The organism is Arthrobacter sp. UYEF36 (assembly GCF_040547025.1).
In the GTDB taxonomy this organism is placed as follows: Bacteria; Actinomycetota; Actinomycetes; order Actinomycetales; family Micrococcaceae; genus Arthrobacter.
This window is the reverse complement of the sequence record NZ_JBEPOX010000003.1, coordinates 111001-225256: the sequence shown is the minus strand read 5'-3', so window position 1 is coordinate 225256 and position 114256 is coordinate 111001. Positions and strand designations below refer to the sequence as shown.

Genomic DNA, 114256 nt, shown 5'->3' with positions numbered 1-114256 from the left:
GATGAGATCGTCCTCGATCTCCATCCGCACGCCGGTGAGGATGGGGAGGGTATCGTCCTTGCTCGCCGCGATGATCACCTGGGAGACAGCCTGGGCGAACGAGTCGCCCGGGACGGTGCCGCTGATCGGGGGCAGGGCGGGCAGGGGCGGGTATTCGGCTTCCGGCATGGTGGCCAGGTGGAAGCTGCTTCGACGGCAGCTGAGGGTGACTTTGTTTCCGTCGGTCTGAATCTCGACCGGTGCTGAGGGCAGGCTGCGGCAGATGTCGGCAAGCAGGCGTCCGGAGACGAGGATCGTGCCTTCGGTGGTGATGTCAGCGGCGATTTCGAGCCTGGCGGAAGTCTCGTAATCGAAGCTCGAAAGGCTGACGGTACCGGCTTCAGCCTTGAGGAGCAGGCCGGAAAGTACGGGTACTGGCGGCCGCGGAGACAACGACCGGGCGGCCCAGGTCACGGCTTCTGCCAGGACGTCCCGCTCGACTCTGAACTTCACGGAAGGGTGCCGCCTTTCATTGCTGCTGTCATCGCTGGTGGCCGGGCCATGGGCCCGGCAAGGAATCACAAAAGATGTCCACGACGGACACACTGCAGACAGCTTAGCCGCAAGAAGTGTGATTCTCCCATCCCCGGGTTACATCCGTGTGGTTCGGCCGGCCCGGCCCGGTGCCGGTTTCCGGACCGGGTCCGGGACGGGCCTGGGCTGTGTGCGGGGTGCGGACGGAAGTTGTTATTTGAGGGAATTTCATTTTCTAGGGATTAGTAGTGTTAATAACTGCTGTGGATACTGTGGATAACCCTGTTTGGCGGCGCGATTCCGCGGTTAAGCCCTGTTCATGGACTGTGGGCGGAGCAGGTTTTAAACAGGGTGTGGATGGGGATAACATTTTTACTCGTTCCGCTGATCCACAGGCGCCTTAAGGGTTTTAAGCCCATTAACCGCAGTTGTCCCCTTAACTATCCACAGGCTTGTCCACAGGCACCTGTTAATAAGGTAAGAGTGCGCGTCTGGTCAGGTCGGGAATCAGTTCAGGAATTGCGCTGCTGCTGCTTGATCCGGTTGGTCAGCTCGGTCACCTGGTTGTAGATCACTCGGCGCTCGGCCATCAGCTCACGGATCTTGCGGTCCGCGTGGATGACCGTGGTGTGGTCGCGGCCGCCGAGCTCCTGCCCGATCTTGGGGAGGGACATGTCCGTGAGCTCCCGGCACAGGTACATCGCGATCTGCCGGGCGGTCACCAGAGTCCTGGTCCGGGACTTGCTGCAGAGTTCTTCCATGCTGAGCTTGAAGTAGTCCGCGGTCTGCGTGAGGATCTGCGCGGAGGTGATCTCCTGGGCCCCGTCATCGGTGATGAGGTCCTTGAGGACCATCTCGGCCAGGGCCACGTCGACCGGCTGGCGGTTGAGGCTGGCGAAGGCCGTGACGCGGATCAGTGCGCCCTCAAGTTCGCGGATGTTGCTGGAGATCTTCGAAGCGATGTACTCCAGGGCATCGTCCGGGGCGGACAGGCCCTCGCTCAGGGCCTTCTTCCGGAGGATCGCGATCCGGGTCTCGAGTTCCGGCGGCTGGATGTCAGTCAGCAGGCCCCACTCGAACCGCGACTTCATCCGGTCCTCGAAGCCGGCGAGCAGCTTGGGTGGCTGGTCGGAGGTGATGACCACCTGCTTGTTGTTGTTGTGCAGCGCGTTGAAGGTGTGGAAGAACTCCTCCAGGGTCCGGTCCTTGCCGGCGAGGAACTGGATGTCATCGATCAGCAGGACGTCCACGTTGCGGTACGTGGTCTTGAAGCTGGTGCCTTCATCGTCACGGATGGAGTTGATGAAGTCATTAGTGAATTCTTCGGAGTTCACGTACCGGACCCGGATCCCGCTGTAGAGCCGGCGGGCATAGTGGCCGATCGCATGGAGCAGGTGGGTCTTGCCGAGTCCGGAGTCACCGTAGATGAACAGCGGGTTGTAGGCCTTGGCCGGTGCTTCGGCCACGGCGACAGCCGCGGCGTGGGCGAAGCGGTTGGAGGAACCGATGACGAAGGTGTCGAAGACATACTTCGGATTCAGCCGGCCAAATTCGTGGGAGGTGCTTGGCAGCATCGGCTGCGGCTTCAGTTCCACTGACGGATCGGCCGCCAGGGACAGCTCGACGGCGGGTTCCGGTTCCGTGTGGAGCGGCACCAGATCGGTGTCGACGTCGATCGCGCAACGGATTTCGTCGGAGAACACGCTCCGGAGGGCGTCGTCGAGGGCTTCCTTCACCTGCGTCTGGAGAACCTCGCGGGTGAGCTCATTCGGTACGGCCACCAGCAGGGTGGACCCGATCAGACCTTGGGCCTGGGCGAGGATGACGAAGCCACGCTGCCGGGGTGAAACACGGTGATCGTTCTCCAGCAGGCTTACGACCCGGCGCCAGGAACTTCCGACAGTGTTGGCTTGGTTGGCTTCGTCTACTGTCATCAATCAGTTCCTCAAACTTGCTTGCCTGCATTACCTGCAGCCACAAGTCCCGAACCAGTGCGCTGGCTCCGGCTTAATCCACAGGGTTATGCACAGCCCGTGGATAATCGGCTACTGAGACACTCTAGGGGATGAAAACGCCAGAAGATAGCTGGGTTGTGTCCTGTGGATAATCACACCGTTGTAGTTCGAAATCGGGGCGCGTGACCCACTTCATCCACAGGCTGGAACGGGAGTTAGCCACAACTGTGGAAAGCCCGCGGCGCGACCCCCGGTTTGACTCGGGAGGGCGGCAAGCCCTAACGTTGTGAAGTCCCATGTGTACGCTTTTCGCCTCTTTTGTTTCTCTCCCGACGCCCAGCGTCTTGCGAGTCGAGGGAAGCTGCACATACAAAACTTAGCGTCGACCAGTTCTTCCCCTTGATCGGGTGGGCGCACCTTTGATCCCACTGGAGTAACTAACGTGAGCAAGCGGACTTTTCAGCCGAATAACCGCCGTCGAGCCAAGAAGCACGGCTTCCGCCTTCGTATGCGTACCCGTGCCGGCCGTGCCATCCTGGCAGCCCGTCGTGGCAAGGGTCGCACCGAGCTGTCGGCCTAAATAACTGACTCGTCGGTCCACATCCCTGTGCGAGTTTAAAGGTGCTGGCCACCCGCAACCGTCTGAGGACATCAACCGATTTTTCTACAACTGTACGTTCCGGTGTCCGCAATGGACGCCGGAACGTAGTGTTATATACGGCAGCCCTCGCTGCCGATGAACCAAGCCGGATCGGATTCATTGTTTCCAAGAGTGTTGGGAACGCTGTTGTCAGGAATCTCGTTAAGAGGAGACTGAGAGAAGTCGGTGCCTTGTCGTTGCAGCAGTACGGCAGCGGGTTCGCGATCGTGGTCCGGGCCCTGCCCGCCGCGGCGGGTGCCAGCTTCGGCCAGTTGCGATCAGACTATGACGCCGCTTTGGAAAGCAACATGAAACGGCTGGGCAGCCGCCTTCCGAAGGCTGCTTCTTCAGTTTCTAACGAGACAACACAGGAAGGGACCCCGCGTGCGTAACTTAACTGCCGCCGTCGTCCCTCCTGCAAAATCCCCAGCAGTATGGTTGGGCCGGGCAGTCTGGAACTTGCCCCGCAATATCCTCATCCTGTTACTCCTGGCGTACCGCAAGGTGATCTCACCGCTGTACGGCCAGGTTTGCCGCTTTTTCCCCAGCTGCTCGGCCTATGCCCTTGAGGCGATCACGGTCCATGGCGCCGTGAAGGGAAGCTGGCTGGCGGCCAAGCGTCTGGTGCGCTGTCATCCCTGGAATGCCGGCGGTGTGGACCATGTCCCCGCCGGTAAATGCGAGTGGCCCGCAGACCGAACCCCCACAATTGTTGTGCTGAACAATCCGGACAAGTACCTGGCTGATCAGACTGATGGAGAAGGCCGCTCTGCGGCCTAACGAATAGGGATATCGTATGGATTTCTTTGAAACAATCATGTTTCCGTTCAAGTGGCTTGTGTCCGCCATCATGGTGGTCTTCCACGATGGCCTGAGCGCCATCGGCATGCCCGCCGCCAACGGCTGGACGTGGACGCTGTCCATCATCGGGCTGGTGCTGGTGATCCGCGCCGCCCTGATTCCCGTATTCGTCAAGCAGATCAAAGCCCAGCGCGGCATGCAGCTGCTGCAGCCGGACCTGAAGAAGCTGCAGGACAAGTACAAGGGAAAGACCGACCAGCTGTCCCGCCAGGCCATGGCCCAGGAACAGATGGCCATGTACAAGAAGCACGGCACCAACCCGTTCTCGGCCTGCCTGCCCATGCTGATTCAGATGCCGTTCTTCTTTGCCCTCTTCACCGTGCTGTCCGGCATTACGACGGCGGCGAACAGCGGTAAGGGCATCGGTGCGATGAGCCACGAGCAAGTGGTGCAGTTCGACGAGTCGAGTATCTTCGGTGCCCCGCTTTCTGCCACCCTGCTTCATGGCACGCCCGAGGGCGGCAACGTGGTCGCGGTGTGGATCCTCTCGATCGTGATGATCCTGGCCATGACGGCCTCGCAGTTCATTACGCAGAAGCAGATCATGGCCAAGAACATGTCCGAAGAGGCCATGGCCAGCCCGTTCATGAAGCAGCAGAAGATGATGCTCTACGTCCTGCCGATCGTCTTCGGCGTGGGTGGTATCAACTTCCCCATCGGTGTCCTGATCTACTGGACCACCACCAACCTCTGGACCATGGCGCAGCAGTTCTTCGTGATCCGCCGCATGCCGACGCCGGGTTCCCCCGCGGCCAAGGCCCTTGCGGAGCGACGGGCTGCCAAGGGCCTGCCGGCCCTGCCCCTGACGGGCGCCAAGAAAGCCGAAGCCGAGGCCGCTGAAGCTGCGGCCGCTGCGGCCCTGGTGGCCAAGAGCCAGCGTGTCCAGCCACAACGTAAGAACAGGAAGAGGAAGTAATGTCTGCCGAGAGCACCGAACACGCTATTTCCGCTGAAGCGATTGACGAGCAGGACAAGGCCTTGAGCGCAGTTCAGGATGCCGAACAGGACGTTGACTCAGGCGCAGGCGCCGAAGATACCGAGGGCTCCGAGGACAAGGGCACCTCCGCCAGCCGTCTGGAAGAGGAAGGCGACGTCGCAGCGGACTACCTCGAGGAACTGCTGGACATCGCTGACATCGACGGCGACATCGACATTGAAGTACGCAATGGCCGCACCTACATTTCGATCGTCGCTGAGGAAGAAGCAGCCGGCCTGGAGAGCCTCGTAGGCAAGGACGGCGAAGTCCTCGAAGCCCTGCAGGAACTGACCCGGCTTGCGGTGCTGTCCTCGACGGAAAACCGTTCCCGGCTGGTGCTGGACATCAATGGCTACCGCTCCGAGCGTGCCGGGGATCTGCAGAAGATCGCGGAAGACGCCGTCGCGTCCGTCAAGGAGGCCGGCGAGAGCGTGGCTCTGGCGCCGATGAGCGCCTACGAGCGGAAAATCGTGCACGACGCCGTTGCTGACCTGGGGCTCATCAGCGAGTCCGAGGGCGAAGGCGCTGACCGCCACATCGTCGTCTCCGCAGACTGAAGCCGCCGGATAGCTTGATGGTTGAAATTACCGCGGCCGAACTGCAGGCAGCCGAGAAGATCTTTGGGGACCGGCTGGACCTGGCCAAGCGCTATGTGGAGCACCTGGCCACGTCCGGGACGGAGCGGGGTCTGATCGGTCCCCGAGAGGTGCCCAGGCTGTGGAGCCGGCACGTCCTGAACTGTGCTGTGATCGAGAGCCAGATTGCCGAAGGAAGCCACGTGGCCGACGTCGGGAGCGGTGCCGGCCTGCCCGGCCTGTGCCTGGCCATCGCCCGGCCGGATCTGGAACTGACCCTGATCGAACCCCTTGAACGCCGTGTTATCTGGCTGCAGGAAGTCGTGGATGACCTCGGTCTCGACAACGTCACGATCATGCGCACCCGGGCGGAGCTTGCCGTGGGCATGGTGAAAGCCGACGTCGTCACGGCGCGCGCCGTGTCTGCACTCTCCAACCTCGCCGGTCTGACCATCCCGCTGCTGGCGGGCAAGGGTGAAGTCGTGGCGATCAAGGGACGCAGCGCCGGCGAGGAAATCGAAAAAGCCGCCAAGGTGATCCGGAAGCTTGGCGGTACCCAAACCTCCGTTGTCCTGGTGGGCGAGGACCTCCTCGAAGAACCCACGACCGTTGTCCGAATCGTTGTGAATAAGCCTCAAAAGATTGCCTAGCATCAGCCCGGTGCCCTCGGACTCCGCGGGTAAGAGGTTAGGCTAGTAACCGGCAGAAAAAGCCGAATGAGAGTGAGTGTGTCACAGTGACCAGTAGCGAAGCCTCCACACAACGGATCCCCCCGTTTGTGTCCCTGGGGTCCGCACGGGCCTTCAGTGCGCCTGCAGTCGCTCATGATTACTCCGTAAAGCGCACTGCATCGGTTGCGAAGACCACCGGGAAGCCGCGCGTTTCACGTGAAACATCGGTTGCCGCCACCGGGAACGTGCTGGACTCCATCGATGACTCCAGCCCCATCGCCCGTGAGCTCGCCCATGAGAACAAACGCCGGGAACGTCTCCTGGGCCGCGAACTTCCGAAGCCGGAGAAGACCCGTATCTTCACCGTTTCCAACCAGAAGGGCGGAGTTGGCAAAACGACCACCACGGTCAACATCGCCGCCGCCCTGGCTGCTGCAGGCCTGAACGTACTCGTCATAGATATTGACCCGCAGGGCAACGCGTCGACTGCCCTCGGAATTGAACACCACGCCGACGTTGACAGCATTTATGACGTCCTCATCAACGACATCCCGTTGCAGGACGTGGTGGCGCCCTGCCCGGATATTGCCAAGCTGATCTGCGCCCCTGCCACCATCCACCTCGCCGGCGCCGAGATCGAACTGGTCAGCCTCGTTGCCCGTGAGCAGCGCCTCCGGCGTGCCATTGACGTGTACGCCAGGGAACGCGCGAAGAACGGTGAGGAGCGGCTCGACTACATCTTCATTGACTGCCCGCCGAGCCTGGGGCTCCTGACGGTCAACGCGTTCTGTGCAGCCAGTGAAGTTCTCATTCCGATCCAGTGTGAGTACTACGCGCTGGAGGGATTGAGCCAGCTGCTGAAGAACATCGAGATGATCCAGAAGCACCTGAATGCCGATCTGGTTGTCTCCACCATCCTCCTGACCATGTACGACGGCCGAACGAACCTCGCTGCCCAGGTGGCAGCCGAGGTACGCGAACACTTCCCAGAGCAGGTGCTCGGCGCCGTGGTCCCCCGCTCGGTACGCATTTCTGAAGCACCCAGCTACCAGCAAACCGTGATGACTTACGATCCCTCATCCAGCGGTGCCCTGTCCTATCTGGAAGCCGCAGCCGAAATCGCGGAACGTTAGAATCTTTTCAAGAATTGCACTAGCTAGAGCCCGGTGATGCCCGGCTCTTCCAATGGAGGGATTTATCCATGAGCGATAAGCGACGCGGCCTCGGCCGTGGACTTGGGGCACTCATTCCAAGTTCCGCTGCGGCTGCCGGCAACGGTTCAGCCCCCTCCCGTCCCGTGGATCTGTTCTTTCCTGAGGCGCGCAAGCGGACACCCGAGGTCGAGGCACCGACTACGGAGGAGAAATCCGTAGCTCCCGCCAAGGAATCCGCTGCCAAGCCGCAGGTGCTCACCCCGGAGCCAGCTGCTGCTGGCCCCTCGGACGCGGCGGATGCGCGGACGGCCCCCGAGGCCAAGAAGGCTCCGGTGCGGAAGACACCTGCCGCCACGGGTGAGGTACCGGCCGCAGCAGCTGCGCCTGCCGCCGAGAAGTCGACCCTCGAAACTTCACTTCCGTCGGCGGAGGATCAGGGTGTGGAACTCGTCGAGGTACCCGGTGTCCGTTTCGCGGAAATCCTTGTTACTGACATTCACCCCAACCGCAAGCAGCCGCGCTCTGTCTTCGATGAGGACGACATGGCGGAGCTGGTTCACTCGGTTCGTGAGATCGGTGTCCTCCAGCCAATTGTTGTCCGCACTTCAACTGAAGAAGGTGGAGAACCCTACGAGCTCGTCATGGGTGAACGTCGCTGGCGGGCAGTACAGGCCGCGGGCCTTGAAACCATCCCCGCCATTGTCCGAGATACGACGGATGACGACCTGCTCCGCGACGCCCTCCTGGAGAACCTGCACCGGAGCCAGCTGAACCCCCTCGAGGAGGCCGCCGCCTACCAGCAGCTGCTGGAGGACTTCGGCACCACCCATGAACAACTCGCCGACCGTATCGGACGTTCGCGCCCCCAGGTATCGAATACACTCCGGCTGCTGAAGCTTCCGCCGCTGGTTCAGCGCCGCGTCGCGGCCAGCGTCATCTCGGCCGGACACGCCCGCGCACTCCTGGCTCTTCCGGACGCCGCCGCGATGGAACGCCTGGCCCAGAAGATCGTCGCTGAGGGAATGTCCGTCCGCGCGACCGAAGAGGCCGTCACGCTCTACCAGAATCCGTCGGCGGCACCGAAAAACAACATTCCGCGTCCGGGTGCGAGGCACGAACGCCTGGACTACCTGGCTTCTTCGCTCTCGGACCGGCTTGATACGAACGTCAAGATATCCCTTGGTGCACGCAAGGGACGTGTCAGTATCGAGTTCGCAAGCGTGGAGGACCTCAACCGAATCATGGATGTGTTGTCACCCGGAGCTTCCGCGTAGCTTAGTCAACCTCCTCAAAGGGACCTGTTTCACGTGAAACAGGTCCCTTTGTTGTTGGCGCTCTTTCATTGTCGTTCGCGCTGTGAAGCTGGTGTGTCCCCTCAAGGGGCCGGCTTTAGCCGCTGAGGGAACCCCTGAAGAGATCTCAGGGCGTCCGGCACAAAGCCGATCCTGCAGTCACCCCAAGAATTGCGCGCTCGGAGGCCCCCGGTAGAACTGTGTGGGCGCACTCCAGAACAGTGGGCCTGGAATCCAATGGAAGGTCCGTCTAACCATCGCCGTGCCGCCACGGGATGCGGATAGAACCACTCCGAGATGACGGCGGAGCGCCATCTGCGTGCTTCGCGGCTGGCCAGAGTTCCGCCATGCAGCTCTTACCGGCACCTGACATGGGCCGTGAGGGATCAAATCAGGGCACCAAAGTTTCACGTGAAACATCGAGGGCCCGGGCAAGATGCGTCCACACGTCAGGCACCGCGGTCCCCCGCGCCGCGTTCATAGCGACGGACAACCGAGGGCGGCAGTTGTTCCCCCTGATGGGATGGGAACACCGGACGATCCGTGGCGCTGCGCTTGCACTCCGCACACAGGCAGTCGCTGGTGCGGGCGGGTGAGACACGTTGATGGTTTGGATCATCTTTTAAGTAGGCCTGGGCGTGCTTTGGGAGTTTCACGTGAAACATCCCAAGGATGGGTACGGTGATTTCGGTGAGTATCGGACGCGCGGGCGGACGCTGCCCGGCGGACCGGACGGCCCGGGGGTTTCCACGCCCTGCGTTGGGCCCAGGTCGCGCAGCAGCCGCTGACGGCGCACTATTTGCCGTCGGCACCGATGTGGCCGCGCAAATGAGCCTTCGGACGGCACGAGGGGGACGAGACTCCCCCATGGCTGCCCAGCACCGCTGTGGGACGTTTTCAGGCCTCCTGCCGGCACGAGAGGGCTAAGACTCACCCAAGGCGGGACAGGGACGCTGGCGGCTCTGCTGGGACTCTCTGCGGACCAGGTGGATCCCTGCGAACTGGTATTAGTCTCGCGGGATCGGGCGTGCGAAAGCCGCCATTGTTCCTCAGGGGCGGGACCGGCCGGCTTGGCAGCACCATAGTCCTTCGCTACGGACCAGTACCGCTTCCGGCGGATAATGCCACAGACAAGAACAGCGGGCTTGTAGATGTTGCGCCCGACCGTGGCACGCCCAGCCGGTGACGGCATGCTATGGGGGGCATCGTTGGGCTCGTGGGCGGCCCCTGCGCCCGTCGAGATGTGGTGTGGTCGAGAGGTGGTGCCAGGGCCGGCCTAATTCAGGGCGATGCCAGGGCCTCGGACGCTCGGTCGGTGAATCGTGAGGGGTCACCGGTGTCCGTGTGTGTTTGAAGAGACTTTCCTGTCCCCCTCCAGCTTCATGGTTCAAAGCAGTACCGAAGTCACCGTCCCGATAACGGATGTCGCTCTGCGACGGACAGAGCGGGGCGGGGTTACCGGAGATGTGAGGTGATAACGGGGAGGGCCGCTCTCGACCAGAGCCAATCTAGGGCCATGCACTGGGCGGCTGGGCCGTCCACTCGTCTCGCGGAGAATATTCCGAACCGCCTGGTCGATTTCGCCGCCAGACGTGATCGGCTCCCATTGGGCTACCGGTCACTTCCTCGGACGTGATGACCTGCGGGGGGTGGTAGAAGAAGTGGCCGGACTCGTTCGTGCCGGGAAGGCCGAGGATGCGGTGTGGTTCTGCGGTTCGGTTACTCAGATGCTTTCCTCGGGCTGAGGAGATGATCGCAGGGATGGCGACCCGGGGTGACCCTCATGGTGTGGAAGTGGCGGTTTGAACGTATGTGGGCAGTAGTGGACAGTGCGGTGGATATTGCTGTGGATAACTTTGTGGATTACTGGAACCTGCAAGTCACAGTTCGCTGAACGTAACCGGGGTCGGGACAGCCGCGTGGACGAGCAGTCGGCTGGTTCGGGAACCGGGGACTGCCCCGTTTCACGTGAAACAATTGCACCGACGGAACCGTGATCTGATTCACGCCTGACTGTGCTTCCTAAATCCCCCGTCGTTGGTTAATTTTTCACGGTTTTGTGCGGCATTTGCCGGACTGCTTAGTGGCAGATCAATGATGCAGGGGACGCGTTGCCCGCTTCCCGGTTCGTATCGGAACGTGCATCTGGAAGGGGAGCCGCCCAGCTTCGCCCACCGTCTCGGAGCGCCGCCGTAAAACCCTGTGACAAAAAGCCCGGTGGGCTGTGGATAACTATGTGTATAACATCTGTGGAGAAACCTGTGGGTATGCGTTCCAATGACCTGAGGACGCGGTGACGGCGAACACCAGGCGCCCCATCTCCAAGGTGACGCCGGGGGCCAGTGGTCGACTTCACACAACTGATCCGGGCCATGGGAGGGAACTGTCGTCGATCCGTCTCTTGCCTGGCTTGCCGATACCTATCAATTTCCCCAACGCGGCGCGAAGCCTGGTTGCTGGGATACGCCTTCGCGGACGGACATATGGCTGTGCCAGGCCGGACAGGGCGCCTGTCCAATTCGTGCATATGCAAGCACCGAGTTCCGCTGACGGAATCATGGGCGTCTCGGGGAGCGCAGATGCGACCGCTCAGAGCCCCCGACGGGAATACACACCACGCGTTTCCCACTGATGGAGGGAAGAGGGCTGCAGCTGTCGCGGGCACACCCCTGTGGGTAGGGCGCTGGATTCCGGCTTGGCACCCTCACGGGCTTGCCGCGTTGACCATCGATGGAAGGTTTGGAAGTACGTTTGTCTCTGCCGCGTTGCATCTCAATAGGATCGCGAGGTTAGCCGTCGCCCTGGGTAGGCATGTTTCGTGCCCGTCCCGAGGAAAATGACTCAGCTGAGTGCGTCGGACTCTCCCATGTTGAGCTGCTCGCCCTGCCCCTGCACGATGTTCGCGGTTTCGGGAGACAGCTTGCTGGCAAGGTGTAGTTGAATCGTGGGCAATTGGCTCCGGTGGCTGCGGCTCCGGTGTCACCAGAGCGTCATCCGGCGCTGAGCGAAACCAGGCCAACGTTGCCCAGGGTTCACGCCGCCGCAGCCCCATTGCCGAACCGTTGCGATCCGGTGGCGGTGTGGTGGCCGTGGATGCCACCCCACGCCGGTCTCCGGGTGCGTGGTTACCTAGGATCCGGTGGGACGCCATGAATTCCTGATCCCCCGTTTGGAGCCACCTACGCGCACGGACGGTGCGCCTAGCCGAAGAACACAGCATGTTTCACGTGAAACACGTGCGGGTGTGCAATCCCTGAACCGTGTTCCAGGTGAAACACCCCTGGGGATGGGCGATCGTATTGCTGCTGCGGCCCGGAAGGACGTCCAGCGCGCAGTGCACAGGATGTAGCCGCAGTCCCGTCCCCTGCAGCCGGCGACTCGGATTGAGCGTTTGTTCGAACCAATCGTCGAACGTGAAACAAAAGCCGCCCTTCCTGTAAGCCTCCGCTATTTCCTGCAGCTCAGGCTCAGCGCATCTTAGGTGAGAGTGGAATATCAAATCTGCGTGTCCCCCTCACTCACTAGTCTGCACGTCCGCACTCACACCCACCGTGCCGGACGGGCGAAGCGTCCACGATGACGATGTGCGGCGTTGGTGGGCTCGGCTATGTTTCACGTGAAACAAGACCGCTGGGACGTTCCTGCCAGTCGGTTGTCGGAGCTGATCGCGGGATATGGGTGTATGGGCGAGAGTCTGCCGCGGGAATAATGTTTCACGTGAAACAGGATTGTGTAAGTCACCGGTGCCGATTTTCGGGCCGAGAGGGGGCATTGCGTGGTTTCCGGTCTCTAAGTCACGGCATTTCCACAGGTGGGGTGGTGATTGTTTCACGTGAAACATAACCGCCGGCTGCAAACCCACTGCTCTGCTGTGTATCCTTTGTTCGAACACCGCGCGTTCTGCAGTGCGACAGTGATCCGCGGCGGGAAGAATCCCGGGCAGGCCATTAGTCGCGGAGCAGCGCCGGCAGGTGCTCAGACGGACACCGCCTCCGTTTCGCCGAAGCTGCCTGTCCGACGTCGCGAGCGGCTCCCGGAATCGAAAACCGGCCGTACCTGCGGCGGAAGTGGCGGTTACTGCCTTTCCTACCCGGGCATGTCCCCGGCGGCCACGTAACATGGTGAGACCCGCCCAGGCCCGGTCCTCTGGTGGATTGACCCGGCTTGTGGATTGAACATGCCGATGATGAATATTGCGGTGTAATTCCATTTGACTTGCCGGAGCCAGTCCCCTTTTGCCGAAGAAGCTTCCCGTGGTCCCAGGTGGTAAATGCACGGTCCAAGCCTGTTCCACCGATTCGGGCAGACAGGGCTTGCAGTCTTATCGACTATGCGGCACCGCACCTGTTTCACGTGAAACCTGGCCTGTTGGTCGGTGCATGGCGGCCGATGGGTATCTTGCCGCAGGAATCTCCTACCGCGGAGGTCCCTGCACCGTACGATACGAATACACCCGAACTGTAAAATCAGGGGGCTTTATTCAACTTATTTTAATTGCTTGATTGCCAACCCGGCGCTTCGCCTTGGGACCATCGCCTTGAGATTGGTGTGCGGCACGGCCAGCCAGGCTCCGCTGTACACAAAAGTAGCCCCACTTCCGGGAACGGAAGCGGGGCCACTCGGACGTGTGGTCTGCGCGGAGCGCGGACTACGCCGGAACTAGGACAGAACGTCCGCGAATTCCTTCTCGAAGAACTGCTTGGGGCGGGCGCCGATGACGGTACCCTTCACTTCCCCGTCCTGGAACAGATAGACGGCGGGAATGGACGTGATGCCGTACTGCGCTGCGATCGCCGGGTTGTCGTCTACGTTTACCTTGACGACGTCAACCTTTTCGCTGTACTCCACGGAGATCTCGTCGAGGATGGGCCCGAGCTTGCGGCACGGCCCGCACCACTCGGCCCAGAAGTCCACGATGACCGGCTTGGAAGAAGCCAGTACATCGGTGCTGAAACTAGCGTCCGTTACGTCTTTTGCGTTGCTCATATCCCTGTCTCTCTTCGGTTGGTTGGTGCGTGCCGATTAGGCGTGGAAGTCGGCGAGGTAATGCTCGACGTCGAGAGCGGCTACGCAGCCGGATCCCGAGGCCGTGATGGCCTGGCGGTAGGTCGGGTCGATGACGTCTCCGGCGGCAAAGACGCCCTTGATGCTGGTCTTCGACGTGCGGCCTTCGACGGCGATGGTGCCCTCAGCGGTCAGGTCCAGCTTCCCCTTGACGAGGTCGGTGCGGGGATCATTGCCAATTGCCACAAAAACGCCTGTAACGGCGAGCTCTGTCTCGGTGCCGTCCACGAGGTTCTTCAATCGAAGCCCGGTGACCTTGTCCTGGCCGAGAACATCCTCGACGCCGGTGTTCCAGACAAAGTTGATTTTCTCGTGGGCCAGAGCACGGTCGGCCATGATTTTGGAGGCTCGCAGGGTGTCGCGGCGGTGGACCACGGTGACTGACTTCGCGAACTTGGTGAGGAACAGCGCCTCTTCCATGGCGGAGTCACCACCGCCAATCACTGCAATGTCCTGGTTCTTGAAGAAGAAACCATCGCAGGTTGCGCACCAGCTGACACCGTGACCGGAGAGTCGCTTTTCGTTCGGCAGGCCGAGCTCACGGTAGGCCGAACCAGTTGACAGAATGATGGAGCGGGCCCGGAAAGTCTCCCCGGATCCGATGGTCACGGTCTTGATGTCGCCGTCGAGATCCAGGTCGGTGACGTCCTCAAACTGGATTTCAGTGCCGAATCGGGCAGCCTGCTTCTCGAAGTTTTCCATCAGGTCCGGACCCATGATGCCATCCGGGAAACCCGGGTAGTTCTCGACGTCCGTCGTGTTCATCAGCTCGCCGCCGGCGGTGACTGATCCGGCCAGGAGCAGCGGCTTCAGGTTGGCGCGCGCCGTGTACACCGCGGCGGTGTAGCCCGCGGGGCCGGAGCCTACGATGATGACATCACGTACGTCGGACGCGGTGTTTTCTGCGTTGCTCACTGAACGGTGAACCTCTTCCTTTGTCGATGCGCCCGCCTGGATGGCCGGCCACATGGCACAACTGCCACTTGGTGCTGAATATTCCGGCGGGACTGGGCATCACGGGAGGACACCAAGCCTCGGGGTACCGTCTGGGCACCGAGGTCCGCCCGCTCCTGCCTTGGTTACGGACCGCTACTGGACCTTGATCTCGGCCAGGCGAAGGCCAAACCCGTAGCGGGTCTTCGGTGCGGCCAACTTGGGCAGGTTCTTGATGGAGACGATGACATAATGCGCGGTGGTGGGCTCCTGCAGGGGCATCGTCAGATCCGGGGAAGTGAAGCTGTTGCTGCCAACCTGTTTGGCACCCTCGAGGGACGGACGGCCGTTGGTGTACACGCTGATGCTGCCGCCGGAGGCCCCCAACTGGCTCAGCGTCACCGAGGAGACCTTAGCAGGGCTCTCAAGCTTGACGACGAGCGGAACCTCGGCGGCCAGGCCACCCCAGTTGTCCGTGGCGAATTCCATGTCCGACCAGTAGCTGGCGGCATTGCCGTCGAAGGTCTTGACCAGGTCACCGTCATAGGTACCGGCAAAATCGAAGTTGCCCAGCCGCGTGACGTCCTCAATGACGGGCGGACCGGCGGCCGGCGCGGGGCTGGCAGTGCCGGAGGGCGCGGCCGACGCGGTCGTACCGGGCGCACTGGTGGACGTCGGTTCCCCTGCGACGGTCTCCGGAGTGGACTTGAAGAGACTGCCAAGATTGGTGACCGCAAGAACCAAACCGACTACGAGAACCGCGGCCAGCAGTCCGCCAACCAGCCACCGCATGGAGCGTGGCTCGCGCTGAGGTTCTTCGTCCGTGCCGTGGTACTCGTCGTCTCCCGCGGAGTCGCTGTTCCGGGCGGAGCCCGGGAAGAACCCGGGGGCGCGATCGGCGGAGGCACCTCCGGCCGCGGCGGCCAACGCCGGTGCCTTATCCTGCTGGGAAGTACGCCCGCTGTCGGGGGCGGGGCGGTCGTAGTCGTCGTCTGACCACAGCGAAACTTTGGGTGTTTCGGCAGGAGCCGGCGGCGTGGAGTCACGTGCACTGGATGCCGGGGAGCTACCCTGAACCGGCTGGGGTGCCGTTACGTGAGGCGCGGCCTCCTGGGGGGCGGTTTCGGGGGACTTCTCCTTGGCAGATGCCGCCGCGGCGCCTGCGGCAAGCCCCGCGGCGCCGGCTGCGCCAGCAGCAGCCCCAGCGCCGGCTGCGGGCGAGGTGGCCGGACGCAAAGGCGGGCGGGCGGGGGAAACCGGCGGCACCACCGGCTTGGCCTTTTGTGCCGGAGCGGCTGGCTGCTGCTTCTGCCCGTAGTTGATGTACCCCGCGTCGACTTCTTCTTCGTCGTAGAGGCCGTCATAGGTTTCGGGCTCGTGGGAGCGAGGCTGACCGAAGATTTCGCTGCCCAGCGTGTCCGTGAAGAACGGCTCGATGTAGGGCGGGTTGGACGAGACCACCAGGTCCAGCAGGTCGGCGGCCGAGGTGTGGTTGGTGATGAGGTAGGTCGTGTCGTCGCTGACACCCAGATCGAGGATCTGCACGGTGCCGGGGCGCTCCCCCGTGGCGACTTCCCGGGCACTCTGTGCCACCTGCTCGGCATTGCCGGGGCCGGCCACCAGGATGCTCACGGCACGGTTGAGTACCTGGTCCACGCCGTCCAGCACCAGATCCTGGTCATGTGAGGTCAGTACAGTGGCAGTGACCTTGTAACGGCCACCTAGTACTGATCCGACATCGATCGGGTGGGACACGGGCTCCTCCTAGGCTGTCCGGGTGCTGCCGAGCTGATCACTTCATCAGTGACCGCAGGCCGTCCGGTAAAGCCGGTGGACCCCTGGTCTGCAACTCCCCTTGTTAGTCTTCGATCCTAGCCGATGTACGGTCCCGGCCACGGAAGCACGGCCCCGCGAACCCGGCCCGTTTACTATTTTTTCTTCTTGCCGCCGAACGGGAAATAGGGGTTTCGCCCAGCGGGGCCCTGGTAGGTCCTGCGCCCGGGCAGTGGCACATCGCCGTCCAGGCCGCCTTCCGCGGTGCTGGGCAGGTCCTCGGCGGGCAGGTAGCCGCCTTCCGGCCCGGCGCGTCCGGCCCGTTCATCCTGTTCGTCCAGGTCAGGACCCGCGCGGAAGGACGCGGCATCGAATTCCCCGGAGATCCTTGGAATGAGCCCGGTATCCACCGAGACAGTGGCACGTTCCGGCCTCGTCCGCCCTGCCGCGTCGCCGTCCGGCAGGTCTGCGCTGGGCTCCGCAGCCGACCGGCGGCGCAGGCGCCCCAGCAGCGGCTGCAGCAGGTCGTTCAGTTCGGTCACCCGGAAGAGCTTCAGCAGCAGCAGGTAGGCCGCCAGCATAACGGGCCCGACGACGACGATCGTCACCAGCGCCGCGGCAGGGGTGCTCCAGGCGAAGCCATCCCGGTTGTAGCTGCCCAGCAGCCACAGAGCCACGGCGCCGGCCAGGGCGGAACCCAGGGCGGCATACCCCATCCGGATATAGGCGTTGGCGATCCGCGGGCCGTCCAAATGTCCCAGCAGCCGGCGCAGGAAAATCGCGCTGACGAGCACGGACAGGATATTGCCGCCGGTGTAGAGGACGGCGATGGCGAAGATGATCTGATCGAACGGCAGGAACTGGATCGAGAAGGCGGCAACCACGTTCACGAGGGCCAGCACCAGCTGGATGAAGAACGGCGTCCGGGCGTCCTCATTGGCGTAGAACACACGGGACATCATGAAGTTGGCGCTCATAAACGGTGTGCTGAGAGCCAGGATGGTCAGCGTCTGAGCGAGCATAACGCCGTCCTGGGGCACCCCGCCGGAGAAGAACATGCCCAGCGGTCCGGCCAGCGCGAACAGGGCCAAGGCACCGAACACCGTGGCCACGGCCATGGTCCGGAGCCCGTGGGAAAGCGCGTTGCGCAGCGCGGCGTGGTCCCCATCCTGCGAGGCCCGGGTCATCCGGTTGAACAGCACGGTGGCCAGCGACAGCGCAATGATCGAGTGCGGGAGCAGGTACAGCTGGCTCGCCACTTCCAGCACGGCGTTGCCCGGCAGCGTGTCGGCGGCCGGGTCCCCCGCCTGCTCCAGCCGCAGCCGTTCCGCGCCCGGGATCGTGGCGATGCGCATGACATAGAGGAACGCCAACTGGCCGACGGCGGCCGTCGCCAGGGTCCAGACGCTCAGCCTGGCGGCCTGGCCCAGTCCGACCCCGCGCCAGCCGAAACGCGGCCGCAGCCCGAGCCGGAGCCGGAACACCGGGACCAGCAGGATGGCGGTCTGGGCGATCACGCCGATGGTGGAGAAACCGGCGACCAGGAACGTCTGGGTGGAGTCCCAGGTGTCCAGGGTGTGGGGGTTGGCCACATTGGCGCCGAAGGTCCAGATGAACATGCCGAGGCCCGCGATCGCGACAATATTGTTCAGGATCGGCGCCCACATCGCGGGCCCGAACGCGCCGTGGGCGTTGAGCACCTGGGTCAGCAGGGCGTACAGACCGTAGAAGAAGATCTGGGGAAGGCACCAGAACGCGAAGGACACCGCGAGGGCCTTCTGCCCCGGCGAGTAGCCCTGCGTTGTCAGTTGGATGACCCACGGTGCCAGCAGCGTCACTGCCAGCGTGAGTGCCAGCAGCACCAGCACAGCCAGCGTCAGCAGCCGGCTGATGTAGTCCGCACCCTTGTCCGGAGCCTTGCTGGCCTTGATGATCTGCGGCACCAGCACGGCATTGAAGACGCCGCCCGCCACCAGCAGGAAGATCAGGTTCGGCAGGTTGTTCGCATTGATGAACGTGTCGTTGACCGTGGAGCCCAGACCGAGGGCGGCCGCCAGCATCCAGGTCTTGGCGAAGCCCAGGAAACGCGAGACCAGCGTTCCGGCGGCCATGATGGCGCTGGAACGGACTTCTCCGGACTGGACGGCTGCGGAATCGGCGGGGCCGGAGTGCGCGGGGGTGGGTTTGGCTGATGACATCGTCTTCATCGTCTCACCCGGGCACGGCTTTAGGCGCTATCCGCGACCTATAAAGGGGATTCTGTGGCCCTAGCGGTGTTCCGGCAGAACTTCCTTGGCGAGGTCGGCGATGCGGCGCTCATTCGGGAAGGAGAGCTTCCGGGCCAGCTCATGGATGGGAACCCAGGCGACGTCCACGGCCTCCTTGTCCGGATCATTCTCGATCGTCAGTTCCCCGCCCGTGGCCTGCAGCAGGTAGTGGTGGACGGTCTTGTGGACGCGGTGCCCGCTGACCGTGAACCAGTAGTCGATGCTCCCCAGCGGAGCGAGGATCTTGCCCTCGATGCCGGTTTCCTCCGCGATCTCACGCACGGCGGCTTCCTCGTTGCTTTCCTTGCCTTCCGGATGGCCCTTGGGCAGGCACCATTCCAGCCGCCCGCCGCGATTAAGGCGGGCAATAATCGCAACCCGGAGTTCGGCGTCGGAAGTATCCACCACAACGCCGCCGGCGGAGATTTCCTCCACGGTGGGGAGGGAAGCCTGTCCGGAATGCTGCACCGGCGCGACATTGGCACCGATTGCCGACGGCAACGGTGCGTTTGTCCTCCTGCCGGGAGCGCTCGGTACGGGATGGGCCATGAAGTCCACTCTAACGACTCTTGTCCGCACTTGATGACCTAAACATGGCAGGAAAGTGGACGGCCGGGAAAGTGGATCGCCCGTTCCCTCCCCGGTTTCGGTGCCAGCGGCCGGACTTGGGGAGCATTCAGTGTGGTGCTGGCCGGGATTTCTGACAAGCTTAAGAAACTATGGCGCACGCACATCACAAGACTGACTCGCACACCGTTGATTTCCAGGTAGACCCTGTCGTTCTGGAGCTCGGGCAGCGGTTTGTCGACGCCGGCCACGAACTCTCCCTGGTGGGCGGACCCGTACGCGACCTGTTCCTGGGCCGGGTGTCCCCCGACCTGGACTTCACCACCGACGCCACACCGGACCAGACGGTCGCCCTGATCCGGAGGTGGGCTGACAACTACTGGGAAATCGGGCGCGCCTTTGGCACCATCGGGATGCGCAAGGCCGGCTTCCAGATCGAAATCACCACCTACCGCGCCGAGGCGTACGATCCCGACTCCCGTAAACCCGTGGTCGCGTTCGGAAAGTCGCTGACGGATGACCTGCTGCGCCGGGACTTCACGATCAACGCCATGGCGCTGCGCCTGCCCGCGCTGGACCTCGTGGATCCTTTCGGCGGAGTCCGCGACCTCCACGCTTCCATCCTTGCCACTCCGGGCGCCCCGGAATCCTCCTTCTCCGACGACCCGCTGCGCATGATGCGCGCCGCCCGCTTCGCCGCCCAGCTGGGGATCACGGTGCACGAGGACGTCCGCGCCGCGATGTCCCGGATGGCGGAACGGATCACCATGATCTCCGCGGAACGTGTCCGCGAGGAGCTGGTCAAGCTCATCTGCGCGGCACACCCCCGGGCCGGGGTGGACCTGCTCGTGGACACGGGACTCGCTGACTTCGTGCTGCCCGAGGTTTCCGCCCTGCGGCTGGAGTCCGATGAGCACCACCGGCACAAGGACGTGTACCAGCACTCGCTCCAGGTCCTGGAGCAGGCCGCCGCGCTCGAAACGGATGCGGACGGCGCCGTGCCCGGTCCGGACTTTGTGCTCCGGTTCGCAGCCTTGATGCACGACGTCGGGAAGCCGGCCACGCGCCGTTTCGAGCCGGGCGGCGCGGTGAGCTTCCGGCACCACGACATGGTCGGGTCGAAACTGACCTCAAAGCGGATGAAGGCGCTGCGCTTCGACAACGACACGATCAAGGCCGTGGCGAAGCTGGTGGAGCTGCACATGCGCTTCTACGGCTACGGCGATGCCGGCTGGAGCGATTCGGCTGTCCGCCGCTATGTCACCGACGCGGGTCCGCTGCTGGAGCGGCTGCACCGGCTGACCCGCTCTGACGTGACCACCCGCAACCAGCGCAAGGCCGAGCGGCTGGCCTTCGCCTACGACGATCTCGAGGCCCGGATCGCGGCCCTGCGGGAACAGGAATCGCTGGAGGCCGTCCGCCCAGACCTCGACGGTGGTCGGATCATGGAACTCCTGGGACTCAAGCCCGGCCCGGTCGTCGGGCGAGCCTACAAATTCCTGCTGGAGGAACGGATGGAGCACGGCCCGCTGGATCCCGCCGTCGCCGAGGCCAAACTGCACGAATGGTGGGCTGCCCAGCCCGAGTCCGCCGTCTCACTCTCAACCGAGGAGTCCTAAGTGATTGCACCTTCCAACGGCCCCCGCCCGCAGCTGTGGATCCTGCGGCACGGCGAAACGGAGTGGTCCAAGAGCGGCCAGTACACCGGGCTTACCGACCTCCCGCTCACCGTGGAGGGTGAGCAGCAGTCCGTGGAGGCACGCAAGGTGCTCGACACCGTCGACTTTGACCTGGTGCTGACGTCCCCGCTGCGGCGGGCCCGCCGCACCGCGGAACTCGCCGGCTTCCCCGACGCCCAGCTGGAGCCGCTCGCGGTCGAGTGGGACTACGGCGACTACGAGGGCATCAGCTCAGACCTCATCCGCAAGGACAACCCGGAATACCTGATCTGGACCCACGGCGTGCCGAACGGCGAAGCCCTCGATGACGTCGCCGCGCGGGCGGACAAGATCGTGGCGCGGGTGCTGGAATCCGGCCTGGACAACGTGCTGATCGTGGCCCATGGACACTTCTCCCGGATCCTCACCGCCCGGTGGCTGGGACTCGATCCCCATGAGGGCCGGCACTTCATCCTGGGAACCGCGAAAGTCTGCACGCTCGGCTGGGACAAGAAGACCCCGGCAGTGGTCCGCTGGGGCCTGTAAATACGGTTTATCAAATAACTTCAAGGAAGTTTATGAATGCGGTATTCAAGTTCTGCATTCATGGTGTATTTTTATTTCTGACCCCAGAGCGTCCTGCCGGGGTCGAGGCGCGCGTCGCCCGGCCAGTCAGCCGGAGCCACGGCATAACGGAAAAGGAGGTTGGGAGAAATGATTACTTTGACTAGCGGATGGATGTACTCCATCACCGCCACCCCGGCCTCTGACGCTGAACCGCGCCCAAATTTCGGCCCGACTGCCTCCTGACCCTTCCGCCCGCGGACAGTTTTCTGACCTAGGACCCGGAGCCTGGGCAATACCGGCGCTCCCCTTCCCGGGTGCACCGTGACAGCGGACTGACCCAGGCGGACCCGCGCGGTTACGCAGCATCCCCAAAGTTCGGAACCCAGCTTCCTGTTGGGGTTGCAGCATTCCGCGTGCAGGGGCCTCCAGTCGCTTTTGCGAAACCGCTGCATTAATGCTTGTTATTCGTATGCCCAAATTCGGCTTTTTCTTCCTCAATTCACAGAGGCCCTAATTGGCATGCCCAATTACCTCCCATTTCCAGCTGTACCAATGAAAGGTCCATCGTGACAATTGCCAGCACAGCAACCACAGCCCGACCACGCAGCACGAGCCGGCGGCGGGAGGTGATCACCATGAAGCAGAAACTCCAGAGAATCCTGCGCCGGGCCCTCAAACCCGCCCCAAGGCACACGACGCTGTTCAACGGACAACTCCTCGACCAGAAGCGTGAAGACGTCTACGTTGTTATGCACCAGATGGGCCTCATCCGCTGAGGCAGGGCCAGGCCATCGAAGGAGGAACTGATGACTGACCTCGGAACTGATCCGCAGGGAGCCCACGCGGCGACGCGTGGGCTCTTCCTTTTAAGCTCCCGTTTTCAGCACCCTCTAACCACCCGCCCGGCGCAGCACGGGCACCTGCAGCCGCCCCGGTAAGCTCGGGGACATGCAGGAGACAAAGCCGCCGGAACACCGCAGACGTGTCCGACTGGTCATCCCGAGCCGCAGCGACCCCCTGCTGAGGAATTTCACGGAACTGGTCGGTGGACCCATGGGCCGCCGCTCTGCCCCCGGCATTGTCTCCCCCGGATTTTTCACCGTGGAACGCGTCCTGATCCTGCTCACCGTGCTGGCGGCCGTGACCGGCATCCTGCTCAAGTCTTACTGCCGCAACAACGGTTGGGAAACCCCGGGGCAGTTCTATGCGACCTGCTATTCGGACTTTCCGGAACTGTTCAAGAACCGCGGCCTCGGAGACGGCGCCTTCCCCTTCATCACGCAGGGGACGTTCTTCGAATACCCCGTGCTTATGGGCTTCATCGCCGGCGCCACGGCCCTGCTGGTCCCCGGCGAGGGCGTCTCGGCCGGCCGCATCCTGGCGTACTTCGACATCAATGCCGCCCTGATCCTGGCCGTCTGGATCGTCACGGTGCTCGCCACGGCACGGATGGCCCGACGTCGGCCGTGGGACGCGGCCATGGTGGCGGTGGCCCCCGGCATCATCCTGGCCGGCACCATCAACTGGGACATGTGGGCGGTTGGGCTGCTGGCCCTCGGCATGTACTGCTTCTCCCGGAACAAACTCGTGCTCGCCGGGATCTTCATCGGGCTGGGTACCGCAACCAAGCTCTACCCGGTACTGATCCTTGGTGCGGTCCTGCTCCTGGCCCTGCGCACCGGGAGGATCCGGGCGATCCTGGTGACCGCCGGCGCCGCCGCCGCCGCGTGGCTGGCCGTCAACGTCCCGGTCGCAGCCGTCAACCCCGAAGGCTGGAAATACTTCTACCAGTTCACCGAGGACCGGCCTGCCGGTTACAGCTCGCCCTGGTTTGCGTACAACCTCGTGGCCGGCCGGCTGGGCTGGCTCCCCCTGCAGCCCGAGTCAATCAACACCCTCGCCTTGAACCTCTTTGTGCTCGCCTGTGTGCTGATCGGGGTGCTGGCACTGGCCGCGCCCCGGAGGCCCCGGCTCGCTCAGCTCGTGTTCCTGATCGTTGCCGCGTTCATCCTGACCAACAAGGTCTACTCCCCCCAGTTCGTCATCTGGCTTATCCCGCTGCTTGCCCTGGCCCGGCCGCGGTGGCGCGACTTCCTGATCTGGCAGACCTTCGAGGTTCTGCATTGGGCGGCCGTCTGGATGTACCTGGGGCAGGTGACGAGCGGCGGCGTTTCCCAGCACAATATTGATATGCCCTACTATGTCCTCGCCGTGGTCTTCCACATGATCGCCACCGGCTACCTGATGATGCGGGTGGCCTGGGAAATTTGGGATCCCAGGCATGATGTGATCCGCCGGAACGGGACGGATGATCCGCAAGGCGGGCCGTTCGAAGGCGTCCCGGACCGGCTGCGGGTGGACCTGTTGCGCCCCGCGGCGTCCGTGCTGCCCTGGCGGAAGGAGCCCGCAAATGCCTGATGTCGCCGTCGTCGGATCAGGACCGAACGGGCTCGCCGCGGCGGTGACTCTCGCCCGCGCCGGGCTGAAGGTGCACGTCTACGAGGCTGCGCCCACCCCGGGCGGCGGGCTGCGCACTGCGGAACTCATGGAACCCGGCCACTTTCATGATGTCTGCTCGGCGGTGCACCCGATGGCCCTCGCCTCGCCATTTTTCCGGCAATTCGAGCTGTCCCGGCGGATCCGGCTCGAGGTTCCCGAAGTCTCCTACGGCACACCGCTCGACGGCGGCCGGGCGGCGCTGGCGTACCGCTCACTCGAGCGCACGATTGCCGGCCTGGGGCGCGATGGCGCCGCCTTTGGAAGACTGATGGCCCCGCTCGTGGAGCGCGCCGACGGCATCACCGACCTGACGCTGAACCAGCTCCTGCGGATCCCACGCGACCCGGTGGCGGCTGCCCTCTTCGGTGCAAGGGTCCTGGAGCAGGGCTCGCCGCTGTGGGGGCTGAGGTTCCGGGAGGAGCTGGCGCCGGCGCTGCTGACCGGGGTCGCCGCGCACGCGGTGGGGCAACTCCCTTCGCCCGCTCCGGCCGGGGCGGGCCTCATGCTGGGGACCCTGGCGCACACGGTCGGCTGGCCGGTCCCGGTGGGCGGTTCCGCGGCAATCGCGCAGGCCATGGTGGCAGACATTGAAGCGCACGGCGGGGCGGTGGAAACCGGGGCACGGATCGGATCCCTGGCGGAGCTCCCCCCGGTCCGCGCCACACTACTGGACGTGGCGCCGCCCGGATTGCTGCGACTGGCGGAAGGCAGGCTCCCGGGTCGGTACCGCCGCGCCCTGGAGGCGTACCGGTTCGGAAACGCGGCCTGCAAGGTGGATTTCATCCTTTCCGGGCCGGTCCCGTGGGCGGCGCCCGGACTGGCCGACGCCGGAACGGTCCACGTGGGTGGCACCCGAGCGGAGATGGCCGAGGCGGAAAACCTCGTCGCGGCGGGGCGGCATCCGGAACGGCCCTATGTCCTGGTCTCCCAGCCTTCGGGCTTCGACGCCGGACGAGCACCCGAGGGCCGGCATATCCTGTGGAGCTACTGCCACGTGCCGGCCGGTTCCACCGTGGACATGGCGGAGGCCGTGACGGCACAGCTGGAGCGCTTCGCGCCCGGATTCCGCGACCTTGTCCTCGGCCATCACGTTACGACGGCGGCCGAACTGGGCGTGTACAACGAGAACTACGTCGGCGGGGACTTCAGCGCGGGTCTGATGGACCTCCGTGGGCTCATCCGGCGGCCCGTCCTGGGCCCGGTCCCCTGGCGCACCCCGCTGCGCGGCGTGTACCTCTGTTCCTCCTCCACGCCGCCGGGGCCGGGCGTCACCGGAATGCCGGGATTCCACGCCGCCAAATATGCCCTGAAGGACATATTCGGCCTTGCGGTGCCGTCCCTCCGGCTTTAGGGCGTCCACCGTGCCCGGGGCCCGGGCCTCAGGCCAGGGCACGACTGACCGGCTGCAGGGCGGAGAGCGAGCCGTCGCGCATGCTCGCGACCGTGTCCGTCAGCGGGACGAAACCGGTGTCGTGGGTGACCATCACCGTCGCCACCCCGAACTCGTCCGTGACCCGGCGCAGCAGCCGTACGATCGCCTCGCTGCGGTCATGGTCCAGGGCGGCTGTAGGTTCATCCACCAGCAGCACGGCGGGGTCCCCCATCAGGGCACGGGCAATGTTGACCCGCTGCCGCTGGCCTCCGGAGAGCTGGTGGGGCCACTTCCTGGCTGCCGGGCCCAGGCCAACAAGGTCCAGGAGTGCGGCGGCGCGGTGCGTGGCCTCCCTGGCCGGCTTGCCACGCAGGTGATCCCTGATCACCAACTGCTCCAGAGCGGTCAGGGACGGCAGCAGGTTCGGCTGCTGGAAGATGATGCCGATCCGGTCCCGGCGCAGCGATGTGCGCCCCGCCTCGGACAGTCCACCGACGTCGATTCCGCCGATCACGACGAGACCTGCGGTGGGCCTCACCAGGGTGGCGGCGACGGCCAGCAGGGACGATTTGCCCGACCCGGAGGGTCCCACAAGGGACAGGAATTCCCCCGCGGCGAGCTTGAGGTTGACGTTGTCGAGCGCTTTGAGGGTGCCGTCGCCGTCGGGGTATTCCAGGGTGAGGTTGACGAGGTTCAGGGCGGTGTTCACGGTGTATGCCTTTCAGTGAATGTTCCAGGTCCGGGTGCAGTACGGGGCTAGTTGCCGCCGAGGGCCAGGAGCGGATCCACCCGGGTGATGCTGCGGACCGCCAGGGCTGCGCCGGCCAGTCCGAGCACCACGATGCCCGCTACCGGCAGCAGGATGGTCTGCGGGGTCAGCAGGAACGGGGCAGCCCCGGCGGCAAGGACTCCGCCGGCCAAACCGGCAGCACCCCCGGTCGCGGCCCCGGCGAGGAGCACGATCGCCGCCTGGACCATGGCGTCCTTGAGGACGTAGCCGGAGGATCCGCCGAGGGCCTTGAGGACCGCGATATCCCGGGTGCGCTGCACCGTCCACACCGTCAGGAATGCCACGATGACCAGGGCCGAGATTCCGTACAGGAAGGCCTGCATTAGCAGCAGGGAGCCATTTTCGCTTTTGTAGGATCCCAGGGCCTGGAACGATCCGTCCCGGGTGGTGCTGACGGTCCCGGCTGCCGCGTTGGCGGCATCGGCGTCGAGCGTCTGCCCGTCCTCGGAGGTGACGGCGATGACGGTCGCGGCGGCTCCAGTGCCGGTGATGTGGGCCAGCGTTCGCCAGTCGGCGAGGGTGGTCCAGACAACGCCCGTATGTGAGTACCACTGGTCGGGGACGACGGCGGAGACGGTCAGTTCGGTTCCGCCCACGGTGGCGAGGCTGCCGGCCCGCAGTTCGAGTTCCTCGGCGAGGCTGCTGCCGACCACAACCGTTCCCTCGGCCAAAGGGGCTGGAGCCAGGCCGGTGCCGTCCGTCCCGAACACTGCCACGCTGGCCGTCCCGGACGGGGTGCCAGCGGGGCCAACCGCCTGGAACCGGCTCTGGCTGATGCCCAGCAGTTCGGCCTGCGCCACGCCCTCCCGGGCAGCCCACTCCGACCATTGCCCGCGGGTGACTTCGGACTCGGTGAACGACGCTTTGGCACTGTCCCCGGCGGGAGCCCCGAAGACAATCTGGTCCGCGGGCAGTGCGGCGAGGGCCGACGTCGACTGGTTGCCCAGCCCGGCGGTAAGTCCGGAAAGCAGCACGAGCAGCAGGGTGATGAGCGCGACGACTCCGCCCATCAGAACGAAGCGGCCTTTGGCGAAGCGGAGGTCGCGGAGAGCGAGAAACATGGGAGTCCTTTTCGAGGGGTTGTGGCCTGTTCCAAGCCTTCCGTTGCGCCGCGTCGCCGGCATCGCCTGCATGGTTGAGGCTGCGGGCCGGAGTGGTTGACCCGCCGGTCAACCAAAAGGTTGATAGTGGCCCGGCGGCGGCCATTTCGACCGGAACCGGCCCGGCACGGCACTACGCTGAAGTCATGGATGACAAGGCCCGCAGCGGCCCGGCAGGGACCGCCACAGCCGGCACGCCGGATGCCGCAGTGATCCTGCGTGTCCTGCGGGTGTGCCTGCATACCGGCTTCGCCGTCCTGCTGCTCGTCGCCCTGGTTCGGCTGCTCGGCACGGGGCTGCAGGGCACTGACTGGCTCATCCTGGGCCTCGCGCTGGTTCTCGCCGCCGTCTACGTGCTGGGCACCGTCCTGGAGAAGCGCCACGCCACGGATCCGTCCCGGTTCGATCCCCGGCCGTATTCGCAGCTGTGGCTGGGGACTGTCTGCCTGCTCTGGCTGCTGTTGATCTGGGCCAGCGCCGACTTCGTGTGGCTGGCGTTCCCGCTCTTCTTCCTGCAGTTGCACGTGTTGCCGCTGCGGCTGGCGCTGCCGGCGATCGCGCTGAGCACCGTGCTGGTCATCGTGGCGCTCTGGTTCCACAACACCGGCGCGGACGGCGGCGCCCTGCAGCTGCCGATGGTGCTGGGACCGGCGTTCGGGGCTGCCTTTGCCGTGGTCACCGGGCTGGCGTACCGGGCGCTGTATCTGGAGGCAGAAAAACAGCGTCTCGCCGCCGAGGAGCTGCGCCGCACACGCGCCGAACTTGCCCGCAGCCAGCACGACGCCGGCACGCTGGCCGAACGGGCACGGCTGGCCCGCGAAATCCACGACACCCTGGCCCAGGGCTTCTCGAGCATCGTGCTGATGGGCCGTTCGGCGGAAAAGTCCCTCGATGACGGGGACACCGCCACGGCCCGCGACCGGCTCCGGACGGTCCAGGAGACTGCCTCGGCCAATCTTGCCGAGGCCCGCAACTTCGTCCGCGGCCTGCAGCCTCCCGTCCTGGCGGAGAGCCCGGCGGAGAGCCCAAGTGAGAGTCCGACGGGAAATTCACCGGAGGATCCGCTGGTGAACAGCCTGCGCAGGCTCTGCGAAAAGACGGAAACCGAGGCAGCCGCCCGCGGCGCCAAGCTGCGCTGCCGCTTCGACCTTGAGGGAACCCCGGTGGACCTGCCCAACCCGTACCGCACCACTCTGCTGCGGGCCGCGCAGGCAAGCCTCGCGAACGTGTGGGTGCACGCCAGGGCGGACACCGCCGTCGTGACCCTGTCCTTCCTGGGCAGCGAAGTGGCGATGGATATCTATGACGATGGCGCGGGCTTCGAACCCTCGGCGGTCACGGACCCCGCCGGTCGCCCCGACGGCTCAGGCTACGGGCTGAAATCGCTCCAGGAACGGGTCTCGGCGCTGGCCGGCAGCCTGGACATCGAGTCCGCCCCCGGCGAAGGCACGGTGGTGGCCATCCGGCTCCCGCTCGGGGACTCCCCGGCAGGGAGAGAATCGTGAAGGATATCCGCGTACTGCTGGTCGACGACCACCCGGTGGTCCGGGCCGGACTCAGGGCCATGCTCAGCGATTTCGAGGGCATCACCGTCGCCGCGGAGGCGGCCGACGGCGGCGCGGCCCTCGCCGAGCTCTCCCGGCTCCATGCCCTCGGTGAGCCAGCCGACGTCGTCCTGATGGATCTGCAGATGGGGACCGGCATGGACGGCGTCACGGCGACCGGCAGGATCAAGGCAGGCGGGGCCGGCGAGCCCGCCCCGCCCGTGCTGATCCTCACCACCTTCGACTCCGACGCCGATATCCTCGCCGCGGTGGAAGCCGGAGCGAGCGGCTACATGCTCAAGGACGCGCCGCCGGAACAGATCCGCCAGGCGGTGCTCTCCGCCGCGGCCGGCCAGACAGCGCTGGCCCCTGAGGTGGCCGCCCGGCTGATGGGGCGGATCCGTAACCCCGAACCCGTCCTGTCCACACGCGAAATCCAGCTGCTGGAGCTGCTCGCCACCGGCCTGGGCAACCGGGCCATCGCCAAGCAGCTGTTCATCTCCGAGGCAACGGTCAAGACCCACCTTGTGCACATCTACGGCAAGCTCGGGGTGGACAACCGCACGGCCGCGATTTCCGTGGCCGCGCAGCGCAGGATCATCCGGCGCTTCTGAACCCGGACGGTGCTGCTGCGCTGCTTCCCAGTCGCGCTCCCTTCCGTGACAGGGAACTTGTCTGCGGCACGGGGCATAATGGCGCGGTGGGGAAAATATCAAAACTTTCAGCTGTCCTTGTTGGTCTCATTCTCGGCGCCTCGCTGGTGTCCTGCGACGACGGCAGAGCTGGCGCGCAGGACGCGGCGAAGCAGCTTGCCTCCGCTGTCGCGGCGCTCGACGTCGGCTCCGTCGCCTTTGAGGGCAAGGACTCCGGCGAGGCCAATGAGCAGCTCCACGAGGTGTTCCAGGCACTGGACCCGGTCAAGCCGGTGGTGGAAAGCGGCGAGCTGACGCTCGACAAGGACACCGCCGCGGTCCCGCTGAGTTATAGCTGGAAGATCGGCTCCGGTGAGTGGAAGTACACCACCTCGGCCGAGCTGAAGAAGTCCGGCGACAAATGGCTGGCCGCCTGGAACCCCGCCACCCTGGTCCCCGGGCTGGCCGAGGGTGAGATTCTCGGCACCTCCTCCGATTCCCCGCCGCGGGCCGACATCCTGGGCGCCGGTGACGCCCAGCTGGTCACCTACCGGCCGGTCGTGAACGTCGGCATCGACAAACCCCTGCTGGCCTCCGCCGATCCGGCGGCGTCAGCCACCCAACTCGCCGAGCTGGTGGGTGTGGACCCCGAGGCCTACACCCAAGAGGTCCAGGCAGCCGGTCCCGAGGCCTTCGTCACCGCCATTACCCTGCGCGAGGACGGCCGGACCATCACCGACGGTCAGATTGCCGCGATTCCAGGGGCCCGGGCCATCGCGGACTCCGTTCCGCTCGCTCCCACCCGCGGTTTTGCCCGCGCCGTGCTGGGCACCGTAGGCGAGGCCAGCGCAGAGCAGATCGAAAAGTCGGACGGATCCCTCCAGTCCGGGGACACCACGGGCACCGGCGGGCTGCAACAGCAGTACGATGCCCAGCTGCGCGGCACCAGCGGCACCCAGGTCTTCGCCCAGACGGCAGGCCTCACCGCGGAACAACGGCAGGGCCTGCCCAACGGCGGCCGGCGCGTCCTGTTCACCGTGCCACTGGAGGCCGGGACCCCGCTGAAAACAACCCTGGATCCCAACCTCCAGCAGTTGGCCGAGGACATCCTCGGGAAGGTGGGCCCGGCGTCGGCCATCGTGGCGCTCCGGCCCTCCAGCGGTGCCGTCCTGGCCGCCGCCTCCGGCCCGGGCAGCAACGGCTACGACACCGCGCTGCTGGGCCAGTACGCCCCCGGTTCCATCTTCAAGATCGTGGACGCCCTGGCCATGATCCGCAACGGCATGACCCCGGAGTCCACGGTGGAGTGCCCCGCCACCCTGACCGTCGACGGCCGGACCTTCAAGAACGCCGAGGGCTACCCGGCCTCCTCGCTGGGATCCGTGACCCTGCGCGACGCCTTCGCGCACTCGTGCAACACCGCGTTCATCAACGCCCGCGACACCGTCAGCCAGTCCCAGCTGGAAGCCGCCGCCACATCGCTCGGCGTCGCCGTGGAAGCGCCGGCACTCGGGGCCGGCGCGTTCCTGGGCTCGGTTCCGGGCGAGGCCACGGGTACCGAACACGCCGCCTCAATGATCGGCCAGGGCAAAGTGCTCGTATCCCCGCTGGCCGCGGCCATCATGGCGGGCTCGGTCGCCAAGGGTGCGCCCGTGTCGCCGCAGCTCGTGCTGAACCCCGGAGCAGACGAGGCGGCAGCCACTGCCGTCCCCGAATCCGGCGCCACGGCGTCAGCTTCCGCACCGGCGTCGTCCGCCCCGGCCCCGGTAAAGACCCCTGGCACCCCGGTCACCGCAGCAGAGGCCGCCGCCCTGGCGGACATGATGCGTGCCGTGGTCACCTCCGGGCACACCGGCTTCCTCGCCTCCGTCCCGGGTGCCCCGGTGGCGGCGAAGACCGGAACCGCAGAGTTCGGCAGCGATAACCCGCCCAAGACCCACGCCTGGATCGTGGCCGTGCACGGGGACCTCGCGGTGGCCGTGTTCGTTGAGGAAGGCGGCCTCGGCGCCACCGTCTCGGGTCCGCTGCTGAAGGAGTTCCTCACCGCGGCGGGCTGACAGCTGCCGCCGGCGGGCGGCAACCGCGGCCGTGGGAGGATGGAAGGGTGGCTCATATTGACGTTTCCAATATCGATTACTTCCTCTCCGACGGCACGCAACTGCTCAACGGCGTGACCTTTAAGGTCCCGGACGGGAGCAAAACGGCGCTGATCGGACCCAACGGAACCGGCAAGACGACGCTGTTCCGGATCATCTCCGGCGACCTCATCGCCGACGAAGGCGTGATCGGGCGGTCCGGCAACATGGGCATCATGCGCCAGTTTGTCGGCCAGGTCCGGGACGAATCCACCGTCCGGGACCTCCTCGTCTCCGCCGCGCCGCCGGCCCTCGCCACCGCCGCCCGTGCCGTGGACGAGTCGGAACTGGCCATGGTGGAGCACGACGACGAGCCCACCCAGATGGCCTACGCCCAGGCCATCGTGGACTGGGGCGACGCCGGCGGGTACGACGTCGAGACCGTCTGGGACGAAGTCTGCATGGCCGCGCTCGGCCTGCCTTTTGACCGCGCGCAGCACCGTCCGGCGTCGAGCCTCTCCGGCGGGGAACAGAAGCGGCTGGTGCTCGAGGCGCTCTTCGCCGGCCCCGATGAGCTGCTGCTTCTGGACGAGCCGGACAACTACCTCGACGTCCCGGGCAAACGCTGGCTTGAGGCCAAACTCAACGAGTCGAAGAAGACCGTGTTCTTCATCAGCCACGACCGCGAACTGCTGAACAATGCCGCGGGCCGCATCGTGACCCTCGAACCGGGCATCAACGGCGCCGGCGCCTGGATCCACGGCGGCGGCTTCGGCTCCTACGTGGACGCCCGCGCGGACCGGAACGCCCGCTTCGAGGAGCTCCGGAAGCGCTGGGACGAGGAGCACGTGAAGCTCAAGGAACTCGTCAACATGTACAAGAACAAGGCCGCGTTCCGCTCCGACATGGCCAACCGGTATCACGCCGCGCAGACCCGCCTGGCGAAGTTCCTCGAAGCCGGCCCGCCCGAGGCGCTGCCGATCGAGCAGAACGTGCAGATGCGGCTCAAGGGCGGCCGCACCGCCAAGCGCGCCATCGTGGCCGAAAAACTGGAACTCACCGGACTGATGAAGCCCTTCTCCGCCGAGGTCTGGTTCGGCGACCGCGTCGGCGTGCTCGGCTCCAACGGCTCCGGCAAAAGCCACTTCCTGCGCTTGCTGGCCACGGGGGGCACCGACCCGGAACGGGAGCACCTTCCGGTGTCCGACGTCGACATCGCCGAAGTCCCGCACGACGGCACCGTGAAACTCGGTGCCCGCATCCGGCCCGGTTTCTTTGCCCAGACCCATGTCCGGCCCGATCTGCTGGGCAAGACGCTGCTGGAAATCCTGCACCGCGGCGACGAACACCGCTCGGGGCTGGGCCGTGAGGCCGCCGCCGGCGCGCTCGATGGGTACGGCCTGGCGTCGCAGTCGGAGCAGAAGTACGAATCGCTCTCCGGCGGGCAGCAGGCCCGGTTCCAGATCCTGCTGCTGCAGCTCTCCGGCGCCACCCTGCTGCTGCTCGACGAGCCCACGGACAACCTGGACCTGCACTCGGCCGAGGCGCTGGAACGGGCCATTGACCACTTCGAGGGAACGGTCCTGGCCGTCACACACGACCGCTGGTTCGCCCGGACTTTCGACCGCTTCCTGATTTTCGGCTCCGACGGCAAGGTCTACGAATCGGCCGAGCCCGTCTGGGACGAAAAGCGCGTCGAGCGCGCCCGCTGACCAACACCGCCAGCCAACAACAACGCGGGGTCACCTCGCGCCCATTCCCGAGGGGTTTATGGGCGCGAAGTGACCCCGCGTTGCTGTGCGCGGGTGCCGGTTACTCCGGCAGCAGCCCGGAGGGCTGCTCGGCCTCCGGGCCGGGGGTTCCTCCCATGGCGGCGACCAGCCGTTCCCGGGCACGCCCCAGGTGTTGGTCGAGGACTTCGGCTGCTGCCTCGCCCCGGCCGGCCTCGATCAGTTCGAGAATTTTCTGGTGTTCGGCCTGGATCAGCGCGGTGTCCAGCAGATGCAGGGACTGGATCCGGACCATGCAGAGGCGTACCTCGCCCACGAGCGAGCGGTACATCCTGCTGATGCGTTCATTGCCCACGGCATCGATCAGGCTGGTGTGGAACCGCATGTCGGGTTCGACGACGTCGAGCGGAGCGCCGGTCTGCACCGCCGCGATGTCGCGGTTGGCCTGCACCGCTGCTGCCGGCACGTCCCTGGTGCGGGCGAGCCGGCGGAGCACTTCGCTTTCCAGGTACGCGCGGGCCAGGTAAATGTCCCGCACCGAGTCAGGCCCGAGTTCGACCACCCGGGCGGTTTTGTGGGTACCCCGGTCCAGCAGCCCCTCGGCCACGAGCTTCTCGATCGCGGCTTTCGCCGTGGGCCGCGCCACGTCGTAGGAGGACGCCACCTCTGACTCCGTCAGGGCATCCCCGGATCCAAGTTCACCGGCGAAGATCCGGCTCCGCAGGTCCGAGGCGACCGCGTCCACGATCGAGACTGCTGCAATTCGCCCGGCCACCGGAGCTCCCATCCTGCCAAGAATTTCTTGATCCACTCCCAATCTTGCCAGACAAGACAACAAGCCTATCTTGACGATCATGTGTACTTGTAAGACAATCGGAGGGCGCCACGGTGTTGTGACGCCTAACACAATCTGGAGACACATGTTTCAGCAGATCCTCGACCCCATCGCCGGGTCCCTAGTCATTTCCGCCCTTTGCGCGGCGCTGCCCCTCGTCCTGCTCTTCGTCCTGCTGGGCGTCTTCAAGGTCAAGGCCCCCGTGGCTGCCCTGGCCGGGCTGGCCCTGTCGCTCGTGCTGGCCATCCTCGGCTGGCAGATGCCGGTAAACCAGGCCCTGAGCGCCACGGCGGCCGGTATGTTCTACGGCCTGTTCCCGATTCTGTGGATTCTGGTCAACGCGCTGTGGATCTACCGGCTCACCGTGGCCACCCCGTGGTTCGAAGTGCTGGGGCGCACCATCCGTTCCATCTCGAACGACCTGAGAGTCCTGTCCATCCTGATCGCCTTCTGTTTCGGTGCCCTGCTCGAGTCGCTGGCCGGATTCGGTGCCCCGGTGGCTATTTCCGCCGCCATGCTGATGGCTGCCGGCATGAAACCGCTGAAATCTGCTGTGGTCTCGTTGCTGGCCAATACCGCTCCCGTGGCTTTCGGCGCGATGGCCGCACCCATCATCGCCCTGAACGGTGTCACGGGCCTGCCGCTGCAGGATCTGTCCTCCATGGCCGGACGCCAGACTCCGTTCATCGCCCTGATCGTTCCGCTGCTGCTGGTGTTCATCGTCGACGGCCGGCGCGGCGTGAAGCAGACCTGGCCGGTGGCCCTGGTGGCCGGCGTCGCCTTCGCAGTGGCCCAGTTTGTCACCTCCAACTACTTCGCCGTTGAACTCACCGATGTTGTCGCCGCCGTCGTGACAGTGGCCGCCGTGCTGCTGATGCTGAAGGTCTGGCAGCCGAAGGAAATCGTAGGGGTCGAAGGTGCCGTCGAGGGCGCCCCGGTGGCTGCCCACGCCACCGTCGCCGTGGCGACCGGCCTCCGTGCTGGCGGATCCGCCGCCGCTGCGACCGGCACCGGATCCGCCGCAGCCGTGCCCGGCACGGGAACCACGGTGCCCACTGACAACTCCCGGCCCGAACCCCGGCAGATCTGGATGGCGATCGCTCCCTACCTGATCATCATCGCGGTGTTCTCGGTGGCACAGCTCCCGTTCGTCAAGACCTGGCTGAGCCAGGTCGGCAGCGTAACGTTCGCCTGGCCCGGCCTGGACATCACCGATTCGGCCGGTAAACCGGTCGCGGCCACCAAGTTCAAACTCGACCACCTCAAGGCGACCGGCACCCTGCTGCTGCTCTCCGGGCTGCTCACCATGGTGCTGTACAAGGTCACCGGTTCGCAGGGCCTGCGCATCTACCGGGACACCCTGGTCCAGCTGCGCTGGACGATCGTCACCGTCACCGCCGTCCTGGGCCTGTCGTTCGTGATGAACCTCTCCGGCCAGACGACCACGCTTGGCTTCGCGATGGCCTCCGTGGGCGGCTTCTTCGCGATCCTCTCGCCGCTGATCGGATGGATCGGCGTCGCCCTTACCGGCTCCGACACGTCCTCCAACTCCCTGTTCGGCCAGATGCAGGCCACCGCGGCGGAGCAGACCGGTCTGTCGCCTGTGCTCATGGCCGCCTCCAACTCCTCCGCCGGTGTGATGGGCAAGATGCTGTCCCTGCAGAACCTGGCTGTCGCCGCCGCTGCCGTGGGCCTTGACGGCGCGGAGGGGACCCTGTTCCGCAAGCTGATCGGCTGGAGCCTGGGCCTGCTGGCGCTCATCACCGTGCTGATCTTCCTGCAGTCCACCCCGGTACTGGGCTGGATGGTCCCCTGATGGCTCCCCTGGACCTGGCAGCCCTCCGCTCGGCGGTGCACGACCCCGCCCAGGTGAAGACCCGGGCCATCGACCTGCACGCAAACGCCCATGATGCCTCGCATTTCCTGCTGATCCCGCAGGCGGTTGTCACGGCCGGGAGCGCTGCCGAGGTCGGCGGGCTGCTGCGCGCCAGCGCCGCCCAGGGCGTCCCGCTGACCTTCCGTTCCGGCGGGACCAGCCTGAGCGGCCAGGCGGTCACCGACGGTGTGCTCGTGGACGTCCGCCGCAACTTCAGGGACATCGAAGTACTCGACGACGGCGCGCGGGTCCGCGTCCAGCCCGGCGTCACCGTTCGGGCACTCAACGCGAGACTTGCCCGCTACGGCCGGAAATTCGGCCCCGATCCGGCGAGTGAGGCGGCGTGCACGATCGGCGGCGTCGTTGCCAACAACTCCTCCGGCATGAACTGCGGCACCGTGGACAACACCTACCGCACCCTGGAGTCGCTGACCGTGGTGCTGCCCTCCGGCACAGTCATCGACACCGGGGCGCCGGACGCCGACCAGAAACTCCGGGCCCTCGAGCCGGAACTCTACGAAGGACTGGCCCGGCTGGCCGATCGGGTACGGAACAACGCGGACTCCGTGCACAGGATCCGGCAGCAGTTTGCGATGAAAAACACCATGGGCTACGGACTGAACTCCCTGTTGGATTTCCAGAGCCCGGTGGACATCATGACCCACCTGATCGTCGGCAGCGAAGGCACCCTGGGTTTCGTGGCCGAGGCGGTTTTCCGCACCATCCCGCGGCTTCAGCACGCGGCCGCGGGCCTGCTGGTGTTCCCGGACCTTGAGGCCGCGAACGCGGCCCTGCCCGCCCTCGTCGAAACAGGAGCCGCCACTGTTGAGCTGATGGATGCCTTGTCGCTCAAGGTGGGCCAGGCACTCAAGGGAACACCCGCCGTCGTGCAGGACCTGATGGTCCGGGACCATGCGGCCCTGCTTGTGGAGTACTCCGCCGGCAGTTCCGGGCAACTGGCGGAACTCCAGGCCCACGGGGAGGGCATCCTCCCGGGCCTCGGGCTGGCCGCCCCCGCCCGGTTCACCGGCGACGCCCGGGAGCGCGGGCAGCTCTGGCAGTTGCGCAAGGGCCTCTACGCCTCCGTGGCCGGGGCGCGTCCCCAGGGCACCACCGCGCTGCTGGAAGACATTGTGGTGCCGGTGCCGGTGCTGGGCCGCACCTGCCGGGAACTGATCCGGCTCTTCGACAAATACAGCTATAGCAGCAGCGTGATCTTCGGCCATGCGAAGGACGGCAACGTCCACTTCATGCTCACGGACGGCTTCGCCACCGCGGCCGAACTGGACCGCTACAGCGCCTTCACCGAAGACATGGTGGACCTGGTCCTGGCCGAGGGCGGATCCCTGAAGGCCGAGCACGGGACCGGGCGCGTTATGGCCCCGTACGTCCGCCGGCAATACGGCGATGAGCTCTACGACGTCATGCGCAGCATCAAACGGCTCTTCGACCCGGCCGCGATGCTCAACCCGGGCGTCCTGATGGACGAGGATCCGCTGGCGCATCTGCGGCACATCAAGACGGTGCCGCCCGTCGCCGAGGAAGTGGACCGCTGCGTGTCCTGCGGCTACTGCGAGCCGGTATGCCCCAGCAAGGACATCACGCTCACTCCGCGGCAGCGGATCGTCACGCTGCGCGCCATCGAATCGGCCCGGCTGGCCGGGGACGCGGCGCTGGTCAAGGAACTGGAAAAGGACTACGAGTACGAGTCCGTGGACACCTGCGCCGTGGACGGGATGTGCCAGACCGCCTGTCCGGTGGACATCAACACCGGGTCGCTCGTGAAACGCCTGCGGAAGGCCGACGCCGGTCCGCTCGCCAACGGTGCATGGAACGCCGCCGCCAAGCACTGGGAAGGCGTCACCCGTGGGGCTTCGCTGGCACTGACGGTCGTCGACAAGCTCCCGGCCGCCGCCATCGCCCCGCCCAACAAGGCCGCGCGGGCGGTGCTCGGCACAGACACCGTGCCGCTGTATTCCGCCGAACTGCCGGGCGGCGGTCCCGTGCGGAAGCGTCCGACGCCGGCGGGCGAGGTCGACGCTGTCTACTTCCCGGCCTGCGTCGGAACCATGTTCGGACCCGCCGACGCAGGCCAGGGCGCCGAGGGACACGGCGTGCAGTACAGCTTCGAACAGCTCTGTGCCAGGGCCGGGCTCACCCTCCTCGTTCCGGACGGCATCGACGGCCTGTGCTGCGGCACCCCCTGGTCCTCCAAGGGCATGGCCGCCGGCCAGGACACGATGCGGACGAAGACCCTGGCCGCCCTCCGGGAGGCAACCCGGGACGGCGAGCTTCCCATCATCTGCGACGCCTCCTCCTGCACCGAGGGCCTGCGCCAGGCCGTGGAGTCGGAGGTACCCGCGGCCGGGCAGCGTGCTTTGCGCATGGTGGACGCCGTGGACTTCGCCGCGGAGCGGATCCTGCCCCGGCTTCCCGACCACGGGAAGCTGGAGTCACTGGCCCTCCACCCCACCTGCTCCTCCACCCGGATGGGCCTCAACGATGCCCTCGGTGCGGTCGCCGGGGCCGTGGCCGAGCGGGTCGAGGTTCCGGAAAACTGGGGCTGCTGCGCGTTCGCCGGCGACCGGGGCATGCTGCACCCCGAACTGACGGCGTCGGCAACGGCGAAACAGGCCGCCGAGGTGGCCGACATGGGCGCTGCCGCGCACGCCTCGTGCAACCGGACGTGCGAACTGGGAATGACCCGGGCCACGGGCGCCCAGTACCGCCATGTGCTGGAGCTGCTGGAGGAAGTCACCCGCTAGCCACACCAACGCGGGGTCACTTCGCGCCCATACCCGAAGGATTTATGGGCGCGAAGTGACCCCGCGTTGCTGTTTGAAGGTCCATCAGCTCGCCGGTGATTACATTTACGCAAGAAATGATTAGATGATCACGATCCGTTAGCATTTGTTCATGATCACTGAGGAGCGCCACCGCCGCATCGGGGAACTCCTGCGCCACCGGGAGCATGTGTCGGTCGATGAGCTCATGGCCGAATGTGGCGCCTCGGGCGCGACGATCCGGCGTGACCTGGATGTCCTGGCCCTCCACGGGGTTCTCCGCCGGGTCCACGGCGGGGCCCGGAGCCTGGTCCTCGGCGGCGAGAACCCCGAATACGGGCAACGCCAAATCGAGGACCACGCCGCCAAGATCCGGATCGCGGCCGGCGTCGCCGCCCTGCTCCAGGACCGCCGGCACGTCTGGCTGGACAGCGGGACCACGGCCACAGAGGTGGCCCGGCAGTTGCGGCACCGGGACATGACCCTGATGCCGATGTCGTTGCGGGCGGTCAATGCGCTGACCGACGGCGGCCCGGCTGCGGGCCGGCATCCGGAACTGCTGCTGCCCGGCGGGAGCCTGATCGCCGGGGAACTGTCCTTCCGCGGACCCATGACGGAATCCAACATCCGTTCGCTGCGCTTTGACACGGCCGTGCTCACGCCCTGCGCGCTGAGCCTCGGGGACGGGCTCCTGGCCCATGACCTGGACGACGCGGCGGTGAAACGCGCCGGGCTGGAATCCGCGGGCAGGGTGATCGTCGCCTGCTCCGGCAGCAAATGGAACGCCAGCGCGGTTGCTCTCGTCGCGCCCCTGGATGCCGTGGATGTCCTGGTCACGGACAAACAGCTCAGTACCGAAGAACTTGCCCGGCTCACCCAACACTCGGTGGAAGTAGTGATCGTATGACCAAAACGGCAACCCGCCCACAGCTCAACGCCGCAGCCGCGGCGACCTTCCTGATTTTCGGCATCAACGGGCTCGTGTTCGCCAGCTGGGCCGCCCGCATCCCCGCGGTGACGGACATCCTGGACATCTCCTCGGGACAGATGGGAACCCTGCTGTTGTGCGTGGCGGCGGGCTCCCTGATCGCGTTGCCCACGGCCGGCCACGTCGTGGGACGGATCGGGACGGCCAATGCGGTGCGGGCCGCCGGGCTTGTCGCTGCCGTGGCCGGGGTCGGTGTGGCCCTGGCATTGCTGGCCGAGTCCATCCCCGGGACCGCCGTAGCGCTGTTCTTCTTCGGCATGGGCATCGGCCTCTGGGACGTGTCGCAGAACATCGAGGGCGCCGACGTCGAACACCAGCTCGGGCGCACCATCATGCCGCAGTTCCACGCCGCCTTCAGCGGGGGTGCGTTCCTGGGCGCGCTGATCGGCGCCGGCCTGGCGGGCCTCGGCGTCGGACTCCCGGCGCACCTGCTGGTGATCGCCGCCATTGTGGCCGTCGTGACCCTGGCCGCGCCGCGCTACTTCCTGCCGCATATTCCGGCTCCTGTGCCGGAGGCGGGGGACACCAGGGAACCCAAGGGCGCCTCGGCCTGGCGGGACGGACGGACGCTGCTGATCGGCGTCGTGGTGCTGGGCGCGACGCTCACCGAAGGCGCCGGCAACGACTGGATCGCAAAAGCCGCCGTGGACGGCCTGGACGCCACGGAATCGACCGGGGCGCTGCTGTTCGCGGCTTTTGTCCTGGCCATGACCGCGGTGCGCTTCTTCGGCGGCCGGGCGATCGACGCCTACGGCCGGGTGCCGGTGCTCCGTGCCAGCATGGCTGCTGCCGCCGCAGGGCTCGGGCTCTTTGTCCTGGCCGGTGACATCTGGATGGCCACAGCCGGCGCGGTGCTTTGGGGGGCGGGGGCTGCCCTCGCGTTCCCGATGGGGATGTCGGCAGCGGCCGACGATCCGAAACACGCGGCCGCCCGCGTGTCAGTGGTCTCCACGATCGGGTACGTCGCGTTCCTTGCCGGCCCGCCGCTGCTGGGCTACCTCGGTGACCTGATCGGAATCCGGCTGGCCCTGCTGGCCATCATGATCCCGATCCTGGGTGCGCTTCTGCTTGCCGGCGCCGCGAAGCCCTTGCGCGCCAGCTGAGCAGGCGGCGGGCGTCTCCATTCTCCTGAATGCATATGTTCTGGAAGAACAACCAGAGCAGGAGCACCACCGGCACGGTCAAACACACGCTGCCTACGGTGTCGACGAGCCAGTGGGCGGATTGATACGTGCGGCTGACCATCATTGCCAGCACCCCGAACCCCGCGAGCACCCCCGCCCAGGCGCGGCCCACCAGCAGGGCCAGCACCACCAGGAACGCCGCAGTGCTCGCCACGTGACCCGACGGGAAGGAGCCCGTGTCGGTCAGGACGACGGTGTTCTCCGGCCGGTCACGGAAAATCCCCGCCTTGAGGATCTGCGTGAAGATCAGGACGGCGATGCCGGCCGCAGCGGCGAAGAGGGCCGCCTGCGGGCGCCTCCTCAGCACCAGGGCCGCGACGAGCAGCCCGTGGAGCACCAGGACGCCCCGGTAGCCGGCCAGGTTCAGGAAGACATTAAGGCCGTCCCAGAACGGACTGCGCAGCGACGTGATCCAGCCGGCCCAGCTTTCGTCCAGACCCTGGAACGGGGGTAGCCTCACGTCCGCCAGCAGGAGCCCAGCAAGGACCGCGCCCAGTGTGAGCAAGGCGGTACTCGCGGCCAGCGCGGGGCCAGGGGGCAGTCGCTGAGGGTCCAGCACTCGGATCATCGCCTCATCCTAGCCAACCGACCGCCCGGGCGGGCTGGCCCTGCTGCCGCCGGACATTCGGCCGTCCCCTTCCTGTGTGACGGCGTACCGCCCCTCACCGGCAGTATGGTGGTCGGATGCGCAGCATGCTGAGGAGAGCGCCGAGCCGGCTGGGGAAACTCGATCGAAAGCTCGTACGCGCCGTGTCCGGCCTCCCCGGGGGCAATCATGACGACTTCTTCCGGCGGCTGTCCGCCGCGGCGAACAAAGGCAAGCTCTGGTTCGGCATCGCCGCCGTGATGGCACTCTTCCCAGGCAGGACGCGGCGGGCCGCGCTCCACGGCGTGCTGGCTCAGGCCGTCGCTTCCGCGGTCACAAATCTCGGGTTCAAGACCTTGCTGCCGCGGGCCCGCCCGCTGCCGGAGCACCTTCCGGCCTTCAGGTTTGTCCATCCCCAACCCACAAGTTCTTCCATGCCCTCGGGCCACTCCGCCTCGGCCGTGGCGTTTGCCCTCGGCGCCAGTCTCGTGCGGCCGGTACTCGGCGCCGCACTGGCCCCCCTCGCGGCGGGCGTCGCTTACTCCCGGGTACACACCGGAGCCCACTGGCCCTCGGATGTGTTCTTCGGATCGGCGATCGGTGCGGGGGCCGCCCTGGTCACGCGGAAATGGTGGCCCGTTCGGCCGCCCATCCCCGAGCTCCGGCGGACTGCCGTGAAAGCCGCGGAACTTCCGGAGGGAGAGGGTCTCGGCATCGCGGTGAATACGCTGGGCGGCTCGTACGCGGAGGAAACCGTTGCGGCGCTGAAAAAGGTATTCCCCAAAGCGTATATAAAGGAGGTTGCCCAGGACGAGGACCTTGCGTCGGAGATCGCCCGGGTGGCCAGCCGGCCCGGGGTGGTGGCCCTGGGCGTCTGGGGCGGTGACGGAACGGTCGGCACTGCGGCCGCGACCGCCGTCGAGCATTCCCTCCCGCTCCTGGTCCTGCCGGGCGGAACCCTCAACCACTTTGCCCGGGACGCCGGGACCCCCAACCTCACGGCCGCCGTCGAGGCCGCGTCCCGCGGTGAAGCGGCACGGGCGGACGTGGGCCTGGTGTCCGTGGAGCGCGGACTTCCCGCCGGCTCGGAACTGCACCACCTGACGATGCTTAACACCGCGAGCATCGGCCTCTACCCGAACCTGGTCCGCCGGCGCGAACTGCTCCAGCCGGCCCTGGGGAAACCCCTGGCCGGCGTCGTCGCGATGCTGCGGACGTTCGCCGCCGGGTCGCCCACCACGCTGATCGTCGACGGGGCGCGGCACAGACTGTGGATCCTTTACATCGGGCGCGGACGCTACTACCCGCGCGACCACGCCCCGCTGGTCCGCCCGGTCCTCGACGACGGTGTGTTCGACCTCAGGATGATCACCGCAGACGAATCCTTTGCCCGGCTCCGGCTGCTGTGGTCCGTGCTGACCGGAACCGTCGCCACCTCCCGGATCACCCACCTCAGCGAATCCAGCAGGATCCGGGTGGAACCCGGGGACACCACCATGGTCCTGGCGGTCGACGGGGAGGTCATGCCCGGGGTGCGCGGGGTCGAATTCTCGGTGACGCCCGGCGCCCTGACGTACTACTCGCCGGCATCCTGACAGCCGCACTGTCATCCTCCCGGACTACCCTGATTCGACCCTGAATCATCCCTGAGACCGGCGAAACCGGCCCTCCGTCTCGGTAGCGTGGTGTGTACACCAATCCCCACTGCTAGGTAAAGGAACGCTTCCATGATCGAAGCACGAGGCCTGACCAAGGTTTACGGCGATAAAACCGCCGTCGCCGGGGTCAACTTCACCGTCGAGGCCGGCCGGGTCACCGGCTTCCTCGGCCCGAACGGTGCCGGCAAATCCACGACCATGCGCATGATCATGGGGCTGGACCGGCCGACGTCGGGCACCGTCACTGTCAACGGCACGCCGTTCGCCCGGCACGCAGCGCCGCTGCGCGACGTCGGAGCGCTGCTCGACGCGAAGGCCGTCCACACCAGCCGCTCCGCCTACAACCACCTGCTTGCAATGGCCGCCACGCACAGCATCCCCAAAAGACGCGTGCACGACGTTATCGAGATGACGGGACTGGCCGATGTGGCCAAGAAAAAGGTCGGCGGATTCTCGCTCGGCATGGGACAGCGGCTCGGGATCGCCGCGGCATTGCTCGGCGACCCGCAGACCGTCATCCTGGATGAGCCGGTCAACGGACTGGACCCGGAGGGTGTCATCTGGGTCCGCAATCTGGTCAAATACCTCGCCTCCGAGGGACGCACAGTCTTCCTCTCCAGCCACCTCATGAGCGAGATGGCCGTCACCGCCGACCATCTGATCGTGATCGGCCGCGGCCGGATCATCGCCGATGCGCCGATCCAGGACATCATCACCGGGAAGGGGCAGATCCGCACCCGCGTCCGCACCGACCAGCCGGACCAGCTGATGCACCTGCTCGCCGGCGACGGAGTTTCTGTGGAACTGCAGGAGAAGGAACTGCTTGAAGTCACAGGCCTGGACCCGCGCCAGATCGCCCGCGCGGCCCTCGACAGCCGCGTCATGATCTACGAACTCACTCCGCTGCAGGCCAGCCTCGAGGAGGCCTACATGGAACTGACCAAGGATGAGGTCGAATACCACTCACTGATCACCACGGGCGCTGCCGCCCCCGTCCCGTCCGGAGGCAACTAAGCCATGAGCTCAACCACCCTCGACCCTTCCCGCAGCGGCGCGCACGCCGGCGACGCCCCGGCCGGCGGGATCTCCGGCACCAGCACCGGCCCGGGCCCCAGCTTCTTCCGGGTGCTGAACTCCGAATTCATCAAGTTCCGTACGCTCCTGTCCACCCTGATCCTGCTGGGCTGCACCGTTCTGGTCATGGTGGGCTTCGGTGCCCTCTCCGCCTGGGGCACGGGGCAGTTCGCCGAGGCCGCAGCCACGGACCCGGAAGCCGCCGCGGCCTTTGCCTCCCAGGGCGGGGACCTCGCCGTCGGCGTCCCCACGTCCGGCATCGCGTTCGCCCAGTTGATCCTGGGCTCACTCGGGGTGCTGCTGATGAGTTCCGAGTTCACCACGGGCATGGCCCGCTCCACCTTCGCGGCCGTCCCGAAACGAATCCCGGCGTACGCCGCCAAGCTCCTCGTGGTCATGGTGACGGCGTTCGTCCTCACCGCGGCCTCCGTGTACCTGGCCGGCCTGGTGTCGCTGCCGATTCTGGAGAACTACAACCTCAAACTGGACCTCACCAGCTCGCAGTCGGTGAAGCTGTTGCTCGTCAACAGCCTCTACGTCGCCGCCGTCGCCGCCATCGGCATGGCCCTGGGTTCGCTGATCCGTAATTCCGCCGGCGGCATCATGAGCCTGGTCGGATTGTTCTTCGTGGCACCGATCGCCTTCCAGCTGATCCCGGGCGACTTCTTCGTCGAGGCCCGCAAGTACCTGCCCGGCAACACGGTCGAACCCATGACAGCCGTGCAGCATGTCCCGGACACGCTGGAGGCCTGGCAGGCCGCGCTGGTGCTGGGTGCCTGGGTTGTCATCCCGGTGGTCCTGGCCGCGGTGTTGCTGAAAAAGCGGGACGTCTAGGCCCCGGACTCACCGTCTAGGCTCAGAGCATGATCGATGCAGTTCCCGTGAAGGACGCGCCAGCCGGCCAGGCTGACGCGTCCTTCGCTGAAATCACCGCCCGGCGCCGGGGGCGCATCCGGCGCTACCTGTTCCAGCATCCGCGGGCGATGGATGCCGTGGTCGTGGCCTGCTACCTGCTGCTGGTGACCCCCGCCGCGGCGGAAGCGGTGCGCGACGGCGTCTGGCCGGTCGCCGCGCTGCTCGTAGCGACCGCGGCGGCGCTGTGGTTCCGGCGGAGCCATCCGGTACGGGTGGTGGCCGTCGTGGCGCTGCTGGAATTGGGCGTGACCCTGCTCCACCCGTGGGGTTCCAACGTCTCCGCCGGGCTGTGGTTTGCGCTCTACTCCGTCGCGTCGGCGCGCAGCCGCCGGTTCGCCCTCGTGTGCCTGGCGGCGGCCACTGTGCCGCTGGTGTTTGTCTACTTCCTGCTGGCAGGTGGTCCGCTGGATGGCCGTCTGCCGGACATGGGAGTGAACACGCCGGAAAACTTCCAGCTCATCACCAGCATCGCCTCCGCCATCAGCATCACCCTCTCCAACGTCATTGCCGCCGGGCTCGGCGTCTCGGTCCGGCAGCGGCGCGAGCACGAGAACGAGATTGCGGCCTGGGCCGCAAGGGCCGCGCAACTCGGGTCGGTCACCGAACGCAACCGCATCGCCCGCGAAATGCACGACGTCGTGGCCCACTCGCTCACGGTGATGATCAGCCTGGCGGACGGGGCCGCCGTCGTGGTCAAAAAGGACCCGGTCAGGGCAGCGGAGGTCCTCGGGGAACTCTCCCGCACCGGCCGCACCGCACTGGCGGACATGCGGCGCGTCCTCGGCGTGCTGCGCGACGACTCGGCCCCCGGGGAGGCTCCCCGCGAACCGCTCGTGGCCGGGGACAATCTGCGCAAACTCCTCGAGGGTTTCCGCACCGCGGGGCTCCCGCTGCACTACACGCACACCGGACCCTCGCTGCCGGACGACGCCGCGTTCCAGCTGACGGTCTACCGGATCGTGCAGGAGTCGCTCACGAACGTGCTGCGCTACGGCCGCTCGCTGGGCCGGGTGGACGTGGCCATTGCCCGGAACGGCCCCACGGTCACCCTCGACGTCGTCGATGACGGCAAGGGCACCCTCGATGCCGGTGGCCTGGTTGTTGCGGCGGCGGCGCGGAAATCCCCCGCATCCGTGGGGACGGGGCGGGGGCTGGCCGGAATGGGGGAACGGGCACGGATCTACGCGGGGACCGTGGAGGCGGGCCCGGGCCCTGATCACGGTTGGCGAGTGCACGCCGTCCTGCACTGGAACGGCGACAACGGAAGCAAGGGCACATGAGTCAAGGGGAACCGATGAACGAAACCGGACCGATCCGCATTCTGCTGGTGGATGACCAGCCGCTCCTGAGGATGGGCTTCCGCCTGATCCTGGAGGGTGAGGATGATCTGGCGATTGTGGGCGAGGCCTCCGACGGCGCCGACGCGATCCGCCTGGTCCGCGAGCTCGCGCCCGACGTTGTGCTGATGGACGTGCGGATGCCGGTGCTGGACGGGATCGGGGCCACTCGGGCCATCACCGCCTCCGGGGCCCACGCGAAGATCATCATCCTCACCACCTTCGACCTCGACGAATACGCGTTCGCCGGGCTCCAGGCCGGGGCCTCGGCCTTCCTGCTCAAGGACGTGGCGCCCGCCGAACTGGTCAGTGCCGTCCGGGTGGTGGCGAGCGGTGACGCGGTCGTCGCCCCGCGCATTACCCGGCGGCTGCTGGAGACGTACGTCCGGGGCAACGGGGCCGATCCGGCCTCCGGCGGAGCCCCTGCCGGGTCCTCGTCCGGCAGAGTCCCCATCGGGGTCAGCCCGGCCAGGGATCCGCTGCTGGAGGACCTCACCCCGCGCGAAACCGAGATGCTCGGGGCCATGGCCGAGGGGCTCTCCAATGCCGAGATTGCGCACCAATACTTCCTCTCCGAAGCCACGGTCAAGACACACGTGCGCCGGATCCTCAACAAGCTCCATCTGCGCGACCGCGTGCAGGCCGTGGTGTATGCCTACGAGACCGGCCTGGTGGTGCCCAGCAACCCGGACTACTAAGCACGGGTGAGGGCTGCGCGGCACAGGGAGTCCGAAGCAGTGGTTTCAGGCACATTTCTAATTTGCCTGTGAGGCAACTTCCTTTGCTTCATGGGCCTCATTGCTGGAGTTGTGCCCGGCTCAGCCCTCCGTCATTTGTGGGATCGCACAGACCGGGCGCTTCCGTGCCCGGTCTAGGGTGAAACGTCAATGTGGTCCGCCACACAAGTTTTCACGATCCACCCGCGGACCCGAATAATCCACGAAGGACGGCGCTTCATGCAGGCTGACCAGCAACTCTCCAAATCCTTGAAACCCAGGCATCTGTCCATGATCGCGATCGCCGGGGTGATCGGTGCCGGGCTCTTTGTCGGCTCCGGCGCCGCGATCCAGCAGGCGGGACCCGGCATCCTGGTCGCCTACACGGCGGCAGGACTCGTTGTCATCCTGGTCATGCGGATGCTCGGTGAAATGGCGGCGGCCAATCCGGAAACCGGGTCGTTCTCGACCTACGCGGACAAGGCCCTTGGCCGGTGGGCAGGATTCAGCATCGGCTGGCTGTACGCCTGGTTCTGGATCATTGTGCTGGGTATCGAGGCCACGGCAGGTGCAGCGATCATGCACCGTTGGGTGCCAGGGATCGACCAGTGGATCTGGGCGCTGCTGCTGATGGTGGTCCTGACCCTGACCAACCTGGGGTCCGTGAAGTCCTTCGGCGAGTTCGAATTCTGGTTCGCCTCCATCAAGGTCGCGGCGATTGTGCTGTTCCTGCTCTTCGGCGTCGTGGCGATTCTGGGCCTCATCCCGGGCGTCCCGGCCCCCGGAGTGAGCAACCTGCTGGAAAACGGCGGCTTTATGCCCAACGGGCCCGGCGCCGTGCTGGCCGGTATCCTCGTGGTCGTCTTTTCCTTCTTCGGCGCTGAAATCGCCACCATCGCCGCCGGTGAATCCGAAAACCCCGTCGACGCGGTCAAGAAGGCCGTGAAGTCCACCGTCTGGCGCATCCTCGTCTTCTACATCGGCTCCATTGCGATCGTCGTCACCCTCCTGCCCTGGAACTCCGCCTCGGTGGCCAAGAGCCCGTACGTCGCCGTGATCGAGCTGTACGGCATCCCCGGCGCCGGCACCATCATGGACATAGTGGTACTCACCTCCGTGCTCTCCTGCCTCAACTCCGGGCTGTACACCGCCAGCCGGATGCTGTTCTCACTCTCCCGCCGCGGCGATGCGCCGCGGTCCTGGATGCGGATCTCCAAGCGCGGCGTCCCGGCCGCCGCCGTCCTGGCCTCCACCGTGGTCGGATTCATCACCGTCGGCCTGAACTACGTCGCCCCCGACACCGTGTTCCTGTTCCTGGTCAACACCTCGGGAGCCATCGCCCTGTTCGTCTGGCTCGTGATCGCCGGCTCGCAGCTGATCCTGCGCCGCCGGATGGGCGCCGCGGCCAAGGACCTCCAGTTGAAGATGTGGCTGTTCCCCTACCTGACCTGGGTCGCCATCATCAGCATCGTTGCCCTGCTGATCGGCATGGTGGTCCTGGACACCACCCGCGAATCGCTGCTGCTCTCCCTGGCCCTCGCCGCCGTCGTGGTCGGAATCGGCCTCTGGCGCTACCGCAAGAACGGCGGGAAGACCCCGGAGCCGGGCAACGGCGAGACCGGCGCCGGCCAGGCAGAGACCGGGGCTCCTGCCGAAGACGCCATTGTGGGTGCCGGCCAGGCGTCGTAGCTCCCGCCCGCCCCGCCCCTGGGTCCCTCAGCACCACGGGACATGCCCAGCCTTGCCGCGCTGCAGTGGACATAGTGGCATTATGTCCACTCGACGCGGCCAGGGGAGGGCATGTCCCGCGGCCCGGGTGGGACATGCCCAGTCCTGCGCGGACGGGGAGGGTATGTCCCGCGGCCCGGGTGGGACATGCCCAGTCCTGCGCGGAGGGGGAGGGCATGTCCCGCGGCCCGGCCAGACTGCTGCGCCGGCGGAAGCCACAGCGGGTTCACAGGAGGGGCCTAGCCAGGGCATAGTGCCCCGGGGTTCCATGGACGCATGACCACGTCTCCGCAGCCACCGCACGAACCGCACGCCAACCACGACCGCGGCCTGGAATTCGACCTTTCTACCCTCTTGAGCCGCCGGTCGCTGGGCATGTTCCTCGGTGCCGGCACGGCTGCCGCCCTGGCAGCCTGTACGCCGGGCGGTTCCAACACCGGGGCCGCGTCCGCCTCGGCCGGGTCGACGCCGGCATCCTCTGGAACCGCCGCGGCCACCGGCACGCCGTCAGCGTCGCCCACGCTGACCCGCGCGATCGCTGAATGCGGCGTCGAAATCCCGGCGGAAACCGCGGGCCCCTATCCCGGCGACGGCTCCAACGGCCCCAACGTCCTGGCCGCCTCGGGCGTGGTCCGGCAGGACATCACCTCCAGCTTCGGCACCTCCTCCACCAGGGTCGACGGGGTGCCGCTCACCGTTACGCTCACCCTGCTGGACAACGCCGCCGGCTGCACACCCCTGGCCGGGGCCGCCGTCTACGCCTGGCACTGTGACAAGGATGGCAAGTACTCCATGTACGACGCCGGACTCAAGAACGAGAACTATCTCCGCGGCGTCCAGGAGGCCGACACCAACGGCCAGGTCACCTTCCAGACCATCTTCCCCGGCGCCTACAGCGGCCGCTGGCCGCACATTCACTTCGAGGTCTTCGAGGCCATGGACAACGCGACGGCGGCCGGGCAGGTTCTCGCGGTGTCCCAGATCGCGCTGACGGACGCCGGCTGCAAGGAGGTCTACGCCTCCGCCGGCTATGAATCCAGCGCCCGCAACTTCCCCCGGACCACGCTGACATCGGACAATGTCTTCGGCGACGACGGCGGCATCTACCAGCTGGCCACCATGTCCGGGTCAGTGTCGGGTGGGTACACGGCCGGACTCAACGTCACCGTGTAGGGGCCGGTGAGCCAACGGCACGGCGCTAGACTCGGAGCCATGCCTTCAGAGTCCAACGCCGCAGCCCACATCCAGGACCTCGGCGCGTACGTCACCGCGTCGCCGTCGAGCTTCCACGCCGTCCACGAAGCCGCCCGCCGGCTGAACGGGGCGGGATTCACCGCCCTCGACGAGCTGAAGCCCTGGGCCGCAGCCGCCGGGACCGGGAAGTTCTATGTGGTCCGCGACGGCGCGATCATCGCCTGGGTGACGCCGGAGACGGCCGGTCCCGCCACCGGCTTCAACATCCTGGGCGCACACACCGATTCGCCGTCGTTCAAGCTCAAGCCCAAGCCCACCACGGGCAAGTTCGGCTGGCTGCAGGCCGGCGTCGAGGTTTATGGCGGCCCGTTGCTCAACTCCTGGCTGGACCGCGAACTGCAGCTCGCTGGGCGCCTGGTGATGCGGGACGGGACCCAGCACCTCACCGCCACCGGGCCGCTGCTGCGGTTCCCGCAGCTGGCCATCCATCTGGACCGCGCCGTGAACGAGGGGCTGTCCCTGGACAAGCAGCAGCACATGAACCCGGTCTACGGGCTTGGCGACCCGGCGGGCGAAGACCTGCTGGGCCTGCTGGCGGGCCGGGTTGCCGGCGCGGACGTGGACGCTGCCCTGATCGGCGGCTACGACGTGGTCATCGCCGACACCCAAACCCCGGCCGTGTTCGGCGCAAAGGGCGAGTTCTTCGCCTCCGGCCGGCTGGACAACCTGTCGGCAACCCATGCCGGACTCACGGCGCTGATCAGGCACGCCGCGTCGCCGCTGCCGGCAGGGGCGCCGATCGCCGTGCTGGCCGCGTTCGACCATGAGGAGATCGGCTCGGCGTCCCGGTCCGGGGCGAGCGGGCCCATCCTCGAGGATGTGCTGGTGCGCATTTCCGACGGTTTGGGGGCCTCGGCGAGCCAGCGGCGGCAGGCCCTCGCGGCGTCCTTCTGTGTGTCCGCCGACGCCGGTCATGCCGTCCACCCCAATTACGCCGAACGCCACGATCCGGCCAACCGGCCGGCCCTGAACGGCGGCCCGCTGCTGAAGATCAACGCCAACCAGCGCTACGCCACAGACGCCACCGGCGCCGCCCTCTGGGCGCGGTTGTGCTCGGACGCCGGCATCCCGTACCAGGAGTTCGTTTCGAACAACGTCATGCCCTGCGGCTCCACCATCGGTCCGCTGACCGCCACCCGCCTTGGCATCCGGACGGTCGACGTCGGCGTGCCCCTGCTGTCGATGCACTCGGCCCGAGAACTCTGCGGCGTCGAGGACCCCCACCGGCTCGCGAAGGTGACGGAGCTGTTCTTCCGCACGGCGGCGTAGGCCCTCACGGGTCGGCGCCGCAGGCGTGCTAGGGCGTGCAGGCTGCGGCGGCCCCGTCGATCCGGTAGAGATGGACCGTATTGCCGTCCTCGAACGTGTCCCTGAAGGTGCCGTTGCTGATCGCCACCGTTCGTTCCTCATCCAGGACCGTTGCGGTCGCGGCCGAGCCCGGCAGGCACCCCAGAGTGAATTCGGCTGCCTGCGGGTCCGCCTGCGCCGAGCCGGCGAAGACGTAGAGATCGCCCCCGTGCATTTTTACGGCCGCGTCAACGCCCGAGCCGTGGGCCAGCGCTCCGTCGAGGAACGGCGCGTTGAGGACCGGGGCGAGTCCGGTAATTTGCCTGTTGACGGCGGTCACCCAGGGCCTGATCTCCTCGCCGCAGGCGTCCCGGAGGATGTGCTGCGTCTGGCAGTCGCCCCCGAAGCTGTGATTGAAGTAGATAATCCCCCGTGCCCCGTGGATCAGGCTGCTCCACACGGCAGCGCGGATCTCCGGACCGGTAATAGTGGGAGCTTCGTTCTCGGTGAACGGGTGTCCAACTTCCACAAACGCCCAGACGGGTCTACTGAGAGCCGGATTAATCAGGGAACGAAGCTTGCTGACCGTCCAACCGTAGTTGGCTGCGAGTCTGCATTTCCCGGACTCCAATTCCTTTCCGCCCGCGAGAACTGCGCCGCCCTCGCCCGGACCGCAGATGTAGGGGTCCGTAAACCAATAATTGTCGGCAGAGACGACATCCTGAAAGTCGTTCAGGAAGGTCGCGGCGTTTTCGGCCCCTTCCCAGAACGTAACGCCTTTTCCGTAGTTGCTGTAAACCAGGGTCTGCTGGGGAAGTGCCTTGAGCAGTTCGCGTTGGACGGTGAAGCCGCAGCCTAGGTTCGCCGGCCTGCAGATTTCGCCTTGGCCGGGCCACAGTCCTGTCCACTCCGCGCTGCCTCCGCGGGCCCACATGTCCACTTCGTCGGAAAGCACCCTGCCCGTTGCTCCTGCAAGCGGTTCGTCGGTCAAAGCGAACGACCCCACATTGGTCGCAAACCCTATGTCTGAGTTACCGGTTAACTCGACATAAGTGTTTATGAGGACTGCCCTGTCTTTCGGAGCGTCGGACGGGTCAGTCAGGCTTTCTTTCCACACGCCGATCGGAAAGTAAGAGGGATCAACTGGCAATGAGTTGGGAAAACTCTTGAAGTAATCGGAACCGCCATCAACATCCCGGATGGTTGGTGACTCAGTAACCTCAACCGAGGTCTGGGGATCACTGGAGCCAAGTTGCACCCAGGTGATCGCGGTTCCGAGCGCAAGAAGTACTGACGCACCGAGAACGCCAATGCCCTTTGCCCTGGACGTGATTTCTACCCGCGACGCGCTTTGCCTCATAGTCATCCCGTAACTTCGCAGAGGGTGAGACCCTTACTTCCTTGTTATGGTCCTCGCGATCCTACGACCGGTCAAGGAGTCAGGAGATGTCCTGCCTCGGTCGGCGGTGCGGACCGTGGTGGTGTCGTCACACGTTTTGGGATTCGTTGATTGTCCCCGGACTGGACTTCATCGTCAGGCGGAGGTCTGCCGTCACGCGGGTGCATTCAGTGCGCGACTTGCCGGTCCGCGCCCCGCCACTGGACGGGAATTGAAATCATCAGCAGGAGTCGGTCCAAGGACCCGGCGCAGTCGCGTCGTGAGCTGGTATTCGACAAACTTGGCGAGTGCAGCCGCGTCCTGCCCGATGCTGACTTCCCCGGATGATTCGATGGCCTGTGAGTAGAAGTCCTCCACTACGAGGGCTGCCCGCGTCAAAGAGAACCTTTCCCGAACTGTGGATAGCCCGAAACTGCCAAGATTCTTGCGGCGGGACCCGTCGACGAGCAGACCGCGCAGCAGGTGCGCCAGCCGCTCTGCTCCGCCCTGGGTTCCGGGTCCGACTCCGTACCAGCCCTGCTCAAGGAAAAGCGGAAGACTGTCCGGAGTTAGAAGTTCCCAGAACCCTCTTTCGCCCTGAACGATCAGTGGCTTCGCAAACGCCAGTGCCCGCAACGCCGACCCGCCCATTCCAAGGGCGACATCAGCAACTGCATAGGCCGCCCGAGGGTCCTCAAGCTCCCCGGTGAGCACGATGACCTGCCGACCGCTTGCGGCGTTGACCGTCCGGGCGTGACCTTCCACGAGGTGCCGTGCCGGGCCGTCGCCGGCGACGATAAGTTGGACGCGGAATTCTTTTGACAGCAGCCCCACACAGTCGATCGCAGCCAGGATGCCCTCGAGTTTTAGCTCCGTTGCCAGCCGGGACACGAGAACCACGGTGTAGGCTGCCGGATCGAGGCCCCACGATCCAGGGAAGGCCTGCTCGGCGAAGTCCCACGATGGATTGTTTGTTTCAAGGTCCACCGGCGGCTCCAGGAGCGCGGCCACAGTTCGACCAAACTCCTGCTCCGCCTTCAGGATCTCCTGGGTGCCGACCAGAAGCGGCATTGACTTAGGTATGAAAGGGGCAACTGACATTGACATCACCGTTGCCACGGCGGCAGTGCCCGGAGACCGTCGCGACGCAATGAGGCTTTCCAGCGCCGGCGGCCATTCATAGCCGTGCATGATGTCGATCTTGCGTGCCCGGCCCAGTCGGACCAGGGCCTTCACTACCGACGGCGTCGGCCTGCGGTGCGGTTCCGGAGATGGAATGAATTCGAGTCCCAGCTCCTCGATGCGCCGGTTCAGCGGCCCCGGCCGTCCGTAGACGACGACGTCGTGACCCAACCGCTGCACGGCAGATGCAAGCTCAATGGCGTTTAGCTGGCTGCCGCCGATCCCCAGGTCGTGCGGGTAGACAAGAATCCTCATACTGGAGCCTCCACTGTGTCTGGCTTTCCGATGGACCGAAGTTCCCGAATGTGGTCCCGCTGCAGGTACAACAATCCTGCTGTCACCAGCACCGCAAGTGCCCCGGCAGTGCAAAGTGCCACGAAGTGGTCGGACACCGTGAGAGCCAGGATGCGTGCTGCCGCACCGGTGGCCAAGCCCGCTGCGATGGGTAAACGCAGCTTCCTCCATATCCCCGTGAGGGCCAGCCCATGTTTTCTCAGCTTCCACAGGTAAAGAGGAAGAACCACGCATCCCGTCACGGCCGCCTGTGCGGCCGCGAGTCCGGCAAGCCCTCCCCAGGATGCCCCGGCCACTAGCGCAGGAACCAACACCAGCAAACTCCCCGCCTGGACTGTGAAGACCGTCCCGGACCTGCCAAGAACCACGAGGTAGTCATAGGAAAGATCACAAAAGACCTTGCACATCGCGGCAATAACCAGCCAGGAAAGGGCCGCCGCGGCCGCCACCCAGGCCTCACCATAGACAAATTCCACGAAGGGCACCGCGCTGCCGGCCAGGAAGAGAATGATCGGGAACGTTGCCGCCGCCAACACCACGACTATCGATTCCATGGCTGAATTCATGCCGCCTCGGTTACCCTGCAATGACGAGAACGCAGCAGGCGCAACCCTGCGGAGAGGTTGGGCCAAAATACTCACGGGCCAGTTCGAGAGGTTGAAGGCCAACACGTAGAACGCCAGGACCGTTGAACCCAGGACCGTGCCGGCCGTGAGCTGGTCCGCGTAGCCGACAGCGAAGAATATGACGCTGGTACCCGCCAATGGCAGCCCGAATCTCAGCAGGGGCCCCAATTGCGAGCGGTCCAGTCCAAAGCGGTACGGCAACGGTGAGGCCACGAGAAACATCACACCGGAAACCAAACTGCCAGCCAGCCTGCCGACCGCCAGCGCCATGGCACCCATGCCCGTGAGGGCCAGGACCACGGACAGGACCGCGCCGATCCAGACATTGGCCTGGTCGATTCCAAGCCGTTCCTTCTCCCTGAAATTACGCTGCAGCAGGGCCGCGGGCGAGGCAACGATCCCATTGATGAAGACACTCAGAATCAGGATCCGCACCACATCGGTGGCGTCCGGATCTCCCATTGCTGCGGTGAAGGCCGGCGCGGCGAAAATCGCCGCCGTGCAGAAAAGTGAGCTCCCGACGACGGAAATTGTGTTGACCGTGGGAACAATCTTTGCCGGGTCTTCGGGCCATCGGACAATTGCGAGGGAGACACCAAGTTCGTTGAAGCTCAGTACAGCCATGAGGGCGACCATGGCGACGGCAAAAGTGCCGAAGGATTCGGGGCCCAGCACGCGTGCGAGGACTATTCCTATGCCGAGCGTCCCGAGTCGGGAGATGACTGTATTAAGCAGGCCCCAGGCAAATGCATTCGAGGCGCCGTTTGGACGAGTCCGGAGGGGCGGCTTCATTGCTGTCCCAGTGCTGACGCTAATCTTCGATCGGAAAAAACCACGGGCGCCACCATTCCTACCCAAGAGACCACTCAGCCAGATTCCACCGCTTTTCAGGGAATATGTGGATCCCGAACCGACGTATTCATTGCCGCACGCCACTGGGTACTGCCATGGAAAAGTGCTCGGTCAGCGCCGGAGTTGAAGCGTTACCCCCGACTCATTGGCGGTGCTGTTGCAAATATAGTCGGGGGTCTGCGGCGGTCCTAGGCCGCATGGAGAGTCGAGTAGGTCATCGACGGAAGTCGAGTAGTTATCGGGCGAGGTACTTGCTTTTAGAACCGGATCGGGGCCGGCCGGGTACAGCAGGGCGTCCTGGCCGGGAGGATCTGTCCGGGCCAGGACAGAGTCATTCAGGGCTGGCCTGTACCGGCGGGCCGTCGGCCAGCGCCTCTCGAACGTCGGCCATGGCCCTTCGTCGATGCTGGAGATCGGTTCCTGATTTTGCCGAAATCATGATGGCGAGATCTTCGGATGTGACCCCGGCCAGCAATGCGGACAGTTCAGCCGGGCCCAAGGAGCGTTCCTCCGAATAGGCAATGCTTTTCATGCGGGATGTGGTTGATTTCGCACCACCAAGAACCTCATCCACGTACACGCCATAGAGAATCATTTCCGAGAAGTGAAGTTGGCCGCCGATGGCTGTGGCCCATGTCCGGCCCGTGTGTGCCTCAACCGCGGCAAGCAGACCACGCACAATTCCGGGTTCCCACAGGCACGGCCAGCTTATGTAGTCGGGGAGATTGTCCGCCGGAGGCGGCGCCAATCCCAGGAGCGACCGGGAGGTCTCGTGCCATTTGCGGTGCAACGGAAGCCCTGCGTGGACCGCCCCGGGATTGCGGTAGAAAGCCGGTCTCCCGTTCAGCTTGAAGGAGTCCAGGGAAGTCTTGCGGATCAGCACCATGTCGGAGTCCATCAGCAGCACGCCCCCGGCCTCGAAGGAGGCCGCTGCCGACAGCTTCACCAGTTGCTGGGCAATCCAGCCGCGCACGGGAGGCCACGGGCGGAGTGCGTTCACCCACACGTTTGCGCCCGGCGCTTTCATCAGGTGGCGGGGCAGGAACTCACCAACATCGTGGACGAATGTTCGTCCCCCCTCAATGTCGCTGAAGTACTTCCGGTCACGGTGCGGAACAACGATGTGGTGTTCGACGTCGTCGGTCATCTCCATAACGGAACGATTCAGGTCAGCGCACAACTCGGCGTCGGGTCCGTAACTCGGGGTCAGAATGGTCAGCTCAGAGCCTCTTGATACTGCACCAGTCATCAGTGCACTCCGTTCCTGACGCTTGATGTTGCGAAAGCCATCGCCCCGCGGCAAGCCCGGCGGTGCAGCCCTGTGGACTCGTCGCGGAAGGATCGTCCGCCGGTGACAGCCAATATAGCCGGGGGTCTGCGCCGGAACTAGGTCACACGGATAGTCGAGTAGCGCATCGCCGGAAGTCGAGTAGTTTCATGTTCAGTACCTGTTTCGCGCCCCGGAGACGCTCGGCGGCGGTCCCGGAACGGATGCCGGGCTTCAGAAAGCCAAGCTGTCGGTGCCGCCAGGATCAGCCCAGGGTTGTCCACATGGAGGCCGTCGCGGCTTCCCGGACCCGGGCGGCAACGCCTACGCTGGGCAGACATGGAATCGCGGAATCCGGCCCTGATGCACTAGGCTGTTGAAGTCTGTGCTGCGCCCTGCCCCCGTTCCTGGGGGTGATGCGGGCACATGGCACCGCAAATGAACCTCCTGTTACGGAAATGCCGTAACCGCTTAGCCCAAAGGAGGTGGGTTCACATATGCGTCCTTACGAATTGATGGTAATCATCGACCCCGAGGTCGAAGAGCGTACCGTTGAGCCAACGCTTCAGAAGTTCCTGAACGTCATCACGACCGATGGTGGAACCATCGAAAAGGTTGACATCTGGGGCCGTCGTCGCCTGGCTTACGAAATCCAGAAGAAGTCTGAAGGTATCTACGCCGTGGTGAACTTCACCGCTGAGCCGGCTACCGCCAAAGAACTTGATCGCCAGCTGAGCCTCAATGAGACCATCATGCGCACCAAGATCACCCGCCCCGAAGTACAGAAGGTTGTTGCTGAGTAATATCAGCTCCCGATTTTCACGCTTCACCCCGCAGGAACGAACAAGGAGGCAGTAGATGGCAGGCGAAACCACTATTACGGTCATCGGTAATCTCACCAGTGACCCCGAACTGAGGTTCACACCGTCAGGCTCGGCAGTAGCGAATTTCACCATCGCTTCTACTCCTCGCACCTTCGACCGCCAGTCCAATGAGTGGAAGGACGGGGAAACCCTGTTCCTCCGCGCATCGGTATGGCGCGAAGCTGCCGAAAACGTCGCCGAATCCCTGACCAAGGGCATGCGCGTGATCGTTTCCGGCCGGCTGAAGAGCCGTTCCTACGAAACCAAAGAAGGCGAGAAGCGCACCGTTATCGAGCTGGAAGTCGATGAAATCGGCCCCAGCCTGCGCTACGCCAACGCCAAGGTCAACCGCACCCAGCGCTCCGGCGGTGGGGGTGCCGGCAACGGTGCCCAGGGTGGCTTCGGTGGCGGCGGCAATAGCGGCGGCGGCTTCGGTGGCGGCTCTGGCGGAAACCAGGGCGGCAACTCGGGCGGAACCTGGGGCGGCAACCAGCCCGCACAGCAGGATGACCCCTGGGCCACGCCCGGTGTCAGCAATGCAGGCGGCGGCTGGGGCAACGGCCCGGATTCCGAACCTCCCTTCTAAACAACATCTAAGGTTCGACGACGGAACCCGCCGGAACGCCGCAAGGCGGACGGGTGCTGACCGGCGTCGGATCACCACCATCCCGTGGATCAATATCCACGGGCTCCATCGAATAGGAGCTCCACGATGGCTAAGGCTGAACTCCGTAAGCCCAAACCAAAGTCCAACCCCTTGAAGGCCGCTGACATCACTGTCATCGACTACAAGGACGTAGCATTGCTGCGCAAGTTCATCTCCGACCGCGGAAAGATCCGCGCCCGTCGCGTCACTGGCGTCACGGTGCAGGAACAGCGCAAGATCGCCCAGGCAATCAAGAACGCCCGCGAAGTTGCTCTGCTGCCTTACTCCGGCGCTGGCCGCGGCTAAGGAAGGGATTAACTAACATGGCAAAGCTCATTCTGACCCACGAAGTAACCGGTCTCGGTGCTGCAGGCGATGTTGTCGAGGTCAAGGATGGTTACGCACGTAACTACCTGCTGCCCCGCAACTTCGCCCTGACCTGGTCCAAGGGTGGCGAGAAGCAGGTTGAGTCGATCAAGACTGCCCGTGCCGCCCGCGAGCACGCTTCCCTGGAAGACGCTCAGAAGCAGGCCGCTGCACTCTCCGCCAAACCGGTCAAGCTCGTTGTCAAGGCAGGCGAGACCGGACGCCTGTTCGGCACCGTCAAGCAGGGCGACGTGGCCGACGCTGTTGAGGCCGCTGGCCTTGGCCGCATCGACAAGCGCAAGGTTGAACTGCCGGCTCACATCAAGTCGGTTGGTTCCTACCAGGCCAACGTCCGTCTGCACAACGACGTTGCCGCTGTGATCGAACTCGACGTAGTCGCAGGCAAGTAGCCCTCACCGGCTCTGCAGTCCTGAACTGCTGGAAGGCCCCCGCCTTCGGATTCCTCTTAGGAACCGGACGCGGGGGCCTTCTGCTTTAACTCCAACGCGGGGTCGCCTACGGCCCATAGTGTCCGGCGTTATGGGCCGCAGGTGACCCCGCGTTGCTTCAGCCGACGGGGACTAGGCATGGTGCAGGACCGTGGTCACGTGCCGGTAGCCGTTCCGGATCAGCTCGGTCAGCACCGCCTCGTCGACGTCGTCGAGCTTGTTGACGTAGACGCAGCCGGCACCTGTCTTGTGCTTCCCCAGCCGCGCCAGCAGCCCGGCTGACTCCGGGCCGTAGCTCAGCCCGTAGAGGGACAGGCTGGCCTTCCGTGGCGAGAAGCCGACGGCGGGCGCGTCTGCCTCGCGGCCGGTCGCGTACTTGTAGTGGTACCGGCCGAAGCCGACAATCGTCGGTCCCCACATTTGTGCCCGCTGCCCGGTGACCTCGGCCATCAGCGCCAGCAGCCGGAGCCCGTCCCGGTGCCGGACGGGATGTTCGACGGCGGCGAGGAACTCCTCGACGGACGCACCGGTTGCTGTGGTCTTGTTTGGGGATTCGTTGTGGGTCTTGTTCACAGCCATGCGGGCAGTCTCGCAGACCGCGGCAGCCTTGTCAGCCGCGCCGCGAGCGGGGATAGCCTGCGGCAGTGATCCCGAATAGTGCACCTGCGCCCCGCCTCCGCCCCTTCGCCCAGGCTGGCGGGAGTTCGGTGAGCTGCATCGAGGGGTTTGTTCTGCTCTGAGCCGCCGACCGGTCGCCAAACCTTCAGTCCTCCCGGCCCCGCTGCGCTGTCGGGTGTGGTTGTCATTCCGCCCCTTTACGGCCCGAAAGTGGAAGAGCAACGGAGGACGGGAATAAACGGCACCGATCCGGGCTTTTCTAGGTAGATGCAAACGCATGTATCAGCGTTTGTGACCGCGACACAACTTGAGGAGCATCCCCGTGGAATCCCGCCGCATCACCGTTCTCTCCGCCGGACTCGGCGTCCCGTCGTCGAGCCGCCTGCTGGCGGACCAGCTGGCCGCCTCCGCGGAACACCATCTTGCTGCGGCCGGTTACGCCGCCGATATCCAGGTGCTGGAGCTGCGCGACCTCGCCGTGGAGATCGCCAATAACTTCGTGACCGGCTATGCCGCACCGAAGCTGGCCGAGGTGATTGCCGGAGTCGAGGCCTCGGACGGCATCATCGCCGTCAGCCCGGTCTTCAGCGCCTCCTACAGCGGCCTTTTCAAGTCCTTCGTCGACGTTCTTGACCCCAAGTCGCTCGAGGGAAAGGCAGTCCTGCTCGGCGCCACTGCCGGAACGGATCGGCACCAGATGGTCCTGGACTTCGCGATGCGGCCCCTGTTCACCTACCTCCGAACCCGGATCGCCAGCACTGGCGTCTTTGCCGGGCCCCAGGACTGGGGAAACAACGACGACGGCGGGTCACCCCTCTCGACGCGGATCGACCGGGCGGCGGGGGAGTTCGTCGGGCTGCTGCAGGGCACGCAGCCGCAGCGGAAGCCGGCTGCCCAGGAATCTCTGCCGTTCGAACAGCTGCTCGCCGGCATTTCGGGCCGGCACTGACATCTCCGGCTGCGCCGGCGAACGATTCAGCGTCCCGGCTCGTTGGGCGGCACATGAAGTGTCCTGTGGATTCAATTGACCTGATCATGAGCGAACGCGGTGGCGTCGAGATCGACTACTGCCCCCAGTGCCGCGGCGTATGGCTGGACCGGGGGGAGTTGGACAAGATCCTGGACCGCGCCGCCGAGACCATGGGGCCGTCAGTCCCGGCGCCGCCGCTGCCGCCGGTGACGCCCGGCCATGTCCCGCCCCCGCTCTACAACATGGACCCGCGCCGCGACGACCCGAGGCGGGACGACCGGCGTCCGGATGACCGCCGCTACGACGACCGCCGTGACCGGCCGCGCTATGACCAGCCCCGCTATGACGACCGCCGCCGTCCCAAGAAGAAAGAAGGCTGGCTCGGCGAGCTGTTCGACTTCTAGTTCCCAGGGGCCGGAAAGTCAGTCCTCGAGGAGGGCGATGAATTCGCGCGCCTGCTTGATGGAGATGTCCGAGTGGCGGGTGAGGGCCTCCGCCGCGGCCTCGGTGTCGCCGCTTCGGGCCAAGGTGCGGATCCTGCCGTAGATCTCGTCGTTGAGCATGTTGCTGCTGACCTCGCGGGTGACGTCGCCCTTGCTGGCTATCGCCCGGTATCGGTAGGCAAAACGCTGCGGCGCGTCGTCGTCGTCCTCGCTGGGCGCCTGCTCGGGCGCCTCAGGCAGGAAGGGCTGCGGGTGGGCAGCCAGGGCCCCCACGGCGTCGCGCGAGGCCCGTAGCCCGTCTCCGGTGGCCTCGAAGTACAGCTTGATGGCGGCCATGGCCTGGCCCTGGGCGATCAGCGCGTAGAGCCGGCGGTGCTGCTCCTGGCTGAGTTTGGCGGCGGCGGCACGTGCGAGTTCTACCGGATCCCGTCCCGCCGGTGGGGCAGCTTCCGGCCGTGACCGCGTGCCGCGGCGGCCGAGGGCGCGGGCGCCCAGCAGGACACCGGCTACGACGAGCACCAGAATTAGCAGGGGGATAAGCAGGGATTCCATGAAACTACAGCCGATCTACATATTTCTTGGCGGTCAAAAGATCTGAATGGGTCGCCTCCCGCAGCAGCTTGACGGCCTGCAGCTTCTTGCCGTTCCTTGCCATCGACTGGAGTTGCAGGGCGAACTGTGGGTTCAGTTGGCCGCCGGGCAGCACATGCCCCTGGTAGCCGGGCTGCCCGGCGGCAGGTGCCAATCCCGTCTGGGCGCGCAGCGCGCTGCGGGCATGATCGGCCTGCTGTGACTGCTGCTGTTCATTCTGGCTGGGGCGGGTGACGGCGTCCACGCGTGCCCGGGCGGCGGTGGCGGCTTGGATCTGGGCCGCGTAGTGCGCCTGGGAGCGGACGGCCAGTTCCTGCTGGTAGCGCTCCGCGTCAGACACGCCGAAATCGCGGGGCCTGAGGACCGTGGCAAAGGTCCAAAGCACTGCCGCCAGGATGAGGGCAGGCAGTATGACTAGCAGTACATCGCCCATGTGAAGAGCTTATGCCAGATCGCAGTTATCCACAGCACATTCCGCGGTAGGCATACCGTGCGTCGCCGGTGGCGTCAATGCCGGGCTATCCCGTGAGGACCATCACCAAATGTGCATATTTCCGGCATTGTGTGCCTCCTCTGCCGCTGGCTATCCCCAGCCGCCACCCGCAAGCTGTGGATGAATGTTGACCGAAATTCTTTTATGTCCACACGGTGATCCCCGTGTTTCCCCACGTCAGAGGCTGATTGACGGCGGAAGAAATTTTCTATCCACAGCTGTTCCCACAGGCTGTGCACAAGCGGGCGGCAGTAGTGCACAGGTTATCCACAGGAGGGGCGGCCGGTCGGGTTGGTGCCTGCCCCGGCGGGGGATAACGTTGCTGGATATCGAGCCGTGGATACCGAATCCGATGACGCTTCCTTCTCAACCCCGGCCCTTTGGGCCTGGACCCGGGCTGTGGAAAACCGGCAGTTCCGGGAGGCAGCCAAAGTGTCGGGGCCCGCTGATAGTACTTAACTTCTCAGGCTCACGCCGGGGTTGACGCCAGCGGGCACCAAGGCCCATGGCACACGCGTCGCCGGCGCACGGACATCCGCCGAGGCACACAATGGAGGACGGCAGTTTTGTCAGTTACGCATCTGGACTCAGTCGAGGGGACTCGGGGAGCCGAAGGCAGCCGCAAGCCGCCACAGGACATTCCCGCCGAGCAATCCGTGCTGGGCGGCATGATGCTGTCCAAGGACGCCATCGCTGACGTCGTCGAAATCCTGCGCGGCGTGGACTTCTACCGCCCTGCGCACGAGACGATCTACGAAGCCATCATCGACCTCTACGGCCGCGGTGAACCTGCCGACGCCGTCACCGTCTCGGATGAACTGACCAAGCGGGGCGAGATCAACCGGATCGGCGGCCCCGCCTACCTTCACGAGCTCATCCAGACTGTTCCCACCGCCGCCAACGCCGGGTACTACGCCGAAATCGTGGGCGAACGCGCGGTCCTGCGCCGCCTGGTCAACGCCGGCACCAAGATCGTCCAGCTCGGCTACGGCCAGGACGGCGAGGTCGAAGACCTGGTGAACCAGGCGCAGGCCGAGATTTACGCCGTGGCGGAGCGCCGCACCGCAGAGGACTACGTTGTCCTCAAGGACGTGATGGAGTCCACCGTGGACGAGATCGAAGCGTCCGGACACCGCGAGGAGGGAATGACGGGCGTTCCCACCGGCTTCTACGAACTCGATGAGCTCACGCACGGCCTGCACCCCGGCCAGATGATCGTCATCGCTGCCCGCCCCGCCGTCGGCAAGTCCACCTTTGCCCTGGACTTCGCCCGCTCCGCGGCCATCAAGAACAACCTCGCCACCGTGATGTTTTCCCTGGAAATGGGCCGGAACGAAATCGCGATGCGTTTGCTGTCCGCGGAGGCCACGATCGGCCTTCAGGACCTGCGCAAGGGCACCATCAAGGACGAGCAGTGGTCCAAGATCGCCACCACGATGGGCCGGATGAATGACGCCCCGCTCTTCATCGACGACAGCCCCAACATGTCGCTGATGGAAATCCGGGCCAAATGCCGGCGCCTGAAGCAGCAGCATGATCTCAAACTCGTCATCCTTGACTACCTCCAGCTGATGAGCTCCGGTAAGAAAGTGGAGTCCCGCCAGCAGGAGGTCTCCGAGTTCTCCCGTGCGTTGAAGCTGCTGGCCAAGGAGCTCCAGGTCCCCGTTATTGCCCTGTCGCAGCTGAACCGTGGCTCCGAGCAGCGCCAGGACAAGCGGCCGATGGTCTCGGACCTGCGTGAATCAGGCTCCATTGAGCAGGATGCCGACATGGTCATCCTGCTGCACCGTGAAGACGTCTATGACAAGGAATCGCCGCGTGCCGGCGAGGCAGACATCCTCATTGCCAAGCACCGTAACGGGCCCACCAAGGACATCGTGGTCGCCTTCCAGGGCCACTACTCGCGGTTCGCCAACATGGCGGCCGACGCCGGGGGCGGCGGCTTCTAACGGCTACTCGCCGCCGGCCCGGAGCAGGTGGTTGGGCAGCCGGTTCCCCGGTGCCCGGCCACGGATCTCCAACAGTTCGCGGGCGTGGGCGTGCAGCCGCTTGTCCTCCTCGGACACCGGCACCCACTGCGGGATCGGGACGGAGGTGCCGTGCTCGTCCCGTGCCACCATCACGGTCAGGCAGTACGTTGTGAGGTCCAGCTCGCGTCCCTTGGGATCTCCCGACCGGACGTGCACCGCAATGTGCATCCCCTTGGTTCCGGTGTAGACGAGTCGGGCCTCCACCTCCACCACGTGGCCGATGAGCAGCGGACGGTAGAACCGCACGCCACCGGAGAAGACGGCCACCGTGTCCAGCCCGCAGTACCGCGAGGCGCAGACGTAGGCTGCTTCGTCGATCCATTTCATGACGATGCCGCCGTGCACTTTGCCGCCCCAGTTCACATCCGTGGGGGCAGCGACGAAGCGGAGGACAACGTTCTCGGCGGTGCCGGCGTCGGTATATTCCTGTCCGCTCATCGCCTGGACGATGTCCTCGCGGACCTTGATCCGCGCCAGCGCATGGTCGCGCTGTTCGATTTCTTCCGGCGTGCCCGGCTCGAACTGTGGCACCGGAATGGGCTTGCCGTCAGCGCCGACGGCCACGAAGATCACCATGCACTGGCTGCGCATCGTGGCCGGGCCACCCTTCGGATCGCCCGAGGACACCACGGTGCGGATGTGCATGGAGGACCGGCCCGTATAGACGATCGTGGCCGTGACCTCAACCATGTCCCCGCTGTTGACCGGGTCCGCAAAGTGGATGTTCCCCACATAGGCCGTCACACAGTAGGACTTGGACCAGCCGACCGCCGCGGCATATGCCGCCTTGTCCACCCACTCGAGCACGGTGCCGGCGTCGACCGAACCGCTGTGGCCGACGTCGGTGGGCGCGGCGAGGAAGCGCAGGGTTACGGCATTGGCAGCAGTCTCACTCATGGAAGTGAGTTTACTGACGGGCCGCGAAAGCGTCGCGGGCGGGGACACAAACGCTGCCCGGGGCGCCACACAAGGTACGACGGCGGGCGGCCGCCTGTTGGTGACCGCCCGCCGGCACGCGCCGCCTGGCGCAGGAAATTCCTTAGGCCAGGACGCCGAGCCTGGAGCCGGTGCGGCCGAAGAGGGCCTTGTCCACGGAGACCTTGCCGGCACCGACAAGGGCCACGGCCAGGGCTGCGGCGGCCAGGATGAGCACCAGCTCGTAACCGCCCGTGGCAGCAAAGATTCCTGCCGGGGCATGGACCAGGAATAGGGCGCCAAGCATATTAACTGCGAGCAGGGCGGCGAACACGCGGGTGAGCACACCCAGGATCAGGGCGATGCCGCCGACAAGTTCCAGTGTGGCGACGACCGGTGCTACAAGGTTGGCGGCCGGAACGCCCATCTGCGAAAAGGCGGCCTGCGTCCCTGCGATGGTGAACTCGTTGAATTTCTGCCAGCCGTGGGCGGCGAAGAGGAATCCGGTGACGATGCGCAGGATGGTGCGGGCCGTGGTGGTGAGTGTGGGCTGGTTCATGGGATGCCGTTCTGACGTAGGTGCCGCGGCGGGGCGGCCCGCCGCGGATTTAGTTGAAGTTTCAACTTATAGTTTTCCGGCATGTAGTTGAAATGTCAACTAATGTGTAGCAATACGACACCGCGGGTGCCGCTAGGGTGGTTCCGTGCACGCCTCCGCCCCGACTCCCGCAGCCGTCCCATCCGCGGCGGGCCGCCGGAGGGAAATTCTGCGCCTGGCAGTCCCGGCCTTCGGTGCGCTGATCGCCGAACCACTGTTCCTCCTGGCGGATGCGGCAATCGTTGGTCACCTCGGCGTAGCGCAGCTCGCCGGCGTCGGACTGGCGTCCGCGGTGCTGCATACCGTGGTGGGCCTCATGGTGTTCCTCGCCTACTCCACCACTCCGGCTGTGGCGCGGGCGATCGGCAACGGGCAGCTGACCAGGGCCCTGGCCGCGGGGCGGGACGGCGTCTGGCTCGCCCTGCTGCTTGGACTCGTCCTGGCCGCCGCCGGGTTTCTCGCCGCCGAACCGGTACTGGACCTGATGGGCGCCCGCGGAGAAGTGCGGGTCTTCGCCGTGGACTACCTGCGCTGGTCGATGCCCGGACTTGTCGCGATGCTGCTCATTTTTGCCGGCACCGGCGTGCTGCGTGGCCTGCAGGACACCCGCACGCCGCTGTTCGTCGCGGCCGCCGGTTTCACGCTGAACATTGTGCTGAACCTCTTCCTGGTCTACGGGCTGCAGTGGTCCGTTGCCGGCTCGGCAATCGGCACAAGCATCGCCCAATGGGCGATGGCACTGGTCTACGTGGTCATGGTCCAGCGCAATGCCCGCAACCACGGCGTGTCCCTGCTGCCCGACTGGCGCGGCATCCGGGCCCTGACCAGAGTGGGCTCGTGGCTGATGCTGCGGACTCTCAGCCTGCGCATCGCGATCCTCGCCACGGTAGTGGTGGTCACTGCCCAGGGGCAGGTCAACCTGGCTGCCCACCAGCTCGCGATGACCGTCTTTACCTTCCTGGCGTTCGCCCTCGACGCCCTCGCCATCGCCGCGCAGGCGCTGATCGGCAAGGAACTCGGCGCCTCCCGCCCGGCGGCGGCGCGCGGGCTCACCGGAACCATGGTCCGCTGGGGCCTCGGGTTCGGGGTACTGACCGGGGTCCTGCTGGCGGCCGCGGCACCGTGGGCGGGGCTGCTCTTCACGTCCGACGCGGACGTCCGGGCCGCGCTCACGCTGGCGCTGTGGGTACTCGCTGCCGGGCAGCCGCTCGCCGGCTATGTTTTTGTCCTCGACGGCGTGCTGATCGGCGCGGGGGATGCGAAGTACCTGGCGCTGGCCGGCGTCGTGAGTCTCGCCGTATATCTGCCGCTGCTGCTGGCCGTCCGGCAGTCCGGGGCCGACGGCGGCGCGGGCCTGCTCTGGCTGTGGGCGGCGTTCTCGCTGGGCTACATGGCCGCCAGGGCTGTGACGCTCGGCCTCCGCGCGCGGACGGACCGGTGGATGGTGCTCGGCTCACACTGAGCCGCCCGGCTTTCCCGCCGCGTACGGGCCCGTGCCGCGTACCGGCCCGAGCGGGTGCGGCTTCGCACTAAACTGGTCGGGTGACTCTCCCCGCAGACCCCGACGCCTCCACCGCCCTGCCCGCCGCGGCGGATCTCTGGAAACCCGTGCTTGTCCGGGCCGCCGTAGCACTGGCATTCGGCGCCGTGACCGTGTTCTGGGCTGCGCCATCCACGGAGGGCATGGGCTGGGCCGGCGGGCTCTATCTGCTGGCCACGGGTTTGGTGCTGCTCTGGAGCGTGAACAAGACCGGGCTCCGCGCCGGGTCCGCGTCCAGCAAGGCCCTGTCAGCCGCCGGCGCCGTTCTGACCGGAACCGGCGCCACGGTCGGGCTCATGTCCGGGAACCTGGTCTTCGGTATCCTGGCCGCCTTGGGACTTGGCCTCGCCGGCGCCGCGGAGCTCCACCTTGGGATCACCAACCGCGGCCGGTCCGTGCTGGCCCGCGACTGGATCGCCTCCGGTGTGGTCGGGGTGGGTACCGCGTGCCTGCTGCCGTTCTTCATGGACCTCGGACCACACGCACTGCTCGGCGTCGCCGGCGGCGGTGCCATCATCAGCGGGGTGCTCTGGATGCTGGCCGGGCTGACCTTGCGGCACGATGCACGGGCCGATTCTGCGGAGGCCGTAAACTAGTACCGACAGGTTCTACCTTGCGTAGAACGATTGCGGCATCACAACTGCCACGCCTGGCGGCGTCGGCTGCAGGAGGAAAGTACCTTGGCACAGCAGAAATCTGGAGAACCGCGCAAGCTGCGCACCTCGGTCAAGGGACCGCTCATGTTCTCCGCGTTCTGGGCTGTGCTGGCCTTCGTGGCCACGCTCATTTTCGCCTCCGGCGGCAGCGCCAAGACCCCGCGCTTTGACCTGGCCTTCACCGCCGCCGGCATCGCCTTCATTGTTATTCTGGTGGTGCTCGCCATGCTTTCTATGGGCCACAAGCCCAACGACGAGCAGCTTGGCAAGGGGTCCGGCGTCAACCTGAGTTCCCGGGACTCCGGGCACGGCGGCCACCCGGCGCAGCCCCGGCCGGACGCCGGCGCCCCGGACGCCGGCCCCCACAGCTCCGGCGACGACGTCCGCTAGGACCGCGCTGCACGACCCGCTCAGGACGCCGCCTTCCGGGCGCGATAAGCCGCCACATGCGCCCGGTTCGCGCAGTTACCGGTGTCGCAGTAGCGCTTGGAACGGTTCCTGCTGAGGTCCAGCACGACGGCGTCGCAGTCCTCGGCGGCGCACACCAGCATGCGGTCCATTTCCTTGCCGCGGATAACATCGACCAGGGCCATGGCGGCCTCTGTGCTCATCCGGTCCGCCAGCGGAGCCTCCGGGGTGGTGGCGTGCAGGTGCCAGTCCCATTCATCGTGTTTGACGAGCTGGGGGAGCGCCTGTGCCTCCCGCAGCAGCCGGTTTACGGTGTCCACGGCGGTGGATTCGTTTGCTAGCCAGAGGGCGGCGAGCTCGCCGCGGAGGCGGTGCACGCTGGCAAGTTCGGCCGCGTCCCGGGTCCGCGAACCGGTGAATCCCTCGGCTTCCAGAAACCGATCCAGATCTTCGGCCGTGGACAGGTGCTCATCCCCGTTGGCCGCCGAGTTGATCAGGTTGACCACAGACCGCAGGGCAACTTCCGTGTCAGGGGCAAAAAGCATCTTGACTCCTTACGTCGGCGTGGCGTACTGTCATGAGCATAACCCTACTTTACTCCTGACAGGAGGCAGCCCGTGTCTGCCGCACGCCGCACCGCCGAAGCACCGGCCACGATCGACGCCGGAGGGCGCGCCCCCGGAACGCCCGGTGCCGGCAAGCCCGGCGCGGCATCAGCATTCATGGCGTCGGGTCTGGGGGTTGCCCTGTTTTCCTCGGCCGTTTTCGGTCTCTCCGGTTCCTTTGCCAAGGCGCTGTTGGAGACCGGCTGGACCCCCGGGGCAGCCGTCACCGCCCGCCTCACCGGGGCGGCAGTCATCCTGGCCATTCCCGCCATTCCGGCGCTGCGTGGGCGCTGGCACCAGCTCAGGGACAACTGGCTCACGGTGTTGCTCTTCGGCCTCATCGGGGTCGCCGCGTGCCAGCTGTTCTATTTCAACGCGGTGGCCCGCCTGTCGGTAGGGGTCGCCCTGCTGCTGGAATACCTGGCACCAGTGATCATCGTGCTGTGGCTCTGGGCCGCCAGCCGCAAACGCCCGCGGCCCCTGACGATTGCCGGAACACTGCTGTCCCTGGGCGGGCTGGTCCTGGTCCTGGACCTCACGGGGGCCGTCAAGATCGACCTCATCGGCGTGCTGTGGGGGATCGCGGCCGCGGTCTGCCTGGCCATCTACTTCTTCATCACGGCCAAGGAAAACGACACCCTCCCACCGATCGTCCTCGCCTCCGGGGGACTCATGGTCGGCGCCGTCATCATGTGGCTTGCCGCGGCAACGGGCCTGCTGCCGATGGCTTTCAGCACGGCGGACACCCGGCTGGGCCCCTGGGTCACCCCCTGGTGGGTGGCCCTGGGTGGACTTGTGGTGCTGGCCACCGTGCTCGCCTACGTATCCGGCATTGTGGCGGCGCGGGCACTCGGCTCCAAGGTGGCGTCCTTCGTCTCGCTGACCGAGGTCCTGTTCGCCGTCGTCTGGGCGTGGTTGCTGCTGGGTGAACTGCCGGGCCCCATCCAACTCATCGGCGGGCTGCTGATTGTTGGCGGCGTCGTGCTGGTCCGGCTGGACGAGTTGCGGACCCCGTCCGGTGCCGGCCCGGCGGCGCTCGACCATGCGAACGACGTCGAACCCGTGCCGTAGGCAGGGCCCGACAAAGCCGGCCCGGACGCAGTAGCGTCCGGGCCGGTTGGATTCTGTGGGCGTCTGCCTAGCGGGAAGCGCTTTCCTGCTCCGTGGCGTTGCGGCTGGCCTGCTTGCCGGCCTCCTGCAGCGCCTGGGAGACCTTCGCCAGCGCGGCAACGTGCTGGCCGTTCCATTCGCTACGGAACTTGTCGGCGTCCGGACCCTTCCAGTCGGTGCCCTCGAGCACCTTGGTCAGCATCGATTTCTGCTTGTCGATCTCCGAAGAACCTGCCTGCAGCTTAGTCCCAAGAGTCTTGAGCTGAGCAATGTCTGCACCCCAAATAGCCATTCGAAAAATCTCCTCAAGTGGTAGAACCGGACCCGGGCCCTGTTGGCGCCCCCCGGCGGATCCCGGCTGCTCCGGAAGATCCAATGCCCCCAAACTATCCTGCCTGCCGAAAAAGTGTCGATGGGCAGCCCTCCCCATGCCCTCGATCCCAGGCGTCTTGGCACCTAGCATGGAGGTATGTGCCGAAATATCCGGACCCTCCACAATTTCGAGCCGCACGCTACCACCGCCGAGGTGGAAGCGGCCGCGCTGCAATACGTGCGCAAGATCAGTGGCAGCACCAAGCCGTCCAAGGCCAACGAGGAGGCCTTCAACCGGGCGGTGCACGAGATTGCCCACGCCACCGCGCACCTGCTCGACTCCCTGGTGACCCACGCTCCGGCAAAGGACCGCGGGGAGGAAGAGGCCAAGGCGAAGGCCAGGGCTGCCGTCCGCTACGGCGCGGCCTGACGGGCAGCGCCCGGCCAGAGGCGCCCTACTTGCCGAAGCTGCGCAGCCGCAGCGAGTTCGCCACGACCAGCACGGAGCTGGCGGCCATCGCGGCGCCGGCGATCATCGGGTTGAGCAGGCCCAGGGCCGCCACCGGGATCCCGACGGCGTTGTAGAAGAAGGCCCAGAAGAGGTTGGTCTTGATGGTGGCCAGGGTCCGCCGGGACAGCTCGATGGCCTGGACGACCTGTCCGAGTTCGTTGCCCATGACCGTCAGGTCAGCGGCCTCGATCGCCACGTCAGTGCCGGAGCCCATGGCGATGCCCAGGTCCGCCTGGGCCAGCGCCGCGGCGTCGTTTACTCCGTCGCCGGCCATGGCCACGGTGGCTCCGGCGGCCTGCAGTTTCCGCACGGCCTCGACCTTGCCCTCCGGCAGCACCCCGGCGAACACATCCTCCGCAGCGATGCCGACGGCGGCTGCCACCTGCGCGGCGACGGCGGCGTTGTCCCCGGTCAGGAGGATCGGACGCAGTCCGAGTTCCCGGAGCCGCTGGATCGCGGCGGCGGAGCCCGGCTTGAGTGTATCCCGCAGGCTGATGATTCCGGCTGGCTCCCCGTCCACGGCAAGCCAGACCGCGGTGGCCCCGGAGCCCTCGGCATTGCCCAGCGCCTCCAGCTGCGCCGCAGTAAAGGCGATGCCGTTCTCCTGCAGCCAGCCCGTGCGGCCGGCCGTCACGAGCCGGCCCCCGACGGTACCCTGGACCCCGCCGCCGGGCGCGGAGCGGAAGCTGGAAACGGAGGGAAGGCCACCGGCGTCGTTGTCGCGGCGCTCCGCCGAGAGTGCGGCAGCGGCGACGGCGCGGGCAATCGGGTGTTCCGATGCGGCCTCGACCGCGCCGGCCAGGCGTAGAACCTCAGCGGGGCTGAAGGTTCCGAACGCCTCGGTGCCGGCGACGGCCAGATGGCCGCTGGTTACGGTGCCGGTCTTGTCCAGCAGGATGGTGTCAACGGTCCGGGTGTCCTCAAGGACCTGCGGCCCTTTGATCAGGATGCCCAGCTGCGCCCCCCGGCCGGTCCCGGTGAGCAGCCCCACGGGGGTGGCCAGGCCCAGGGCGCACGGGCAGGCGATGACCAGCACGGCGACAGCGGCCGTGAAAGCGGCGCGCAGTTCGGCGTCGCTGATGTCCGGGGCGGCTGCCAGCAGCCAGGCGATGAAGGTAACCGTGGCGATGGCCAGGACCACCGGCACGAACACCGAGCTGATCCGGTCCGCGAGGCGCGCGATCGGCGCCTTGCCGGTTTGGGCCTGGGAGACCAGCCGGCCCATCTGGGCCAGGGTGGTTTCGGCGCCGACGCGCGTGGCGCGGACCAGCAGCCGGCCGGAAGTGTTGATGGTGGCGCCCGTGACCGGACTGTCGGGGCCGACCTCCACCGGCACTGACTCGCCTGTTACCAGCGAGGCATCGACTGCGGAGGACCCCTCGACGACGACGCCGTCGGTCGCGATTTTCTCGCCCGGGCGGACCACAATGACGTCCCCCACCCCCAGCTGATCGGCCGGGATCTGCTGCTCCTCGCCGCCGCGGAGGACCGTGGCATCCTTGGCGCCCAGGTTCAGCAGCGCCTTGAGGGCGTCTCCGGCCTTCTGTTTGGCATTGGCCTCCAAATACCGCCCGAGCAGCAGGAAGGTGGTGACCACCGCGGCCACCTCGAAGTAGAGCCCGCCGGACCCCGTGCCCGCCATATCTTCCATCCCCGGGTGGCTGGTCATCTGCGGGTCCGCTAAGAGCTGCCAGGCCGAGAAGACGTAGGCCGCGCTCACGCCGATGGAGACGAGCGTATCCATCGTGGAGGCGAAGTGCCGGGCGTTGATGGCGGCGGCCCGGTGGAACGGCCAGGCCGCCCAGGTGACCACGGGCAGGGCCAAGGCTCCCGCGACCCAGCCCCAGTTGGCGAACTGGAAGGCCGGGAACATGGAAATCAGGAACACCGGGATGGTGAGGATGGCTGCGACGATCAGGCGCGGGCGGAGCTTGGCCGCCGGGTGGGTCGCAGTTTGGTGGTCGGGTGCGTCGCCACCGGCCACATGCTCCGCGTGCTCGGTCGTTCCTCCCCGCCGACCCCCTAGCCTCGCAAGCTCGGCCAGGGAACCCTGTCGGCGTGGCCCCACCTTAGACGCACGCTTCCGCATGTCCCCGGCGGCGACGCTCTGGTCACCCTCACTGGCGGTTTCAGTCGACGCCTGAACCCCGACGGGCCTTTTTTGCGGCGTTGGGTACTTGGGAGTGCGGATCGTGGCCTTGTATCCTGCGGCTGCTACCGTCTCGGTGATTTGGGCGTCGGTGACGGCTGCGGGGACTGTGACCTGGGCTGATTCCAGGGGCAGGTTGACGGTGGCGGTGACGCCGTCGAGCTTGCCGAGCTTGCGTTCGACCCGGCCGACGCAGGAGGCGCAGGTCATCCCCTCGATGTCGAGCTCGATCACCCGGCTTCCGGGCTGGTCCAGCAGTTGCTCTTTACTCACGGTGTCCCCTGTCCTTCTGGTTTGCGCTGCGTGGTGTGCCAGGCCGGTGGTGCTCAGGATTCGTTGGACACGACCAGGTACCCGGCCTCGGCAACGGCCTCGCCGACTTCGGCGGCTGACAGGGCGCCGGTGGAGGTGATGGTGACGGTGGAAATGCCGCCGGAGTTGAGGTCCACGTCGATTGTCTCGACGCCGGCCAGGGACTCAAGCTCTTCGCTGACAGAGGATACGCAGTGGCCGCAGGTCATGCCGGAAACGTTGACGGTGGTGGAAACGGTGCTCATGGCTTGCTCCTAGGGGTGGGCTGCTGGTGGTTCGTCAGCCCCGTTGGGTGTTGGGTGGTGTTGCCGCTACCGCAGCAGGCGGCCGATGGCATCGGTGGCCTCTTTGACCTTGAAGTCGATGGCCTCAGCCCGCAGCTCCGCGTCCGGTTCGGAGGCGGCGCCGACGACGCAGTGGCCGATGTGCTCCTCCACCAGTCCGAGGCTGACGGCGTGCAGGGCTTTCGTAACGGCGGCGACCTGCGTGAGGATGTCGATGCAGTACTTGTCCTCATCGACCATGCGGGCGATGCCGCGCACCTGACCCTCGATACGTTTCAGCCGCAGCAAGTAGGCGTCCTTATTGGACGAGTAACCATGCTGTTGATGCTGCTCGGCGGCCGCTGGTTCCACGGCGGCGGTTTCGGGCTCGTTCATAAGCCCAACATATACCCCCAAGGGGTATAGTGCAAGTACCCCGCAGGGGTATCCGTTTGCCGGTCACAGGGGCAGAACGTTTCGGACACAAAAGAGCTCCGGAGTGCGTTATTGGGGGATACGCACTCCGGAGCCGTCTTTGGGTCGGCGGTCATTCTCCCGCCTACGAATCCAAGCTTACGGGGCCGCGGGTGAAGAAAGCCAGCACCCCGAATAACAACATTCATTTTATTTTCGGGGGACCCGGTTGCGCCCCCGGAGCCGCGTCCAAGGACAACTGCGCTGCGTGGAAATCGAAATGCGCCACGGGGTACGCGTAGACGTCCGCCAGGGTCATGGCCTCTTTGAAGAAGGGGTCCCAGCGCGTCGGGAAGTACATCCGGGAGGCCAGGCCAGGTTCCGGCTCCCGCCGCAACCGCCGCTCCAGTGCCGAGGTCACCCGGCGCAGCTTGGCGGAAGTCCGTCGGCGGTTGAAGATTCGCGCGCCTCCCTTGGAGCCCCAGTAGTTGACGGCGTCGAACGGGACGGTCCCGGCGTTCAGCAGCCACGCGAAACCGCGGTTAACGGGGACAGGCAGCCGTCCGAAGATCCGCACCACCGGAAGCAGGGCCAGCACCACAACATAGCCGAACACCATGTGGTACAGCAGCTCCTCGTTGGTCCAGCGGGTGCCCGCACTGCGGCGGTGGAGCGTTTCGGGCGAGGCGGCTGCCAGGGTCGCTTCGAGCCCCGCGCAGTTGCGCCGATACGCGGCAATGACGGCTTCCCGGTCCAGCGGTACGGTCACGCCGGCCCGCAGTCGGTCAACATGTCAGGGGCTGTTTCTGGTTCGGTGGCGGACGGCGGCCCGGACCGGAACGATGAGGATCGGATGGTCCTGATGGTGGCTGAGCCACGCGGCCACCGATCCGTTGAGGGCTGCGGAAATCCGGTGACCCAGCCCGGGTTCCGGTGTGCCCACGATGATCATCGCAGCCCCGACCTCGGCTGCCAGTCTGCCCAGCGCCCGGGCGGGGTCTCCGGCCAGCGTCCGCAGGGTCCAATGGATGCCAAGGGCGTCGCAGGCTGAGCCGATCTTGTTCCGCAACTCCTGGGTCACGGCCCGGATTTCAGCGTTGTCAGTGTCCGGATGCAGGGAGAGCCGGTGCGCGGACCGCGCCGGATCCCACTCCACGAGATAGCTCGCCTCATCGACATGGGCGCAGATCAACGGCGCGGCGAGTTTCGAGGCAAGTGAGGCGGCAGTCTGCAGCACTTCGGGGCTCTGCCCCGGGAGCACGCCGACCACGAGGGGCGGCGGACCACTCGTGCGTTCGGCGGACATACTCAATTGTGGCCCCCGCCCCGCGCCGGGAACAGGGACTTACTCCCTGATCTTTCCGCGGGCCAGCGGTGCGGAATCCGTCTGGTCCGTGCCGGGGGGCCCCTTGCGGGGTGCCGCTCCGACGGTGAGCAACGCTCCGGCGGCCAGGGCGGCAAGGCCGGCGGCGCCCGCCATGGCGTAGGCCATCCCGGTGTAGCTGCCCAGCCAGCCGGCAAGCGCCGGTCCGGCAGCGGGTGCCAGCGCCGTCACCGCGGTCAGGGGGGCGGCAAAGCGTCCCTGCAAAGCGCCCAGATTGGACATGCCCCACCGCTCGGCCACGATCGTGGCCTGCAGCAGCGTCTGGCAGCCGCGGACCGCCCCGGCGAACACTCCCGCCGCGATCAGCAACCCCGGCGGCCCCGGGAGGACGGCGAGCGAGAGGACCGCTGCGGCGCCAGCCCCGGCGATGGTGGCCACCCCGGCACGGGCAGGAATGCCGGCGAACAGGAGCCGCCCGCCGACCTGCCCCGCCCCCACCAGGCCGAGGCCCAGCGCAGCGGCAGCGTAGCTGGCCCCTTTTTCCATCAGCAGCGGAATGATGTTCAGCGTCACCGTGTAAAGCCCCAGGCACAGCAGCACCATGAGCGCCTGCAGGCCCAGAAACGCCGGGCTTCGGGCGATGGCCCGAACCCGGAGGTGGTCCGCGGCGGGCCGGGCGGGGTGCGCCGCGGCCGGCCAGGTGCGGTTGAGGAAGCGTGCGTGCAGCGGGACCGTCACCAGCCCCAGCAGCGCGGCGAGGACCAGGAAGGTGCTGCGCCAGCCGACGGCGGCGGTGAGGCCTGCGGTCAGCGGGACGAAAATCGTGGAGGCAAAGCCTGCCACGAGCGTCAGCGTGGTCAGCGGACGGACCCTGTCGCGGCCGTACCAGCGGCTGATCACGGTGAAGGCCGGCTGATAGAGGATGGCGGCCTGGGCGGTTCCTGCCAGCAGCCATGCGGCCGCAAACAGCGGCAGGTTCGGGGCCAGGCTGACTAGCACCAGCGCCAGGACGCCAACCAGTGAGCCACAGACCATCAGGGTCCGCGGCCCGGTGCGGTCCAGGACCCGGCCCACGTGGATGCCGGCGAGGGCTGACACCAGCAGTCCGGCGGAGAAGGACGCCGTCACCAGGGCAGGATCCCAGCCGGTGTCCTCGCTGATCGGCCGCACAGCGGCGGGAAGGGAGTAGTAGAGCAGGCCCCACCCCGTCGTCTGGGTGATGCACAGCGAGACCAGGCCACCCCGGGGAGCGCCGGCAGCGGCAGGCTGCGGTGACATTCCGGGAGCGGCCATGGGCTCAGTCCGCCACGCTGCCGTGGGAGCTGCTGCGGGAAGAGTCCGGCGCGCCCGTGTCGCGGCCACGTGTCTCCAGCAGGGACGAAACGAGGCCCCTGACCCGGTCGTGATTCTGGTCGCGGATCGCCCGGACGGTCTCGACCGGCTGCCCGGAAGGATCCGTGAGGTCCCAGTCCTCGTAGCGTTTGCCCGGGTAGATGGGGCAGGAGTCGCCGCAGCCCATGGTGATCACGACGTCGGAAGCGCGGACCACGTCCTCGGTCAGCGGCTTGGGGTACTCCCGGGACAGGTCCAGCCCCATTTCCTCCATGGCGGTCACCACGGCAGGGTCAAATTCCGACGCCGGCATCGAGCCCGCCGAGCGCACACGGATCCTGCCTTTGGCCTCCACGTTGAGCAGAGCCGCAGCCATCTGGGAGCGGCCGGCGTTCTGGACGCAGACAAAAAGCACCTCGGGAACTTCGCTGACCACGGCATTCTTTGACTTCGCCAGGGCGGCGAGCCGGTCGTTGGCGAAGTGCTCGGTGGTGGCCGGCAGGTACGTGCTGAACTTTGCGGTCCGGGCCAGGGCGGTGTAGGACTCGAAAACGTAGCGCTCGACGGTTTCGCGTGCGAAGACGCCCGTGAATTTCTCGGCCAGGCGGGCACTGATCCGGTGCAGCAGTTCGGTGTTGTCCTGCAGCCCCAGGCTGTGATCAGGGTGGTCGGTCATGGCATTACTCCAGTGTTTTCAGTGGACGAAAGCTAGGGGACAGAGGCTAGTTCTCGCCGGAGCGGCCGTGGGCCAGCCCGGTCGGGAACCCGACGAGGACGGGCTCGGGCGCCCCGCAGCAGGCGCCCGAGGTTTCGGCGACGTCCCCTGCCGGTGCCGCGGCGGCGACGTCGCAGCTGGTGCCGATGTCGGAGGAGCAGACGCCGGTTTCGGGAAGTTCGAGCTGGACGGTGTCGGCAGCTTCCCGGTCCCCGGCCAGGGCCGCGGCGACGGAACGGACCTGCTCGTAGCCGGTGGCGAGCAGGAAGGTCGGTGCCCGCCCGTAGGACTTCATGCCGACAATGTAGAAGTCCTGTTCCGGGTGGGCCAGCATTTTGGCACCGTGCGGCTCGACGGTGCCGCAGGAGTGAAATTCCGGGTCGATCAGCGGGCCGAGCTCCCGCGGGGCTTCGACGCCCGGGTCCAGTTCCAGCCGGAGTTCCCGGAGGATGTCCAGATCGGGGCGGAAGCCGGTGGCCGGAACCACGACGTCGGCCTCCAGGGTGCGGCTGTCCGTGGAGGTCACGGTGACGGCGCCGCCGGACGCTGCGAGGGCGGCGATCCCGAAACCGGTGTGCAGTTCCACTGCGCCGGACTCGACGAGGCGACGGAGCCGGCTGCCGAGCCGGCCGCGGGCGGCGAGGCCGTCGGCGTCGCCGCCGCCGTAGACCTTGGCGGCGGAGGCGCCGCGGACAGCCCAGAGGATCCTTGTCGCCGGTGACTGGCTCGCGAGTTCGGAGAGGTTGATCAGGGTGTTGGCGGCGGAGTGGCCGGCACCGATCACGAGCGCCGTGCGGCCCTCGAAGCGGTCACGGTCACGGCCCAGGACATCCGGCAGCGGTGAGGAAATCCTGTCAGCTGCGGCGGCTTCGCCGAGGGCGGGCAGACCGGAGGTTCCCAGCGGGTTGCGGGTGGACCAGGTGCCGGACGCGTCGATGACGCCGGCGGCCTGGTAGTCGCGGACTTTGCCGTCGGGGTGTTCGACCCGGACCACAAAAGCTGCGCTGTTGCGGTTGCGGCTGTGGGTCTTGTCCAGGCCCTGTCGGGTCACAGCCACGACGCGGGCGCCGGTGTGCAGCCTGGGCGCGATCGCGGGAACTGCAGCCAGGGGCGTGAGGTACTGGTCGATGAGTTCGCCGCCGAGTGGCAGGACCGTGGCCTCCGGCGCCTTCCAGCCGGTTCCGGCGAGCAGGCGAACGGCTGCCGCGTCAGTGTTGAACTGCCACGGGGAGAACAGCCGGATGTGGCGCCACTGCTCGATGGCGGCGCCCGCGGTTGGGCCGGCCTCAAAAATCAGCGGCTCAAGACCGCGCTCCAAGAGGTGGGCGGCCGCGGCGAGGCCGACCGGGCCCGCTCCGATGACAGCAACGGGAAGATTGGTGGGTCCAGCCATGGTGACCTCTATCCGGATAGATTGATAATGATCGATATGGTGAGTATGTCCCTCTATATCGACGCCTGTCAATGTGAGTGCATAATGGAAGCATGACAACACAGCAGATTGTTGAGTCCACGCCGGCGGAAGCCTGCTGCACCGTGTCCGGGATGCCGGTGCTGGGCGCGGAAGAGGCGCAGGGCAAGGCCCAGCTCTTCAAGGCCCTTGCCGATCCGAACCGTCTGCGGCTGTTGTCCATCGTCAAGGCGGCCGACGGCGGTGAAGCCTGCGTCTGCGACCTCACCGAGCCGCTGGACCTCGGCCAGCCCACGGTGTCCCATCACCTCAAAATCCTCGTGGACGCGGGTCTGCTGCACCGCGAAAAGCGGGGCACCTGGGCCTACTACTCGCTGGTCCCCGGCGCACTGGAGCGCACAGCGGACGTGCTCTCGGCCCTGTAGGCCGCCAGAGCCATGCGGCACTTGAACACCTCCGGTGCGGGGCCTAACGTGGAAGACCTCAGGAAAGGGTGACCGCCGTGGAAATCTTCATGTGGTGGCTGGATCTGGATCTGGCGAGCAAGGAGTGGCTGCGGGAGAACCTGCGGGCCGCCGAGCTGCCGCTGGCCGTGCTGCAAGGCATTGCTGAAGCCGGTGGTCCCCACCCCGATGACGTTTCCGGGGTGCTCACCGACGCCGACTGGGATTTCATCGAGACGCAGTCCGAATTCGTCGACTGACTCGCCCGTCCCGAAGACAATACGGACGGCCGGCTCCGAGCTACAGCCCCGGGCGGGGACAAACCCGAGCGAAAACCATTGCGGGCATCTTCCGGTGGTGGTTCCATAAGGGGCATGGCTACCGCAGAGAGTTATGTCCTGGCAATCGGCACCAAGAAAGGTCTCTGGCTCGCGACGAGCCCGGACCGCAAAGACTGGTCCCTTTCCGGCCCGCACTTCCTGATGAGTGAAGTCCCGAGCATCGGCATCGACACGAGAGACGGCCGGACCCGCATTCTGGTCGGCGTGCGTTCGGAGCACTGGGGACCCACCGTGTTCCACTCCGACGACCTGGGCGAAACGTGGAACGAGCCCGAGGAAGGCGCCATCCGCTTCCCCGAAGGCACGGACGCTGCCTTGGAACGCGTCTGGCAGATCCACCCCGACGCCGCATCCCGCCCCGGGGTCGTCTGGGCCGGCTGCGAGCCGATTTCGGTCTGGAAATCCACCGACGGCGGCGAACACTTCGAGCTCAACCGCGGCCTCTGGGACCACCCGCACCGCGCTGACTGGGGCGCCGGCTACGGCGGCGCCGCGGCACACTCAATCGTCGTCGACCACACCGGCGCGAAGGTGCACGTCGCGATGAGCACCGGCGGCGTCTACCGCTCGCTCGACGGCGGCAGTTCGTGGGAGCCGCGCAACAAGGGCATCTCCGCCTATTTCATGCCCGACCCCAACCCGGAATTCGGCCAGTGCGTGCACAAGATCGCGGCCGATGCCGCCGTCGACGGCCGCCTCTATGCGCAGAACCACCACGGCGTCTATCGCAGCGACGACGACGCCGAGAGCTGGGAGTCGATCGCGGAAGGGCTGCCGGCGGACTTCGGCTTCGTGATGCTCACGCATCCCCGCCGGGCGGGCACCGCCTGGGTAATCCCGCTGAAGGCCGACGGCGAGAGGATCCCGCCGGAGGGCAAACTGGCGGTCCACCGGACCGACGACGCGGGCGCGAGCTGGAAGCGGCTTGACGACGGACTCCCGGCAGCGGAATTCAACTCCGTACTCCGTGACGCCGCTTGCGTCGACGCGGCGGAACCGGCCGGCGTGTACTTCGGCACGCGCGGCGGCAGCGTCTACGCCAGCGCCGACGAGGGGGAACACTTCGCCGAGGTGGCATCGCATCTGCCGGACGTGCTGTGCGTGCGGGCCACGGCCGTCGCCCCGGCCGTCCTCTCCGGTTCCGCGGGGCCCGGCGCCGCCGTGAGCGCCTGAGACCCGTGGCCGGCATCAGTGTGGTGCTGCCCAGTGTGCTCCAGCCGCTGGCCGGCGGGCAGTCCTTCCTGACTGCGCCCGCAGACACCGCGGTGACGGTGGAGGGTGTGCTGGACGTGGTGACCGGGGAGTACCCGGCGCTGTCGAGGCGGTTGCGGGATGAGACCGGGGCGATCCGACGCTACGTGAATATATACGTCAACGGGAATGAGATTCGCCGCCTGCAGGGCCTGGCCACCGAGGTTTTCCCGGGACAGGAGGTCCTGATCATCCAGTCCGTCGCGGGGGGCTAGCAGTCTCAGGCGACCCGCCAGAGACTGCACTCGTCCGTGTTGATGGCCTTCCGGGTTCCGGACTGCCGGTCCATGATCCAGACCACCCCGATACCGGGTGCGGTTTCCTGGACGCTGCCGCGGCGGATCACGACGTCGTCGTAATTCGGGCCGACCCTAAGGCGCGCCTCGATCTCGTCGCCGCGGTGCAGCTGATCCAGGGCACGGATGCGCGTTACATGGGCTTTGGCTTCCTTCAACATGGCGGGGCTCCTGGACTGGAGAGTAGTGCCTGCTCTTGCCGGCACTTTCAGTGTCCTGCGCCAATGTTGCCGCCGCGTTTCGGCCCGGTAAGACGTGGGTAAGCGTTCGACGCCGGCGGAGTTACCGGCGTCGTCGACCCGGCTGCCGGAGCCTCACGGGATGTAGCGTTCCCCCGGGCGCTGGATCCGGAACCACCGGTAGCCGTAACGGTCCAGCTCAAGCTCGAAACCGCCGTCGTGTGCCAGCTCGACGTCCTCCCCGTCCAGCAGATCCCGCAGATAGGCGCCCTCGAAATCCGGCTCCGGGTCCCCGGCGGAGGTCAGGTTCGCTGCCACGGAGGCTGGCTCCGCCCCGAAGTTGTGGGCCAGCACGACGGTTGAGCCGCCCCAGGTGCACCGGTGCAGAAGCACCTTGTCGGCGGGTTGCTTGACGAGTTCGAAGTCGCCCCACCCCAGTTCGGGGCTTTCCCGGTAGCGCTGGATCAGCGTGGCCATGAAGTTCCACAGTGAGTCGGGATCCCTCTTCGCAGCGGCGGCGTTGATGTTCTTCGGCGCGAAGTAGCCGTCCACCACCTGTGCCACGAGATCCTCTGCTGGCGCAGTCGAAAATCCGCCGTTCTCGGTGTCATTCCATTGCATGGGGGACCGCACGGCCGAGCGGCCCTTCGCCGTCAGGTCCTCGCCCATGCCGATCTCCTCGCCGTAGAACAGCACCGGGGTTCCGGGCAGCGCGAACATCAGCGAGTAGACCATGCGGATCCGGGCGGGGTCGCCGTTGAGCATGGTGGGCAGCCGGCGGCGCAGGCCGCGGCCGTACATCTGCATGTCCTCGTCCGGTCCGAACGCGGCAAAAACCTCCTCGCGCTCGGCGTCGCTGAGTTTGTCCAGGGTCAGCTCGTCGTGGTTGCGGACGAACATGGCCCACTGGTTGTCCGGGTGGATCTTCGGACGGGAGCTGAGCGTCTTGGCCAACGGCCGGGCGTCCTCCCGGGCGAGGGACAAGTACAGGTTTTGCATGGACAGGAAGTCGAACTGCATGTTCAGCTCGTTTCCTGCCGCGCCGCCGAAGTACTTCACCTGATCCTTGTAGGGCACGTTGACTTCGCCCAGCAGCACGCCACCGCCGTTGCGGCGGTTGAGGAAGCTGCGGAGCGCGCTGAGGTAGTCGTGCGGATCGACCTGCGCCGAGCCTTCCTTGGACGTGCCCTGCAGTTCCAGGAAGAACGGGACCGCGTCCAGCCGGAAGCCGTCCAGTCCCAGCTGCAGCCAGAACCCCATGGACTTGGCGATCTCGTCCCGGACCTTGGGATTGGCCACGTTCAGGTCCGGCTGATGCTTGGCGAACATGTGCAGGTACCACTCGCCGGTGGCCTTGTCCTGGGTCCAGATGGACGTCTCCTCGCCGGGGAACACCACCTGCTCGGAGGTATCCGGCGGGGTGTCCTTGCGCCAGACGTAGTAATCGCGGAACGGGTTGTCCACCGACTTGCGGGACTCCACGAACCAGGGGTGCTTGTCCGAGGTGTGGTTGAGGACGAAGTCCGCGATCACCCGCATCCCCCGGTCCTTCGCGGTCCGGATGAACTCCACCACGTCGCCCAGGGTGCCCAGCCGCCGGTCCACGCCGTACAGGTCCGTCACGTCGTAGCCGTCGTCCTTGTCCGGAGTGGGGTAGAACGGCATCAGCCAGATGCACGTCACTCCCAGGGCCGCGAGATAGTCCACGCGCTGGATCAGGCCGCCGAAATCCCCGGTGCCGTCGCCGTCGCCATCGAAGAACGTCTCCGGATCCAGGCAGTAGATAACGGCGTTCTTCCACCAAAGGTCCGAGGTCTCGGCGATCCTCACAGCAGCACCTCCCGGTCCTGCCGCGGGTTCCCGGACCCACGAAGCTGCGGGAGGACCTGCTCCGCGAAGGCATGGATGAACGGCGCCTGCTCCTGCCCGACGAAGTGCAGGTACAGCTCGTCGAAGCCGAGCTCGACATATTCGGCCAGCCACTGCGCGTGCTGCCCGGGGTCCGCGGAGATGTTCACGACGTTCCGGACCTGTTCCTCGCCGACGTCGGCGCTGACGCCGTCGAAGTGGGCCGCCGTCGGGAGATCCCAGGGAATGGGCGGGGCGAACACGTTGCTGCGCCACTGGTCCAGGGCAACCCCAACGGCTTCCTGCTCCGTCGGCGCCCAGGACAGGTGCACCTGCAGCACGGCCTTGCCCCGGCCGCCGGCATCGCGGTAGGCGGCGAGCATGTCCTTCAGTTTCGCGTGCGGCTGGTTGACCGTGACCAGCCCGTCCGCCCAGGCTGCCCCCCGGCGCGCTGTTTCCACACTGACAGCAGGCGCAATCAGCGGCGGCTTGATCTCCGGCACATCCCAGATCCTGGCCTGCTGGACGGTGACCAGGCCGTTCCGGGTCACTTCCTTGCCGTCGTGGAGTTCGCGGATGATCTGCACGGCTTCCTCGAGGCGCTGCTGCCGCGTCGCCTTGTCCGGCCAGGCGTCCCCGGTGACGTGCTCGTTCATGTACTCGCCGCTGCCCGGCGCCAGCCAGAACCGGCCGGGGAACATGTCCGCCAGGGTGGCCGAGGCGTGGGCGATGATGGCGGGGTGGTAGCGCTGGCCCGGCGCCGTCACCACGCCGAGGCGCAGGTTGGTGGTTGCCAGCGCGGCCCCGAGCCAGGACCAGGCGAAACCGGAATGCCCCTGCCGCGCGGACCAGGGCTCGATGTGGTCCGAGCACATGGCGGCGTCGAAGCCCGCCTGCTCCGCCAGCTGGACGTCCTTGAGGAGCTGGCCGGGACTGATCTGTTCGTGCGATGCGTGGAAACCGAGGATAGCCATCGTTAATGTCTACCGTCGGCCCGGCCGGTTGTCGAGTAAAGCCTGCCCGGCCGAGCCCTGCCCGGCCTGCCTCTGGCGGGCGGCGCGGTGCGCGGCCACAATAGGCCTATGCGACTGCCGCTGATGCCCCCGATCGCGCCCATGCTGGCGAAAGCCGTGACGTCCCTGCCCGACGGCGCGCTGATGTTCGAGCCGAAGTGGGACGGGTTCCGGGCCATCATCTTCCGCGACGGCGGCGACGTGGAGATCGGCAGCCGCAACGGCAAGCCCCTGACCCGCTACTTCCCGGAACTGGTCGAGGCGTTGAAGGCAAACCTCCCGCAGCGCTGCGTGCTCGACGGCGAGATCATTATGGTCGGCACCTCAGGCGACCGGCTCGACTTCGACACCCTGCAGCAGCGGATCCATCCCGCGGCGAGCCGGGTCCGGCTGCTGGCCGAACAGACGCCGGCGAGTTTTGTCGCGTTCGATCTGCTGGCGCTCGATGACGAGGACCTCACCGCGCATCCTTTCGCCGAGCGGCGCGCGGCGTTGGAACGAGCACTCGCCGGGAGTGCGGCTCCGATCCACCTCACCGCCGCAACACAGGACAAGGGAACGGCCGAGGACTGGTTCCACCAGTTCGAGGGGGCCGGGCTCGACGGCATCGTGGCCAAGCCGCTGGACGGGGCATACCTGCCGGACAAGCGCTCCATGTTCAAGGTCAAGCACGCACGCACCGCAGACTGCGTTCTGGCCGGGTATCGGGTGCACACCTCCGGGCCGGACCGGATCGGTTCGCTGTTGCTGGGGCTCTACGACGACGCCGGCGGACTCGCGAACGTGGGCGTGGTGGGGGCCTTCCCGATGCAACGCCGCAAGGAACTTTTCGAGGAGCTCCAGCCGCTGGTAACCAGCTTCGAGGAGCATCCCTGGCACGGGGACCGGCAGGAGGAAGGAAACCGGACCCCGCGCAATGCCGAGGGCAGCCGGTGGAGCGGAGGCAAGGACCTCTCCTTCACCCCGCTCCGGCCGGAGCGGGTGCTGGAAGTGAAATACGACCACATGGAAGGCGAGCGGTTCCGCCACACCGCGCAGTTTGTCCGCTGGCGCCCGGACCGGGATCCGCGTTCGTGCACCTACGAACAGCTCGAGGAGCCGGTCAGCTACCATCTGGCCGCAGTGCTGGGGACGGGCAGGGGCTGACCCCGGCTGTGCGGACCGGCCGTAGCCGCTCCGGCCCAGTTCCACTTTGCCCTGCCCCCGGGGACATGGAAAAGCCCGGCGTGTCCTGTGAACACGCCGGGCTTCCGGTGCTGCGGCCCGGAGTAACCGGGCCGGAATGCTGCGGCCGGGTTACTTGAGGCCGAGCTCCTTGGTGGGAATCTTGAAGGATTCCTTGGCGGTCAGGGCCGAGACGGCCGAGATGACGCAGATGACAGCGGTGAAGATGCTGATCTGGACCCAGCCCCCGGGCTTGATGCCGCCCATCGCCGCGACGATTGCCGGGGCGAAGCCTGCCATCAGGAAGCCGAGCTGCGTGCCGATGGCCAGGCCGGAGAAACGGACCTTGGTGCTGAACATTTCGGCGTAGAAGGCGGGCCAGACAGCGTTGGAGGCTGCGTAGCCGAAGGAGAAGAAGCCGATTGCGGCCAGGAACATCAGCGGGACGCTGCCGGACTCGAGACTGAGCAGGAACAGCGGAGTCAGGACCGCACTGGCCAGGGCGCCGTAGATGAAGACCGGCTTGCGGCCGATCCGGTCCGCGAGCTTGCCGAAGAGCGGCTGGGTGCCGAGGGCGACCACGTTGGCGCCGACCACGAGCCAGAGGGTGGTGGTGCCGTCCACGCCGGCGACGGTCTTCGCGTAGGCGATGGCCAGGGTGCCGAACACCGTGGAGACGGCGGCGATGAACGCGCAGGCCACGACGCGGAGGACGTCACGCCAGTGGTGCTTGAGCAGGTCTGCGACGGGGAGCTTGGAGATCTGCGCAGTTTTCTGGGCTTCCTCAAAGGCCGGGGGCTCGTGCAGGGTGCGGCGGATGAAGAACGCAACAATCACCACGACGGCGCTGAGCCAGAACGGGATGCGCCAGCCGATGCCGTACTTGATCTCATCCGGCAGGGCCAGAACGGGGATGAAGACGAGGGCTGCGAGGATCTGGCCGCCCTGGGTCCCGGTGAGCGTCCAGGAGGTGAAGAAGGCACGGCGGTTGTCCGGGGCGTGCTCCAGTGTCATGGAGGAGGCGCCGGCCTGCTCGCCGGCAGCGGAGAGGCCCTGGCAGAGGCGCGCCAGCACCAGCAGGGCCGGAGCCCACCAGCCGATCGTGTTGAAGTCCGGCAGGCAGCCGATCAGGAACGTGGAAGCGCCCATCAGCAGGAGCGTAAACATGAGGACCTTGCGGCGGCCCACCCGGTCACCGAAGTGGCCCAGGATGACGGCGCCGACCGGCCGGGCAACGTAGGCGAAGCCGAACGTCGCGAAGGACATGATCGCCGCGTTGGCGCCGGCGTCGGGGAAGAAGACTGTGGGGAAGATCAGTGCAGCGGCGGATCCGAAGATGAAGAAGTCGTAGTACTCGACGGCGCTGCCCAGGAAACTGGCGAGGGCTGCCTTCTTCGGCGTCCCTGCCGGTGTGTCAGTGCCCGGCGTCGTAGACGGGAGTGTCTGGCTCATGGTGTTCCTTTGTGTAACGACATTGTCGCGGATGGATCAGGAAGGTCTCGGCCGCCGCTGGCTTTTAGGGGTGCGGCAGCAGGAGGTTCGTGGAAAGACCCGGACGAGTAGCCACATTGTGGGAGCTACTTGTGCGATGTAGCAATCATGACTGTGAGGGTGGTCACTTGTCAACAAAAATAATCACCATCTAGAAATAGCTCTCACCATGTGAGAGCATTGGGTCATGAGTGTGAATCAAGACACAGAAGCGGACGTCGCCGCCGCCCCCCATCCAGCCCCTGCGGGCATCGACTCCACGGCCGGCGGGAAAGCCGGCCCCAAGGCTGCCAAGGAGGACTCCCGCACGGACATGGTCGGGAAAGCCCTGGGGCTGCTGGTCCTGCTCGGCGACGAGCCGCGGGGTGCGAGTGCCGCCGAGCTCTCCCGCCGGGCGGCACTTCCCTTCAGCACCACCTACCGCCTGCTGGGTTCGCTGACCCGCGACGGCTTTGTGGACTACGAGCCGGACGGCCGCCGGTACCACCTGGGCCTGCGCATCTTCCAGCTCGGCCAGCGGGTGTCCAACCATCACGGATTCGCCGGGACGGCCCTGCCCATCCTGCGGCGCGTCACGGAGGAGACCGGCGAGGCGACCATCCTCTCGGTGCGCGACGGAAACCACCATCTGACCGTCAACAAAGTGGACGGCCCCCAGACGTTCCGCGTTACGAGCGACCCCGGGCACCTGGGTGCCCTGCACACCACCTCGGTGGGCAAGGCGCTCGTGGCCTTCGCTGACGACGCCACCCGCAGCCAGCTCGTCGAAGAACTCGAGCTGGAGCCGCTCACCGAATTCTCGATCACCGCCCGGGAGGCCTTCCGGGCCGAGATCGAGCTGGTCCGCCAGCGTGGCTATGCCCTCATGGATGAGGAAAACGAGCTGGGCATGCGCGCCGTCGCCGTCCCCGTCTTCAACTCCCAGGGCCATGCTTTTGCCGCACTGGCCACCGCGGTCCCGGTTTTCCGAATGAGTGTGGAGGCCCTCGTGGCACTGGTCCCGCTGCTCCAGGCGGCGGCGGCAGAGCTGTCCGCACGGCTGCCCCAGCAGTGATTTCCGCGGCCCGACCGGCCGGACGCCGTTCCAATTTGTTCGCCAGTAGAACAACAGTGCAACATGTGAACAACTGCGGTACTGTAATCCCCAACACCCGGCCCGCGGCCGGCGCCCCGCGCGTCCCCGCCCGCCGAGTGCCGTTGTCAAAGGAGCTATACGGATGAGCAATCGAGCAGAGTCCTTTCTTGTGGGCCTGATAGGCGATGGCGTGACGCCGTCCCTTACGCCCCCCATGCATGAACGCGAAGGCGACGTGCAGGGCCTCCGGTACCTCTACCGCCCCATCGACCTCACCGAGCTGGAACTTCCCGGCCAGAGCGTCGGCGAGCTCCTGACCGGCGCCTACCGGCTGGGCTTCAACGGATTGAACATCACCCACCCTTGCAAGCAGCTGGTCCTGGAACACCTGGATGAGGTCACTCCGGATGCCCGGCGCCTCGGTGCGGTGAACACGGTAACCATCCGGGACGGCCGCTTCATCGGCCACAACACTGACTTCTCCGGGTTCGCGGCCGCCCTCGCCACGGGCCTGCCGGGAGCAAAACTGAACCGCGTGGTGCAACTGGGCGCCGGGGGAGCCGGCTCCGCCGTCGCCTACGCCCTGCTCACCGCCGGGGTCCGCGAACTGGACCTGGTGGACACAGATCCGGCCCGCTGCGCGGCACGCGCGGCCGAGCTGGCCGGCTTCTTCCCGGACCAGCTGGTCACCGCACGGACGACGGCGGAGCTGCCGCAGCTGATGCCGCTGGCCGACGGTTTGGTGCACTGCACCCCGGTGGGCATGGCCGCCCACCCCGGCGTCCCGCTGGACATGTCCCTCGTGACAGCGCGGCACTGGGTCGCGGATATTGTGTACCGGCCAATTGAAACCGAACTTGTCCGCGAGGCCCGCGCCAGGGGCTGCGACGTGCTCGACGGCGGCCGGATGGCCGTGGGACAGGCCGCCGACGCCTTCCGCATCTTCACCGGCCTCGAGGCCGATGCGGAGCGGATGCGCACCCACTTCCTGGAACTCGTCGCCGCCGAAGAGGTGGCCGCCTGATGCGCACCGGAATCGCCACCGTCTGCCTCTCGGGCACCCTGCGGGAAAAGATGCAGGCCTGCGCCATTGCGGGCTTCGACGGGATCGAAATCTTCGAACAGGACCTCGTCACCTCCCCGCTGAGCCCGGAGGAGGTCCGGAAAATGGCCGCCGGCCTCGGCCTGACCCTGGACCTCTACCAGCCGTTCCGCGACTTCGACAGTGTGCCGGAGGAACTGCTCGCCGCCAACCTGCGCCGGGCGGAAGCGAAGTTCCGGCTGATGTCCCGGCTCGGCATGGACACCATCCTGGTCTGCTCCAACGTGGCCACCGCCAGCATCGATGACGACGGACTCCGGGCCGAACAGCTCGCCGCCCTCGCCGCCCTCGCCCAGGACCACGGCGTCAAGGTGGCTTATGAGGCGCTGGCCTGGGGAAAGTACGTCAGCGACTACGAGCACGCCCACCGTCTGGTGGAAGCGGTGGACCACCCGAACCTGGGCACCTGCCTTGACTCGTTCCACATCCTCTCCCGCGACTGGGACACCGCCCCGATCGAATCCTTCAACCCGGAGAAGATCTTCTTCGTCCAGGTGGCCGATGCTCCCAAACTGTCCATGGATGTACTGTCCTGGAGCCGGCACTACCGGGTCTTCCCGGGCGAAGGGCAGTTCGAACTCGCCAAATTCCTCGGCCACGTGGTCCGGGCCGGCTACACCGGCCCGGTGTCCCTGGAGGTCTTCAACGACGTCTTCCGCCAGTCCGACGTCGAACGCACCGCCGTGGATGCCATGCGCTCGCTGATCTGGCTCGAGGAGCAGAGCGCCAAGTGGCTGGACGCGGCTCCGGCTGCCGGAAATGTCGCCGGTACCCGACCGGCCGGCCGCCGCCGTTACCCAATGGAACTGGCCACGCTGCCGCAGGTGGCCGAGCCGGCCGGCTTCAACTTCGCCGAGGTCAGGGCCGCGGACACCGCCGGACTTGAGTCCCTGCTGGGCCAGTTGGGATTTGCGTTCAACGGGCGCCACCGGACCAAGAATGTGCAATTGTGGACCATGGGCCACGCCCGCTTGATCATCAATGAGGAGTCTGCCGAGGACCCCCAGGCAGCTGGCGCGCCCGCTATTTCTGCGTTGGGCTTCGACGTCGATTCCCCCGTGATTGCCGCGGCCCGGGCCCAGCAGCTCAAGGCCCCGGCCGTGCCGCGCAAGAGCCAGGCCGACGAGGAAGTTTTCCAGGGTTTCGCCGCCCCGGACTCCACCGAAATCTTCCTGTGCCAGGGCAGCCCCGACGGCACTGCCGTGTGGACCCGCGAATTCGGCGAGGGACTGGACGCCCCGGCGGCGGGGCGGAGCGCCGTGATCGACCACGTGAACCTGGCGCAGCCCTGGCAGCACTTCGACGAAGCCGTCCTCTTCTATACGAGCGCCCTGGCCCTGGAGCCGCAGCCGTACGCGGAAGTCGCCAGCCCCACCGGCCTGGTCCGGTCCCAGGTGATGCTCACCCGCGACCGCGGCGTCCGCCTGGTGCTGAACCTTGCCCCGCTGATCCAGCGCGACGGTGCCGGCCCCGGCCCGGATGTGGCAGCCGGCACCGGCCAGCGCCGGACCTACCAGGAACACATCGCCTTCGCCGTGGATGACCTGGTGGCAACGGCCCGCGCCGCGAAAGACCGCGGCCTTGATTTCCTCCAGATCCCGGAGAACTACTACGAGGACCTCGACGCGCGGTTCGACCTGGACCCGTCCTTCCTGGCCACCCTCCGGGAACTCAACCTGCTCTACGACCGCGACGCCGACGGCGAGTTCCTGCACTTCTACACCGCCACCGTCGGCAGTGTGTTCTTCGAAATGGTGGAGCGCCGCGGATCCTACGGCGGCTACGGGGCGCCCAACGCCCCGGTGCGGCACGCCGTCCAGTACGACCACCTGCACCAGCTGAACCTTATTTCCTGACCGGCCATGGCAAAACCAACCATCAACACCCAACGAAAGGAGGCTGCTGTGCCTGAAGAACTCAACCTCGAGATCTACAACCCGGATCCGCTCACCGAAGACGTGTCCGACGAAGCCACGGAGGCCGCACCGAAGACGTATGCGCCCCTGGATGCGGCCGCGGAGTCGCAGGCGGACCTCAGTGCCGAGATGAAGGCCATCGGCGAGGCTTACGCGCAGGCGCTCAAAAACGGCGCCCCGGCAGAGATCCAGCCCCGGCTGGACTATGCACCGTACCGCAGCAGCGTCCTGCGCCACCCCACCAAGGACCTGCACCACGCGGACCCGGAAACCATTGAGCTGTACTCTCCGGCGTTCGGACACATGGACGTGCACGCGCTGGAAGCGGACCTGACCATCCAGCACAACGGTGAACCGCTCGGCGAACGCATCGTCGTCTCCGGCCGCGTGCTCGACGGCGACGGCCGTCCCGTCGCCGGCCAGCTGGTGGAGATCTGGCAGGCGAATTCCGCCGGCCGCTACATCCACAAACGGGACCAGCACCCGGCCCCGCTGGACCCCAACTTCACCGGCGTCGGCCGTTGCATCACGGGCGCCGACGGCTCCTACAGCTTCACCACAATCAAGCCCGGCGCCTACCCGTGGAAGAACCACCTCAACGCCTGGCGCCCGGCCCACATCCACTTCTCCCTGTTCGGGCAGGAGTTTACCCAACGGATCGTCACCCAGATGTACTTCCCCGGCGACCAGCTCTTCCCGCTGGACCCGATCTACCAGTCGATTGTCGACCAGGACGCCCGGGACCGGCTTGTGGCCACCTACAACCACGAGCAGACCAAGCCCGAGTGGGCCCTGGCGTACAACTGGGACATCGTCCTGACCGGGTCGAAGCGGACCTGGACAGAGAACGAGGCATTGGGCGCAGCAGGAGACGACAATGAATAAGGCCAGCATGAGTAAACTCACCCCGACACCAGGCCAGACCGTAGGCCCCTTTTACGGCTACGCGCTGCCCTACACCAGGGACCGCGAGCTGCTGGCCCCCGGCTCCCCGGGCTCCATCCGGCTCCAGGGCACCGTCTACGACGGCGCCGGGCACCCCATCCCGGACGCGATCCTGGAAATCTGGCAGGCGGACGCCGAGGGAAAGGTCCCGCACCACACGGGTTCGCTCGTGCGTGACGGCTACACCTTCACCGGCTTCGGCCGCAGCGCCGTGGGCAACACCGGCGTCTTCACCTTCACCACGGTCAACCCCGGCCCCACCGAGGAAGGCGCAGCGCCGTTCATCTCCGTCGCGGTCTTCGCCCGCGGCCTCATGAACCGGCTCTTCACCCGGATCTACCTGCCGGAGAACGAGGAGGCCCTGGCCGCGGATCCGCTGCTGTCCTCGCTGGATCCGGAACGCCGCAAGACGCTGATCGCCCGCCGCGACGCCGACGGCGGCCTGACCTGGGATATCCGGCTTCAGGGCGCGGGCGAAACGGTGTTCCTCGACTTTGAGGGCGCCTCGAAGTGATTCCTCGTGAAACCAGCGGAGCCACCGGAGGCGACGCCGGCCCGCAGGGTGATTTTGGCCTCCTGAGTCCCGTGTCGGCGTCGCCCCTGGTGGCGGCGCTGACCGGGGACCGGGCGGTGCTGGCGGCCATTCTCCGGGTCGAGGCCGCCTGGGCCGTGGTGCTGGAACAGGCAGTCCTCGCCCCGGCCGGGTCCGCCGCAATGGTGGCCGCGGCCGCCGAGGTGGGCCGCTATGACCTCGCGGACCTTGCCGTGCGCGCCCAGGGCGGCGCCAACCCGGTGATCCCGCTGCTGGCGGACCTCCGCAGGCAGGTCAACACCCTTGATACGGCGGGAATCGGTGCCGGGAAAGCCGTGCACACCTCGCTGACCAGCCAGGACGTGCTTGACAGTGCCCTCATGCTGCTGTGCAGGGAGGCGGTCCGGGGACTGCTCACCGAGCTCACGGCAGCGACGGCGGCACTGGCCGCCCTCGCCGAAGAGCATGCGGACACCCTGTGCGTGGGCCGCAGCCTCACCCAGCACTCCCTGCCGTTCAGCTTCGGGCTCAAGGCAGCCCAATGGTTCCACGGCCTTGCCGCGGCCGCCCGCCGGCTTGAGGCCCTCGATTTCCCCGTGCAGACCGGGGGAGCGGCCGGGACCCTGGCCGCCGGCACCGTCCTGGCGGCGGGCTCGGGCCTGGGCCCCCTGGATCTCTCCGACCGGCTGGCCGCGGAACTCGGCCTCGCCGCGGTCCCGGCGCCCTGGCACACGAACCGGCTGGCCGTCACCTCCCTTGGCGACGCCCTGGCCGCCGTGACCGACGCTGCGGGCAAGGTCGCCGCCGACGTGCTGTTCCTCAGCCGCCCGGAAGTCGCCGAGCTCGCCGAGCCCCGCGCCGCCGGCCGGGGCGGGTCCTCGGCCATGCCGCAGAAGCAGAACCCCGTGCTGTCCGTGCTGGTCCGCAGCGCAGCCCTGCAGGCGCCGGGCCAGGCCGCGCAGCTGCACCTGGCCGCCGCCAACTTCAACGATGAACGCCCTGACGGTGCCTGGCACAGCGAATGGCCGGCGCTGCGCCAGCTCCTCCGCCTCGGCCTCGGCGCCGCCGTGCAGCTCCGCGAACTCGCCGAGGGCCTGCAGGTCTTCCCCGATGCCATGCGGCGCAACCTGGAGCTTTCGGGGCCGCTGCTGCTCAGCGAGGCCGTCACGGCCGCCGTCGCACCGCTCCTGTCCGGCAGCGTCCCGGGTAAGAACAGTGCGGACGGCAAGCAGCGGCTGCAGTCCGTGGTGGACCAGACCCTCCAGGTCCCGGCCGCGGACCAGGCGTCCACCTACCGGCGGCTGCTCCGCGCGGCCGTCCCGACGGAGCTGCTCTCCGACGCCCGGCTGGAGGAGCTGCTCGATCCGGCCAACTACCTCGGCCAGGCCGCCGAAATCTCCCGGCGCATCCTTGCCGCCTACCCGGAATACGGCGTCCCGCACGCCGGATCCCACACCCCATCACCGACCCCCGAGCTGAACGGAGCCTCCCGTGGCTAGACCAACAGTCAAGGCAGTACTGCTGTCGCCCCAGCGCCCGCTGGGCGACAAGCCCCTCCTCGTGGTGGGCCCGTCCCTGGGCACGTCCACGTTGCTGTGGACCCAGGCCGGCGCCCTGCTCGGGGACGACGTCGACGTCGTCGCCTGGGACCTGCCGGGCCACGGCATCTCACCGGCCGCGAAGGAGACGTTCACCGTCGCCGAACTGGCCGACGCCGTTGTTGAGCTGGTGGATTCGATCGCCCCCGGGGCGAGGTTCCACTACGCCGGCGTGTCGCTGGGCGGCGCCACCGGCCTGCAGCTGGGCATTAAGCACGGCGAACGGCTTAAAAGCCTGTCCGTGCAGTGCACCGGAGCGAAGCTCGGCACACCCGAGGGCTGGCTGGAACGCGCGGAAACCGTCCGCACCCAGGGCACGCCCGTGATGATCCAGGGATCGGCCCAGCGCTGGTTCGGCCCCGGATTTATGGAACACCAGCCCGAACTCAGCGGCCGGCTGCTGCACAGCCTGCGCGACGCCGACCGGTTCAGCTACGCCTTCTGCTGCGAGGCCCTCGCCGGCTTCGACGTCCGGGACGAGCTCGGCAGCATCAGCGTCCCCACCCAGGCTGTCGCAGGCGCCCAGGACAGCGTTGCCCCGCCGTCCTTCGCCGAGGCGATCGTCGAAGGGATCACCGCAGGCGGCGGCACAGCCAGTGCCATCACCCTCGAAGGGGTGGCACACCTGGCCCCGTTTGAGGCACCCGGCCACGTCGCCGAGCTGCTGCGGAGCCTCATCACGTGGACCGAATCCAGTGGAGCAGCCAAGTGACCGACCCCCAGCAAAACCGCCCCCAGCTCCCCGGTGCAGATCTCAGCGGCGCAGCCCGGAACGGCGTAGTCCAGCCGGACGCCACCAGCCAGGAAATCTACGACGGCGGAATGGTGGTCCGGCGCGAGGTGCTCGGTGCCGCGCATGTGGACCGCGCCAACGCCAGCAAGGATTCCTTCACCGAGGACTTCCAGGACATGATCACCCGGATCGCCTGGGGCGGTATCTGGACCCGGCCAGGCCTGACCCGGCAGATGCGCTCCGCCGTCACCATCACCGCGATGGTGGCCCACGGCCATTGGGAAGAACTGGCCATGCACCTCCGCGCGGCCGTCACCAACGGCCTGAGCCGGGACGAGATCAAGGAAATCCTGCTGCAGACCGCCATTTACTGCGGGGTTCCCTCCGCCAACACCGCCTTCAAGACAGCGCAGCAAGTCTTCCATTCCATGGACAACGCCGGAATGGACAACACTGGAATGGACAAAACCTCATGAACCAGGCCTACCTCTACGACGCCGTGCGGACCCCGTTCGGGAAGTTCGGCGGCGGGCTCGCCGGTGTCCGCCCGGACGATCTCGCCGCCCATGTGATCGGTGAAGCGGTGAAGCGCGCGCCGAAGCTCGACGTCGAGCGGATCGATGAGGTGGTTTTCGGCAACGCCAACGGCGCGGGCGAGGAAAACCGCAACATCGCCCGGATGGGCACCCTGCTGGCGGGCCTGCCGGTCTCGATCCCCGGGACCACGGTGAACCGGCTCTGCGGTTCCTCGCTGGACGCGGCGATCATCGCCTCGCGCCAGATCAACACCGGCGACGCCGAACTGATGCTGGTCGGCGGCGCCGAATCGATGTCCCGCGCCCCCTGGGTGCTGCCCAAAACGGAGAAGCCCTACCCGGCCGGGGACATGGCCCTGGTCTCCACCACGCTGGGCTGGCGGCTGGTGAATAAGGCCATGCGCCCGGACTGGACGGTGTCCCTGGGCGAGGCCACCGAACGGCTCCGGGAGAAGTACGGGATCACCCGGCAGGCGCAGGACGAATTCTCCGCCAACTCCCACAACCTCGCCGCCGCGGCCTGGGACGAGGGCTTCTACGACCAGCTCGTCACCATGGTCCCGGGCACGGACCTGACCCGGGATGAGGGCATCCGTGCCGGGTCCTCGGCGGAGAAGCTCGCCGGGCTCAAGACCGTGTTCCGGACCGAGGGCGGCACCGTCACCGCCGGGAACGCCTCGCCGCTCTCCGACGGCGCGTCCGCGGCCTGGCTCGGCTCCGAGAACGCCGCGGGCATCCTGGGCCTGGAGCCGCTGGCCCGGATCGCGGGCCGCGGCGCGCACGCCAACGACCCCCAGTACTTCGGCTACGCCCCGGTGGAGGCCGCGAACAAAGCCCTCGCCAAGGCCGGGATCGGCTGGGACCAGGTCGGCGCCGTCGAACTCAACGAGGCCTTCGCCGCGCAGTCCCTGGCCTGCATCAACGCCTGGGGCATAGACCACTCGATCGTGAACCGGCACGGCGGCGCGATCGCCATGGGCCACCCCCTGGGCGCCTCCGGCGGCCGCATCCTCGGCACCCTGGCCCGGTCCCTGCAGGCCTCCGGTGAACGCTGGGGCGTCGCCGCGATCTGCATCGGCGTCGGCCAGGGCCTCGCCGTCGTCCTCGAAAACATGACCGTTGCCGGAACCAACACCGGAAAGGCATAAGCGAATGCTGAACTTTGTAGACAGCGTCGGCGAGGCTGTCGCCGGCATCAAGGACGGCTCCACCGTCATGATCGGCGGCTTCGGCAACGCCGGCCAGCCGTTCGAACTCATCGACGCGCTGATGGACTGCGGCGCCAAGGACCTCACCGTCGTCAACAACAACGCCGGCCAGGGCGACCAGGGCCTCGCGCTGCTGATTAAGGAAGGCCGGGTGAAGAAAATGATCTGCTCCTTCCCGAGGCAGTCCGACTCCTGGCACTTCGATGCGAAGTTCCGCGCCGGCGAGATCGAACTGGAACTTGTGCCGCAGGGCAACCTCGCCGAGCGGATCCGCGCCGCGGGCGCCGGGATCGGCGGCTTCTTCACCCCCACCGGGTACGGCACCATGCTGGCCGAAGGCAAGGAAACCCGCATCCTGGACGGCCGCGGCCAGGTCTTCGAGACCCCCATCCACGCCGACGTCGCGCTCATCAAGGCGCTCAAGGCCGACGGCGTGGGCAACCTCGTCTACCGCAAGACGGCCCGGAACTTCGGCCCGATCATGGCCGCCGCGGCCAAACACACCGTGGTCCAGGTCTCAGAAATCGTCCCCACGGGCGGCCTCGACCCGGAGATCGTCGTGACCCCCGGAATCTACGTCAACAGCATTGTAAAGGTGGCCTGAGATGAGTAGCCAGTCCAACAGCCAGGCAGGCATTCAGACCTCCGACAAGCCGCTGGGCCGCGATGACCTGGCCCGCCTGGTGGCGCGGGACATTAAGCCCGGCTCCTTCGTGAACCTGGGCATAGGCCAGCCCACCCTGGTCTCCAACTACCTCGAGCCGGAGCAGAACATCACGCTCCACACCGAGAACGGCATGCTGGGCATGGGCCCCGAAGCCACCGGGGACCAGATCGACGGCGACCTCATCAACGCCGGCAAGATCCCGGTGACGGAACTCCCCGGGGCGTCCTACTTCCACCATGCCGACTCCTTCGCGATCATGCGCGGCGGGCATTTGGATATCTGCGTGCTCGGGGCCTTCCAGGTCTCCGCGACCGGCGACCTCGCCAACTGGCACACCGGCGCACCGGACGCGATCCCGGCCGTCGGCGGGGCCATGGACCTCGCCACCGGCGCCAAGGATGTCTTCGTCATGATGACCCTCCTGACCCGCGATGGGATCTCCAAACTCGTCGAGAGCTGCAGCTACCCGCTCACCGGCATCGGCTGTGTGACCCGCGTGTACACGGACAAGGCCGTATTCCTGACCGGTCCCGACGGTGTCGAGGTCCGGGAGACGTTCGGCTGCACCCTCGACGAACTGCAGGACATGGTTCCGCTGCCGCTCCAGGCCGCCGCCGCCGTCGGGAGCTGAGCATCCGCTCGCACGGATAAAGTGGTGCGGGACCGAGAGGCATGGAAATGATTGACGCAGCAAAGGGCGCCAAGGCCGCTGGCGCGCCGGCGGCCAGTGACCAGTACGTGCAGTCGCTGGCGCGCGGGCTGGCGGTGATCCGCGCCTTCGACACGGACCATCCGAAGATGACGCTGACGGAGGTGGCGGCACGGACGGACCTCACCCGGGCCACGGCGCGGCGGTTCCTCTACACGCTGGTGGAGTTGGGCTATGTCCGGACCGACGGCAAGATCTTCGCCCTGACCGCCAAGGTGCTGCAGCTCGGCTACGCCTACCTGTCCGGGCTCTCGCTGCCGCAGCTCGCCCAGCCCCACCTCGAGGAGCTGTCCCTCCAGCTGGGGGAGTCGACGTCGGCCGCCGTGCTGGACCGCACGGACATCGCCTACATCGCCCGGGTGGCGACGCGCCGGATCATGACCGTCGGCATCACCGTCGGCACCCGCTTTCCGGCGTACGCCACCTCGATGGGCCGGGTGTTGCTGGCGGCACTGCCGCCCGCCCAGCTGCAGGACTACCTGGCCAGCACAGAAATCCGGCCCCTGACCCCGCTGTCCATCGGGACGCGCGAGGGACTGCTCGCCGAACTGGCGACCGTCAGGAAGCAGGGCTGGTGCCTGTTGAACCAGGAACTTGAGCTCGGCCTGATGTCCATCGCCGCACCGGTCCACGACGGCCCCAAGGTGGTTGCCGCGATCAACGTGTCATTGCAGGCCCAGTCGGTCGCGAGCCAGCCCGACCCGGCGGCCTACCTGGACTCGGTGCGGGCGGCAACAGTGGCCACCGCCGAAGTCATCTCCGCGGACCTGTCCTCCGGGCGCTAGGGGAACTCAGCTGGAAGAGTCCGCTGACGGCGCGGTGGAGACCGTGATGGTGACCCCTGCCGCGTCGTCACGGATCTTGAGGTGCAGGTCCTTGCCCACAAGCGAGGCGTGGATGTCCTCGCTGTCCGCTGGGGCGAGCTGCTCCGCCAGCCGCGTGACCGCCCGCGACATGGCGCGGCCCCAGTCGTGGGGATCCGTGCTGGACGCTTCGGCCTCAGCCGAGTAGTTCTCCTGTGGTTCGGACATATGCTCCCGCTTCCCGCCCTTGGAGTGCGGCCTGCCAGGCTGATCCGGACAGGCAGCCGGCCCGAACCAGGCTCGGGACGGCAGGCTCCAGTAGTTGAGCATGGCCAGTCTAGTGACTCCGGCGCGCAGACGTCCACGGTTCGCGCCGCGGCTGCGGAGGTTACACACGGAATCCCGTTAGGATTTCAATCCGGGACACTCCACGTCCCCCTTGCCCTCGAAGGACGCCATGCCAGAGAATCCCGCGCTCGACAGCACCCCACCCACCAGGCGCGCCGCCGTGGTCATCAACCCCGCCAAATCCGTTGGTCCGGCGCTCCAGGGCGCCATCCTCCGGCTGTGCGAAACACATGGCTGGGCCGAGCCGCTCTGGCTTGAAACCACGGTCGAGGACCCGGGCGCCGGCCAGGCGCGCGAGGCCCTGGAGGCCGGGGTCGACGTCGTCATCGCCGCCGGCGGTGACGGCACCGTGCGCTGCGTCGCCGAGGTGCTCGCCGGCACCGGAACACCCATGGGGCTGGTGCCGCTGGGAACCGGAAACCTCCTGGCCCGCAACCTCGGCGTGGACATCACCGACCCGGTCTCCGCCTGCTACGACGTACTCACCGGCAGCGAACAGGCCATCGACGTCGTCAAGGCGCGGCTGAACCACTCGGACGACGAGCAGGTGTTCCTGGTGATGGCCGGACTCGGCTACGACGCCGCCATCATGGCCGACACCGTCGACGTGCTGAAGGACCGCATGGGCTGGCTTGCGTACGTGGAGGCCGGCATCCGCAAACTCCCCGGCAAACCCGTCAAGGCGCGGATCAGCGTCGACGGCGGGGAGCCCGTCCGCCGCAGGATCCGCAGCGTCATGATCGGCAACTGCGGCCGGATCATGGGCGGAGTCGAGATCTTCCCGGACGCTAAGGTCGACGACGGCGTGCTGGACCTGCTGGTCCTGGCCCCGCGGGGCCGGCTTGGCTGGCTGGGGGTTGTTGCCGGGATCTTCGGCCGGAACAAAAGCGAGACCGAATCCGTGGAGTACTTCCAGGGCAAATCCGCAGAGATCACCCTGGAGCACGAGCAGGAATTCCAGCTGGACGGTGACCACCTCGGCACCGGAACGCACCTCGCCGTGGCCGTCGAGCGCGACGCCCTGAAGATCCTGATGACTACTTAGACCACCCTCCTCCGGCGTTCGGCGGTACTTGCCTCTCAGATTCCGGTGCCAGCGCGGGCGGCCATGTCCGGGTAGTGAGTACTACCCGGACATGGCCTTTTGAGCATAGTTCGTAAAGGCAAGTAGCAACCACTCGTGACCGGGCTATTCCCACCAACTTTGATTGGCTCAGGCATCAAATGATGCAGCCAATTGCCTTTGGAGGGAGCCGCAATGGCACGCTGGTTCGTTGTCGCCCCGGATGTTCGGCCGAATGACCGGACATCCTTAATTTGTGCGGACGATGCGTCCGCCGGCCCGCGGACCACTGGCCCCAACGGGTGCCGGTGACACCGCGGTCCGAGGGCATGCCGCACGGCCTGGCCCTCAACTTTCCCGGATACACCGCTGACCGCCCCGGGGGGACGGTGGCCGACCTTGCGTATGCGCCCCACGCCCTGCACACGTCCCATGGCGGCCTCGGTGCTCCCGCAAGCTTTGTACCACTCCGGCCCGCCGTTCCCCCCGCTGTGGACGCGGCGGGAACACCCGCCGGTGCGGCCGCCCCCACCGCGGCCCCGGCACTCTCCGGACGGCAATGGGCGCGGTTCCTGCGGCGGCTGCTGCGCGGCACAGACGCCGCGCTGGTCATCGTCTGCGTCGTCGCTGGATTCCTCGTCCCGTTCGAGGGCCGCCAGCCGTTCACGGGAAGCCCCGCTGACCTGAATGCGGCCCTCATCGGAGGGGTCCTCGGTGTGATGTGGGTTGCGGCCCTGGGCCTCTACCGCACCAGGGACACGAAGATTCTGGGAGCCGGAACCAGTGAGTACAAACGTGTTGCTGCCGCCAGCGGCGCGGTCTTCGGGTTGCTCGCCGTCGGCCTGGTGGCGTTCCGCATCCAGCCGGCGTCGGCGTTCTACCTGGTTTCCCTCCCGCTGGGACTCACCCTCCTGCCGGTCAGCCGCTGGGCTGCCCGGCGCTGGTACAACTCGCGGCAGTCCCAGGGACAGTACCTTGTCAGGGCGATTGTTATCGGCCAGGCCGAGGACGTGCGCTATGTACTCAAGCGGATCGCCCGGAAGTCCGGCGCCGTCTACGAGATCCTCGGCGTATCGTTGCCCGGCGGGCGGCGGGGAACCTCGTTCGACGTCGATGGCCGGCGGGTGCCGGTCCTCTCCTCCACTGATGACGTGGTCCGGACGGTTGGCCGCTGTGGGGCGGAAGCGGTCATCGTGGCCGGCCCGGTACCCGGCGGCAACCAGTACATCCGCGAACTGGGCTGGGGGCTGGAAGAACACCAGGCGGAACTTGTGCTGGCCTCGTCCCTGACCAACGTAGCCGGGCCCCGGATCCACTGGCGTCCGGTGGAAGGGCTGCCGTTGATGCACGTGGATGTGCCCCGGTACAGCGGCGCCAAGCATGCTTTCAAGCGGCTGCTGGACATTGCGGTGGCCGCCGCCGCCCTGGTCCTGCTGTTGCCGGTCTTCCTCGTCCTGGCGATCATCGTCAAGCGCGACAGCCCGGGACCTGTCCTGTTCCGGCAAGAGCGGGTGGGCAAAGCCGGACAACCTTTCCGGATGCTCAAGTTCCGGTCCATGATCACAGATGCCGAAGCCGCGCTGGCCGGTCTCGGGGCGCAGAACGATGGCGCCGGCGTCCTCTTCAAAATGCGCCATGATCCCCGGGTGACCCGCTGCGGACGCTGGATGCGCCGTTACTCGCTGGACGAACTGCCGCAGTTCTGGAACGTCCTCTGCGGCGAAATGAGCCTGGTCGGGCCCCGCCCGCCCTTGCAGCGTGAGGTGGGCGGCTACGAGCGGCACACGCACCGCCGGCTGCTGATCAAGCCGGGGATTACCGGGCTGTGGCAGGTCAACGGCCGTTCGGACCTGCCGTGGGATGAGGCCGTGCGGCTGGATCTGTACTACGTCGAAAACTGGTCGATCATGGGCGACGTCATCATCATATGGCGCACCTTCAGGGCTATGTGCGCGCCTACTGGCGCGTACTGACTGAGTGAGGAAACACAATGGATGAAACACGTTCGGGGTATTCCCGCGGCCTGATGCGGGCAGCGGTCATCGGTGCGGGCTATTGGGGGCCCAATCTGGCGCGGAACTTCAGCGCCAGTCCCGACTGGGAGCTGGCCGGAATCGTCGACCTGGACCAGCCCCGGGCGGCCAAGCTCGCCGCGGCCCAGGGCGGGGTTCCCGTCTTCCGGTCCATTGACGAGTTGCTTGACACCGCCGACGTCGACGCCGTTGCGATTGCGACGCCGGCCCACACCCACCACGGCATCGCCCTGACAGCGCTTAAGGCGGGGAAGCATGTGCTGGTCGAGAAGCCCCTCGCCGACAGCCGGATGAAGGGGCTGGAGATGGTTGAGGAAGCGGAGGAACGGGGGCTGGTCCTGATGGCGGACCACACCTACTGCTACACCCCGGCCGTCCTGAAAATCCGGGAACTGATCGCTGACGGGTCGCTCGGCGACATCCTCTTCATCGATTCGGTCCGGATCAACCTCGGACTGGTGCAACCGGACGTCGACGTTTTCTGGGACCTGGCCCCGCACGACCTGTCCATCCTCGACTTCATCCTGCCTGAGGGGCTGCGGCCGGTGGAGGTCGCGGCGCACGGCGCGGATCCCTTGGGGACCGGCCATGCCTGCATCGGGCATCTGACGTTCGCGTTGCCGAACGATGCCATGGCCCACGTCCACGTCAACTGGCTGAGCCCGACCAAGATCCGCCAACTGGTGGTCGGCGGCTCCCGGCGCACCCTCGTCTGGGATGACTTGAATCCCCAGCAGCGGCTCAGCGTTTACGACCGCGGAGTCAGCCTGGACCGCCAGACACGGTCCGCGGCCGACCGGAAGGCATCGGCCATCTCCTACCGGCTCGGTGACACCTGGTCACCGGCACTGCCCGAACACGAGGCGCTGGGCCAGATGGTGGCCGAATTCGCCAGCAGCATCCGGCAACAGCGCCCGGCCAGGACCAGTGGCGCTTCCGGACTGCGGGTGCTGTCCGTACTGGAGGCCGTCAGCGACAGCCTCAGCGCGGACGGGAAGGCCAGCATCGTCGTCGGCAATGAAGCAAAGCTGGAGGTCAGCAAATGAGCACGCTGCAGGGTGCGCAGGTCCTGGTCACCGGCGGAGCGGGGACCATCGGTTCCACCGTCGTGGACCATTTGCTCGACGCCGGGGCCGGCAGGATCGATGTGCTGGACAACTTGGTCCGGGGCCGCCGGGCCAACCTCGATCCGGCGATCACCAGCGGCCGGGTCCGCCTCATCGAAGGGGACCTCCGCGACCGGGACCTGGTCCACGACCTGAGCCGGGGCAAGGATATCGTCTTCCACCAGGCCGCCATCCGGATCACCCAGTGCGCGGAGGAACCCCGGCTGGCCCTCGAGGTGCTGGTCGACGGGACCTTCAATGTGCTCGAAGCCGCATCCGCACAGCGGGTCGGCAAGCTCGTAGCGGCGTCCAGCGCCTCGGTCTACGGCATGGCGGAGACCTTCCCGACGTCGGAACGCCATCACCACCACAACAACGACACGTTCTACGGCGCAGCAAAGTCCTTCAACGAGTCCATGGCCCGCAGCTTCCGTGCGATGTCCGGCCTGGACTACGTGCTGTTGCGCTATTTCAACGTGTACGGGCCCCGGATGGACGTCCATGGCCTCTACACCGAGGTGCTGGTCCGCTGGATGGAGCGCATCGAGGATGGACTGCCGCCGCTGATCTTCGGCGACGGACAGCAGACCATGGATTTCGTGCACACCCGGGACGTGGCCCGGGCCAACATCCTCGCCGCGGGCAGTGGGGTGGACGAGGGGGTGTACAACGTAGCCAGCGGTGCCGAGACGAGCCTGCTGGAACTTGCCGAGGCGCTGTTGCGCGCCATGGATTCGGAACTGCACGTGGAGCACGGCCCCGAGCGGGCCGTCAACGGCGTCGTCCGGCGGCAGGCGGATACCGCAGCGGCCAGGCGCGACCTTGGGTTCAGTGCCGAAACCGGACTCGAGGACGGGCTGCGGGAACTGGTGGACTGGTGGCGGCCGCTGCGCGTTGAGATTGCGGATGCCAGGGTCGGCGGTGCGCGGTGACGGTCAGCCAGGACCGGGCCCTGAGCCGGATCAACGTGATGAAGCCCTGGCTCGGGACCGAGGAAGCCGAGGCCGTGGCTGAAGTGATCGCCTCCGGCTGGGTGGCGCAGGGGCCCCGCGTGGCGCGCTTCGAGGAAGCGTTCGCCGGCACGCAGCAGGCCAGCTACGCCGTCGCCGTCTCCAACTGCACCACCGCCCTGCATCTGGCACTGAAAGTGGCCGGCATCGGACCGCGCGACGACGTTGTGGTGCCTTCCCTGTCCTTCATCGCCACGGCCAACGCGGTCACGTATGTGGGCGCCAGGCCGGTCTTTGCCGACGTCGAGCCGGACACCGGGAACGTGTCCGCGCGGACCCTCGCCGCGGCCCTGACCCCGGCCACCCGTGCGGTGATCGTGGTCGACCAGGGCGGTATGCCGGTCGATCTGCTTCCGATCCGGGCCCTCTGCGACGGCCTGGGCATCACTGTCGTGGAGGACGCGGCCTGCGCGGCGGGCTCCACCTACCGGGGCCGGCCGGTGGGAGCAGGCGCCGAGCTCGCCGCCTGGTCATTCCACCCCCGCAAAATCCTCACCACCGGGGAAGGCGGGATGCTGACCACCCACAACGCGGCATGGGCGGACCGTGCCCGGAAGCTGCGCGAACACGCCATGAGCGTCTCCGCGAACGACCGGCACTCCACGGTCCTGGCGCCGGCGGAGGAGTACGGGGAAATCGGGTTCAACTACCGGATGACGGACATGCAGGCCGCCGTCGGGCTCGTTCAACTGGGCCGGCTGGAGGAGGCGGTGGCACGGCGCCGGGCCATCGTCGCCACCTACCGGGAGGCGCTCGCCGGGGTAGCGGGGCTTCGCTTCAGCCAGGACCCGCCGTACGGCACCAGCAATTTCCAGTCCTTCTGGTTCGAACTCCTGCCGGACTTCGCCCTCGGGCGCGAGGAACTGCTTGAGCGGCTGGCCAACGACGGTATATCCGCCCGCCGGGGCATCATGGCCGCGCACCGTCAGCCCGCCTACGCCGGGTTGAACACCGGGAGGGCGGACCTGTCCGTGACGGAACGGCTCACGGACCACACCGTGATTCTGCCCGTCTACCACCAGCTGACCCCGGACGAGCAGTCCCGGGTTATCGATTCGATCCTGAAGGCTGCGGGGAATTCTGATGACTGAGTTACTGCTGATTGGCGCCAGCGGCCTTGCCCGCGAGGTGCTGGCCTGCGTCCGCGAGAACGGCCAGTTCGACGTGGTCGGAATCCTCGACGATGACGAGTCCAAGGTCGGGTCAGCCCTGGACGGCGCACCCGTCATGGGTCCCGCCAGCCACGCCCTCCGCTACCCGGAGGCGCGGGTGGTCGTCTGCATCGGCGCAGGGAAGGCTCGCGAGCGGATAGTCGCCAGACTCGCCGGGCTGGGCTTCCCGAGCCACCGCTTCGCGACGGTGGTCGACCCTTCAGTGCGGGTTCCGTACTGTTGCGAGATCGGTCCCGGGAGCATCCTGATGGGCAACGTCACACTGACTGCCGGCATCACGGTCGGGAGCCACGTCGTGATGATGCCAGGGGTGACGCTGACCCACGACGATGTTGTGGAGGACTACGCCACCCTGGCTGCCGGTGTGTCACTGGGCGGCGGTGTCAGGATCGGTCGCGCGGCCTACCTGGGCATGAACTCCTGTGTGCGGGAACGCACCAGGGTGGGGGCTGGAACCAGGGTCGGCATGGGAGCCGCCGTGCTGGGCGACGTTCCCGACGGAGAAACCTGGGCCGGGGTCCCGGCGCGGGTGCTCGAACCCTCAGCGGCGGCAGCGGGTGGTGCGCGATGACCCGGGCCAGGACCGTCAGCATGTCCGTCCCCTTCGTCGACTTGGGCGCCCAGCAGGACGAGATAGCCGCTGAAGTCGAGCTCGGGTTGAAGGACGTCTTCGCGCGGACCTCCTTCATCGGAGGCCCGGCCGTGGCCGAATTTGAGCAGGCCTACGCCCGGTTCCTCGGTACCCGGAATTGCGTCGGGGTGGCCAACGGCACGGACGCCCTGGAACTGGCACTCCGTGCTTCCGGGGTCTTGGCCGGAGCGGAGGTCATCCTCCCCGCGAACACCTTCATCGCGACCGCCGAGGCGGTAAGCCGGATCGGTGCCGTGCCGGTGCTCGTCGACGTCGACCCCGACTACCTGCTGATCGATCCGGAGCGGGTTGCGGACGCCGTGACTCCCCGGACCCGGGCCATCATGCCCGTCCACTTGTTCGGTCAAACGGCCTTCGTGGAGCGCCTGGCCCCGGTTGCGGCCGCCTGCGGCGCGGTGATTGTCGAAGACGCCGCGCAATCCCAGGGCGCTTCCCGCCACGGCCGCTTCGCCGGCACGCTGGGACTGGCCGCGGGCACGAGCTTTTATCCAGGCAAGAACCTCGGTGCCGCCGGGGATGCCGGAGCTGTCGTGACGGACGACGACGACGTCGCAGCCCGGGTCCGCATGCTTGGCGCCCACGGCAGCGAACGGAAGTACCAGCACGAAGCGGTCGGCATGAACTCGCGCCTCGACACCATCCAGGCAGTGGTGCTCAACGCCAAGCTGCGCAGGCTGGCGGTGTGGAACGAACGACGGCGGCAGGCCGCGGCACGCTACCAGGAACTGCTGGCGGACCTGCCCGGCATCGAGCTTCCCCGCACGGCCCCGGGCAACCTCGACGTCTGGCATCTGTACGTCATCCGGGTGCCGGACCGGGACCGCGTCCTCGCCGCCTTGAACGAAGCGGGAATCGGCGCCGGCATCCACTACCCGGTTCCGGTGCACCTCAGCCGCGCCTACCGGGACCTCGGCCTCGGCCCCGGATCCTTCCCGGTCACGGAGCGGGCCGCCCGCGGGATGCTGTCGCTGCCGCTCTTCCCGCACATCCGCGAGGCGCAGCAGCAGTACGTGGCGGACCAGTTGCAGGCAGCCCTCGGCGCAGGAACGTCGTCCCCTCATCCGCTTCGGGCGGGGGGCCAGGCATGAGCAACCATGGTCCAATCGTCTGGATTGCCGGCACGAACTGGGACGGCGTCGCTGGAACCGACAAACGCATTGTTGAATCGCTGGCCAGGGTCCGCCCCGTGCTGTGGGTCGACCCCCCCGTGCGCGCAACGCTGAAAACGGCGGGACAGCTGTGGGCCCGCCCGGGTCCCCGCGGCACGGACAACGCCGCGGGGCTGGAACGGGTCTCCGATTCAATTCTGCGACTGCGAGTGACAGTACTGCCGGGAGTGACGCGGCCCGGCGTTCGAAGGCTGACGGCACTGTTGCTGGACCGGGCAATCACGGCCGCCCTGTCCCGGACCGGCTGGGAGCCCGATGCGGTTGTCGTCGCCATGCCGCTGGCCCGCTTCCCGAGAAGGACGCCGGGAAGCAAGATCCTGTACCTGACTGACGACTGGCTCGAAGGATCGCACCTCATGGGCTTGTCGCGCCCGGTAATCCGGCGGGTGCTGGACGTCAACGTGGCTCAGGCCGACGGCGTGGCGGCGGTATCGGAGGCCGTGTTGAATCAGCTCGGGCCCCGCAGCCCGTCCGTGTCAGGAAAGGTATTCGCCGTGGTCCCGAACGGCTGCCCCGAGCCGGGGCCGGCAGCGCCGTCCATGGGCCGTGAGTCCACCGCTTGCCTCGTCGGCCAGCTCAACGAGCGGCTGGACCTCGATCTGCTGGAAGCCGTGCAGGCATCCGGGGTGGAAATGGTCATCATCGGGCCGCGGACCGACCGAACCCCGGCATTCCGCCGCCGGCTGGACGAGCTCCTGGAAAAAGACAACGTCCGCTGGGTCGGACGGCTCGGCGCCGACGAGCTGCAGCAACAACTCAGGGTTCACGGGGTCGGACTTACACCGTACGCGGAGTCCGCCTTCAACAGGGCAAGTTTTCCGCTGAAAACCCTCGAGTACCTGGCGGCAGGGCTGGGGGTGGTGTCCACGGACATGCCTTCGGCGCGTTGGCTCAACACCAGCCTGATCTCGCTTCAGTCGGAGCCGCACGAATTCGCGCAGGCGGTGAAGGCAACCCTGGCCGGGCGCAATGACGGGGATCAGGAACGCCTCAGGAAAGAGTTTGCGGCGGGCCACACCTGGGACGCACGTGGCTTGGAGTTTCAGCGCCTTGTTGCCGCGGCCGGCCGCCCACGAATGACAACGCCGGTGGCCCCGGCACTGGAACCACTTCCGGGAGGATCGTCATGATAACCATCTCCGAAACATCAGACGTGGCGGACACCGCAAGAATCGGCGACGGCACCCGGGTCTGGCACCTGGCGCAGATCCGGGAGGGAGCCACGGTGGGCAGCAACTGCACCATTGGCCGCGGCGCCTATATCGGCCCGGAAGTCGTGGTCGGCGATAACTGCAAACTGCAAAACTACGCCCTGGTCTATGAACCGGCCCGCCTGGGCGACGGGGTCTTCGTCGGCCCGGCGGCCGTGCTGACCAATGACCTTCACCCGAGGGCCGTCACCCCGGAGGGAACACTCAAAAGCGCCAGTGATTGGGTAGCTGTCGGCGTCACCGTCGGAGCGGGTGCCTCGATCGGGGCCGGCGCCGTCTGTGTCGCCCCAGTCCGCATTGGCGAATGGGCCACGGTTGCCGCCGGCGCCGTCGTCACCCGCGACGTCACCGCCTACGCTGTCGTGGCCGGGGTCCCAGCCAGGCAGACAGGCTGGATTGGCAAGGCCGGGCACCGGCTCAAGCAGGACGCCGGCGGCAGTTGGCTGTGCCCGGAGACGGGCTCGCGCTACGTGGAAATCGACGGGCAACTGCTGCCTGCGGAAATGGGCTGAGGGGCGGCATGGACATGCTGGACAGCAACAAGGTAATCCTGGGCGGCACACCCGTAGACCTGATGGATCCCGAGCCGGCGCTGGAGCGGATCCTCGCAAGGGCAGCCGGCGGTCCGGGACTGCGGCCGCTCGGAGTGGCCTCCGTCAACCTCGACCACCTGCACCATTTTGGCACCGGCGGCCGCTGGGCAGGCACACTGCACGCGGACCCCGCCAGCACCGTGGAGTGGCTCTACCTGCTGGATGGCGCACCTTTGGTTGCCCAGTCACAGCGCCTCACCGGGCACCGGTGGCCGAGGCTTGCCGGCAGCGATCTTGCCTCGCCCCTCTTGGCGCAGGCCGAGCAGCTCGGGCTGCGGGTGGGATTCCTGGGCGGATCTGTCGCCAACCAGCAGCTCCTGGCTCAGAAGATCGCGACTGAACACCCTGGTCTTCAGCTCGTGGGAATGTGGGCTCCGGGTCGGGAGGAGCTGGCCTCCACCACGGAATCCGAACGGATTGCCGCGGAGATTTCGCAGGCGGGCGTGCAGATCCTCTACGTGGGCCTGGGCAAACCACGCCAGGAACTCTGGATCGACCGGTACGCGGGGCTGACGGGGGCGGCCGTGCTGCTGGCCTTCGGTGCGGCGGTGGACTTCCTGGCCGGCAGGGTCCAGCGGGCCCCGCAGTGGTTTTGCGAGCACGGCCTGGAGTGGGGGTACAGGCTGGCGTTGGAGCCCCGGCGGCTGGCTGGACGCTATCTCGTTGATGGGCCGCCCGCCTACCTGAAACTCCGAACGACGTCCTGCTGTGTCCCGCCGGCCCGGCCGGAGAGCTTCACGACGTCAGACCCGGCCCCCCGAACGCCCGGCCACTTCACAGGGCCCGACGGCGCCGCGGACGCCGTTGCGGTTGTGGTGACGTACAACAGCGCAGACTGCGTGGGGGCTTTGATCGAGAGCCTGAGGGCCGAAACCATCGATCTGACTTTGCGGGTCGTGGTGGCTGACAACTCCTCAACCGACGGGACGCTGGAGTTAGTTCGCGGCGAGCACCCCGACGTGCTCGCGTTCGCCACCGGTGGAAACCTGGGCTACTCCGGTGGCATCAATACGGCCATGCGCAGGGCCGGCGATGCTGCGGCTGTTGTGGTGCTGAACCCCGACCTCACCGTGGAACCCGGTTCTTTGACGACGATGATGCAACGGCTGCTCGCATCACAGGCGGGGGCGGTGGTTCCGCGCCTGCTCAATGCCAGCGGCCACACAAGCCGGTCACTTTATCGGGAACCCACGATCTCCACCGCTGTAGGTGATGCGCTTCTGGGCCGGCGGGCGCCCAACCGGCCCGACTGGCTTTCCGGCACCGATCTCAGCCCCGAAAGCTACGCCCATCCCCACACGGTGGACTGGGCAACGGGTGCTGCGCTCATGGTCCGGCGTCCCGTGGCCGACTCACTGACCTGGGACGAGTCCTACTTCCTCTACGGCGAAGAGACCGATTTCTTCCGAAACCTGCGCACCATGGGGGAAACCGTCTGGTATGAACCCGGGGCGGTTATGAGTCATGCCGGCGGGGCTTCCGGCAGTTCACCCCAGTTGAATGCCCTTTTGGCGGTCAACCGGGTCCGCTACATCCGCAAGTACCATTCCGCGGCCTACTCGGCAGTGTTCCACGGGGTCGTGGCATTCTCTGAGCTGTTGCGGTGCTGGAAACCGGACCGCAGAGGTGTGCTGCGGACGGTGCTCGACGAGCAACGCTGGGCTGCACTGCCTGGTCCGAGTACGGCGAGGGCGAAGGTCACGGACGATGGCGGGATCCCCCATGGCTCGGTGATTATTCCGGCCCACAACGAGGCCTCCGTGATTGCCCGGACACTGGCGCCGCTTGCCCCACTGGCTGCGGCGGGGCAATTAGAGGTCATTGTGGCCTGCAACGGTTGCACCGACGACACCGCCGCGATCGCGCGGCGGTTCGAGGGCGTGACCGTTCTGGAAATGCCGCAGCCGTCCAAGACTGCCGCTCTCAATGCGGGAGACGCCGTCGCCACGTCCTGGCCCCGGTTGTATCTTGACGCTGATGTTCAGATCAGCCCAGGAACGGTGGCCGACGTCCTCAATGCACTGGTCTCCGGACAAGTATTGGCTGCCCGTCCGGCGGTGCGCTTTGACCTTCAGGACGCCCACCCGCTGATCCACTCGTACTACCGGACCCGTCTGCAGCTTCCAATGGCCAGCAGCGGCCTATGGGGCGGTGGCGTGTATGGCCTGTCCCAGGAAGGGCGGCAGCGTTTCCAGCAGTTTCCCGACCTCATCGCCGATGACCTGTTCGTGGACCGCCTCTTCGAGCCGCGGGAAAAAGCCGTCCTGGACGTAGTCCCGGCGGTGATCTGCCCGCCGCGCACGCCCAAGGACCAGGTGGCGGTGCTGCATCGCATTTATCGCGGAAACGCCGAACAGCGCGGCGGACAGGGCAGGGCCAGCCACACGCTGTCCGAGGTCGTCCGCACTGTTCGCGGGCCGTTGTCCGCCGGCCACGCCTTGGTTTACGTGGGTTTCGCCCTTGCCGGCCGCCGAGGGAACGCGCGGCCGGGCGCGTGGGAGCGCGATGCGAGCACCCGGCAGCCCGTTGACGGCGGCGAGCCGTGCTGAAGAAGTCACCGGATCGGATGCCGCTCACCCCTCGACAGCCCACAGGTCCCCCCTGGCTGCTCAAGGCGACACTGTTCTCGATCCTGGCATTTCCGCCTTACATGGTGCTGGAGCCGATCGGGGCCAGCGGCAGCCTGCCACAAATGCTCGCCCTGGGCCTTTTCGGCCTCTGGGCCCTTTCCTCATTGTTGGGGCTGCATGATCCGGTTGCGTTCCGGCACCCGGGCCGGGCTGCCGTCCTCGCCCTTCTCCTGGCTTCCTGCCTCAGCTACGGACATCTCTTTGCCGGGCTGAGCGGGGCCAGCACCATTGACGGGCGGGCAGCCGCGGACCGCTGGATGCTCCTGATGTTTGCCGCGGCCGGAATAGCCTTTGTCACCACCGATGGCGTGCGGACCGTCAAAGACGCCATGGCCGTCGTCAGGTGGGTTATCGCCGGCGGCGCCGTATGCAGTATCGCGGCGCTCATCCAGTTCACCACCCACACGAATCCCGTCGAATGGATCAGCGCCCTCATGGTGGGATTTGTGGAGAATGGAGACTTCGACGCCTTCCAGGCCCGCGGCTCCCTGGTCCGCGTAGCGGGCACAACGCTGCACCCCATCGAACTTGGCGTGGTCAGTGCGATGCTGCTGCCCATCGCCACCTGGCGTGCCCTGTATGACAGACAGGGCAGGAAACTGGTGCACTGGGCCCTTGTCGGGCTGTTCGTGCTCGCGAACGCGCTGACTGTCTCGCGGTCCGCTCTGCTTGCCCTGGTCATCGCCCTGGCCGTCACCGTTCCCTTCCTGCCCAGGCTCGCCAGGCAGTGGGCCACGGTCATCGTGCCGCTGGGCGCCGCAGGGCTCTTCATCGCCGTGCCGGGCCTGATTTCCACCCTGTTCAACGCAGCCACGGCAGGAAGTTCGGATCCATCCATCACGTACCGGACGGAAGACTACCCTCTGGCGCTTCGGTTGGTTGCGGACCGGCCATGGTTCGGCACCGGTCCGGGAACGTGGATCCCGACGAACGCGCTCGATATTTTCGACAATGAGTATCTGCTCACGGCCGTGACCATGGGCGTCGTCGGGCTGGTGGGGCTGATGGCCTATCTGGTGGTTCCCGCTCTCGCCGCACTGGCGGCTGCCAGAACTGCTGAAGGGGCAGATCTGAAACTGCTGGCAGCGTCAGCCGCCGCTGCCGGCCTCATCGCAACCGTGGCATCAGGGACTTTCGACTCGATGTCGTTCCCGGTGTTTGCCCTGCTCTATCCGTTTTTTATAGGTCTGTCAGGAGCATCCTGGCTGATGGTCAAGAATCAAACTGCACGCGGCCTGGCGGCTCCCCTGAGGACGCCGCCAGTCCGGCAACCCGGGGGATAGGAAGAGACTATGGATCCGATTTCGGTACTCAAAACGCTGTGGCGGCACAAATGGGCGGCCTTGCCCGTGGCCCTGCTGACGATCTTTGCGTGCGTCTACGTAATGTTCATTGGCCAGCGTAGCTACGAAGCCACCATGACCTATGCCTTGCTGAGCCCCAAGACGCCCACCGAGGCGGAATTGCGGGCTCAGCCGGAACTGGCCGCAATTAATGGCGACAATCCGTACCTGCGCAGTGGCGATCGCGCCCTGTTGGCGCAGGTGCTGATAACCAAGCTCGGAGCCCAGGAGACCGCGGAGCAGTTGAGGAGTCTGGGATTAGGTGCCGAATACACGGTCGGGCAATCGCTGAGCTCCGGATCCGGTATGTTGCTGGAGATTTCGGCTTCGGGGAATTCGCCAGCCCAGGCGGTGGACACCGCGACGGCACTCGGCAAACGCTTGGATACGACCCTGCGCGAAGTGCAGACCATCAACGGTGCGGACGACAGCTATCTCTATTCCGCCCTGACCATCGACGGTCCCGGCCAAGCGAGTGAGATTTTCTCCAGCAGGCTGCGCACCCTCATCATCGTGGCCGTCGCCGGAGCGCTGCTGCTCTTCGTGTCAGTGTCCGTGGCGCGGTCCGTGGAGTTGGCCAGGGCACGGCGGCCCGTCGTCGAAAAACCGGCAAAACACGTGGACAGGGAGGCCGACAGAACCAAGGGTCCGGCCGCCAGCCGGACCGGTAGGGGACAGGTCCCGGTCCGACAGACCGGCAGCGTAATGAACGTGGAACAGGCCGGCGTCGACGATGCTGATCAGGAGTCTTCGCTGGTGACGGTACCTGATCGGGACAGCCGACCAGGCGGGAGCTAGGCCCGGGTGCCGGCGGCCGGGCTGTGCGCGAGGATCTCGGCGAGCTCGGCCAGCCGGTGCGCCCGGGCGGACTCCGCCGGGGTGAACGGCTCGCCGGGACGGACAAAGGTGATGGGACCGTGCCAGGCGGTCGGGATCCTCAGTACGGTTCCGTCAGGGGTCGGGACTGTGCCCGCTTCGGCAGCCGGAGTAGCGGTGCCCGAGTC

Annotated in this window: 106 protein-coding genes (2 of these 106 running past the window's edge); 70 read left to right on the top strand and 36 right to left on the bottom strand. The window is 66.6% G+C overall.

What is annotated here, in order from left to right; translation table 11 throughout:
• Both dnaN and dnaA read right to left on the bottom strand, forming a co-directional pair.
• Positions 1-492: the 5' end (the start) of a DNA polymerase III subunit beta gene (gene dnaN, locus ABIB29_RS07430; protein ID WP_354171455.1), read on the bottom strand. 633 nt of this gene lie to the left of the window's left edge; the window shows 492 of its 1125 coding nt (coding positions 1-492); it begins with the start codon at positions 490-492; its stop codon lies beyond the left edge, outside the window.
• 533 nt (positions 493-1025) lie between these two features.
• Entirely contained in the window at positions 1026-2447 is a 1422-nt protein-coding gene (gene dnaA, locus ABIB29_RS07425; protein WP_307457158.1) for a chromosomal replication initiator protein DnaA, read from the bottom strand.
• Positions 2448-2910: 463 nt separating this feature from the next.
• Between dnaA and rpmH the strand changes: the two genes are divergently transcribed.
• From rpmH to ABIB29_RS07385, 8 genes are all read left to right on the top strand, one after another.
• On the top strand, positions 2911-3048 hold the full coding sequence (gene rpmH / locus ABIB29_RS07420) for a 50S ribosomal protein L34 (RefSeq protein WP_003800212.1): 138 nt from the start codon (positions 2911-2913) through the stop codon (positions 3046-3048).
• Between the two features lie 41 nt (positions 3049-3089).
• Positions 3090-3500 (top strand): ribonuclease P protein component, encoded by a 411-nt coding sequence (gene rnpA, locus ABIB29_RS07415; RefSeq protein WP_354171453.1) that lies wholly within the window; start codon positions 3090-3092, stop codon positions 3498-3500.
• On the top strand, positions 3493-3888 hold the full coding sequence (gene yidD, locus ABIB29_RS07410; RefSeq protein WP_354171451.1) for a membrane protein insertion efficiency factor YidD: 396 nt from the start codon (positions 3493-3495) through the stop codon (positions 3886-3888). Before rnpA ends, yidD begins: the two co-directional genes overlap by 8 nt.
• A gap of 16 nt (positions 3889-3904) precedes the next feature.
• Positions 3905-4885, top strand: a complete 981-nt coding sequence (gene yidC, locus ABIB29_RS07405; RefSeq protein ID WP_354171449.1) for a membrane protein insertase YidC — start codon at positions 3905-3907, stop codon at positions 4883-4885.
• Positions 4885-5502: a Jag family protein gene (locus ABIB29_RS07400; protein ID WP_354171448.1), complete on the top strand. Its 618-nt coding sequence runs from the start codon at positions 4885-4887 to the stop codon at positions 5500-5502. The genes yidC and ABIB29_RS07400 overlap by 1 nt, the downstream gene beginning before the upstream one ends.
• 17 nt (positions 5503-5519) lie before the next feature.
• Positions 5520-6170, top strand: coding sequence for a 16S rRNA (guanine(527)-N(7))-methyltransferase RsmG (gene rsmG, locus ABIB29_RS07395; protein ID WP_354171447.1), 651 nt, complete (start codon positions 5520-5522; stop codon positions 6168-6170).
• Positions 6171-6256: 86 nt separating this feature from the next.
• Entirely contained in the window at positions 6257-7324 is a 1068-nt protein-coding gene (locus tag ABIB29_RS07390; protein ID WP_354171445.1) for a ParA family protein, read from the top strand.
• 68 nt (positions 7325-7392) lie between these two features.
• The gene (locus ABIB29_RS07385; RefSeq protein WP_354171443.1) at positions 7393-8619 is read left to right on the top strand and encodes a ParB/RepB/Spo0J family partition protein; all 1227 of its coding nucleotides are present in this window, start codon (positions 7393-7395) and stop codon (positions 8617-8619) included.
• Positions 8620-13296: 4677 nt separating this feature from the next.
• Here ABIB29_RS07385 and trxA read toward each other — a convergent pair.
• The 5 genes from trxA to ABIB29_RS07360 all read right to left on the bottom strand — a co-directional run bounded on the left by trxA (position 13297) and on the right by ABIB29_RS07360 (position 19223).
• A complete protein-coding gene (trxA, locus tag ABIB29_RS07380; RefSeq protein ID WP_354171441.1) occupies positions 13297-13623 on the bottom strand; it encodes a thioredoxin in 327 nt (108 codons plus the stop codon).
• A gap of 36 nt (positions 13624-13659) precedes the next feature.
• A complete protein-coding gene (trxB, locus tag ABIB29_RS07375; protein ID WP_354171439.1) occupies positions 13660-14616 on the bottom strand; it encodes a thioredoxin-disulfide reductase in 957 nt (318 codons plus the stop codon).
• A gap of 174 nt (positions 14617-14790) precedes the next feature.
• On the bottom strand, positions 14791-16389 hold the full coding sequence (locus ABIB29_RS07370; protein WP_354171437.1) for a protein kinase family protein: 1599 nt from the start codon (positions 16387-16389) through the stop codon (positions 14791-14793).
• Positions 16390-16562: 173 nt separating this feature from the next.
• Positions 16563-18605, bottom strand: a complete 2043-nt coding sequence (murJ, locus tag ABIB29_RS07365) for a murein biosynthesis integral membrane protein MurJ (RefSeq protein ID WP_502915573.1) — start codon at positions 18603-18605, stop codon at positions 16563-16565.
• A gap of 69 nt (positions 18606-18674) precedes the next feature.
• Complete coding sequence (locus ABIB29_RS07360; protein ID WP_442784527.1) at positions 18675-19223, bottom strand: NUDIX hydrolase; 549 nt, start codon at positions 19221-19223, stop codon at positions 18675-18677.
• Between the two features lie 170 nt (positions 19224-19393).
• On the opposite strand from ABIB29_RS07360, the gene ABIB29_RS07355 reads away from it, so the two are divergent.
• From ABIB29_RS07355 to ABIB29_RS07335, 5 genes are all read left to right on the top strand, one after another.
• Complete coding sequence (locus ABIB29_RS07355) at positions 19394-20860, top strand: CCA tRNA nucleotidyltransferase (protein WP_354171434.1); 1467 nt, start codon at positions 19394-19396, stop codon at positions 20858-20860.
• The gene (locus ABIB29_RS07350) at positions 20861-21445 is read left to right on the top strand and encodes a histidine phosphatase family protein (RefSeq protein WP_354171432.1); all 585 of its coding nucleotides are present in this window, start codon (positions 20861-20863) and stop codon (positions 21443-21445) included.
• A 656-nt stretch (positions 21446-22101) separates the two neighbouring features.
• Complete coding sequence (locus ABIB29_RS07345) at positions 22102-22242, top strand: hypothetical protein (RefSeq protein WP_354171430.1); 141 nt, start codon at positions 22102-22104, stop codon at positions 22240-22242.
• 172 nt (positions 22243-22414) lie between these two features.
• Positions 22415-23884: a glycosyltransferase family 87 protein gene (locus ABIB29_RS07340; RefSeq protein WP_354171428.1), complete on the top strand. Its 1470-nt coding sequence runs from the start codon at positions 22415-22417 to the stop codon at positions 23882-23884.
• Complete coding sequence (locus ABIB29_RS07335; protein ID WP_354171426.1) at positions 23877-25316, top strand: phytoene desaturase family protein; 1440 nt, start codon at positions 23877-23879, stop codon at positions 25314-25316. Before ABIB29_RS07340 ends, ABIB29_RS07335 begins: the two co-directional genes overlap by 8 nt.
• A gap of 28 nt (positions 25317-25344) precedes the next feature.
• Here ABIB29_RS07335 and ABIB29_RS07330 read toward each other — a convergent pair whose 3' ends face one another.
• Positions 25345-26046, bottom strand: a complete 702-nt coding sequence (locus ABIB29_RS07330) for an ABC transporter ATP-binding protein (protein WP_354171424.1) — start codon at positions 26044-26046, stop codon at positions 25345-25347.
• 47 nt (positions 26047-26093) lie between these two features.
• The gene (locus tag ABIB29_RS07325; RefSeq protein ID WP_354171423.1) at positions 26094-27188 is read right to left on the bottom strand and encodes an ABC transporter permease; all 1095 of its coding nucleotides are present in this window, start codon (positions 27186-27188) and stop codon (positions 26094-26096) included.
• Positions 27189-27373: 185 nt separating this feature from the next.
• On the opposite strand from ABIB29_RS07325, the gene ABIB29_RS07320 reads away from it, so the two are divergent.
• The 4 genes from ABIB29_RS07320 (at position 27374) to ABIB29_RS07305 (ending at position 33190) form a co-directional block, all read left to right on the top strand.
• The gene (locus tag ABIB29_RS07320) at positions 27374-28732 is read left to right on the top strand and encodes a sensor histidine kinase (RefSeq protein WP_354171422.1); all 1359 of its coding nucleotides are present in this window, start codon (positions 27374-27376) and stop codon (positions 28730-28732) included.
• Positions 28729-29385, top strand: coding sequence for a response regulator (locus tag ABIB29_RS07315; protein ID WP_354171420.1), 657 nt, complete (start codon positions 28729-28731; stop codon positions 29383-29385). The genes ABIB29_RS07320 and ABIB29_RS07315 overlap by 4 nt, the downstream gene beginning before the upstream one ends.
• 86 nt (positions 29386-29471) lie before the next feature.
• Entirely contained in the window at positions 29472-31460 is a 1989-nt protein-coding gene (locus tag ABIB29_RS07310; protein WP_354171419.1) for a penicillin-binding transpeptidase domain-containing protein, read from the top strand.
• A gap of 47 nt (positions 31461-31507) precedes the next feature.
• Positions 31508-33190: an ABC-F family ATP-binding cassette domain-containing protein gene (locus ABIB29_RS07305; protein ID WP_354171417.1), complete on the top strand. Its 1683-nt coding sequence runs from the start codon at positions 31508-31510 to the stop codon at positions 33188-33190.
• A gap of 100 nt (positions 33191-33290) precedes the next feature.
• Here the strand turns inward: ABIB29_RS07305 and ABIB29_RS07300 are convergent, their stop codons facing one another.
• Positions 33291-33983 carry a GntR family transcriptional regulator gene (locus ABIB29_RS07300; protein ID WP_354171415.1) on the bottom strand — a complete coding sequence of 231 codons (693 nt, stop codon included), beginning with the start codon at positions 33981-33983 and terminating at the stop codon, positions 33291-33293.
• Between the two features lie 145 nt (positions 33984-34128).
• Here ABIB29_RS07300 and ABIB29_RS07295 point away from each other — a divergent pair, with 145 nt between their 5' ends.
• The 4 genes from ABIB29_RS07295 (at position 34129) to ABIB29_RS07280 (ending at position 40793) form a co-directional block, all read left to right on the top strand.
• Entirely contained in the window at positions 34129-35859 is a 1731-nt protein-coding gene (locus tag ABIB29_RS07295) for an L-lactate permease (RefSeq protein ID WP_354171414.1), read from the top strand.
• The gene (locus tag ABIB29_RS07290; RefSeq protein WP_354171412.1) at positions 35859-38684 is read left to right on the top strand and encodes an FAD-binding and (Fe-S)-binding domain-containing protein; all 2826 of its coding nucleotides are present in this window, start codon (positions 35859-35861) and stop codon (positions 38682-38684) included. Before ABIB29_RS07295 ends, ABIB29_RS07290 begins: the two co-directional genes overlap by 1 nt.
• A 151-nt stretch (positions 38685-38835) precedes the next feature.
• Complete coding sequence (locus ABIB29_RS07285) at positions 38836-39609, top strand: DeoR/GlpR family DNA-binding transcription regulator (RefSeq protein WP_354171411.1); 774 nt, start codon at positions 38836-38838, stop codon at positions 39607-39609.
• The gene (locus ABIB29_RS07280) at positions 39606-40793 is read left to right on the top strand and encodes an MFS transporter (RefSeq protein ID WP_354171409.1); all 1188 of its coding nucleotides are present in this window, start codon (positions 39606-39608) and stop codon (positions 40791-40793) included. Before ABIB29_RS07285 ends, ABIB29_RS07280 begins: the two co-directional genes overlap by 4 nt.
• On the opposite strand, the gene ABIB29_RS07275 is transcribed toward ABIB29_RS07280, so the two are convergent.
• Positions 40729-41442 carry a phosphatase PAP2 family protein gene (locus ABIB29_RS07275; protein WP_354171407.1) on the bottom strand — a complete coding sequence of 238 codons (714 nt, stop codon included), beginning with the start codon at positions 41440-41442 and terminating at the stop codon, positions 40729-40731. The genes ABIB29_RS07280 and ABIB29_RS07275 overlap by 65 nt on opposite strands.
• A 116-nt stretch (positions 41443-41558) precedes the next feature.
• Between ABIB29_RS07275 and ABIB29_RS07270 the strand changes: the two genes are divergently transcribed.
• From ABIB29_RS07270 to ABIB29_RS07235, 8 genes are all read left to right on the top strand, one after another.
• Positions 41559-43055, top strand: a complete 1497-nt coding sequence (locus ABIB29_RS07270; protein ID WP_354171405.1) for a bifunctional phosphatase PAP2/diacylglycerol kinase family protein — start codon at positions 41559-41561, stop codon at positions 43053-43055.
• 132 nt (positions 43056-43187) lie between these two features.
• A complete protein-coding gene (locus ABIB29_RS07265) occupies positions 43188-44132 on the top strand; it encodes an ABC transporter ATP-binding protein (RefSeq protein ID WP_354171403.1) in 945 nt (314 codons plus the stop codon).
• Positions 44133-44135: 3 nt separating this feature from the next.
• Positions 44136-45026: an ABC transporter permease gene (locus ABIB29_RS07260; protein WP_354171401.1), complete on the top strand. Its 891-nt coding sequence runs from the start codon at positions 44136-44138 to the stop codon at positions 45024-45026.
• Positions 45027-45055: 29 nt separating this feature from the next.
• Positions 45056-46387: a sensor histidine kinase gene (locus ABIB29_RS07255; RefSeq protein WP_354171399.1), complete on the top strand. Its 1332-nt coding sequence runs from the start codon at positions 45056-45058 to the stop codon at positions 46385-46387.
• Positions 46388-46401: 14 nt separating this feature from the next.
• Positions 46402-47142, top strand: a complete 741-nt coding sequence (locus ABIB29_RS07250; RefSeq protein ID WP_354171398.1) for a response regulator — start codon at positions 46402-46404, stop codon at positions 47140-47142.
• 258 nt (positions 47143-47400) lie between these two features.
• The gene (locus ABIB29_RS07245; RefSeq protein WP_354171396.1) at positions 47401-48849 is read left to right on the top strand and encodes an amino acid permease; all 1449 of its coding nucleotides are present in this window, start codon (positions 47401-47403) and stop codon (positions 48847-48849) included.
• Positions 48850-49164: 315 nt separating this feature from the next.
• Positions 49165-50061: an intradiol ring-cleavage dioxygenase gene (locus ABIB29_RS07240; protein WP_354171394.1), complete on the top strand. Its 897-nt coding sequence runs from the start codon at positions 49165-49167 to the stop codon at positions 50059-50061.
• A gap of 39 nt (positions 50062-50100) precedes the next feature.
• The gene (locus ABIB29_RS07235; protein ID WP_354171392.1) at positions 50101-51411 is read left to right on the top strand and encodes a M18 family aminopeptidase; all 1311 of its coding nucleotides are present in this window, start codon (positions 50101-50103) and stop codon (positions 51409-51411) included.
• Between the two features lie 28 nt (positions 51412-51439).
• Here the strand turns inward: ABIB29_RS07235 and ABIB29_RS07230 are convergent, their stop codons facing one another.
• The 4 genes from ABIB29_RS07230 to ABIB29_RS07215 form a co-directional block, all read right to left on the bottom strand.
• The gene (locus ABIB29_RS07230; protein WP_354171390.1) at positions 51440-52789 is read right to left on the bottom strand and encodes a hypothetical protein; all 1350 of its coding nucleotides are present in this window, start codon (positions 52787-52789) and stop codon (positions 51440-51442) included.
• A gap of 192 nt (positions 52790-52981) precedes the next feature.
• A complete protein-coding gene (locus ABIB29_RS07225) occupies positions 52982-54244 on the bottom strand; it encodes a glycosyltransferase (RefSeq protein ID WP_354171389.1) in 1263 nt (420 codons plus the stop codon).
• Complete coding sequence (locus ABIB29_RS07220; RefSeq protein WP_354171387.1) at positions 54241-55701, bottom strand: oligosaccharide flippase family protein; 1461 nt, start codon at positions 55699-55701, stop codon at positions 54241-54243. Before ABIB29_RS07220 ends, ABIB29_RS07225 begins: the two co-directional genes overlap by 4 nt.
• A 391-nt stretch (positions 55702-56092) precedes the next feature.
• A complete protein-coding gene (locus ABIB29_RS07215; RefSeq protein ID WP_354171385.1) occupies positions 56093-56914 on the bottom strand; it encodes a DUF6492 family protein in 822 nt (273 codons plus the stop codon).
• A gap of 611 nt (positions 56915-57525) precedes the next feature.
• On the opposite strand from ABIB29_RS07215, the gene rpsF reads away from it, so the two are divergent.
• The 4 genes from rpsF (at position 57526) to rplI (ending at position 59313) form a co-directional block, all read left to right on the top strand.
• Entirely contained in the window at positions 57526-57831 is a 306-nt protein-coding gene (gene rpsF, locus ABIB29_RS07210; RefSeq protein WP_024366241.1) for a 30S ribosomal protein S6, read from the top strand.
• 55 nt (positions 57832-57886) lie between these two features.
• On the top strand, positions 57887-58477 hold the full coding sequence (locus ABIB29_RS07205) for a single-stranded DNA-binding protein (RefSeq protein ID WP_354171383.1): 591 nt from the start codon (positions 57887-57889) through the stop codon (positions 58475-58477).
• A gap of 126 nt (positions 58478-58603) precedes the next feature.
• Entirely contained in the window at positions 58604-58843 is a 240-nt protein-coding gene (gene rpsR / locus ABIB29_RS07200) for a 30S ribosomal protein S18 (protein WP_003800144.1), read from the top strand.
• 17 nt (positions 58844-58860) lie between these two features.
• Entirely contained in the window at positions 58861-59313 is a 453-nt protein-coding gene (rplI, locus tag ABIB29_RS07195) for a 50S ribosomal protein L9 (RefSeq protein ID WP_142041711.1), read from the top strand.
• A gap of 171 nt (positions 59314-59484) precedes the next feature.
• Here the strand turns inward: rplI and ABIB29_RS07190 are convergent, their stop codons facing one another.
• The gene (locus ABIB29_RS07190; RefSeq protein WP_354171381.1) at positions 59485-59931 is read right to left on the bottom strand and encodes a DUF1801 domain-containing protein; all 447 of its coding nucleotides are present in this window, start codon (positions 59929-59931) and stop codon (positions 59485-59487) included.
• Positions 59932-60292: 361 nt separating this feature from the next.
• Between ABIB29_RS07190 and ABIB29_RS07185 the strand changes: the two genes are divergently transcribed.
• On the top strand, positions 60293-60919 hold the full coding sequence (locus ABIB29_RS07185; protein ID WP_354171380.1) for an FMN reductase: 627 nt from the start codon (positions 60293-60295) through the stop codon (positions 60917-60919).
• A 53-nt stretch (positions 60920-60972) separates the two neighbouring features.
• Complete coding sequence (locus tag ABIB29_RS07180) at positions 60973-61344, top strand: TFIIB-type zinc ribbon-containing protein (protein WP_354171379.1); 372 nt, start codon at positions 60973-60975, stop codon at positions 61342-61344.
• Positions 61345-61362: 18 nt separating this feature from the next.
• Here the strand turns inward: ABIB29_RS07180 and ABIB29_RS07175 are convergent, their stop codons facing one another.
• Both ABIB29_RS07175 and ABIB29_RS07170 read right to left on the bottom strand, forming a co-directional pair.
• Positions 61363-61935, bottom strand: coding sequence for a hypothetical protein (locus tag ABIB29_RS07175; protein ID WP_354171377.1), 573 nt, complete (start codon positions 61933-61935; stop codon positions 61363-61365).
• A gap of 4 nt (positions 61936-61939) precedes the next feature.
• The gene (locus tag ABIB29_RS07170; RefSeq protein ID WP_354171376.1) at positions 61940-62407 is read right to left on the bottom strand and encodes a hypothetical protein; all 468 of its coding nucleotides are present in this window, start codon (positions 62405-62407) and stop codon (positions 61940-61942) included.
• A 626-nt stretch (positions 62408-63033) separates the two neighbouring features.
• Between ABIB29_RS07170 and dnaB the strand changes: the two genes are divergently transcribed.
• Positions 63034-64416 carry a replicative DNA helicase gene (gene dnaB / locus ABIB29_RS07165; protein WP_024367946.1) on the top strand — a complete coding sequence of 461 codons (1383 nt, stop codon included), beginning with the start codon at positions 63034-63036 and terminating at the stop codon, positions 64414-64416.
• A gap of 3 nt (positions 64417-64419) precedes the next feature.
• On the opposite strand, the gene ABIB29_RS07160 is transcribed toward dnaB, so the two are convergent.
• Both ABIB29_RS07160 and ABIB29_RS07155 read right to left on the bottom strand, forming a co-directional pair.
• On the bottom strand, positions 64420-65394 hold the full coding sequence (locus ABIB29_RS07160; RefSeq protein ID WP_354171373.1) for an acyl-CoA thioesterase: 975 nt from the start codon (positions 65392-65394) through the stop codon (positions 64420-64422).
• A gap of 142 nt (positions 65395-65536) precedes the next feature.
• Positions 65537-65971, bottom strand: coding sequence for a DoxX family protein (locus tag ABIB29_RS07155; RefSeq protein ID WP_354171372.1), 435 nt, complete (start codon positions 65969-65971; stop codon positions 65537-65539).
• A gap of 145 nt (positions 65972-66116) precedes the next feature.
• On the opposite strand from ABIB29_RS07155, the gene ABIB29_RS07150 reads away from it, so the two are divergent.
• From ABIB29_RS07150 to ABIB29_RS07140, 3 genes are all read left to right on the top strand, one after another.
• A complete protein-coding gene (locus ABIB29_RS07150) occupies positions 66117-67472 on the top strand; it encodes an MATE family efflux transporter (RefSeq protein ID WP_354171370.1) in 1356 nt (451 codons plus the stop codon).
• 80 nt (positions 67473-67552) lie between these two features.
• Positions 67553-68146, top strand: a complete 594-nt coding sequence (locus ABIB29_RS07145; protein WP_354171369.1) for a hypothetical protein — start codon at positions 67553-67555, stop codon at positions 68144-68146.
• 84 nt (positions 68147-68230) lie between these two features.
• Positions 68231-68596 (top strand): hypothetical protein, encoded by a 366-nt coding sequence (locus tag ABIB29_RS07140; RefSeq protein ID WP_354171367.1) that lies wholly within the window; start codon positions 68231-68233, stop codon positions 68594-68596.
• Positions 68597-68616: 20 nt separating this feature from the next.
• Here the strand turns inward: ABIB29_RS07140 and ABIB29_RS07135 are convergent, their stop codons facing one another.
• Entirely contained in the window at positions 68617-69159 is a 543-nt protein-coding gene (locus tag ABIB29_RS07135) for a CGNR zinc finger domain-containing protein (RefSeq protein WP_354171366.1), read from the bottom strand.
• Between the two features lie 177 nt (positions 69160-69336).
• Between ABIB29_RS07135 and ABIB29_RS07130 the strand changes: the two genes are divergently transcribed.
• The gene (locus ABIB29_RS07130; protein WP_354171590.1) at positions 69337-70290 is read left to right on the top strand and encodes an EamA family transporter; all 954 of its coding nucleotides are present in this window, start codon (positions 69337-69339) and stop codon (positions 70288-70290) included.
• 67 nt (positions 70291-70357) lie between these two features.
• Here ABIB29_RS07130 and ABIB29_RS07125 read toward each other — a convergent pair whose 3' ends face one another.
• On the bottom strand, positions 70358-70621 hold the full coding sequence (locus tag ABIB29_RS07125; RefSeq protein WP_226775617.1) for a hypothetical protein: 264 nt from the start codon (positions 70619-70621) through the stop codon (positions 70358-70360).
• 177 nt (positions 70622-70798) lie between these two features.
• On the opposite strand from ABIB29_RS07125, the gene ABIB29_RS07120 reads away from it, so the two are divergent.
• Positions 70799-71071, top strand: coding sequence for a DUF2277 domain-containing protein (locus ABIB29_RS07120; protein ID WP_354171364.1), 273 nt, complete (start codon positions 70799-70801; stop codon positions 71069-71071).
• Positions 71072-71096: 25 nt separating this feature from the next.
• Here ABIB29_RS07120 and ABIB29_RS07115 read toward each other — a convergent pair whose 3' ends face one another.
• From ABIB29_RS07115 to ABIB29_RS07080, 8 genes are all read right to left on the bottom strand, one after another.
• Positions 71097-73511: a heavy metal translocating P-type ATPase gene (locus tag ABIB29_RS07115; RefSeq protein ID WP_502915575.1), complete on the bottom strand. Its 2415-nt coding sequence runs from the start codon at positions 73509-73511 to the stop codon at positions 71097-71099.
• A 116-nt stretch (positions 73512-73627) separates the two neighbouring features.
• Positions 73628-73858, bottom strand: coding sequence for a heavy-metal-associated domain-containing protein (locus ABIB29_RS07110; RefSeq protein ID WP_354171361.1), 231 nt, complete (start codon positions 73856-73858; stop codon positions 73628-73630).
• A 66-nt stretch (positions 73859-73924) separates the two neighbouring features.
• Complete coding sequence (locus ABIB29_RS07105; RefSeq protein WP_354171359.1) at positions 73925-74272, bottom strand: metal-sensitive transcriptional regulator; 348 nt, start codon at positions 74270-74272, stop codon at positions 73925-73927.
• Positions 74273-74495: 223 nt separating this feature from the next.
• The gene (locus ABIB29_RS07100; protein ID WP_354171357.1) at positions 74496-75059 is read right to left on the bottom strand and encodes a DinB family protein; all 564 of its coding nucleotides are present in this window, start codon (positions 75057-75059) and stop codon (positions 74496-74498) included.
• 24 nt (positions 75060-75083) lie between these two features.
• The gene (locus ABIB29_RS07095; RefSeq protein WP_354171356.1) at positions 75084-75596 is read right to left on the bottom strand and encodes a universal stress protein; all 513 of its coding nucleotides are present in this window, start codon (positions 75594-75596) and stop codon (positions 75084-75086) included.
• Between the two features lie 39 nt (positions 75597-75635).
• Complete coding sequence (locus ABIB29_RS07090) at positions 75636-76907, bottom strand: MFS transporter (protein WP_354171354.1); 1272 nt, start codon at positions 76905-76907, stop codon at positions 75636-75638.
• Positions 76908-76911: 4 nt separating this feature from the next.
• Positions 76912-77622 (bottom strand): arsenate reductase ArsC, encoded by a 711-nt coding sequence (locus tag ABIB29_RS07085; protein ID WP_354171352.1) that lies wholly within the window; start codon positions 77620-77622, stop codon positions 76912-76914.
• Between the two features lie 46 nt (positions 77623-77668).
• Positions 77669-79054 carry an NAD(P)-binding domain-containing protein gene (locus ABIB29_RS07080; RefSeq protein ID WP_354171350.1) on the bottom strand — a complete coding sequence of 462 codons (1386 nt, stop codon included), beginning with the start codon at positions 79052-79054 and terminating at the stop codon, positions 77669-77671.
• A gap of 92 nt (positions 79055-79146) precedes the next feature.
• Here ABIB29_RS07080 and ABIB29_RS07075 point away from each other — a divergent pair, with 92 nt between their 5' ends.
• From ABIB29_RS07075 to ABIB29_RS07060, 4 genes are all read left to right on the top strand, one after another.
• The gene (locus tag ABIB29_RS07075) at positions 79147-79497 is read left to right on the top strand and encodes an ArsR/SmtB family transcription factor (protein ID WP_354171349.1); all 351 of its coding nucleotides are present in this window, start codon (positions 79147-79149) and stop codon (positions 79495-79497) included.
• 77 nt (positions 79498-79574) lie between these two features.
• The gene (locus ABIB29_RS07070; RefSeq protein WP_354171588.1) at positions 79575-79775 is read left to right on the top strand and encodes a hypothetical protein; all 201 of its coding nucleotides are present in this window, start codon (positions 79575-79577) and stop codon (positions 79773-79775) included.
• Between the two features lie 114 nt (positions 79776-79889).
• Complete coding sequence (locus tag ABIB29_RS07065; RefSeq protein WP_502915572.1) at positions 79890-81029, top strand: WD40/YVTN/BNR-like repeat-containing protein; 1140 nt, start codon at positions 79890-79892, stop codon at positions 81027-81029.
• Positions 81030-81034: 5 nt separating this feature from the next.
• Positions 81035-81322, top strand: coding sequence for a MoaD/ThiS family protein (locus ABIB29_RS07060; RefSeq protein WP_354171348.1), 288 nt, complete (start codon positions 81035-81037; stop codon positions 81320-81322).
• Between the two features lie 5 nt (positions 81323-81327).
• Here the strand turns inward: ABIB29_RS07060 and ABIB29_RS07055 are convergent, their stop codons facing one another.
• The 3 genes from ABIB29_RS07055 to ABIB29_RS07045 form a co-directional block, all read right to left on the bottom strand.
• Positions 81328-81564 (bottom strand): hypothetical protein, encoded by a 237-nt coding sequence (locus tag ABIB29_RS07055; RefSeq protein WP_354171346.1) that lies wholly within the window; start codon positions 81562-81564, stop codon positions 81328-81330.
• A 153-nt stretch (positions 81565-81717) separates the two neighbouring features.
• On the bottom strand, positions 81718-83412 hold the full coding sequence (locus tag ABIB29_RS07050; RefSeq protein WP_354171344.1) for an alpha-amylase family protein: 1695 nt from the start codon (positions 83410-83412) through the stop codon (positions 81718-81720).
• The gene (locus tag ABIB29_RS07045; RefSeq protein WP_354171342.1) at positions 83409-84404 is read right to left on the bottom strand and encodes a TIGR03885 family FMN-dependent LLM class oxidoreductase; all 996 of its coding nucleotides are present in this window, start codon (positions 84402-84404) and stop codon (positions 83409-83411) included. Before ABIB29_RS07045 ends, ABIB29_RS07050 begins: the two co-directional genes overlap by 4 nt.
• A gap of 108 nt (positions 84405-84512) precedes the next feature.
• Here ABIB29_RS07045 and ABIB29_RS07040 point away from each other — a divergent pair, with 108 nt between their 5' ends.
• Entirely contained in the window at positions 84513-85589 is a 1077-nt protein-coding gene (locus ABIB29_RS07040; protein WP_354171340.1) for an ATP-dependent DNA ligase, read from the top strand.
• A 150-nt stretch (positions 85590-85739) separates the two neighbouring features.
• On the opposite strand, the gene ABIB29_RS07035 is transcribed toward ABIB29_RS07040, so the two are convergent.
• Positions 85740-87059, bottom strand: a complete 1320-nt coding sequence (locus tag ABIB29_RS07035; protein WP_354171339.1) for an MFS transporter — start codon at positions 87057-87059, stop codon at positions 85740-85742.
• Between the two features lie 226 nt (positions 87060-87285).
• On the opposite strand from ABIB29_RS07035, the gene ABIB29_RS07030 reads away from it, so the two are divergent.
• The 12 genes from ABIB29_RS07030 to ABIB29_RS06975 all read left to right on the top strand — a co-directional run bounded on the left by ABIB29_RS07030 (position 87286) and on the right by ABIB29_RS06975 (position 98904).
• Complete coding sequence (locus ABIB29_RS07030) at positions 87286-88152, top strand: IclR family transcriptional regulator (protein ID WP_502915571.1); 867 nt, start codon at positions 87286-87288, stop codon at positions 88150-88152.
• A gap of 163 nt (positions 88153-88315) precedes the next feature.
• Positions 88316-89197, top strand: a complete 882-nt coding sequence (locus ABIB29_RS07025) for a shikimate dehydrogenase (RefSeq protein WP_354171338.1) — start codon at positions 88316-88318, stop codon at positions 89195-89197.
• Positions 89197-91131: a bifunctional sugar phosphate isomerase/epimerase/4-hydroxyphenylpyruvate dioxygenase family protein gene (locus ABIB29_RS07020; protein ID WP_354171336.1), complete on the top strand. Its 1935-nt coding sequence runs from the start codon at positions 89197-89199 to the stop codon at positions 91129-91131. Before ABIB29_RS07025 ends, ABIB29_RS07020 begins: the two co-directional genes overlap by 1 nt.
• A 48-nt stretch (positions 91132-91179) precedes the next feature.
• A complete protein-coding gene (gene pcaH / locus ABIB29_RS07015) occupies positions 91180-92076 on the top strand; it encodes a protocatechuate 3,4-dioxygenase subunit beta (RefSeq protein WP_502915570.1) in 897 nt (298 codons plus the stop codon).
• 7 nt (positions 92077-92083) lie between these two features.
• Entirely contained in the window at positions 92084-92650 is a 567-nt protein-coding gene (gene pcaG / locus ABIB29_RS07010) for a protocatechuate 3,4-dioxygenase subunit alpha (protein ID WP_354171334.1), read from the top strand.
• Positions 92647-94167: a lyase family protein gene (locus tag ABIB29_RS07005; protein ID WP_354171332.1), complete on the top strand. Its 1521-nt coding sequence runs from the start codon at positions 92647-92649 to the stop codon at positions 94165-94167. Before pcaG ends, ABIB29_RS07005 begins: the two co-directional genes overlap by 4 nt.
• Complete coding sequence (locus tag ABIB29_RS07000) at positions 94160-94978, top strand: alpha/beta fold hydrolase (protein ID WP_354171330.1); 819 nt, start codon at positions 94160-94162, stop codon at positions 94976-94978. The genes ABIB29_RS07005 and ABIB29_RS07000 overlap by 8 nt, the downstream gene beginning before the upstream one ends.
• Positions 94975-95475, top strand: coding sequence for a 4-carboxymuconolactone decarboxylase (gene pcaC, locus ABIB29_RS06995; protein WP_354171328.1), 501 nt, complete (start codon positions 94975-94977; stop codon positions 95473-95475). The genes ABIB29_RS07000 and pcaC overlap by 4 nt, the downstream gene beginning before the upstream one ends.
• Complete coding sequence (locus ABIB29_RS06990; protein ID WP_354171326.1) at positions 95472-96683, top strand: thiolase family protein; 1212 nt, start codon at positions 95472-95474, stop codon at positions 96681-96683. Before pcaC ends, ABIB29_RS06990 begins: the two co-directional genes overlap by 4 nt.
• A gap of 4 nt (positions 96684-96687) precedes the next feature.
• On the top strand, positions 96688-97347 hold the full coding sequence (locus ABIB29_RS06985) for a 3-oxoacid CoA-transferase subunit A (RefSeq protein ID WP_354171324.1): 660 nt from the start codon (positions 96688-96690) through the stop codon (positions 97345-97347).
• A gap of 1 nt (position 97348) precedes the next feature.
• Positions 97349-98041 carry a 3-oxoacid CoA-transferase subunit B gene (locus ABIB29_RS06980; RefSeq protein ID WP_354171322.1) on the top strand — a complete coding sequence of 231 codons (693 nt, stop codon included), beginning with the start codon at positions 97349-97351 and terminating at the stop codon, positions 98039-98041.
• Positions 98042-98088: 47 nt separating this feature from the next.
• On the top strand, positions 98089-98904 hold the full coding sequence (locus ABIB29_RS06975) for an IclR family transcriptional regulator domain-containing protein (RefSeq protein WP_354171320.1): 816 nt from the start codon (positions 98089-98091) through the stop codon (positions 98902-98904).
• 6 nt (positions 98905-98910) lie between these two features.
• Here ABIB29_RS06975 and ABIB29_RS06970 read toward each other — a convergent pair whose 3' ends face one another.
• The gene (locus ABIB29_RS06970) at positions 98911-99150 is read right to left on the bottom strand and encodes a hypothetical protein (protein ID WP_354171318.1); all 240 of its coding nucleotides are present in this window, start codon (positions 99148-99150) and stop codon (positions 98911-98913) included.
• A 229-nt stretch (positions 99151-99379) separates the two neighbouring features.
• Here ABIB29_RS06970 and ABIB29_RS06965 point away from each other — a divergent pair, with 229 nt between their 5' ends.
• The 12 genes from ABIB29_RS06965 (at position 99380) to ABIB29_RS06910 (ending at position 114050) form a co-directional block, all read left to right on the top strand.
• A complete protein-coding gene (locus tag ABIB29_RS06965) occupies positions 99380-100315 on the top strand; it encodes a diacylglycerol/lipid kinase family protein (RefSeq protein WP_354171317.1) in 936 nt (311 codons plus the stop codon).
• A 326-nt stretch (positions 100316-100641) separates the two neighbouring features.
• Positions 100642-102306 (top strand): sugar transferase, encoded by a 1665-nt coding sequence (locus tag ABIB29_RS06960; protein ID WP_354171315.1) that lies wholly within the window; start codon positions 100642-100644, stop codon positions 102304-102306.
• Positions 102307-102323: 17 nt separating this feature from the next.
• The gene (locus ABIB29_RS06955; RefSeq protein WP_354171313.1) at positions 102324-103412 is read left to right on the top strand and encodes a Gfo/Idh/MocA family protein; all 1089 of its coding nucleotides are present in this window, start codon (positions 102324-102326) and stop codon (positions 103410-103412) included.
• Positions 103409-104404, top strand: a complete 996-nt coding sequence (locus ABIB29_RS06950; RefSeq protein WP_354171311.1) for an NAD-dependent epimerase/dehydratase family protein — start codon at positions 103409-103411, stop codon at positions 104402-104404. Before ABIB29_RS06955 ends, ABIB29_RS06950 begins: the two co-directional genes overlap by 4 nt.
• Positions 104401-105573, top strand: a complete 1173-nt coding sequence (locus ABIB29_RS06945; protein ID WP_354171309.1) for a DegT/DnrJ/EryC1/StrS family aminotransferase — start codon at positions 104401-104403, stop codon at positions 105571-105573. The genes ABIB29_RS06950 and ABIB29_RS06945 overlap by 4 nt, the downstream gene beginning before the upstream one ends.
• Complete coding sequence (locus tag ABIB29_RS06940) at positions 105566-106225, top strand: acetyltransferase (RefSeq protein ID WP_354171307.1); 660 nt, start codon at positions 105566-105568, stop codon at positions 106223-106225. Before ABIB29_RS06945 ends, ABIB29_RS06940 begins: the two co-directional genes overlap by 8 nt.
• Positions 106226-106245: 20 nt before the next feature.
• Positions 106246-107394 (top strand): DegT/DnrJ/EryC1/StrS family aminotransferase, encoded by a 1149-nt coding sequence (locus ABIB29_RS06935; RefSeq protein ID WP_354171305.1) that lies wholly within the window; start codon positions 106246-106248, stop codon positions 107392-107394.
• Positions 107391-108605: a glycosyltransferase gene (locus ABIB29_RS06930; RefSeq protein ID WP_354171303.1), complete on the top strand. Its 1215-nt coding sequence runs from the start codon at positions 107391-107393 to the stop codon at positions 108603-108605. Before ABIB29_RS06935 ends, ABIB29_RS06930 begins: the two co-directional genes overlap by 4 nt.
• A complete protein-coding gene (locus ABIB29_RS06925; protein ID WP_354171302.1) occupies positions 108602-109198 on the top strand; it encodes an acyltransferase in 597 nt (198 codons plus the stop codon). The genes ABIB29_RS06930 and ABIB29_RS06925 overlap by 4 nt, the downstream gene beginning before the upstream one ends.
• Before the next feature lie 8 nt (positions 109199-109206).
• The gene (locus ABIB29_RS06920) at positions 109207-111828 is read left to right on the top strand and encodes a WecB/TagA/CpsF family glycosyltransferase (protein WP_354171300.1); all 2622 of its coding nucleotides are present in this window, start codon (positions 109207-109209) and stop codon (positions 111826-111828) included.
• A gap of 17 nt (positions 111829-111845) precedes the next feature.
• The gene (locus ABIB29_RS06915) at positions 111846-113192 is read left to right on the top strand and encodes an O-antigen ligase family protein (RefSeq protein ID WP_354171298.1); all 1347 of its coding nucleotides are present in this window, start codon (positions 111846-111848) and stop codon (positions 113190-113192) included.
• Between the two features lie 9 nt (positions 113193-113201).
• Complete coding sequence (locus ABIB29_RS06910) at positions 113202-114050, top strand: YveK family protein (protein ID WP_354171297.1); 849 nt, start codon at positions 113202-113204, stop codon at positions 114048-114050.
• On the opposite strand, the gene ABIB29_RS06905 is transcribed toward ABIB29_RS06910, so the two are convergent.
• On the bottom strand, positions 114047-114256 hold the final stretch of the coding sequence (locus ABIB29_RS06905; protein WP_354171295.1) for an amino acid-binding protein. The gene runs 681 nt beyond the window's last position; 210 of the gene's 891 nt are visible here — the last part of the coding sequence; its start codon lies beyond the right edge, outside the window; its stop codon occupies positions 114047-114049. The genes ABIB29_RS06910 and ABIB29_RS06905 overlap by 4 nt on opposite strands.

Coding starts and splice junctions, on each gene's coding strand:
- dnaA (WP_307457158.1), bottom strand. CDS start 2,447: ATGACAGTAGACGAAGCCAACCAAGCCAACACTGTCGGAAGTTCCTGG.
- yidC (WP_354171449.1), top strand. CDS start 3,905: ATGGATTTCTTTGAAACAATCATGTTTCCGTTCAAGTGGCTTGTGTCC.
- ABIB29_RS07400 (WP_354171448.1), top strand. CDS start 4,885: ATGTCTGCCGAGAGCACCGAACACGCTATTTCCGCTGAAGCGATTGAC.
- rsmG (WP_354171447.1), top strand. CDS start 5,520: ATGGTTGAAATTACCGCGGCCGAACTGCAGGCAGCCGAGAAGATCTTT.
- ABIB29_RS07385 (WP_354171443.1), top strand. CDS start 7,393: ATGAGCGATAAGCGACGCGGCCTCGGCCGTGGACTTGGGGCACTCATT.
- trxA (WP_354171441.1), bottom strand. CDS start 13,623: ATGAGCAACGCAAAAGACGTAACGGACGCTAGTTTCAGCACCGATGTA.
- murJ (WP_502915573.1), bottom strand. CDS start 18,605: ATGTCATCAGCCAAACCCACCCCCGCGCACTCCGGCCCCGCCGATTCC.
- ABIB29_RS07360 (WP_442784527.1), bottom strand. CDS start 19,223: ATGGCCCATCCCGTACCGAGCGCTCCCGGCAGGAGGACAAACGCACCG.
- ABIB29_RS07355 (WP_354171434.1), top strand. CDS start 19,394: ATGGCGCACGCACATCACAAGACTGACTCGCACACCGTTGATTTCCAG.
- ABIB29_RS07345 (WP_354171430.1), top strand. CDS start 22,102: ATGAAGCAGAAACTCCAGAGAATCCTGCGCCGGGCCCTCAAACCCGCC.
- ABIB29_RS07340 (WP_354171428.1), top strand. CDS start 22,415: ATGCAGGAGACAAAGCCGCCGGAACACCGCAGACGTGTCCGACTGGTC.
- ABIB29_RS07335 (WP_354171426.1), top strand. CDS start 23,877: ATGCCTGATGTCGCCGTCGTCGGATCAGGACCGAACGGGCTCGCCGCG.
- ABIB29_RS07325 (WP_354171423.1), bottom strand. CDS start 27,188: ATGTTTCTCGCTCTCCGCGACCTCCGCTTCGCCAAAGGCCGCTTCGTT.
- ABIB29_RS07320 (WP_354171422.1), top strand. CDS start 27,374: ATGGATGACAAGGCCCGCAGCGGCCCGGCAGGGACCGCCACAGCCGGC.
- ABIB29_RS07295 (WP_354171414.1), top strand. CDS start 34,129: ATGTTTCAGCAGATCCTCGACCCCATCGCCGGGTCCCTAGTCATTTCC.
- ABIB29_RS07290 (WP_354171412.1), top strand. CDS start 35,859: ATGGCTCCCCTGGACCTGGCAGCCCTCCGCTCGGCGGTGCACGACCCC.
- ABIB29_RS07285 (WP_354171411.1), top strand. CDS start 38,836: ATGATCACTGAGGAGCGCCACCGCCGCATCGGGGAACTCCTGCGCCAC.
- ABIB29_RS07280 (WP_354171409.1), top strand. CDS start 39,606: ATGACCAAAACGGCAACCCGCCCACAGCTCAACGCCGCAGCCGCGGCG.
- ABIB29_RS07275 (WP_354171407.1), bottom strand. CDS start 41,442: ATGATCCGAGTGCTGGACCCTCAGCGACTGCCCCCTGGCCCCGCGCTG.
- ABIB29_RS07270 (WP_354171405.1), top strand. CDS start 41,559: ATGCGCAGCATGCTGAGGAGAGCGCCGAGCCGGCTGGGGAAACTCGAT.
- ABIB29_RS07265 (WP_354171403.1), top strand. CDS start 43,188: ATGATCGAAGCACGAGGCCTGACCAAGGTTTACGGCGATAAAACCGCC.
- ABIB29_RS07260 (WP_354171401.1), top strand. CDS start 44,136: ATGAGCTCAACCACCCTCGACCCTTCCCGCAGCGGCGCGCACGCCGGC.
- ABIB29_RS07255 (WP_354171399.1), top strand. CDS start 45,056: ATGATCGATGCAGTTCCCGTGAAGGACGCGCCAGCCGGCCAGGCTGAC.
- ABIB29_RS07250 (WP_354171398.1), top strand. CDS start 46,402: ATGAACGAAACCGGACCGATCCGCATTCTGCTGGTGGATGACCAGCCG.
- ABIB29_RS07245 (WP_354171396.1), top strand. CDS start 47,401: ATGCAGGCTGACCAGCAACTCTCCAAATCCTTGAAACCCAGGCATCTG.
- ABIB29_RS07240 (WP_354171394.1), top strand. CDS start 49,165: ATGACCACGTCTCCGCAGCCACCGCACGAACCGCACGCCAACCACGAC.
- ABIB29_RS07235 (WP_354171392.1), top strand. CDS start 50,101: ATGCCTTCAGAGTCCAACGCCGCAGCCCACATCCAGGACCTCGGCGCG.
- ABIB29_RS07230 (WP_354171390.1), bottom strand. CDS start 52,789: ATGAGGCAAAGCGCGTCGCGGGTAGAAATCACGTCCAGGGCAAAGGGC.
- ABIB29_RS07225 (WP_354171389.1), bottom strand. CDS start 54,244: ATGAGGATTCTTGTCTACCCGCACGACCTGGGGATCGGCGGCAGCCAG.
- ABIB29_RS07220 (WP_354171387.1), bottom strand. CDS start 55,701: ATGAAGCCGCCCCTCCGGACTCGTCCAAACGGCGCCTCGAATGCATTT.
- ABIB29_RS07215 (WP_354171385.1), bottom strand. CDS start 56,914: ATGGAGATGACCGACGACGTCGAACACCACATCGTTGTTCCGCACCGT.
- rpsF (WP_024366241.1), top strand. CDS start 57,526: ATGCGTCCTTACGAATTGATGGTAATCATCGACCCCGAGGTCGAAGAG.
- ABIB29_RS07205 (WP_354171383.1), top strand. CDS start 57,887: ATGGCAGGCGAAACCACTATTACGGTCATCGGTAATCTCACCAGTGAC.
- rpsR (WP_003800144.1), top strand. CDS start 58,604: ATGGCTAAGGCTGAACTCCGTAAGCCCAAACCAAAGTCCAACCCCTTG.
- rplI (WP_142041711.1), top strand. CDS start 58,861: ATGGCAAAGCTCATTCTGACCCACGAAGTAACCGGTCTCGGTGCTGCA.
- ABIB29_RS07190 (WP_354171381.1), bottom strand. CDS start 59,931: ATGGCTGTGAACAAGACCCACAACGAATCCCCAAACAAGACCACAGCA.
- ABIB29_RS07180 (WP_354171379.1), top strand. CDS start 60,973: ATGAAGTGTCCTGTGGATTCAATTGACCTGATCATGAGCGAACGCGGT.
- ABIB29_RS07175 (WP_354171377.1), bottom strand. CDS start 61,935: ATGGAATCCCTGCTTATCCCCCTGCTAATTCTGGTGCTCGTCGTAGCC.
- ABIB29_RS07170 (WP_354171376.1), bottom strand. CDS start 62,407: ATGGGCGATGTACTGCTAGTCATACTGCCTGCCCTCATCCTGGCGGCA.
- ABIB29_RS07160 (WP_354171373.1), bottom strand. CDS start 65,394: ATGAGTGAGACTGCTGCCAATGCCGTAACCCTGCGCTTCCTCGCCGCG.
- ABIB29_RS07155 (WP_354171372.1), bottom strand. CDS start 65,971: ATGAACCAGCCCACACTCACCACCACGGCCCGCACCATCCTGCGCATC.
- ABIB29_RS07135 (WP_354171366.1), bottom strand. CDS start 69,159: ATGCTTTTTGCCCCTGACACGGAAGTTGCCCTGCGGTCTGTGGTCAAC.
- ABIB29_RS07130 (WP_354171590.1), top strand. CDS start 69,337: ATGGCGTCGGGTCTGGGGGTTGCCCTGTTTTCCTCGGCCGTTTTCGGT.
- ABIB29_RS07125 (WP_226775617.1), bottom strand. CDS start 70,621: ATGGCTATTTGGGGTGCAGACATTGCTCAGCTCAAGACTCTTGGGACT.
- ABIB29_RS07120 (WP_354171364.1), top strand. CDS start 70,799: ATGTGCCGAAATATCCGGACCCTCCACAATTTCGAGCCGCACGCTACC.
- ABIB29_RS07115 (WP_502915575.1), bottom strand. CDS start 73,511: ATGACCTGCGCCTCCTGCGTCGGCCGGGTCGAACGCAAGCTCGGCAAG.
- ABIB29_RS07110 (WP_354171361.1), bottom strand. CDS start 73,858: ATGAGCACCGTTTCCACCACCGTCAACGTTTCCGGCATGACCTGCGGC.
- ABIB29_RS07105 (WP_354171359.1), bottom strand. CDS start 74,272: ATGAACGAGCCCGAAACCGCCGCCGTGGAACCAGCGGCCGCCGAGCAG.
- ABIB29_RS07095 (WP_354171356.1), bottom strand. CDS start 75,596: ATGTCCGCCGAACGCACGAGTGGTCCGCCGCCCCTCGTGGTCGGCGTG.
- ABIB29_RS07090 (WP_354171354.1), bottom strand. CDS start 76,907: ATGGCCGCTCCCGGAATGTCACCGCAGCCTGCCGCTGCCGGCGCTCCC.
- ABIB29_RS07085 (WP_354171352.1), bottom strand. CDS start 77,622: ATGACCGACCACCCTGATCACAGCCTGGGGCTGCAGGACAACACCGAA.
- ABIB29_RS07080 (WP_354171350.1), bottom strand. CDS start 79,054: ATGGCTGGACCCACCAATCTTCCCGTTGCTGTCATCGGAGCGGGCCCG.
- ABIB29_RS07075 (WP_354171349.1), top strand. CDS start 79,147: ATGACAACACAGCAGATTGTTGAGTCCACGCCGGCGGAAGCCTGCTGC.
- ABIB29_RS07065 (WP_502915572.1), top strand. CDS start 79,890: ATGGCTACCGCAGAGAGTTATGTCCTGGCAATCGGCACCAAGAAAGGT.
- ABIB29_RS07055 (WP_354171346.1), bottom strand. CDS start 81,564: ATGTTGAAGGAAGCCAAAGCCCATGTAACGCGCATCCGTGCCCTGGAT.
- ABIB29_RS07045 (WP_354171342.1), bottom strand. CDS start 84,404: ATGGCTATCCTCGGTTTCCACGCATCGCACGAACAGATCAGTCCCGGC.
- ABIB29_RS07040 (WP_354171340.1), top strand. CDS start 84,513: ATGCGACTGCCGCTGATGCCCCCGATCGCGCCCATGCTGGCGAAAGCC.
- ABIB29_RS07035 (WP_354171339.1), bottom strand. CDS start 87,059: ATGAGCCAGACACTCCCGTCTACGACGCCGGGCACTGACACACCGGCA.
- ABIB29_RS07030 (WP_502915571.1), top strand. CDS start 87,286: ATGAGTGTGAATCAAGACACAGAAGCGGACGTCGCCGCCGCCCCCCAT.
- ABIB29_RS07025 (WP_354171338.1), top strand. CDS start 88,316: ATGAGCAATCGAGCAGAGTCCTTTCTTGTGGGCCTGATAGGCGATGGC.
- ABIB29_RS07020 (WP_354171336.1), top strand. CDS start 89,197: ATGCGCACCGGAATCGCCACCGTCTGCCTCTCGGGCACCCTGCGGGAA.
- pcaG (WP_354171334.1), top strand. CDS start 92,084: ATGAGTAAACTCACCCCGACACCAGGCCAGACCGTAGGCCCCTTTTAC.
- ABIB29_RS06990 (WP_354171326.1), top strand. CDS start 95,472: ATGAACCAGGCCTACCTCTACGACGCCGTGCGGACCCCGTTCGGGAAG.
- ABIB29_RS06985 (WP_354171324.1), top strand. CDS start 96,688: ATGCTGAACTTTGTAGACAGCGTCGGCGAGGCTGTCGCCGGCATCAAG.
- ABIB29_RS06980 (WP_354171322.1), top strand. CDS start 97,349: ATGAGTAGCCAGTCCAACAGCCAGGCAGGCATTCAGACCTCCGACAAG.
- ABIB29_RS06975 (WP_354171320.1), top strand. CDS start 98,089: ATGATTGACGCAGCAAAGGGCGCCAAGGCCGCTGGCGCGCCGGCGGCC.
- ABIB29_RS06970 (WP_354171318.1), bottom strand. CDS start 99,150: ATGTCCGAACCACAGGAGAACTACTCGGCTGAGGCCGAAGCGTCCAGC.
- ABIB29_RS06965 (WP_354171317.1), top strand. CDS start 99,380: ATGCCAGAGAATCCCGCGCTCGACAGCACCCCACCCACCAGGCGCGCC.
- ABIB29_RS06955 (WP_354171313.1), top strand. CDS start 102,324: ATGGATGAAACACGTTCGGGGTATTCCCGCGGCCTGATGCGGGCAGCG.
- ABIB29_RS06950 (WP_354171311.1), top strand. CDS start 103,409: ATGAGCACGCTGCAGGGTGCGCAGGTCCTGGTCACCGGCGGAGCGGGG.
- ABIB29_RS06940 (WP_354171307.1), top strand. CDS start 105,566: ATGACTGAGTTACTGCTGATTGGCGCCAGCGGCCTTGCCCGCGAGGTG.
- ABIB29_RS06935 (WP_354171305.1), top strand. CDS start 106,246: ATGTCCGTCCCCTTCGTCGACTTGGGCGCCCAGCAGGACGAGATAGCC.
- ABIB29_RS06930 (WP_354171303.1), top strand. CDS start 107,391: ATGAGCAACCATGGTCCAATCGTCTGGATTGCCGGCACGAACTGGGAC.
- ABIB29_RS06925 (WP_354171302.1), top strand. CDS start 108,602: ATGATAACCATCTCCGAAACATCAGACGTGGCGGACACCGCAAGAATC.
- ABIB29_RS06920 (WP_354171300.1), top strand. CDS start 109,207: ATGGACATGCTGGACAGCAACAAGGTAATCCTGGGCGGCACACCCGTA.
- ABIB29_RS06915 (WP_354171298.1), top strand. CDS start 111,846: ATGCCGCTCACCCCTCGACAGCCCACAGGTCCCCCCTGGCTGCTCAAG.
- ABIB29_RS06910 (WP_354171297.1), top strand. CDS start 113,202: ATGGATCCGATTTCGGTACTCAAAACGCTGTGGCGGCACAAATGGGCG.